Here is a 115,343-nt window from a genome sequence, read left to right on the forward strand (position 1 = left end):
CTCAAGAACTGGTTGTTCCCGTAGGCAAGAAAATTGCATTCCAATTAAAAACGAATGATGTGCTTCACTCCTTCTGGGTACCATCGCTCGGCGGCAAGATGGATACAAACACGGAAGGCAGCGTTAACTACATGACTCTGGTTGCTGACAAAGCGGATACATACATTGGTAAATGCGCAGAGTTGTGCGGTCCTTCCCACGGTTTCATGGAATTCCGGGTGAAAGCGGTTGACGATGCGGCATTTGACAAATGGGTGGCGGCATTCAAAAAGCCGGCCGTGCTTCCTGCGGATGCGGCACTCGCCGAGAAATTCAAGACCAACTGTCTTTCCTGCCACGCTGTGGGCGACCAAGGCGGAGCGATGGGTCCTAACCTGACCGGCATTGGATCCCGTGAGACGATTGCGAGTATCTTGCTGAACGACATAAGCGGCAAACCAGGCACTAAGCCGACGAAAGACAACCTGGTGGAATGGCTGATGGAGCCTCAGGCTGTAAAACCTGGCAACACGATGCCTAATCCGAAGGATCTCGGCTTCAGTGACGAAGAAATCGAGCAGATTGCCGATTACTTGGCCAATTATAAGTTGGATTATTAATACAGCAAGAACTTTAAAAGGGGGTACAAACCTTGGCTCACGCTCATGCTTCTAGCCATAGCGTCAAACGCTACACGGGGATCATGGATTGGCTGACAACCGTCGACCACAAGAAAATCGGTATATTATACCTGATCGCGGGTGGTTTCTTCTTCGGGATAGGCGGTATCGAAGCGATTCTGATCCGCTTGCAGCTGATCAAGCCGATGAACGATCTGGTATCGGCTCAAGTATTTAACGAATTGATTACAATGCACGGAACGACGATGATCTTCCTTGGCGTAATGCCAGTTATCTTCGCCTTGATGAACGCGGTCATCCCGCTTCAGATCGGCGCGCGCGACGTCGCGTTTCCGTTTCTGAACTCGCTCGGATTTTGGACGTTCTTGTTCGGTGGACTTTTGCTTAACCTGAGCTGGATTATGGGCGGCGCGCCTGATGCGGGCTGGACGTCCTATACGCCGCTCTCCACCAACGACTATTCGTCCACGCACGGCGTAGACTTTTACACGATAGGACTTCAGATTGCAGGTCTCGGTACGTTGATCGGTGGTATCAACTTCCTGGCTACCATCATTACGATGCGTGCGCCTGGCATGTCCTTCATGAGAATGCCGATGTTTACATGGACGGCGTTCATCACTTCGGCCATGATCCTGTTCGCATTCCCTGCCATTACGGTAGGTCTCGTATTGCTCAGCTTTGACCGTTTGCTCGGTGCCAATTTCTTTGATGTTGCGGCAGGCGGAAGCCCTGTATTGTGGCAGCATATTTTCTGGATTTTCGGTCACCCTGAAGTTTACATTCTGATTTTGCCGGCGTTCGGTATTATCTCGGAAGTTATCCCTACATTCTCCCGTAAACGTTTGTTCGGATACAGTTCCATGGTATTTGCGACCATCCTGATCGCCTTCTTGGGCTTCATGGTTTGGGCTCACCATATGTTTACGACAGGTCTTGGACCTGTAGCGAATGCGCTCTTCTCCATCGCAACGATGCTGATCGCCGTTCCTACCGGTATCAAAATCTTTAACTGGCTCTTCACGATGTGGGGCGGCCAAATCCGCTTCACCAGCGCAAACCTGTTTGCGATCGGTTTCGTACCGACCTTCGTAATGGGTGGGGTCACCGGCGTCATGCTGGCTTCTGCTCCTGCAGACTTCCAGTTCCATGACACGTACTTCGTCGTAGCTCACTTCCACTACGTTATCGTTGGCGGTCTGGTATTCGGTCTGTTCGCCGGCCTTCATTACTGGTGGCCAAAAATGTTCGGCCGTATGCTGAACGAAACGCTGGGCAAATGGACGTTCTGGTTGTTTGCCATCGGCTTCCACATGACATTCTTCGTACAGCATTTCCTTGGATTGCTAGGTATGCAGCGGCGGATTGTCTCGTACTTGCCGAACCAGAATTTCGACGAACTTAACTTCATCAGTACCATCGGTGCAATCTTGATGGGGATCGGCGTATTGCTCTTCTTGGCTAACATTGCCGTCACTACAAGAAAACCGGTTGGCGTTGCAGCGGATCCATGGGAAGATGGACGCACGCTCGAGTGGAGCATTCCTTCTCCACCGCCAGAGTACAACTTTAAGCAAATTCCGCTCGTTCGCGGCATTGACGCTTACTGGAAAGAGAAGATGGCAGGCAATAAAGAGATGACACCATCCGAGCCGGTTGGCCCGATCCATATGCCTTCGCCAAGCATCCTTCCGTTTGTGATGTCACTGGGTCTGTTTATCGCGGGTCTTGGTTTCATGTTTAGCACGGAAGACTTCTCGAATTCGTTCATGAGCTTAATCTTCAATAAATATATCGTTCTGATTGTTGGTCTTCTGATTACGTTCGCGGCAATGATCGCTCGTTCCCTGTACGATGATCATGGATATCACATCGAAGTTGAAGAACTGGAAGGGGAGGGTAAAGCATGAGTCACGCTGAACATGTAAACGGCGAACTTCCTCACGAGCCCGAGAAGGCAACACTCGAAGGCCGTAATAAGGTTCTTGGTTTCTGGCTCTTCCTCGGTGGAGAGGCCGTGCTCTTCGGTACGTTGTTTGCAACGTTCCTGGCGCTTCGCGGCCAGAACAACGAAGGTCCAACTGCTGCTGAGCTGTTCTCACTGCCGATCACGGCAGCAGCAACCCTGATATTGCTTGTCAGTTCCTTGACCAGCGTGTTCGCCATTCAGGCGCTGCACCGTCATAATATCGAGAAGCTGAAGCTGTGGCTGATCGTGACCGTTGTCCTGGGTCTTGGATTCCTTGGCCTTGAGATTTATGAATTCTACGAATATGTTGTGCATGAATCGTTTAACATGAAGACGAGTGCATTCTCGTCTGCATTCTATACGCTGGTTGGCTTCCACGGCGCCCACGTTGCTTTCGGGGTCGTGTGGATCAGCCTGTTGATTGCTCAGCTGTACAGAAAAGGGTTAACCGTGGTTACAGCACCTAAGGTTTATGTGTCTGCTATGTACTGGCACTTTATCGACGTTGTATGGGTGTTCATCTTCTCGGTCGTATACCTTCTTGGAAAGGTGGGCTAAGGAATGACTGCGAATCAACAATCCAATGAGGGGCCTACAGTGAAACACCGCCATCGTGTGGAAGGTCCTGAGAAACACATTGTCGTCTTTATTTTCTCCATCGTCTTGACTGCGATTGCTTTTGCGGCTGTCGCGGCCGGAGGCATCAACACAGCATTTACGATCATCCTTTTGCTGGTTATGGCTGTGTTGCAGGTGTTCGTGCAAATGGGTTACTGGATGCACTTGAAGGACAAAGGGCATCTGATGCCAATCCTATTCATGATTGGCGGCTTCTTCGTAGCTAGTACCTGTATTGTCATGGCACTGTTCTGGGTTTGGTGGTAAAATGAAAAAGAGGTGGGCTACTTCAGCCCCCTCTTTTTTTAAGTCGTAGGAAGGTGTCACAATTTCGACAGAATTTAACCCGTTTAGGGGAGGTTTTTGCATGCTGGGCTTAGAATATTTTAGTTTTGCAGATAAATGGAGTCCCTTGTTCCTGGCATTTATGCTGCTCGTTACGGCAGGCTACTTCCTGTTGACCGGGCCGCTAAGCAGTCGCTTTGAAGGGAGTGCTCCGGTTTCCGCAGGAAGGAAAACACTGTTTGTAGGCGGTATGCTAACGTTCTATCTCGCACAGGGTGGACCTATTGAACTGCTCGGGCATACAATGTTCTCGTTTCATATGGTCAGTATGGCCATGTCCTATCTAATGGCAGTGCCGCTCTTGATTCTGGGTATTCCTGTTTGGATGTGGCGCGCCTTCGACAAGGTCAATCCGTTTAAGAAGCTCGGTTTCCTTGCGCGTCCGATTGTTGCGGCGGTTCTGTTTAACGGCTTGTTTTCGTTTTATCACATCCCGGTCATCCATGACTTTGTCATGTTAAACTTCTGGGTGCACCGTCTGTATTACTTGATCCTGTTTATCGCCTCGCTGCTGATGTGGTGGGCCATCATTAAACCGATTCCGGAGAAGGACAAGTCGTCAGGGCTTATGAAGATGGGGTACATCTTTCTCAACATGGTCTTGCTGACACCGGCATGCGGGCTCATTATTTTCTCAAGCGAACCGATGTACGCAACTTATAGCGATCCAGTGGTATGGGCGAAGGCGATGGGCTATTGCGTTGCCGGCGATACCTCCGCGTTGCTCAGCCAGTTCGGTGGGCCGGAGTTCTTCGGCTACCTGGAGCCCGCGATTGACCAGCGAGTGGGCGGGATCATCATGAAGTTTTTCCAGGAAATCATTTTTGCCTCGATGCTGGCCTATGTGTTCTTTCACTGGTACAAACGAGAAAATCAGGAGGACGATCCTTTGCCTGGCGAGATTCCTCCGGGCAAACTCAATCAGGCGTAACAGGATTATTGAAGGGGGATCCATATGGATTGGTTTTTTATATTTCCCACGGTCAGTACAACGTTCATCGTCATCAGCGCCGTGCTGGTGGCGATTGGCTGGGGACTTATCATTAAAGGGAAGCGCGAGGCCCACAAGAAAGTGATGATCTGGGCGGCCATCGCAGCCGTCATCTTCTTTATCATCTATTCCTCGCGCACCGTATTCATCGGCAACACGTCATGGGGCGGACCTGATGACCTGAAGCCGTATTACCAGATATTCCTGATCTTCCACATTGTACTGGCTACCGTAGCCGCTGTGTTCGGGATCACGACGCTGGTCCTCGGCTTCAAGGAGAAGTTCTCCAAGCACCGCAAGTGGGGCAAAGTTACGTCGATCATCTGGTTCTTTACGGCCATCACCGGCGTAGCCGTGTATACCTTGTTGTACCTGTTGTACCCGGGCGGGCATACCCAGCCTGTATGGAAAGTCATATTTGGAATGTAATTGGAGGAGAACACCCGTCAGAGAAATCTGGCGGGTGTTTTTTTGTTTTGGCGGCTCAATTGTGGGCAGAGGAGGGGGAGTGTATCCATTTCCGGTCGCTGTTGAAACCAGGATAATCATAAAATTTTACAACTTCTATTGACACTGTTTATATGCACACTATATACTGTGTATAAAGATATACACAGTGAGCACAGTAATCACACTAAGCACAGTGAGATCAGACTGCGATAATAAACGAAATGAATATATGAAGGAATGAAAGGGTGAGACGCATTGCAACAGGTTATCCATAATGCGATGAAGATCGTAAAGAAAGACTTCACAAGCGATAAGCTCCAAATCATATGGACGATACTGTTCATGCTGTACATGGGGTTCGCCACGAGCGTCGTCATAAACGTTCAGTTCGAGCATCTAGACGAATACAATAACCCGTTTGTCGATTTTATCATGGTGCTTTTTGCTCCTTTTGTAGGTTTTTTATTTAACCGGAAGTCCTTCAAATATTTGAACGAGGATTCATACACCCGAATGCTGTACTTCTACCGGAGCATACCGGTGCCGGCTTCCGCGATTTTTGTTAGTCGGATCATTAATTCCCTGATCGCTTTTGCCATCAACAGCATCGTGTTTTACGGAATCATCTATGCTATCGGGAATCACCTTAGAGGCGTGATGGATATTCCAAGCTATATCGCCTTTATGCTGACATGGGTCGGGGTTGGATTTTTATTAACGGGACCTTATATCTACTGGGAAAATATGTGCAGCGGCAAGGTGTATCTAAGGAATACCGTTCTTATGAGTCTGCTCCTTTCGGGATTGATCGCTGTACTGAGCCTGCTGGGTTACAGCATATTCGAATTCGCAGCGAACGCCGCCATGAAATGGAGCCTGTTATCTCCGGTGATGTGGGGTTCGCTGATTGCGGGATTGGTGTCCATGCTGCTTATGAGCAAGTTAACCTACACGCGGCAGCAGACCAGGGATTTATCATGAAGGACCTAAAGATGAATCCGTATGGCATGCAATGGCACGGGCTTATGCACAAAAGAAAAGCGAGGTGGTAAAAGGTGCGACTTCTGATACAGATCAATGAAAATAGCGCAGAGCCTTTATATCACCAGATTGAAACACAGCTGCGCTCGCTCATTATTAGCGGTCAAATCGAGGAGGGAACGTTATTGCCATCCATTAGGGAATTTGCCGGAGATCTGAAGTGTAGCGTCATTACGGTGCGCAGGGTGTATCAGGATCTTGAGAATGAAGGGCTGCTGCGAACGAGGCAAGGCACGGGAACCTTTGTTGCCGGCGTCGGCGACCAAGCCCGAGAACAATATAAACGCGATGCGGTCATTGAGGCATTAAGGGATGCCGTAGATAAAGGGCTTGCCGTTCAATTCAATGAAGATGAGATGAAAGAGATGTTCATGGAAGTTGTCCGGGAAAAATATGACGCCAAAGGAGGTCGCTAACATTCCATGGAACCGCATGTTATTGAGTTTCGTAATGTCATTAAACGGCGAAGAACGAAAACCATCGGCCCGATCCAATTATCGATTCCCCAAGGATATATCGTTGCCCTGGTGGGACCTAACGGCTCGGGAAAAAGCACGCTGCTGAACATGATGATGCAGACCGTGTTTCCGGACGAAGGCGAAATCACCTGGTTCGGCGAGTCTTACCGGGGAGAGCTTCCGGTCTCGATCCGTAAACAGATGGGCTTCGTTCCTGAACAGCTAAGCATAGAAGAACAGCATATGACGGTGGATGAAGCGGCCAGCTTCCGCGCATCCTGGTATGACGATTGGGACGGTTATTTTTTCGATGAGCTTCTATCCCGGTTCGATGTCCCGCGGGGCGTCAAACTGCGCAAGATGTCCAAGGGGGAACGCCGCAAGTTCGAGATCGCCGCTGCGCTGGCGCCAAGGCCCAAGTTCCTGCTGCTGGATGAACCTTCCTCGGGCCTGGATCCATTCGCATGGAAGCTGATGATCGATCAGCTGCACAAAGTGATGAAGTCCATGGATACGACCATCGTGCTCTCCACCCATGTGGTGGATGAAATCCGGCGTCTGGCGGACTATGTCATTCTCATCCATCACGGGAAGATGCTCGGCATGGTGGAGAAGGATTCCCTGCTGGACAACTGGAGGGAATGCTGGATTCAGGGAGATGCCTCCATTGTAAAGGAGCTGCCGGGTATTCTGAGCTTCAAGCAAGAGACAGCGAGCACGATATCTTTTATAACGACGGAATGCTTGGAAGTGGAGAAGATCCTGCAGTCTGCAGGCATCCCGTTTATTCAGACCCGTTCCTTGGAGCTGGATGAAGTGCTTCGATTATGGATTGACGGAAACATGCCTGCCAATGTGCAGAACTAGGATAGAGAGGGGTTTTTAGGAGATGCAACGATTGCAATTAGACAATGTAGTTAAGATTTATGCAGACAAAACGGCAGTAAACCGGATTTCGCTTCAGGTTGAGGAAGGTGAAATCTACGGGCTGCTCGGGGCGAACGGCGCCGGCAAAACAACCTCCATGCGGATGGTGCTTGGACTGATCTACCCGGATGACGGAACGATCCTGTACAACGGAAAGCCGTACAACAAGGAACTGCGTCACATTATGGGTTACTTGCCGGAAGAGCGCGGGTTATACCCGAAAGTGAAGGTCAGCGAGCAAATTTCCTACTTGGCTCAGCTGCGGGGCATGTCCGCGAAAGACGCGGATAAGAGTTTGAAATACTGGCTGGAACGGTTTGAAGTTCCCGACTATTACGACAAGAAGATCGAAGAGCTGTCCAAGGGCAATCAGCAAAAAATGGGCTTTATCGCAGCGGTTGTCCATGACCCGCAGATTCTCATTCTCGACGAAGCCTTCAGCGGACTGGATCCGGTTAACGTCGAACTTCTGAAATCAACGGTAAAAGAACTCCGAGACAAAGGAACGAGCATTCTGTTCTCCACTCACAGGATGGAACACGTTGAGGAACTGTGCAAAAACATTACGATTCTCCATCGCTCCAATACGGTGGTAAAAGGGAATTTGAAGGATATCAAATCCAAGTATCCTCGTGAAGAGGTGGTGCTCGGTACGTCCGGTGAAGTTCGGGGTCTTGAAGCCCTGCCTGGCGTAACGGCGGTGGAGCGGACAGAGGACGGTTACTCCATCCGAATCAGTCAGGTTGATGCAGCGCAGAACATTTTGAATACGGCCATGTCGCAAAGCACGATCCATCGGTTTGAAGTGAAGGAACCGACACTCAATCAAATCTTCATAAAGGCGGTAGGTGAATCCAATGAATAATATGTGGACCGTTATCCGATTTACGTTCATGAATAAAGTAAGAACGAAGTCGTTTCTCGTTTCTACCTTGATATTTGCACTCATTATTACGATCGGGATCAATCTTCCTTTTCTGATCCAAATGTTTACGGGGGATAAGGCTGGATCCGACGAGACCACCCGCATCGGGCTGGTATATGGACAAGAACAAACGCTTGCCGAACAATTGGAGACCACTTGGAGCAGCTTACCGGCCAATTCCTACGAATTCGTCAAATACGAAACGGCAGATGAAGCTGCCCTGAATCAAGACATTAAAGACGGCGTAATCGAAGGCTATTTGAAATTTGAAGCACAAGAAGGCAATACGTTCCCAACCGTGGTCTACAGCTCCGAAGACGAGGCCATGAGCCCGGAACTGCAATCCAATCTGCAAGCAGCGCTGCAGGTGGCGAAGACGCGCAGCATCGTAGAAGGACTCAATTTGTCCGATGCCCAGATCAATGAACTGAATATGCCGGTTCAGATTGATGCACGCAGCATAAGCACGAATCCGTCTGGCAATGCAGACGGGGCTTCGGATGAGAAGGAAGGGGCTTCCGAGGTTATCAACTACATTGTGGTGTACGCTCTGATTATTCTGTTCTTCTTCACCTTGATGGGTACGGGGAACATGATCGCCTCCGAAGTGACGACAGAGAAGAGCTCCCGTATTATGGAGATCTTGATTACAAGCGTATCTCCGCTGAGCCAAATGTTTGGCAAGGTCATCGGCATGTTCCTGTTGGGTCTGTCGCAGATCGCCGCATTCGGCATCGTGGCCGCCGTGAACCTGATGCTTCCGCACAACCTGGATACATTGAAGGACATGAATCTCGACCTGAGCGCGATCGACCCGATGCTGCTGGTGTTCGGTTTAATCTTCTACATCCTTGGTTATTTCTTGTACGCGATGCTTTATGCGGCCATTGGTTCGATCGTCAGCCGTACCGAGGATTTAGGGCAGGCGGTCATGCCGATTACGATGCTGTCGCTGGTGGCGTTCTATATCGCGATTTTTAGCCTGAGCGCTCCAAACTCGATGCTGATGAAGGTGTCCTCGTACATTCCGTTCATCTCGCCGACCACGATTCTGGTACGGATCGGACTAGGCGACATTACCGTATGGGAGATTCTTCTCTCGCTGGCGATCCTGATCGCGGCCATTCTCGTCTTCGGCTGGCTGGCTGCGAAAATCTATCGCACCGGTGTCCTGATGTACGGTAAACGCCCTACGTTCAAAGAGCTCAGAAAAGCAATGAAGGCTTATAAGATGTAAAGCAGTGGAAGTAGTGTTAGGGCTGCCGGAACAAAAAGTAGAGTTAAGGGGGGCGCCATACCGGCATCGGTATGGCGGACATAACCCCATAAAATAAGTAGAGTACAGCACGGTTATTCTTTGCCGCATAAGACCACACCAACATAAAGGAGCTTACATACATGAAAAATTGGAAACGCATGCTCTTGTCTCTCACGATTTCGGCGGGATTGCTCGCCACGTCAGTGCCTGCCATGGCAGCGCCGCAGCAGCCGGCTGTGAAAGTGAATAACCAAGTTGTCGAATATTCGCTTGGCACACCGGTTATAGAAAAAGGCACGACGCTTGTTCCGCTTAGAAGCACGCTCCAGGCTTTGGACGTGAAGCTGACGGGAGCTGCAGATGACACCATTACTGCAGTGGTGGACGGTAAGACCATTACCCTGAAAGGCAAACTGAAACGAATCAATGGCTTAACCTATGCACCCATTCGGGTTGTCGGGGACGCAGCCGGCTATGAGGTCAAATGGAATGCAGCAACCCGTACCGTTCTGCTAGTTTCCAAGGCGACGGAAACCGCACAGACCGGCGGCCGCGGGTTTATGTGGGAAGTAGAGAGCAATGGGAATACTGTGTATCTGGTGGGCTCCATGCATATCGCGGATGACAGCTTCTACCCGCTGCGTCCGGAATTTGAGGAAGCCTTTGCCGAAGCAGACTATCTCGGCGTCGAGGTTGATGTCAGCAAAGCAGCTGACGAAGCGCAGCAGCAGCTGATCATGGATATGGGCATGTATAAGGATGGAACAGCGCTCAAGGATCATGTGTCCGGCGAGACGTACGCCAAGCTAGGCAAAATCCTGACGGAGAGCGGCATGAAGCCGAATGCCTTGGATGCATTCAAGCCTTGGGTAGTGGAAACCACGATCAGCAGCTTAAAAGCGGTGAAGGCTGGATACGAAGCCGCTGCCGGAATCGATCTGTATTTCGTCCAGAAAGCGATCGAGCGCAAAATTCCGGTAATCGAGCTAGAATCCTATGAATTGCAGCTCGGCATGTTTAATGGCTTCTCCAAAGAGCTGCAAGAAAAGAATCTCAACATCGCCTTGGATAATTTCGACGTCCTGGATGACGGTGTGGAGCAATTGGCTGAAATGTGGAAGACGGGTAATGATGAGGCGCTGCTGGAGTTCACCAACAGCATGGCCGTTGATGAGGAATACAACAAAGCGATGCTGATTGACAGAAACATCGGCATGGCCGAGAAAATCGACGGATACCTGAAGAACGGCAAAAAAGAAGAGTACTTCATCGTGGTTGGCGCAGCCCACTATCTGGGTGAGCATGGCATCGTGAAGCTGCTTGAGGATAAAGGCTATACCGTTGATCGTAAATAGATAAAAGCCATTGCTTGCGAATTATGACTCGATTCTAACATTCAAAAAGCGAAAACCTTCCAATGATCGAATGACGAACATTGGAAGGTTTTTTGTTGTTTCCGTATTTTATAAATAACTAGAAGCTGTTCGAACAGTCCTTACAGCAGCAATATGGCAGCGCCGATCATCGGGGTAAGGACCATGCAGGTTTTCAGCCAGACAACGGGTACGCGCTTCGTAAATTTTGCTCCGACGTACGAGCCGGACATCGTCCCGACCACAACGGCGGCGAGCAGTTGAACATCCAGGTATCCGATCGAGAAGTATCCGGCGCCTCCGGCCAGCGCAATCGGCATGATGACCAGCATGGTCGTGCCGGCGGCAAAGCGCATCGACATGCCAAGGACAAGCATGAGCCCGATCTGGATGAACGGAGTGGAGCCGATTCCGAACAAACCCGATAAGGCACCGGTGATCAGTCCGATGAGCAGCGCCTGCAGCCAGTATCGGAAACCCTGGACAACCGGTGGAGCCGAGACCTCGGAAGCCTTGGACCGCCGTGAGACGTACATCATCCTGAACCATAAGGCCAGTCCGGAGGCGAAGAGCATCCCGGATGTCATAAAGCCCAGTTGATCCTCGGGAATCAGCGAGGACCAGCCTGAGCTGACCCACGCCCCTGCCGCACCGGCTAAGCCGACGACGGCACCCGTTCTCAGCACCATATTCCCTTCCCGATAATGGCTGACCGAACCGGAAAGCGACGAGAAGAACATCGCCGCCAGTGCGGTACCCAGCGCGGTATGGATGGGATAACCGAATACAACCGTCAGGATGGAGATGATGAAACCCGATCCGCCTGCGCCCACGAAACCGAGGAGTAGTCCGAGCAGCACCATAACGAGGGCGATCTGGATCAACAACATCAGGCCATCCTCCAAACCTGATGGGGCACGCCGATTCCGGCGGGAACCGGCAGGTCCTCTCGAATGCAGCTGTTTTGGTCCAGCACCATGGTAGGGTGCCCGCTCCCATAGACGGGCCAAGCCGGCAACGCACGAATATTCGGCTCTCCGCTTTGTACGAATGCGACCCATGCTTCCCGCATGGCGCGTGCCAGCGCATAGCTCTCGGCGGCTACGGAATAGGGATCCTCATTGGAGTGCCATTCAGCGGGCATCGCATTTCGGTTGAATGCTGCGCCGATGAGACTGCCTTCATACCCGTGTATCGCGCCGAGCGAGCCGCCGCATTGGAGCCGATACATCCATACAGGAGTTCCTGACGATGCCACGGCTTCTGCAAACTGCATCGCTCCGATCGTATAGAGATGTTCGGTCAATGTTTTGCTCCACGCTTCACCCGATGCCATCGATTGCTCATAACAAGCATAAGCATTCCACGCCACAGCGGCATTCTCACCGAAGAAACGTTCGAGCGTCTCGAAAGCCGGGGACTGAAGCGCCGGATCGTTATGGATAAAAATAGCCGCTTCATTCTCATTCGTGCCGATCAGCAGCGGCGGGAGGCCGGCGTTCCCCGCCAGACTCGCCAGTGGATCCAACGGAATGACATGGCCGTCGGCAACCGGGCCGAACATATGCAGGCTGCGCGAGGTGTCGGAGCCGATCACCGACTGCGCTTCGATGATTCTCTCGGCAGGAAGTTCAAGCAGCTGATGCGCCTGTGCTAGCGGTAACCCCAGCTCTTCAAGCAGCCTAAGAGTCGTGACATTGGCGGTTTGGCAATCCCGTATCGACTGCGTTGCGCCGCTTTGGGCAATGGCCCGGTGAAATAAGCCCTGTGCCGCTTCCATCACGTAGAGGGTGGCGGTACATTTGGCCCCGGCAGAATTGCCGATGACGGTTACCCGCGACGGGTCGCCGCCAAAAGCGGTAATATTCAACCGAACCCACCGGAGGGCAGCCGCGATATCAAGCATGCCATGGTTTCCGGAGGTTTCAGACTCGTTGCCGAGCAGGTCTCCCAAATACAAAAAACCTAACGCGCCCAGCCGATAATTGATCGATACGTAGACGATCCCATCCTCTGCTGCGTAACGGAATCCATCGCACTCCGCTCCGTTCCCCGACACGAACCCGCCGCCGTGTATATAAACCATGACCGGTTTTAATTTCTCATTGACGCCCGTTGTCCACACATTTAAGTTTAGGCAATCCTCGGACTGTGCAAGCCCGGGCACGTTCCCGTTCGGCTGATGCTGCTGGGGGGCGATCGGCCCGAATTGCTTGCACGGCCTTACGCCCGTCCAAGCGAGCGGAGGGGCCGGAGGCTTGAATCTGCGATTGCCTACAGGTGCGGCAGCATAGGGGATGCCCCGGAATACATGCACGCCGTTTAAATCGGCGCCTTCCACTGTGCCAGATAATGTTTGCACGATCAAGTTGACCGTCTCCTATCCTTACAAGATGAGATTATTATATCTTGTTTCTATGATGAGCCCTAATATATATTAGATTATATAAATGATAACTGATGAGTTATGTATCAAAGAAAGTTGGAATGAGATGGAACTGTTGCAATTAAAATATTTTCAGACTGCTGCCCGAATGCAGCACATGACGAAAGCAGCCCATAGCCTTCATATATCGCAGCCGGCATTAAGCAAAATGATCGCATCGCTAGAAACCGAGCTGGGAACCAAGCTGTTCGAGCGGGAACGCAAATCCATACGTCTGAACGAGCATGGCAAGCTGTTTCTCCATCAAGTGGATATTGCGCTGCAGGCGCTGGAGGACGGAAAGCTGCAGCTGCAGGATGCCAGCGGCAGCACCTCCGCCGCCATCACGCTCGATGTGCGCGTCTCCTCGCATTTGCTGCCGGATCTATTGGCTGATTTTCGCAAAGAATGCCCGAATGCCGAGTTCCAATTGCAGCAGCATGTTTTGTCATCCGTAGGGATGCCGAGCTTCGATTTATGCCTGTCCGATGGCGCAGAGCCGCCGAAGGGAACGACCTCGGTGTGCTTGCTCGAAGAGGAGATCGTGGTTGCGGTACCCGCCGACCATCCGCTTGCGGATCGAGATCGGGTCAGCTTGCGGGAGCTTAAGGAAGAGAGCTTCATTACGCTGCCTCCGGGCAAATCGCTGCGCGAAACGACCGATGCGTTCTGCCGTCTTGCCGGCTTTACCCCCCGCATCCGATTCGAAAGCGACGACCCCGCCACCGTCCGCGGTCTCATTCGAGCGGGTCAGGGCGTCGCCTTCCTGCCGGTCGTGACATGGGGCGGATCAACCGGGCCCGATGTCGTCCAGCTGAGGCTCGAAGAAAGCTGGTGCAAGCGCTCGATTTCCTTGTCTTGGCCCAAGGACCGATACCTTATGCAGACGGCGGTGCTGTTCCGGGATTTTGCCATTCGGTACTTTGCTCGGCTGGCCGAATCGCACCGGCAGAACATGGCTCGGGGAGGGCTCTAGCCTGTACCGACCTGACCGTCCCCGGCGTGAGATTTTAGTGAATTCGAAAGCGAAAAGGAGCGTCACAAGAAGTGGAAACCAAACAGCCTCCCAGGCTAACCAATGAGGATTACCGATTGCAGCCTCGCGCGCCTGTTCAAGTATTTCACGGCATTCATCCGGGGACGATTCCGCTGCATTGGCATGAATTTTACGAGCTGAGTTATGTAGTTGGGGGAGAAGGGGAGCATAGGCTCAACGGCTCCGCGTATCCGCTGTCTTCCGGAACCCTCTTCCTGCTGACGCCGGCCGACTTCCATGAGCTGGTGTCCGTGGAAGACAAGCCTCTTGAAATATACAATGTCATTTTTACCGAGGCCATGATGGACGATAACCTGTATCACTGGTTGTTCGGAGGCAAGCTGGTGCTGCATGCACAGCTCGAGGAGATGCAGCACCGGCAGATATTCGCCGATTATGAACGGATGAGGGAAGAAACCGGAGCTTCGCGCGAAGGCAGCGAGATCGCGATTCGGGCTACGCTTCAGCGGCTGTTGGTGGATCTGAATCGGGGCAGTACCGCAAACTGCGCTTTGCCCACGAACGGGACCGGGAATCGGCAGCTCAACGTAAACCTGCAAAGGGCCTTGATCTACATTCACCACCACTTCCGGGAAGATTTGAGATTGGAAGATGCGGCCGCACAGGCCCAATACTCGGCTACGTATTTCAGCGAGTGTTTCTCGAAGTCCGTGGGACAGTCTTTTCAGCGTTACCTGCAAAATGTCAGAATGCAATTTGCCGAATCGCTGCTTCGGGTTTCCTCGCTGCCCGTCACCGAAATTTGTTACGCCTCCGGCTTCAATACGTTAGGGCATTTTGAGAGGGTGTTTCGTCAGCGAAAAGGGATGTCCCCCAGGCAGTACCGCCATCATGCAGGGATAGCCGAAGATATGCAGTATTTTTCCTAACGAATGCGCAGTATGGCTGTCACCGTCCGGGATATAATGGCCTCAGTTCGTGAAATCCTTACTTGACTGGAGGTTATGATGATGACAACGCAAGCGCTTTCGAAGCAGGAAGTTGAGTTTTATAAAGAGAACGGGTATTACCTATACCGGAAACCGCTCTTTAGCGCCGAAAAAATGCAGGTACTGACCTCAATCTTTGAAGAACAGCTCGAGGAGAAGGGCAGCAAGCTATCGGACGAACTGGATACCCCGCATTTCCGTGACGAAAGGCTGCTGGATTTCCTATTGGCCGATGAAGTGCTTGATCTGGTCGAACCGATCATCGGGCCGAATATCGGGCTGTGGTCGAGCCATTTTATCTGCAAAGATCCGCATGTCGGACGCGCTACGCCTTGGCATGAGGATTCGGCGTACTGGAACGGAAGATTAAGCAGCTTCGATAAGATTATCACCGTATGGCTGGCGATCGACCGCAGCTGGAAGGAAAATGGATGCATGCGCGTCATTCCGGGCACGCATCATAGCGGGTTCTCGGACTATGAGGAGGTGGACGGGACAAAGAATTTGTTCGACACCCAAATCAAGAGCGGCTCGGTTGATGAGTCTAGGGCAGTTTATTTCGAGCTAGAGCCAGGGGAATGCTCGCTTCACGATTCGCGCATCATTCATGGCGCGGCGCCGAATACAAGCCCGTACCGGCGCTGCGGGTACACCATGCGGTATTTCTCGACGGACGCGCTGGTTTATCCGGATAAGAATCCCGGTTTTAAGGTGTGGCTGGCCCGCGGAAAGAACATCGCCGGAACGAAATTCGTCAACGAATAACCCGGATGGGAATAAAGGAGCGTGCATGAATTGAGCATTCAGCTGTATAAGGCCCTGTGGGGCATGGAGGGAAGCTGCAGGGACCAATTGACGAGGGCTGCACAGGCCGGTTACGCGGGAATTGAAGCTCCGCTGCCGCCGGCGAATCTGGAAGCCGAATTTAAGGAGTTGCTGGAGGAATTTCAGCTTCATTACATTGCCCAGGTGACTACATCCGTGCCCCATCAAGAAACCTTTGCCGAGCAGACGCGCCGGGCCGCAGCCTTCGGCCCGAAGCTGATCGTTTCCCATAGCGCCCGGGATGGCATGAAGATCGAGGAGCAATTGCGTTTTTTCGAGGCTGCGCTGAAAATAGAGCAGGAGGTCGGCATCACCATCGGGCACGAAACCCACCGGTCGCGGGCGATGTTCACGCCGTGGACGACGCGCACCTTGCTGGAGGAGTTCCCGGAGCTGAGCATTACGGCCGATTTCAGCCATTGGTGCTGCGTGACCGAGTCCTTGCTGGAGGACTATGCGGAAGACATGGAAGCCGCCATACGGCGGACCGTCCATATTCACGCGCGCGTAGGCTACGCTCAGGGCCCCCAGGTTCCCCATCCCGGGGCGCCTGAATACAGCCGGGAGCTGACAGTCTTTGAAGCCTGGTGGTCACGTATTGTCCAATACCGAAGAGAGCAAGGGTTCAGTCATACCAGCATAACGCCTGAATTTGGTCCGGCCGGGTACATGCACACCCTCCCTTTCACAGGGGCTCCCGTCGCGGATCTCTGGGACGTAAACGAGTGGATGGCCAAACGCATTTCGGAACGATTGGCGCCATAATAAAGATACGAGAACAAGCCGGACCATATGAAGGTTCCGGCTTGTTATTCGTTTCTTGGGAATTCCATCTCTGCCGAATCACTCATACACCCGCAGCCAGCCATCCAAGCATGCCCGGCACGCACCAGGCCCGCAGGGAGGGACCCGTGCGCACGATGTACAAGAGAACCATACTGGGATGCTGTTGGAGCCATCTGAAGCTTCCCGCCTCACCGTCAAGCGTTAGAATAAAACGATGCCGGCAGCCCCAGCCATAAGGAGAATCAGCAACGGGTGGAGTTTGTATTTGAGCAGGAGAAATAAACAAGCTCCGCAAATCAGCAGCGTGGGAATGAGTCCTCTTAAAGCCCCGTCGCCCTCATCGGGATAACCAAAATGAATGGCCGCATAGACGATGAGTCCGGTCGTAACCGGACGCAAGCCGTATAACGAAGATTTCACCCATGGATTCCCCCGCATGCGGTAGAAGAAGGCAGAGAGCATCACGATGACGACCAGCGACGGCAGGATGATGCCGACGGTCGAGACGACGGCCCCGGCATAGCCGGCGGTCTGATAGCCGATCAGCGTGGCGGCATTGGTGGCGATCGACCCGGGCGCCATGCCGGCCAGCGCCACGGTCTGCTGGAATTCCGCTGCGGTCAGCAGCCCTTTTTCCGTGATCTCCTTCTGAATGACCGGGATCACCGCATATCCGCCGCCAAAAGACACAAGGCCTACGCCAATGAATATCATGAACAAGTCCCAATACATTTCCTTCGCCCCGATTCGTTTCGCTCAAATGTAATATTCCAATTCCGGGCAGCTATCGGCCGCAGCCTTCTTCTCGGTATCCGCTCGCAGTCCCAGCCGTATTTTGATCTGGATGACGGCCATGCCGCCGAGCAGGCTAAGCGCAATCAGATAGAGGGGATGGACGCCGGTGAACAGCATCACGATTACGGTGGCAAGGGCGGTGATCGTTGTGGTGGCATCAAAGACGGCATATCTAGCCATCCGGTAAGCAGCCACGGCGATCAGCGCGATGATGGCCCCGTGCATACCCTTTAAAGCGGCTTCAACCTTAGGCTGATCCCGAAAAAACACCGCGGCCGTGCTGATCAGGAGCACGATGATAAATGTGGGGCATGTCACGCCCAGCACGGCCGAAACGGCCCCGGCCATGCCGGCTTGGCGGTGCCCGATCATGGCGGCGGCATTCACGCCGACGCCGCCGGGAGCGGAACCGGCAAGCGAGATCAGCTCGCCGATTTCCTCTTCGTTCACCCATTTTTTCTTGCTCACCACTTCGCGCTCAATCATAGGAAGCATTGCGTAACCGCCTCCGAAGGTGGAAGGCCCGATGCGAAAGAAGGTCCAAAACAGCCGGGCCAGCAGCATAAACCGTTCCTTCGCGCGGCTCATGTACGCGTTTAGCTTTTCCATTAGGCGTGGTGGATTCTCGGCATCGGCATCGGCTCCTTGCCAAGCTCGGCCCAGATATATTTAAGCAGCAGCTCCGCCTTCAGCTGCTCATATCCCGGTTCGTCCCACAAATTGTGCAACTCTCCGGGATCTGCTTCAAGGTCAAACAGTTCGCCGTAGGTCTGATTGTAATAAACGGTGATTTTATAACGCTGCTCGATGTACGTTTTTTGATGAATCGTTGAAGGCTCATGCCGGAATTCGCAGATGGCGTGCTGCCTTGCGGTATCGGCAGCCCCGAGCCACACGTCCTTTTGGTCGATGCCCGTCATCGCGTGCGGGACCGGTATGCCGCAGAAGGATAGGAAGGTCGGGGCCAGATCGACCAGAGACTGTATCGCATTCGACCTTTTCCCGGCGGGCACCCGTCCCGGATAACGCACAATGAACGGAAGCTTGATCAAATCCTCGTAATGGAACCCGCCCTTGGCTTGAAGGCCGTGCTGGCCGAAGAAATGTCCGTGATCGGTGGTGAAGACAACGATCGTATCCTCCGACAGTCCCAGTTCGTCCAGTCTATCGAGTATTTTGCCGATATATTTATCCATCATGCTGATCATGCCGTAATACACGGCGACCAGCTTTTTCTTGTCGTATTCCGTTAGCCTGGATTTCGAGCCGTATTCGTAATAGTGATGGGAACGGTAACCGTGAATGCCGAACCCGGTCTCAGCGAGATGCGAAAAATCAGGCTCCTCTTCCTGCGTCAATCCGAAATGCGGCGGATTGCGGTCATGCTCTCCGGGCGTCAGGGACGGGATCGTGAGTTTCTCCGGATCATACATCGAATCCCAAGGCTCGGGCACCAAATATTCCGGGTGCGGGTCGAAGAAGCTTGCCCACAAGAAGAATGGCTCCTCCGCCTTCTTGTATTGGTCCAAAAGCGAATGGGTCCGCTCGGCGATCCAGGTATTGTAGTGGTATTTTTCCGGGATGGGCCATGTGTACGTTTGGGTAGGGTCCATGGTTCCCGTAGGCGGCAGGAAGTAATCGCGCCAATTGGAGCATCCTTGCTCCTCCAGCCATAGGGCATAATGTTGTCCGACATGGGCCTCGTTCGTATGGTTACGCGCCAGCTCGACGTGATCGAAGCCGTAAAAAGGACCGTGAAAATTTCGCCAATACGCCAAATCCTGAAGGATCGGGTAAGCTTCGACGGACGGGTAGTCTTCCGTGGATGTTAACGGCTGAAAATGTGCCTTTCCCACCAGCGCGGTCCGGTATCCGGCTTCTTGGAAGCTTTCGCCGACGGTATGGCGGTCTTCCAGCAGCTTTGTCCCCAAGGTCCAGGCTCCGTGCTGACTCGGGTACTGCCCCGTAATGATGGAAGCCCGGCTCGGCGTGCAGGTCGGATTGGGACAGTATGCCCGTTCGAACGCCGTCCCTTGACGCGCGAGGCGGTCCAGGTTCGGCGTAGAGATTTCAGGCTGAAACGCGCCGATCGTATTCCAATGCTGCTGATCGCTAGTGATTAGCAAAATGTTAGGTCTTCTCGACAAGTGTAATCCCCTCCTAGTATGATGATATTGAAAAATAGGGGTTATCAAAATAGCACCGTGTTATATTTTTGTTGTCATTTTGTTATTCTTGATGAAAAAATGAAGGGAAGAGGGGAAGTCGAGTTGCAGGAGTACGAATACGAGTATGCCGAGTTTATCTACTATACGCCGGGATATTTGGATAAAGAGGCACAGATCTGGCCCGTCCGGGCGGGGCGAAGTTTAGCCAAGCCCAATTACAGGGTCGGGCCGAAACGGATCGAGTGTTACAGTCTGCACTTCGTGCATGAGGGAACGGTGCGGCTGGAGTTCGACGGCAAACGAGTGGATCTGCAGAAGAATGATCTGTTCTGCCTGTTTCCGGGCCGGACTTATTACTATCACCTGCTTCCCTCGGATGCACCGCTCCGGATGAGCTGGCTGGCCTTGGACGGAAGCAGGGTAAGGCCGCTGCTCGAGCTGGCCGGCTTAGTGCCGGAAAGCCCGTTCGGCAGACAAATGATCTCCTCCCGGGTCGAAAAGTCCGCCGAATGCGTGATTGATGCCTTGGCCGGCGTCGAGCGCTGGAAGCCGTCGGTATCGCTCGAGCTGCACGGTTTGGTTTATGGTCTGCTCGCCGGCATGGTTCCCGACGCGGCTTCCGCAGAGCCGACGGAGCTTGCGGGATGGATTAACGAGTGTTTGGATTACATGGAATTGCATGCTACCGAGGGGATATCCGTGCAGCAGGTTGCCGAATTCGCGGGTGTGCACCGCTCGTACTTCTCCAATATGTTCACGAGCCAGGTAGGAATGCCCCCGCTGAAATACCTTCAGCGCATCCGAATGGACAAGGCCAAACGGTTACTAACGGAAACGGACGCGACGATTACCGAGATTGCCCTGTCCCTGGGTTATCCCAATTTGTATTCATTCACCCGGGCGTTCAAGATTTATTTCAAGGTGCCTCCCATAACGATGCGTGAAAATCCATGCTGATTTCAGGAAGCGTTATGTACTATTGAAAACGGTTACCGACCCGGTTCTACGGAACCGTAAAAAGGAGACACTCGCCATGAAGCTCTCTACGATTCAAAGATGGCTATCGCCCAGACGAAGCATTCAAGGGAAAATATTCATTGCGTTCAGTGCGGTGACGCTCCTGTCCATCGTCTCCATTACGGTCATCGTGTATATGAGCATGCGCGAGACGATCATGCAAAATGCCGTCACCTCGGTTTCGGACAGCATCCGGCAGGCGGATGAATCGCTGAATATGATGCTGGAGGAAATCGACCGGCTGAACACCGTCGTGGTGACCAACAAAAACACGGTGATCGACACGCTGCTGAGCCCCCATGAAGAGATTAGTTATGAATGGTTTCAGGAACAAAAGCGGATCGACGAGTTTCTCTCCGTCCTGATCGATTACAAGCCCTATATTTCGCGGATTGCGGTGGTCGGTTTGAACGGGAAGGTGTATTTCTCGGGCGGTCCGTGGCTGGACAAGACGGTCTTGGGCAGCCCCATGATGGATTACATGCTCCACAACGGATCGCGCCATGCGTATTTCAAGCAGTCGGGCGTATCGGATGCCATCACGATCGGCCGTGAGATTCGATATAACCGCGAAACGATCGGAGTGGTCATGGTGGATTTGAATTATGATTTTATCCAAAAAACATACGGCGTGAAGCCGACCACCGATAGCATGATTTATGTGCTGGACAAGCAGGGCGGTTTCGTCTATGAAGCCGAATCGGCGCCAGCCTTTGCCCCTTCGTTCGATAAGATTCTCCGTATCCATCAGGACCTTGCAGGAAATGGGGATGCCATCAAGCAAAGCATAGACGGCAGAGATTATATCGTCGTGAGCCGTCAATCCGGGTATACGGGATGGAGCACCCTGGCTCTGATACCAATGGACTCGCTGCTGAGCGAATCGGCAAGGCTCCGCAAACTGTTGGCGGAGGTATCCATCATCGTGTTTGTCGTTGTCCTGATCGCTTCGCTGCAGGTATCTTCCCGAATCACCCTCAACATCCGGCGATTGAAATCCCTGATGATGTTCGTGAAGGAAGGGAATCTGACGTTCCCCAAAAAGGAAATCAAAAGCGAGGACGAGACCGGACAGCTGTACCGTGTCTTCATCAGCATGGTGGAGGATTTGAAGCGGCTGCTGGAAGGGATCCGGGTCAGCGAGAAAGAGAAGCGGGAGGCCGAATTAACGGCGCTTCAGGCGCAGATTCATCCTCATTTTTTATACAATTCGCTGAATACCATCAAGTATTTGGCCAAGATGAACGGCGTGCCGAATATCGAAGAGGTGTCCGGATCGTTGATCGAGCTCATGCGCGGCGTTTTGGGCAATTCGAGCGAATTTTTGACGGTGCGGGAGGAGCTGGATTATGTGGAACGCTATATCTCCATCGTGAAGTACAGGTATATGGAGCCGATCCGGATGGTCACCCAGGTGGAGGACGAAACTTTGCTGGAATGCCGGGTCCTGAAGCTGATGCTGCAGCCCCTTGTGGAAAATGCCATCATTCATGGCATCGGACCGCTGGAGCAGGAGGGACTCGTGCTGATACGCGTATGTGAAGAGGGCAGCGACCTCAAGATTGAAGTGATCGACAATGGCAAGGGGATGACGGCGGGGCAGCAGGCGCAGCTTCTGGGGGAGACGTGCAAGAACGGAAATACATCCCGTTTCAGCGGCATGGGGGTACGCAATGTGCATGAGCGGATCGTTCACATGTACGGAGATGGCTACGGCGTCAAATTGTACAGTGAGCCGGGTTTATACACGAAGGCCGAGATCCGGCTTCCGAACATAGTGGAGAATAAGGATAAATCCCGACAAGAGGTGATATAAAGCCATGTTTCAAGTGCTGCTTGTTGACGACGAACCGCTGGTGCGGCATGATCTGCGAACGCTATTGGACTGGAATGAGCACGGATTCGAATTATGCGGCCAAGCCCATAACGGTATCATGGCGCTCGCGATGATCGAGCAGTCTCCTCCGCATATCGCGATTATTGACGTGAATATGCCGGAAATGAACGGCGTGGAGCTCAATCGGGCGATTAAGGCGCGGTTTCCGTCCATTCAGACGATCATGCTCAGCAGCTTTGATGATTATGACTACGTGCGGGAGTGCCTGAAGAACGGCTCCATCGATTATTTATTGAAGCATCGGCTGGACGGTGCGACGCTTGCTGCCTTGCTTAACAAAGCGGTCCTTGAATTGCGCCGGGCGGATCGGCTGCTGGAAGAGAGCGAGGCCCGCAAGGTTAAGACCGAGCGGATAAATCCCGTGCACATTCGCGACTACATCGCGCATCTGGTCAGGGGACGGAAGGAGGCAACCCTGGAGGTTGAGGCATTTTCGCGAGAAAACAGCCTGTACACCGGTGCGTCAAGCTATGCGGCCGCTGCCCTGCAGATTGTTCCGTTCCTGCTGCTGACGGAGTCATACAGCGACGTGCAGACGAATCGGCTGGTTCAGCAGGTGGTCGATATGATGCAGCAGAGCCTTGGCGATATCCGTGAGCGGACGGCAGCTTATGTGGAGGATGGACGGTTCATGATCGTGTTTGCGTTTAAGGAACGGAGCGAGCATGCCATAAAGAGCGAAATCGACGGACAGATGAGGAAGCTTCAGCATGCGCTTGAGCTGTTCCTCAATTTAAAATGCGTAAGCGCCGTCGGACATGTGTGCACCAGCCTGACCCAACTCGGAACAAGCTACGGCTCCGCCGAACGGTTACTCGATGCTTCCCGCTCGGAGCCGTCCGGCAGCAGCGCGGCCCCCAGGATGCCGGGCCGGGCCGGCGGGCTTGCCGATGAATACCACCAGCGCGTGTCTCTAACGATCGAGGAACACAAACAGCTGCTGCTTTCGATTGAACGACTGGACATCGAAGGCGTGCACGGTTTAATCGACTCTGTTTTTGCTTCCATCCACCATCTGCCGATCCATTCGCATACGGTCCAGATGATGGTCAGCGAGCTCATGCAAACCGGGGACAAGGCACTGAAAACCTGGCTGCCAGGGACGGAAGACGCCAAGGAAAAGCTCCCTTCCCGAAGCGAGCTCGGAAGGATCGGCAGCGTCGGGGAGCTGGTGCAGTGGCTGCAATCCTTCTATGCAGGCTTGCTCGGACTGCTGAAGCAGCACCGGGCTGGAGGGCCGTATTCCCGGCATGTCACGCAGGCCATACACTTTATTCTGGAGCGGTACCCGGGTTACGTGACGCTGGAGCTTGCCGCGGGCGCCATCGGCCTGAACTCCTCCTATTTGAGCCGAATATTCAAGGAAGAGACGCAGCGGACGTTCTCGGAGTATCTGAATCGGGTTCGGATCGATGCGGGGCGCAAGCTGCTGGAAAGCGGCAAATACTCGATCAAGGAAATCAGCGGACAAGTGGGGTTTACGACCCATAATTATTTTTTCAAAGTATTCAAGGAAATGACGGGCCTGACCCCGCAGGAGTATTTGAACCGCCTGGGAAGAGGATAAGGATAAAACCAAGTATTCGGATCGGCAGGGAAACGAACTCGAAAGCCGCCTTGTTATAAACCGTAAAATATGTGGAGTAAATGGTCAAATTTTTGTAACGGGCCGTCAAGGCGGCTGAATTATAATAATCACACACACCAACGGTAAACGCTTACAAATAAGGTTGGTGAATAAGAAAATATGGGGGTAGCTGATACATGCGTAGACGCTGGGGAAGAAACGCGGTCATCTTCATGATCGTTTCCAGCTTGATGCTGGCCGGATGCAGTTCCGATGGAGGATCGAAGAAGGAAGCCGCACCCGAAGGTGCGGAGAATGTCGTACATACCACGGGGTTTCCGATCGTGGATCAAGCGGTGGAACTGAAAATGTTCACCCGGATTGCACCCGTGAACGGTCCGTTCAAGGAGATGCCGGTATTCCAGGATTACGAGAAATTGAGCAACGTCAAGGTGGAATTCATCGAAGCGCCAACGGACGGCTTCCAGGAGAAGAAAAACCTGCTGTTCGCTTCCAACGAGCTGCCTGACGCCTTGTTCCGTTCCGGGCTCTCGCCGCTTGAAGCCGTTCGCTACGGATCGGCAGGCCAATTGATTCCGCTGGAAGGCCTTATCGACGAATACGCGCCGAATCTGAAGAAATTGATGGAGGAATATCCCGAAATCCGTTCGGGCATCACGACGCCGGAGGGGCACATCTATGCGATTCCCGGCATTGTGACGCTGGGCGCGGCGCGTACGGATAAGAAATGGATCAACCAGATGTGGCTGGAGAAGCTGAATCTGAAGGTGCCGGAGACGACGGACGAACTGTATGAGGTGCTGCTGGCCTTCCGCGACGGAGACCCGAACGGCAACGGGAAGCAGGATGAGCTTCCGATGACGGCACGTGTCGGATTGTCGATTGTGGCCGCGATGAGCGGATCATTCGGACTGGATACGCAGCTCGGGTATAACATCAATATCGAAAATGACAAAGTGAGCATCTGGATGGGCAGCGACAAAAATAAAGAAATGTTGATGTATTTAAACAAGCTATACAAGGAAAAGCTTTTGGACCCTGAGATATTCTCGCACACGGAAGCTCAGTATTTGGCCAAGCAAGGGTCGGGAAATACGGGATTCTTCTTTGACCAGACCAACAATAACTTCTTGTCGATCCAGGATCAGTATACCGGAATCGCGCCGCCGGCAGGCCCGAACGGAGACCGGATGCAAAGCCAGGCCTTGCCGATTGCGCGGGACTTTGGAGCCTTTGCCATTACGTCCATCAACAAGTACCCGGAAGTCACGATGCGCTGGATCGATTATTTTTACAGCGATGAAGGATCTACTCTTCTGCGGTTCGGCAGAGAAGGAGAGCATTACGAACTCAAGGATGGGATCCCGTACTATACAGAGGATTTCCTGAAGGATATTACCAATCAGGCCAAAATCACGCCTTATGCGGGAGGAGGGGCCCCTCACATCATCAGCGAACAGGTTGCTTCGTTCATCAACCCGCCGCAGGTGCAGGAGGCGCAGCAGCAGCTGGATCCGTTCATGCCGAAGGTTCGTTACGCCGCCCCGATGTTTGACGAGCAAACCGCGCAGCAGGTCAACATTCTGCGCAACGACATCGACAAATACTACGAAGAGCAAAGCACGAAATTCATTGCGGGCGCGCTTAGCTTCGACAAGTGGGGAGAATTCCAATCCACGCTCCAAAAGATGAAGATCGGCGAACTGGAGAAATTGTATCAGGATGCTTATGACAAGATGGAGAAATAAAGCTGCCACATCATCGTGAAGGAGTGGATGCCCATGAAGAGCGCCAACGCCGATAAAGCGATGGTTCTGCCTCGAAGCGATTCGAGGCGGGGCCCCCGCCTCTTAAAGCAAATGGCCAAGCGGTATGATCTGTATCTCATGCTGCTACTGCCCATCGTCTGGTATTTGGTGTTTCACTACGGTCCGTTGTACGGGCTGCAGATTGCCTTTAAAAATTTCAATCCGGCCAAAGGCATTCTCGGCAGCAGCTGGGAGGGCTTCGGACACTTCGAACGCTTCTTCGACTCGTATTATTTCTGGCGGCTGCTGTGGAATACGCTGTCCATCAATTTGTTCTCGCTCTTGATTGCCTTTCCGATTCCGATCCTGCTGGCCTTAATCATCAGCGAAATACGCAGCAAGACCTTCAGCAAATGGCTGCAGAACATTACGTACATACCGCATTTTATATCGGTAGTTGTAATCGTCGGCATCCTGAATGTGTTCCTGTCGCCGACCAGCGGTCCCATCAATCTGTTGATCGAGGCACTCGGCGGCACGCCGATCCGCTTTCTGGAGGAAGCGGGCTGGTTCAAGACCATCTTTATCGGTTCTAACATATGGCAGAGCATGGGGTGGCAGTCCATTATCTACATTGCGGCGCTGAGCGGAGTGAACCCGCAGCTGTACGAGGCGGCGAAGATGGACGGGGCTTCAAGGCTGCGGCGCATTTGGCATATTTCCTTGCCGGGCATCGCGCCAGTCATCATTATTTTGCTTATTTTGGATATCGGCCATTTCATGAACGTGGGCTTCGAGAAAATATTATTGATGCAGAACAACTTGAATCTGGAATCAAGCGACGTCATCTCCACGTTTGTCTACACGACAGGCATTTTAAAAGGGGAATACAGTTACACGGCCGCGATCGGGCTGTTTAATTCCGCCATCAATCTGGTGCTGCTCCTGCTGGTGAACCGCATTGCGCGCAAGACGTCGGAGACGAGCTTATGGTAAAGGGGGGACCGACATGTCCAAACCATCGACAGTAAAGGAAGCCTCGAGTGAACGGCTATTCGACATCCTGATCTACGCGATCGCCGCTATCATTATCGTCATCGTGCTGTATCCGCTGTTGTTTATCGTCAGCGCTTCGTTCAGCGACCCGGCACGGGTATTGAACGGCGAAGTTTGGCTGCTGCCGAAGGGCGTGACGCTGGATGCCTATGAGAATATTTTGCACAACGACAAGATTTGGACGGGATACCGCAATACCATCCTTTACACGACCATCGGCACGGCGATCAATATCATCATGACGATATTGGCGGCCTATCCGCTGTCGAGACCCGATCTTCCCGGACGCAACGGGATCATGGTACTGATCACGCTGACCATGTTCTTCAACGGCGGGCTGATTCCGACTTATCTGTTGGTCAAGGACCTGGGGATGGTCGACACGATGTGGGCGCTGATCATTCCCGGCGCGATCGCCACGTACAATCTGATCGTAATGAGGACGTATTTCCAATCGAGCATTCCCTGGGAGCTGCAGGAGGCGGCCCATATCGACGGGTGCTCCAATTGGAGGCTGCTGTTTAGCATCATCTTGCCCTTATCGAAGCCGATCCTGGCGGTCATGGTGTTGTTTTATGCGGTCGGCCATTGGAATTCGTTCTTTAACGCACTCATATACATCCGAAACGAAGATCTGCACCCGCTTCAGCTGGTGCTGCGCGAAATTTTGCTGATCAGCCAATCGGATGCCGTGGACGGCAGCGTGGGACTGGAAAAAAGCATCCTGCTGGCCGAAAGCATCAAATACGCGGTCATTATCGTATCCAGTTTGCCTGTACTGCTGATGTATCCTTTGGTGCAGCGGCATTTCGTGAAAGGCGTCATGATCGGCTCGATCAAGGGGTAATGCCGGTATGATCGCACGGCTCACCCTAAAATTCCATTGGAGGTTATATTCTTGAATACGAACGCAACGATTACCATTGATTGCAGCCGCAAGAGCGAGCATGAGATTAATCCGTATCTGTTCGGTCATTTTGTGGAGGATATCCGGGACCATATGGAGGCGATGCTCGCGTTTCCGCTGAAGGACATGGATTTTGAGAGCGAGGCAGAAACGATGACGCCGGTATCGGGAAGCTGGCGCGCGTATTCGAACGGACGCAACACCCAGTACGCGATGGAAGCGCCGGCGCCCCGGCATTCGGGAAGAGCCCAGCGCATCCGCATCCTGAGCGATGACGAAGCTTATGCCGGCATAACGCAGAAGGCGGCATTAAAGGGGCCGATGAACTATACGGTCCGGCTTGTCGCCCGCGCCTCCATTGAGCTTCAATACGTGATGGTGGAAGCTGTCGACCGGCGCACGGAAGAGACGCTTGGACGGCTTCGCATGGAGCTTGGCAGCCATAACTGGCAGCACTATGAGGAGCAGCTGTCCATATCGCGCGAATGCACAGATGCCGAGATCCGGGTATATGTTCCGGCTGAGCATCCAAGGTGGATCGATCACGTGTCCACCGGCATGCTCTGGATCGATCACGTCTCTTTGCTGCCCGTCGACAGCATCGCCATGGTCAAACGCGAAGTGGTCGAGATGACTAAAGATTTGAATGCGGGCATGATGAGACTCGCAGGCAATTACATCAGCGCTTACCATTGGGAGCATGGCGTCGGTCCCGTCCTGGAAAGGCCGGTCATGTACAATGAGGCCTGGGGAGGGTGGACCAGCAAATATTTCGGAACGGACGAATTCATCCGTTTTTGCCGAGAGCTGCAGGTGGAGCCCCTGATTTGCGTGAACGACGGATCGGGCACCCCTGAAGAAGCCGCGCAGTGGATCGAATATTGCAACGGGAGCGCGGATACGCCGATGGGGGCTTTACGTGCCCGGAACGGCTTCCCTGAGCCGTATAACGTCAAGTACTGGGAGATCGGCAACGAAGTGTGGGGCCAATGGCAGGTCGGAACTTGCACGGCAGAGCGGTTTGCGGAGCGTACGATATCGTTTGCCAAGGCCATGAAGGAGGCGGACCCCTCCATCGTGCTGCTGGCCTGCGGTCATTACGAGCAGAACTGGAATAAGGCCGTGCTGGACCTGGCCGGCGAGAGCATCGATTATTTGACGCTGCATTTGTATCACGGCTACGGCCCTTTCGGCATGAACCGGGATACGCCGGCGGAGGATCGCTATAAGGCGATTGCCTCTTATCCCGAGTGGACCCGGCACCATGTCCGGCAGACGACGGAGCTGATCCGGTCCCGCCCGGAGCACAGCCACGTCAAGCTGGCGATCACCGAATACAACACGATGTATTATCCGAATACGGTGCGAAAAGGGCTTCCGAACGAGCACACGCTGGGAGCCGCGGTGGCCAATGCCGCCAACCTGAATGAAATGATGCGCTGCAGCGACATGGTGCACATCGGCAGCTTCTCTGACCTGGTAAATGGCTGGCTGGGCGGCTGCATACGCGTCGGGGACTATTATGCGGACCAATACTGCGGCAAGCAGCCCGGCTGGAGCGGGCATCCCCTTACGATCTACGGGACGCCGACCTATGAAGTGCTGAAGCTTTACGCCAATCGGGACGTTCGGCGCGTCCTTCCGGTCCAAGCGGAATGCGGAACCTTCTCCGTGGCTTCGATGAAGGAGACGCCTATGGCGCTTGACGCGCTTCCGGACCTGGACATCGTGGCGGGGACGAATGACGACGGCAGCATCGTCACCGTGTTGATCGTCAATCGAAGCCTGGAAGCGGTTAGGGCCGTGCTGAATTTGAAGGCCTTCAAGGCTTCCGGGGAAACGACCCTTTACGAAATCACCGGCGATTCTTACGATGACATCAACTCCGTTTTCCAGCCGGAACGTATTATGTGCAAGGAAAGCAAGGTTCCTGCAGAGGCGTGGCGCCAAGGCTACGACTTACGGCCTTCATCCGTTTACGCACTGGAATTCAGAGCGCAGGTGTGATGATATGAAGCCGTCCTTTTAAAATGAATGTTTTCGTGCGAAAAAGTCGGACTGCGCTTGCAGTTTCCGGCTTTTTTTGCGCAGGGAACGGTTGCGTTCCGGCCTGAATCCATACAGGAAGATCGTACGAATGGACACGAAATGTTTCATGATTCATCGTTTAACTTATTTATGGGAAGTGTAATTAGAGACTAAATACAAGGATGGGGTGATTAAGATGTCAAACGGAACCGTTGTGAATCAGGAAGCGGTCGAGACCGTGAAGGATATTATCAAGGATATCGAAACGGCGATGTTCTCCACGATATCGGAGGGCGGGATCAATGCCAGACCGATGCAAACGCAGGATATCGAATTCGACGGCGACTTGTGGTTCTTAACAAAGCGGGATACCAGCAAATACGAAGAAATCCTGGCGAATCCCAACGTGAATGTCGCTTATGTGGGCAAATCCTACGTCTCGATCCGAGGCAAGGCCGAAGTCGTGGATGATCTGGAGAAGAAGAAGGCGCTCTGGAATGCGGCGTACGAAAAATTTCTGCAGACGTCCTATGACGATCCCAACATTATTCTGATCAAGGTGGACACGGACACCGCGGAGTATTGGGAAACCGGAAACAAAACGAAAACGGTGAAAGCCTTCTTCAAGAAAATGGTGGGCCAAGAGCCCAAGGGCGACTCGGATATAAACAAAACCGTAGATCTCCATTGATAACGAAATTCGTTCATTAGCAGTGGCAAAACCGCAGGATCCTGCATCACGATCCTGCGGTTTTTTTATATGTTAGCCGAACCCGCATGCGCATATCCTTCAATACGGATCCCGTTTTGGTTATGAATGGATGAGCACCGGATGGGGTGGGCACTTTAATACATAACAGGGCATATTTAGCACCAAGAAGGAATATACCTCATCAAACAAGTGAGAATTATGTGAATTCGTGCTGGAATTCGCCTGCAAACCATAACGTGCAACTGGATGGTTTGATTACCGTCATGATATAATTTTTTCATAAATATGAAAAGTAGATTCCAGGAGAGGAGGTAGTACATTGGGAAGGCGTTATTGCAAATGGATCAAATTGCGGAATTAGGTTGTAATATTCTCTTCTGCGAACTACCTCTTTTTCATGGAAATATCGTATATAGAATGACCTGTTCAGATGCAAAAGCACATGGCCTTTAATTCAATTTGGAGGTGAATCCCTCTGAAGAGGGAAATCATTGGACATTATTACCATCGTTAATTTAATCATACTTGCCATACTGATTGCGTTGACCGCTTTTTTCGTGGCGTCCGAGTTTGCCGTCGTTAAAATCCGCATGTCGCGGATCGATCAATTAATAACGGAAGGAAACAAGAAGGCGGTTGTTGCCAAAAAGGTAGCCGGCGATCTCGATTACTATCTCTCGGCCTGCCAGCTCGGCATTACGGTGACGGCGCTGGGGCTCGGGGCCATCGGCAAGCCGGCCGTTGAGCGTTTCATGTACCCGGTATTTGATTGGTTTGACGTATCGGCTTCAACGGCTTCGATTGCCTCATACGCCATTGCGTTCATTCTCGTGACCTTTTTGCATGTCGTGGTGGGAGAGATGGCGCCCAAGACCTTGGCTATTCAATTCTCGGAAAAGACGACGCTGCTCCTTGCAGCCCCGCTGTATTGGTTCGGCAAGCTGATGTATCCGTTCATTTGGGCGTTGAATGGAGCCTCGCGCGTGCTGCTTCGTGCATTCGGCGTAAAACCTGCGCCGCATGAGCAGGCTTATACGGAGGAGGAACTGCGCATCGTCATGGCGCAGAGCTTTCAGGGCGGCGAGATCAATGGGACCAAGCTGGCTTACATGGAAAACGTGTTTTCGTTTGATGAGCGCGTGGCCAAAGACATTATGGTACCGAGAACGGATCTGATCACCCTGGATAAAAGCATGGAATACCCGGACATCGTCCGTATCCTGGATGAGAACAACTATACGCGGTACCCTGTCATCGAGGACGGCAGCAAGGATCGGGTGGTTGGCGTCGTCAACGTCAAGAAGATGCTGCCCCATATCGTGGCCGGACGAGACCGCAAGCTGGAAGAATTCGTTCGGGACCTCCCGGTCGTGCTTGAAATTACGCCGATCCAGGATGCCATGCTGAAGATGCAGCAGGAGCAGATGCATATGGCTTTGGTGATTGATGAATACGGCGGTACGGCGGGGATCCTGACCCTGGAGGATATTTTGGAAGAGATCGTAGGGGAAATTCGCGACGAATTCGATGAAGATGAAGTAGCGGATATCCGGAAGATCGGGGAACGCGAATATCTGATAAGCGGACGGGTTCTCTTGGAGGAGCTTGAGAAGCGCTTCGGCTTGGTATTCGAGGATAACGAGGAGATGGATACGATCGGCGGCTGGATACAGTACCAGAAAGGCACGACGGCTCAGGACGGCGATGAGATCCAGCATGGCGAGCATATATGGGCCGTAGCGGAAACGGATAATTTTCAGATCAAACACGTCATTCTCAGACACGGATGATCTAGGGCATGGCATGATCCCGTGTACATTTAGACCATAACTTTTTTGGAGGTGAATCCCTCGCAAGAGGGAAATCATTGGACGGAATAATCGCGTTGAATTTATTTTTGGTAGCCGTGTTCATCGGACTGACTGCATTTTTCGTAGGGGCCGAATTCGCCATCTTGAAGGTGCGGCTGTCCCGGATCGATCAATTGATCGCCGAAGGGAATAAACGGGCGGTCACGGCCAGGAAGGTAGCCCATGAACTGGATTACTATTTGTCCGCCTGCCAGCTTGGAATTACCATTACGGCTCTCGTGCTGGGCGCGCTGGGCGAACCGACCGTCGAAAGGATGCTGCATCCGCTGTTTGAACGATTCGACGTGCCGGCGGCGGTGGCAACGGTACTCTCTTATGCCATTGCCCTCGGGATCATCACGTTCCTGCATGTCGTCATCGGGGAATTGGCACCTAAAACATTGGCGATCCAATTTGCCGAGAAAATGACGCTGCTGCTGGCGTCTCCCTTGTATTGGTTCGGGAAGATCATGTATCCGTTCATCTATGCATTGAATGGAGCTTCGCGTCTCCTGCTTCGAGTATTCGGCGTAAAGCCGGCAGGGCATGAAACGGTCCATTCCGAGGAGGAACTGAAGTGGATCGTGGACCAGAGCTACGAGAGCGGCGAAATTAACCAGACCGAGATGGGGTATTTGACCAATATATTTGCTTTTGATGAGCGTACCTTGCGCGAAATCATGGTCCCGAGAGATCGCATCGTTACGGTAGAACGAGGGTGGCCCCTTGCCAATATCCTGGAGGTTCTGGGCGAGTACGACTATACCCGTTACCCGGTGACGGAATCGGGACGCGCGGAGGATTTCATCGGGTTTATCCATACGAAGGAGATGCTGACGGGCATAGCGGCCGGAAGAAACTGCAGCGTGAATGACTTTATTCACGACATGCCGCGTTTCCCGGAGTCGTCTTCGATCAAGGACGTCCTGATCAAGATGCAGCAAATCCGCGTGCATATGGCCGTCGTGACGGACGAATCCGGCGTGGCCATCGGGCTGGTGACGATGGAGGATATTCTGGAGGAGATCGTGGGCGACATTCGGGACGAATCGGATCGTCGCGAGCTGCAGGGTGCACACGCCTAAGCGATGACGAACTAGCATCGGGCACGATCCAGGAATAGGGTTCAATGTCCTTGTGGCCACCCATCCGCGGTGAGAGGGCATGGAATTGCCGAAACATAAAAAGAGCAGCTTCAACACGAAGCTGCTCTTTTTGCATGTGTTCTATCGAGTAGGTCTGCGTGCTGCCCCCATCGTAAAGCCGAAGCTGTACGTGCGGTTGGAAGGCAGCGTGAATTCTTCATGGATCGGCGCTCCCCAGCTGTCGTCGCCGCCGACGCCCATTTGCTTGTAATTGATGCGCAGGACGGTTTTATCGCTTGGCGGGAGCTTGTACGCATGGTCGCTGCCCTCCAGTTCCTCCGGCGTCCACGGCAGTGCGCATACCTCCATGAGGGAGGAACTCTCGAATTCCAGTCCGTCCCCGCCACTCTCCCCGGTTAGCAGTGCGAAGCGCACATCCGTTTTATTCCCGCACTCTTGAGGCCTCAGATAAGGGACGAACTGATCGGCGACCTTGCCCTCGTATCGGCCGATTTTGGCTCCTGTCTTCCGGTCCCAATAATTATCATGCGGTCCCCGCCCATACCAGCTGAGCGTATCGAGTCCTTCATCCAGCAAGAACAGCATGCCGACTTCCGGAATGTCGGGCAGACCGGCACCAGGGATCAAGGTTTCATGCACGCGGACAGTGCCGTCCGGATAGATTCGATATTCCAGCGTCAGGCTGGATACGGGATTGGTTTCGATCCGATAGTGGCTGGAGACCACGACGGCAGGGCCTTCCGCATGCCAGCGCAAAGACAGCAGCTTTCGCCGATCATGGGCCGTTCTCCACACGCCGCTGCGTTCAGGAAGCCGGTTGCCCAGATCGTTGTCGGTGACGGCCCGCCAGAAATTCGGTCTTGCGGGGGCCAGCAGGCATTCCCTGCCGGACAGTGCGTAGGATGTCAGATCGCCGGTGCCAAGGCGGAAACGCAACGAGACGGCGGAACCCCTGATGATAAGCTCTTCATCCGACTCGGCAGCTTCCAGAGCCTGCACGTTTGCAAGAGCGTCCGTTTCGGGTTGCTCGGCTATATACGGCGTCAGCACAAACTGCTCCCAAGCCTCCTCATGTCCTGCAGGCGCCCACTTGGTGCTCTCCTTCCGAACGAGGGAGACGGTGAGAATCGCTTCTTTTCCTTCGTCCTCCACAGGGGAGTACGGAACGTGAATTTCCGCTTGCTCACCTGGCTGAAGCGAGAGCTCGAGCGTGCCGGATTGGCTGACTTTGCCGTTTAGCGTTACGTCCCATTGTACAAGATACGAATCGAGGCTGGTAAACAAGAAGCGGTTGCTGACCCGAATCCGGCTTGCGGCAGGATCCAGGCTTTCGAACTTGACGTTCTGGTAGCATTTTTTCACTTCGTCCAGCTTGGGGGTTTTGGTTCGATCCGCGAAGATCTGGCCGTTCCCGCTGAAGTTGCCGTCATGCGGCGTTTCGTTGAAGTCCCCGCCGTACGCCAAATATGGTATTCCGTCCGCCGTTTGGGTGAGGATCGCTTGATCGATCCAATCCCATATAAAAGCCCCCTGCAAAATGTCGTACTTCTCAAACAGCTCCCAATAGAGGTGAAGCCCGCCGCAGGAATTCCCCATCGCATGACTGTACTCGCAAATGATATAAGGCTTATCCGGATTGCTGTTGGCATACTTCTCCACATCCTGCGGCCTTGCATACATGGTGGATTCCATGTCGCTGGCCGCTTCGGACGCCCTGTAATGAAAGATTCCCTCGTAATGAACCAGCCGCGACGGATCGGCTTCCTTCAGAAAATCGTGCATCGCAATGAAGTTGTCGCCTCCGAACGATTCGTTGCCAAGCGACCAGATGATGACCGAGGGGTGATTCTTGTCGCGTTGGAACATCGAATTGCAGCGGTCCAATACGTTGTCGCGCCACTCCAGCTTGCTGCCGGGCACCGTTTCTTCCAGCTCCTGCTGCCCATACCTCCAGGTTCCGTGCGTCTCCAAATTCGTTTCATCAATAACGTATAACCCATATTCATCGCAGAGGTCATACCATACGGATTGATTCGGGTAATGGGAAGTCCGTACCGCATTAATGTTATGCGTCTTCATCAGCTCAATATCGGTGATCATGTCTTCACGGCTGAGAGCCCGTCCGGTATCCGGGGAGAATTCATGCCGGTTTACGCCTTTGAACAGAATGCGCTGACCGTTGATTCGCATCAGCCCGTCCTTCAGCTCGAAGCGGCGGAATCCCGTGCGGCAGCTTACGGCTCCGCGGCAAGCTCCGTCCGTATTCTTCAATGCCAAGACAACGGTGTATAAATAAGGCGATTCCGCGCTCCATTTCTCGGGTTCGGGGACGTTCATGCTCAGGGTAAAACTGCCCTCGTCAATGATGTAATCCGCAATGGTGAGTGTTTGTTTCTGGACCAGCTGCCGGTCCTGATCGTAGAGAAGCGCCTCCAACTGGAGCGTGTCCTTGTCGATGGTCTCGTTATAATAATTCGTGACGGCTGCATCGATTTGCAGCTCGGCATGCCGGTACTCGTCATCAAGAACCGGGCGTACGAAGAAATCGGAGATATGGACGGCAGGGACCGAATAGAGATAGACCTCGCGGAAGATCCCGCTAAGCCTCCAAAAATCCTGATCCTCAAGCCAGCTCGCGTCGCACCATCGGTATACTTCAACGGCCAATTTGTTCTTGCCCTCAACCAGATAGGGGGTAAGGTCGAACTCGGCCGGCGTAAAAGTATCCTCGCTATACCCGACCATCTCGCCGTTCACCCATACATAGAAAGCGGATTCAACACCTTGGAAGCTAATATAAACGGGTTGTTCCTTCCATGTGTCAGGTACCGTGAATTCACGGATGTAGGAGCCCACGGGATTGTATCGGGTCGGTGCGAAGGGGGCTTTCAATTCAGGCTCCGATTCGGCCCAGGGGTATCTTACATTCGTATATTGAGGATAGTCATAGCCTTGAAGCTGCCAATGGGAAGGGACGGGAAGATCGGCCCAGCTCTCGGAATCGTAATCGGCCTCGTAGAAATTTTGGATGCGCTCTTCAGGCGTTTTGGCGAAAGCGAATTTCCAGGTCCCGTTCAATGACTGATACCAGGGGGACATGGCGTGGTCAAGGCTCAGCGCCTCGGACTCCGTCGGAAAATTCATCATGTAAGCATGGGCCTTGTGACGGTTCAACTGAAAAATATTCGGATTATTATTCCATTCGGGATAACCGTTTGCAGGTGCCTGGTAAATGAATTTGGTACGCAATGTGCTCAGCTCCTCCTAGATTATGGTTTCCTTCTACTGACAGTATAGAGGTTAATTCCGCCCAAGAGTATAAGGAAGTTGCGCTATTTCTATCAAACGATCAACAAAACAGCGAAATTTCGATCACTTAGATGGTCATTTGCATATCTTGCTGCCAGGGAAGCCGCCAGTTATGTCCAGCGCCATCAACATGACCAATATTACATTTACATGGAATAACGTTTATGAAATAATAGTTAGTAAATGATCATTCACTAACGATGGGAGGAACGTGCATGGTAAGACCTCGCGAATTTCAAGATGAGGTGATCTTCCACGGCGTCTACCGGGCACTATGCAAAAAAGGGTACGGCCAGTTAGCCTTAACCGACATCACGCATGAAATGAACATCTCGCCGGCAGCCTTAATGAAGCGATTCGGCTCGAAGAAGAATCTGCTCCTGGCCTACAGCGATTATGTCATTCAATTAACCAAGCAAGCCTTCCATGATGCGAGTTTGTCCGGCCAATCCCAAATCGAGGCGCTTAAGACGGTGTTCAGGGATGCCGTCTCGCATATGAAGGATCCTGTGGAATTGGCCAACCACACCTCCTTCTATCTGGAAGGGACGAATGATCCGGATTTGTTAGAGAAGACCCGGTACCGGCTGCAGCTGATCGATGAGTTTACCCGAAAGATGCTGGATCAGGCGATCACGAATAACGAGATCGTGCCATGTGACGTGGCACGGGTCAGCCGGGTGCTGCAAGCCGCGATCAGCGGCGCCATGCTGATCTGGATCAAAGAGTCGGACCGAAGCTTGGACGAACTGTTTGACGAGTGCTTTCAGGTCATATTCGCCTCGCTCGTTCAAGGCGGTACGGAATAATGCCCATTTTATTATGGAGAGGTGGAGGGCTATGCCGGTTTACAAAGGAAGGGAAGTCGATTTGTATTATGAAGTGAAGGGAGAAGGGAAGCCGCTGGTATTTACGCACGGAGCTTCCTGGAATCATAAACAGTGGCGGCCTCAAGTCGATGCCTTCTCCCGTCGGTATCAAACCGTGGTGTGGGATATCCGGGGGCATGGCTCCTCTTCCTTGCCGCATGGCAAGGTGGATTCGGAGGATTTCAGCAGGGATTTGGCGGATTTGCTAAGCGAACTCGGCATTGAACAAGCGACGCTTTGCGGGCTGTCCCTGGGCGGTCATATTTCGCTGCAGACTGCCGTTCGCTATCCGGAGAAGGTTGCGGCCCTGGTACTGATCGGCACGCCGTTCACGAATGCGTTTAATTGGTTCGAGCGCATGTTCGTGCCGGTAAACCGTTTAACAAGTTATCTGATGCCGATGTCCTTATCCGGAAAAATACAAGGCAGGATGTTATCCAAATTTAATAAGAGCAATCAAGCCTATATTGAGCAAGCTTTTGGCTCCATTGCTCATTCCGATTGGATTCGGATATGGGATGCGGTGACCCGAATGGACAGCACGCATGATCTGCACAAAATCCAGTGTCCGGTATTGCTGCTTCAAGGCGAAAGCGACACGATGATCCGAAGGCAGCAGGCATACATGCAGGAACAAATAGCGAACGCGCAATTGAAAATCATCCGAAACGCTCATCACGCAACGAATTTGGATAACCCCGACGAGGTGAACGAGGCGATCGCTTCATTTCTGTCGGAACACGCGATTTAGCGGTATTCGAGCACTTTCATTGACACCCCAAAACAGGGTTGCTACAATTTTAGGCATATATCCATCGGAATACAAGGGTTATCAAGGAGGGGACGAACTTGAATCGATTCGGTTCCACAGATCCATTCATACGTAATGAACGCGAAGCGGTGATCGCGGCCCGGGCCGACAAGCTGGGAGCGATATTCGCGGAAAGAGCACCTCAGCACGATCTGGAGGGATCGTTTCCGTTCGAGAATTTTGATGATTTGAAGGAGTCCGGTTATCTGAAGCTGACCGTTCCGGCAGCCTTTGGAGGAGAAGAAGCCTCCGTATACGAAATGGTGCTTGCCCAGGAACGGCTCGCCCGAGGAGACGGGTCTACGGCGCTGGCCGTAGGCTGGCATATCGGGCAGATACTGCAGCTGCGCCTTTCCGGGGCTTGGCCGGAGCCGTTATTTGAGAGATTGTGCAGAGACGTTGTAGCAGAAGGCACGGTCATTAATGAGCTGGCGAGCGAGCCTGCGACGGGGAGCCCCAGCCGGGGCGGAAGGCCGGAGACGACGGCACGGCGGGTGTCGGGCGGCTGGCGCATCACCGGACGCAAAACCTTCAGCACGTTAAGCCCGATCTTGAAGCAATTCGTGGTTACGGCCGGAATCGAGCATAGCGAGAAGGTCGGCGCGTTCCTCGTTCGCAGCGGGCCCGGGGTCAAGGTTGAAGAGACCTGGAATACGATGGGCATGCGGGCAACGGGAAGCCATGACGTGATTCTGGAGGACGTATTCGTGCCGGACACGGAAGTCATTCGGGGACCCGATTATGAGAAGCCTGAGTTTCCCGTGCCTACGGAAGGCATTCTGCTTCATATTCCGGCATGTTATATGGGGATTGCTTATGCCGCGCGGAATTTTGCCATCGATTTTGCCCGTCGTCATCAACCGAACTCCTTGACGGTGCCCATTGCCGAATTGCCGAATGTCCAAAGGCAGATCGCCCAAATCGAAGTGGACCTGCTGACGGCCCGCAGTTACCTGTACCAAACCGCCGACCGCTGGGACAAGGAAGCGGAGAACCGCGCCGCGCTCAAACCCGAGCTTGGGCTTGCCAAGTACGTCGTGACCAATGCGACGGTCCGGATTGTCGATCAGGCCATGCGGATCGTTGGGGGATTGAGTCTCTCCCGGAAGCTCCCGTTGGAGCGTATGTACCGGGATGTCCGGGCAGGTCTTCATAATCCGCCGATGGATGATGTCGTGCTGACGAATTTGGCCAAACGGGCCCTTTCGGAAGCGGAGGAGAAGGAAAAGCAGGAGCCTTGATCTGATCGGACGAGAGAATAGGCCACTTAGCAGGAAATAAGGATAGAAACCGCGGGAGAGCTGGCTCCGGCGGTTTTTTTTGCGCTTCGCGTGCCGGACATTCCTTCTTGCGGCTCCATTACATAATCGCGGCATCTTCTGCAGCCTCTGCTTCATATACATACACTTAGGTTAGGATGGCGGGCTAACGGGTATAAAACCTATCAGTACGACTATATGAGTCGATCGAAATTCGCTCATGAGGAATTAGGTTGAAAGGAGATATGTAACCATGGATTCTGTGCTGTATTTGGGCTTGGCCGTTATATATGCCGTGCTGTTTCTGTATGGGTGCGTGCTGCTGAGGCGGGATGCGTCACCGGGGCTTCGGTACTTGCTGCTGATCGTAACGGCCGGACTGGTCTGGGATAACGGCGTGATCGGCATCGGGAAATACATGGGGGAAGGAGATCTGCTGGAGGGGCTTAACGTTGCGCGTTTCTGGGTGCATGCGTTGGCCACGCCGCTGCTTGTGCTCGTGTCGTTCGACCTGATACGCAAGGCCGGAAGCCCTTGGGCCAGCAGGCCGGCCGCCGCATGGGGGGCCTGGCTTTTCACCGCAGCGCTGATCGTGCTCGAGGTGGTGACGGAGACCTTGCCGCTCAAGCTCCAACCATCCATGGAGTACGGAGCGCTGCGTTACGTTTCGTCCGAATCCGGGGGGCCGCCGCTCATGGTGATCCTGATTTTGATCCCGCTGCTGACGGCAGGCATTATCGTATGGCGGAGAAAAAAGACGCCGCTGCTGTTCATCGGCACGGTGCTGATGGCTGCCGGGAGCGCCATACCGATCCCGATCGAAAGCTCGGCTGCCACGAACGTGTTCGAGCTGCTGCTCCTCTTGTCCCTGTGGCTGACGGTACGCAAGCTGGCCTCCGCCCGTACGTTGTCTTTTCGCTAGTTCCTGCTGACACCGCGCTCGCCATCCAGATGTGCGCGGTTTTTTGGCATGTCCCGCCTTCTTTCGCTTGTTTAGCTCCCGCACCCATTTCCGACTAGCATCTGGATGTACCCCGCAGCTTCATGATGTACGTAAGCCGATTGGCATAGCGCCACATTCAGCAAACCTTCAGCTTAGCCTAACCCTGGCATAACCTTCCCCTAAGACTGCTTTCAGATTCCGTCCCTATACTTCAAATAGCAAGACAAACCATGATCCTAGAAGGAGAGATGACGATGAATCCGATAAGCAAAAAAGTATTAGTAAGCAGTATGGCGGCAGCGATCGTGCTGGGGGGAGCCGGGTATCTTCAGAACAAAACCATTGCCGCGGCGAGCACGGATACGGCAGCCGCGGCAGCTCAGGACGGTCAGACGGGAACGGACACAACGGCTTCGGATGCAGCGAAGAACCGGGAAGGGAAGTGGATGGGTCATAAGGCGGGCGGACCTCGGGGCGGCAGCATCGTGAAGGAAACGGCCGAAATCCTTGGGCTGACGGAGGCCGATATCCGGACGGCGCTTGAAGCGGGCAGCACGTTTGCCGAAATTGCCGAAGGCAAGGGAATGGCCCAATCCGCGTTTGTTCAGAAGCTGATCGAGCTGGAAACCGTCAAGATCGAGGAGCTTTTGAGTGAGGGCGGCATTACGGAAACTCAAGCAGCCGAGTGGAACGAGGGTCTGAGCGATCGTCTTACCCAAATCGTAGAGAGCAGCGACGCCGGTTTGGGGAAAGGTCATGGCAAAGGAGGACGAGGGTTCGGCAAATTCGGCAATCCGGAAGAAATCGCGGCATTGCTCGGAGTGTCGGAGGACGAGCTGAAGGCCGGAATGGAAGAAGGACAATCGTTGGCCGAGATCGCGGCGGCGAAGGGAATGACGGAGGATCAACTGATTCAGAAGCTGAAAGATCAAATGACCGAGCCCTTGAAGCAATGGGTGAACGAGAAGCATACGGACGCTGATAAGTCGACTGCGGCTGCGGGAGAAACGGATGAGGATACGGAATAACGATTGAATCGAGATTGGATTGCTGAAGAGACTGGATGGTATTCTATTAAGAATACATTCAGTTTCTTTTTTTATATATAAGAAAGTCATCATTTTTTTTCTCACAAAGTGTTGACCTTAACGTTACGTAAAGGTGTACATTGAGTTTGTCAGGAGGTGAAACCATGGAATACACGGTGCAGAAGCTTGGGAAGTTGGCGGGAATAAGCACGCGAACCCTCCGTTATTACGATGAGATCGGGATTCTGAAGCCGGCCAGAATCAACTCGTCGGGGTATCGGATTTACGGGCAGGAGGAGGTCGATCAATTGCAGCAGATCTTGTTTTACCGGGAGCTTGGGCTGCAATTGGACGGTATCAAAGAGATTATGACCTCACCATCCTTCAATCGGACCAAGGCGCTCCAGGAACACCATGCGCAGCTCCTAGACAAGAGAAGGCAACTGGATTTGCTGATTACCAATGTGGAGAACACGATAGCCTCCGCCGAAGGGAGAAAAACGATGAGTGACCAAGAGAAATTCGAAGGATTCAAGCAGAAGCTGATTGATGATAACGAGAAGAAATACGGTAAGGAAATTCGCGAAAAGTATGGCGACGAAACTGTAAATCAATCCAATGCCAAGCTGAAAAATATGACGCAAGCGCAGCATGATGAAGTAACGCGTCTGGCGGAGGAGCTGTACGAAACGCTGGCCGAAGCGTTTAAGCAGGGCGATCCTGCCGGCGAGCTGGCCCAGAAGGCGGCCGATCTTCACAAGCGTTGGCTCACCTTTTATTGGAATGAATACAGCAAAGAAGCCCATGCCGGCCTAGCCCAGATGTATGTTGACGATGAGCGGTTTACCGCCCATTATGACGAGAAGCAGCCTGGAACCGCCAAGTTCCTCCGCGATGCGATTCTCATCTACACAGGTATGAATCCCTCGTCATAAACAGGGATGAATAGAGGATTATCATATTTTTTGTAAAAGCCCTTCCTGCGGTTAATCCGCTTCGGAAGGGCTTTTTCATTTGGAATTTCTTGAGCATTTCATGCCAAGTTGTCTTTAGAGCAGAGGAAACTGATGATGGTACGACCTCGTATTTCAGATAGATTTTATTGCGCATTTCACAGAGACTTATTATTTCTCAAGGTTGAGAGAGATAATAAGCATATTCCAATGGTCTACTATAAATTTTGCGTTTAATACTTTTAAGGTCTTTGTATATATTTTTTTGGGGTTTTCCGTTAAGTTCAATAATCCATAACTCTCTTTGCTCGTCTAACACAAAATCGACACTCAATTCTCCCAATGAACCCATATGAATGTCTGCTTCATGTGCGGCCGCTACACTTACCTCATACAGAGATCGGAGGATTTTATTCATTTTCTCCGGCAAAAATAATCGCGGAAGAATTTCTGAAACTTCATAAATGCTTTCACACATACTCGTGTTAAAGTAATGTTCATAAGCCACTCTACATGTAATGATGGAAACCGTCCATTCTCCAAGAATATCTTTTTGAACAAGGACCCGGATATCAAAATACTGATGATCAAATTGACTCATATGGATCCCTTGCTGAACCATGTATTCCGTTAGTCCGAGAAGTTTATCCAATTTTTCCTGAATGCTTTCGTTTTTTCTGCAAATATATCTTGGAGCCAAGCTGTGCAAAGAGATGTGAATATCTCCATTATCCGTTAGTTCAACCCGATACACAGACTTCCCCTTAGATCCGTATAAAGGCTTAATGTATAGTAGTTTATATTTCTCTAATAGTTCTGATACATTCACTTCATTATATAAAAATGTGTCCGGCACATAAGCTTTAAGATCTGACTGTTGTAATAGGTTATGGAGATCCCATTTATTAAAAAAATTGATATTGTTGAAACATTTGTTTCTACCAATCGCCTTCTCTAGTCGTTGAATGGTTATTAATTTTTTGTTAAAACACCGGTTATAGACAACATGAGGAAATGGGAACGAACTTTGTTTCCATATGCCCTTTTTCAGGCTAAGTCCAATAATACGTTGTTCATCCCAAAGAATATCTGCCGGTGTAAAGGCGTAAAGTTTCAGGTTTAGATTGTGATAACGTTCATAAAGCTCCAAAATTCTTTTTCTGCTGTTCCTTTTAGCTACCAGAATACCTATTAAAGGGCCATTCTCCAATCTCATCACTCCCATGACTTCGATATCTCGTATTATCTAATGCCAGCAGAGACATAATGCTATGGGACAAGAGCATAGGTGAACAGAAAATCAGCAATTGTAGTGCTCTATTTGCCTATTTTTCAGTTGATAGGTATTTGCCGTGTTTACCTTTTTAAGCTCTTAATATGATAAATTACTTTTGATAACAGGGAGATGAGACCATGGGAAGGTGTAATTGTCCACCAGGACCTCCAGGACCACCAGGACCTCCGGGACCTCCGGGACCTCCAGGACCCCAAGGACCGCAACTGCTTCAAGAACTTGGAGGAGCAATTGCAGCAGCTGGACCCGCAGGACTTGCAGGAGCACTTGGACCCGCTGGATTAGAAGGACTTGTAGGAGCCATTGGCGAAGCTGGACCTGAGGGACTTGCAGGGGCACTTGGACCCGCAGGACTTGCAGGAATCGCAGGAGCACTTGGACCCGAAGGCCTTGCAGGGATTGCAGGAGCAATTGGCCCTGCAGGACTTGAAGGTATTGCAGGGGCAATTGGCCCCGCAGGACTTGCAGGAATTGCAGGAGCGATTGGCCCCGCAGGACTTGCAGGAATTGCAGGAGCGATTGGCCCCGCAGGACTTGAAGGTATTGCAGGGGCAATTGGCCCCGCAGGACTTGCAGGAATTGCAGGAGCGATTGGCCCCGCAGGACTTGCAGGAATTGCAGGAGCAATTGGCCCCGAAGGACTTGCAGGGCCAGCAGGGCCAGCGGGGCCAGCAGGGGCAACGGGTGCAGCAGGACCTGCGGGGGCAACGGGTGCAACAGGTGCAACAGGTGCAACAGGTGCAACAGGTGCAACAGGGGCAACAGGGGCAACAGGTGCAGCAGGAGGTGGAGGATTAATTCCATTTTCAACGGGTATCATCCTCGTTGGAGCTGAAGTAGTATCGGCTGCTCCAATTTTAATGGGTTTTGGCAGTAGCACGGTTGAAGTTATTAACGCTTCTGGAGAATCAACTATGCCACCCGAAGCAGGTGGTTTTGCTTTCCCAATTCCCTTTGCGGGTACCGTTCAAGATTTACAAATAAGTGTAGATTTATTGGTTGCTTCTGAGGTTTCTATAAACACTCTCGGTCTTCAATATGATTTTACAGTATTCCGCGCACCGTCAGTTCCTAATAATGGGATTGATCATAGTTCTTCACCTTACCTGACAACTTCGCTGACTAGTTCAGTTAGATTCGGAGCTCCGAATACGGTCATTACACCTGGTAACCCAACCGGTTTCCGTACCGCAACGAATAGAAATGTTGGGGGATCATTGGTGGTCGCTGAGGGTGATCGGATTGGTATTCGTGTAAGGACGCTTGCTGAGACTGATCCCTCGGCAGCTGATATTACCCAACTCTCATTCAGCGCCAGTCTATCTTATACTCCTTTTTAATAAGAGTCTCCTGTATTGTACTCCTCTATTTGTTACAGGGGAGGTAAATGATTCAGGAAGTGAATCGCCACTGCCTTTGTATAATATTGACATCATACAAAGGCAGTAGTCCCCTATGTTACACAATCCATCCTCTGATAAGCAATGATATATAATGAATGTGGAATCGTTACGGTTGCAACGTGTTGCAGCTGCTGTAACGATTTTTTTGATTTTATTGTAACATTTGCGGGATCGCCCGTTGTCTATGTGAGTACCAATGTGGAGAACACGATCGCCTCCGCGGAAGGGAGAAAAATCATCAGTGACCAAAGCAGCCTTGTCATACCGACAAGACCCTTTCCCTGCGCTAAACCCGCGGAGGAGAGGGTCTTTTTTTATAGAGATCCCTTGAAGGATCTTGAGCTGTTCACCCTGCCTACCTCTTCCACAATTAACCTCTTGTCTCCAAGGGGGGAGTAATGGTTAGATGTAACATGGGCTATTTTTCACAAACCTACACCATGGGTGATGACATATATATAGTGAGGGTAGAGAATGGATCAAATTGTACAGCAGGTAGTTACTATCTTTAACGATTTTCTATGGTCTAAACTGCTTATCGTATTGCTGATAGCGTTTGGCCTTTATTTTACGGTGGGCACCAAGTTCCTGCAGTTTCGCCTGATCGGCGAGATGTTCCGGGTCATCCGCGAACCCAAGAGCAAAACGAAGGGCAGCATTTCCCCGTTTCAGGCGTTTGCCATCAGCATGGCGGCCCGCGTCGGGACCGGGAACATTACCGGCGTTGCCCTGGCTATCTCGCTTGGGGGGCCGGGGGCCGTATTTTGGATGTGGATCATCGCGATCATCGGATCGGCCTCCAGCTTTATTGAGAGCACATTGGCGCAGATTTATAAGGTAAAGGATGGAGCGGGCGGATTCCGCGGAGGTCCCGCCTATTACATGCAGCAAGGTTTAAAAAAGCGGTGGATGGGCGTGCTGTTTGCGATCCTGATCACTTTGTCCTTCGGTCTTGTGTTTAACGCGGTTCAATCCAACACGATTACGATTGCTTTCCAGAATTCCTTCGGCACGGATCGTTTAACCCTCGGAATCATCATGGCGGTTGTTTTTGCGGCCATCATCTTTGGCGGAGTGAAGCGAATTGCCAAAATGTCGGAGCTGATCGTCGTGATTCTGGCTGTGCTGTATGTCGGTGCCGCGTTGTTTATCGTATTGGCGAACATCACCAAGCTGCCGGAGGTTTTTGCGCTAATCGTCAAAAGCGCATTCGGTTATGAGCAGGTCGTCGGCGGATCGATCGGTGCCGCGCTCATGAACGGGATCAAAAGAGGCTTGTTCTCCAACGAAGCCGGCATGGGGAGCGCACCGAACGCAGCGGCGACCGCAACGACAAGCCATCCGGCGAAGCAGGGACTGGTTCAGGCGCTGGGCGTCCTGACCGATACGCTGGTCATATGTACAAGCACGGCATTCATTATTCTGTTTACCGGCGCATACCAGCAGACCGGCCTTGATGGAATCGCCCTGACGCAGGCTGCCCTGGCCATGGAGATGGGCGCGTGGGCATCCGACTTCCTGGCAGTCATGATTTTCCTGTTTGCGTTCAGTACCTTGATCGGTAACTATTACTACGGGGAAACCAACATCGAATTTTTGAAGTCGAATCGGGTTAGGGTATGGATCTATCGGGTTTCCGTGCTGGCCATGGTCATCTTCGGATCGGTGACCAGCGTGAAGCTGGTGTGGGATTTGGCCGACCTCTTCATGGGATTGATGGTAATCGTGAATCTCATTGCCATCGCGCTGTTATCCCGAACGGCCTTTGCCGCGCTGAATGACTACTTGAAGCAGAAGCGGGCAGGCCTCGATCCGGTCTTCACTAAAGACAGCATCAAGGGGCTTCAGGATGTGGAGTGCTGGGATGAACAAGACAGCCCAACCACGAAAAGCGCCATAATCGAATAACGTAAACGGAATCGCTACGGTAGCTGTTGTTCTAGCTGCTGTAGCGATTTTTTATTTTACCGTAACATTTATGGGATCAAACCGTTGTCTAAATGAGAAGGGGGAGAAGATACGAATGCTGCATGTTAATCGGATGACCTGGCGGACAAGGGCAACGCTGCTCTTTAATGCTTTATTAGCTGCGTTGGCCGTGTTTCTTACTTATGTCTTGTATTATATAGCCGTCCAAATTTACTATGAAAAAAATGACCTGAACGATAAATTTATAAGGTCTGTCATGACGACGGTTGAATTGCATGAGAGTGGACTTATGGTAGATAAACGCAGCTTGTCTTCGGTAGAAGTGACGCCCTTCCTCACACAGAAGAAATCGCTGAAAGTGTATAAGGATGTGGGGGAATGGCAGCTGATTGTCGGAGAGCTTCACGCGAAGAAGAGGTTATGGGGAGAACTGACCTATTCCGTTGAAGAACAGGGGCCTTACCTGAACCGCGAAGAAAGGGACCCTTATGTTCTGCATTCTGCGCTTCTGGATGGTGGGAAGATTACAGACTCCTCTCATCCGAATGGTGCAATGAACCAGTTAGAGAAACTGGAGGAAGGCAACGTAGCGGAATTATTCTTCTCGCTTCGAACGTTGAAGTCACCGGAGCAGGTTTTGGAGCTCCTGTCGGATTATGATGTTCGAGCGACCAATATGGCTGTTTATGCTGGTGAACTGAGGGAAATCAAACTGGGTACTTATAGCTCTAGCGGGGCTGGTCACACGATCCCCCATCTTACGTTAAGACCTAGACTTCAGTTTGACGATAACCATTTCCTTTCTGCATGGCATACTTTTTTCTCATTGGAGGCAGGAGTATCGGACGATGTGCAGCAGCTGATCGCCGACGTTGAATGGATGACCAACAATATCAAATATAACGGCGTGGATGAAGACAAACAGCGGCTGGCTTACTTAAAGAAAAATGGGGTTCAAGTTTACGGAGCGACCGTTACGGGACCTGTGCGGGAGCTGGAGAAGCTGAAGGAGGAGTCGGAATTCTGGGGATTCCGTTTGGGCCGCATCGAGGTATGGAATTGGAGCTAAGCCAGCTTGCGCTGGCAACCTTTGCATATGTCCCCGAATTTCTTCCATGCTATGATCCATTCCGAGAAAATTTGGGGGCAACAGTGATGGGAGGAACGATTCGTACAGGGAGCGTCTCCTAACAGAAAAAGGGGGACCCGTCAGATCTAAGATCTTTTGGGCGCCCCTTTTTAGTTCAAGAATAAGTAATACTAGACCATGCCGCTAAGCAGCTCTCATCAATTACGTTAAATATTTATCCCGCAAAATATTCATATGATGAAGCTCATGCCCTGCAATGACATAGGCGGCCGCCCGGGCGGAGAGCGGGTAATTGTTGAACGCGCCCTGACGCAGCAGCGCTTCCTCCGTCAAGCTCCCAACCAGCGTAATGGTGGACTGCCTGACGGCAGCGTAATCTTTAAGGGCCTCGCGTAACGGAAGCTGGCCGAACGGGGAATTCTGAACAAAAATCTCCCGGTCGTACCCTGAAAATTCACGGGCATCCCCGCGCGCAATGTAGAGAATGCGGTAGCTCCATAAACGCTCTACATCGGCGATATGGCCGACCACCTGCTTGAGACTCCATTTTCCTTCCGCATAGCGGAAATTAGCTTGTTCTTCCGTCAGATCGCTCAGCGATCTTAACGTCTCGTCATGCTGCCGCTGCAAGATCTCGGCAATATGGCCTTCAGGGACAAGCGATACGTATTTTTCGCCGAGGGGCAAATATTCGTTAGCATTAGGCCTTGTATTCATAACAAGTTCCTCCATATCCAATGATTAAGAGCTCATGTTAAAATTATGCCGCCAGGTCCGAATGAATGTATGTATGAACGGTCAGGTTGCTTGGGCCCAGATCAGATGGATGATGCCGTTCCAATAGCGTTCCGTCTTGACGATGTTCAGATCCGAGGCATTCACGATATCGATCATGTCCCGGTTATAATGACACCCTGATATCCGCCGTGCCGCGGGGTTGACGAAATGCTGCACGGCGCCGAGCAGCCGGTTCGTGCTCATGCCGTGCTCCAGCAAATAAATGCGGCCGCCGGGTTTGGCCCAGCGGTTGATGTTGTTCAATGCCTTTACCGGGTCTTCATAGCCGCATAGCGACAGGGTGGAAACCACGCAGTCGTAGGAACGTTCCGGCAGCTCCAGGGTCTCGATGTCCCGTTCCAGGAAAGTGGCCCGAATGCCAAGCTCGGATGCCATTTGGCGCGCCCGGGTTAACATCTCGGGACTAAAATCGACGGCCGTTACGTCCACCGTATCAGGATGATAGAAGGGGAAGTTGGCGCCGGCGCCGACAGCTACCTCGAGCACTTTGCCCTCAACCCCCTGAAGCAGTCGCTGTCTCCATTCTCCGAGTTTGCGCTGCCTGGTGTTCCTTTCATATATAGGAGCTTGTTTATTGAACTTTCGGATGAGGGAATTCTTATTCACGCGGAATTCTCCGGGCAACCCCTGTCTTGACCGCTGCTTTCACGACAAGCTCACGAATGGCCTTTACGACGTTCTGGTTGAACACGCTCGGAATGATATACGACGGGTTGCGTTCCTCGTCCGATACGGCGGATGCAATGGCTTCGGCTGCGGCCAGCTTCATTTCCTCATTAATCGTAGTTGCTCTGCAGTCCAGGGCTGCGCGGAAAATACCCGGGAAGCAGAGGACGTTATTGATCTGGTTCGGATAATCCGAACGTCCGGTCGCAATGACGCCCACAATATCTTCGACCTCTTCGGGTCTGATCTCCGGCGTAGGGTTGGCCATCGCGAATACGATCGGTTGATCAGCCATGGCTTGTACGTCTTCGCGGCGAAGCAGGCCGCCTGCGGAAAGGCCGATGAACACGTCGGCACCTTGGATCACTTGGCGCAGGGAACCTTCGACTTTGTTCGGGTTCGTATGCTCAGCATACCATTGCCACATACTATTACTGTATTCTCTTCCAGCAACCAGCGCACCTTCGCGGTCGACGCCGATGATGTCCTTAACGCCGGCCGACAGGAGGATTTTACTGCATGCCACCCCGGCAGCCCCGATTCCGCACACAACGACCCGAACGTTATCGATGGATTTTCCGACGATTTTCAGGGCGTTGATCAGCGCAGCGTACAGAACGACCGCCGTACCGTGCTGATCATCGTGGAATACGGGGATATCCAGCTCGTCGCGCAGTCTCTGTTCAATCTCGAAGCAGCGCGGAGAGGAAATGTCCTCCAGGTTAATGCCGCCAAATGCCGGCGCCATCGCTTTGATGCAGGCTATAATCTCTTCGGTGTCCTGGGTGTCAAGGCAAATCGGGAAGGAGTCTACGCCGGCCAGCTGTTTGAAGAGCATCGACTTCCCTTCCATGACCGGCATGGCCGCATAAGGGCCGATATTGCCCAAACCGAGCACGGCGCTTCCGTCCGAAATAACGGCCACCGTATTTCTTTTAATCGTGAGCGTGTAGGCTTTTTTCGGATCCTCCTGAATGGCCGAGCATACGCGGGCCACATCAGGCGTATAGACGCGAGATAGGTCATCGCGGTTTTGGATAGGGATTTTGGGCTGGGTTTCGATCTTGCCGCCGAGATGCAGCAAGAAAGTGCGGTCCGAAACATTGACGAGCCGAACGCCTTTTAAATGTTTTACTGTATTTGTAATTTTTTCGATATCGACGCTGTCGGTGACCGTAATGGTAATATCGCGTACGGTAATGTGGCCGCTGGCTTGAATGACGTCGATGGCAACCATGTCTCCCCCGGCTTCAAATATGGCGGATGCAACTTCACCGAATTTGATCTCTTGAGTATTCATTTCTAGTCTGAGGATAATGCTCTTTCCTCCGAGTCCGTTGTTTTCCATTGTTACCTCCAAATGTTTGATCGATTTCGTCATTCTCAGTGTATGTAGTTATGCAAAATGTTAACGTTATCATAGTTCGCTGAGCAGTGGTCAATTTCCTGTTTCACCGTAAAGAAACCGTGATATATATAAGAAGAATTTATTGGAAAAGGGGATTCCAAGGAAGTATAATCGAAAGCATCTTATTGCGAAGGAGAGAGCTGCCATGAATGCCAGAATCGAGGAGCTTGAAAAACGTTTGACCACCCAGCATCATAAGGATCTGTTCCTTCAGATGAAACATACGCTGCAGGCCGTCGACGATTTGGCCGAACAGCACCGGGTTTACCAGGCCGTTCAGGCACTTAGTGGCACACGCATCGTTGGAGCGGAGGAGAACGTGTATTTTGACACGTTGAATCAGGTCAAGGAACAGATTATTCATACCCTGGAGCTTACGATCGAGGATTTGGAGCATAAAGGGGATAAACATTACAAGAAGCATTTTAGGGACGGCGTGGAATAGAGTTGCTTCGCGGTCTGAACGGATCGAACAGCATGGATGAAAGCATGATTCCCCCAGGGGAGGCATGCTTTTTTTTGCGATTTTATTCTGCAAGTTCCGTGTGTTTTCATAACATTTCAGGTTACATATTTATCCAATTTCATTGAAATGTGTAACAAATCGTTGATTAGTGTTATGGGATACGACTTCCAGATGCTTTAAAATAATGATAGTACTGGTAAAGCTTGGACAATGATTGTGGAAGATTTCCAAGTTCAGTCAAGTTATCTGTAAGTTAAGAGGGCAACTACTGTATCAAAGAAGGGGAGGTGGCCTGAGCAGCCGGAGGTTGTGTAAACGCTTTATTTATTATCTTTTATATTAAAGGAGGATTAATTGTATGACTTTAAGTTTGCCGAACAAAGCTTGGCTCAAGAATTTGATCATTGCTGGTTCCACGATGTTGTTGATGACCTTGTTCATGGTTTTATTTGCGGATAAAGCTTCTGCCCACGGATATGTCGATTCTCCAGGAAGCCGCGCCATTCTGTGTAAGCAGGGGCAAAACACCGATTGCGGCGCCATCGTGTATGAGCCGCAAAGCTTGGAAGCTCCTAAAGGCTGGCCGAACGCAGGTCCCGCCGATGGCAAAATCGCGAGTGCAGGCGGCGCGTTCCCTAAACTCGATGAGCAGTCCGCAACTCGCTGGAGCAAAGTAAGCATTTCCCCGGGAACCACGACGTTCCAATGGCATTTGACGGCCAACCATGCGACGGCAAGCTGGAAATACTACATTACGAAAGACGGCTGGGATCAAAATGCTCCGCTGAGCAGAGCTTCGTTCGATCTGACGCCTTTCTGCTCCATTAACTACGGCGGCGTAAAACCTCCGACAAACTATGCATCCACATGTAACGTTCCTGCCAAGTCCGGTTACCATGTCATTCTGGCGGTATGGGAAGTAGCTGACACGGCTAACGCTTTCTATAACGTCATCGATGTAGACTTCGGCGGTGGCGGCGGAACTCCGAACCCAGGCGTTCCTGCACCGACGGGACTTACTTCCCCATCCCAAACAAGCAGCAGCGTATCCTTGGCATGGGCAGCTTCCACCGGGGCTTCCAGTTATGAAATCTACCGTAACGGATCCCTTGTGGGTACATCGACTTCAACCTCTTATACCAACACGGGGTTAACCGCAGGAACGTCCTATACGTACACTGTAGTAGCCGTCAGCAGCTCAGGCAGTAAATCATCGGCATCGGCTCCGCTTACGGTTTCAACATCCGGAAGCTCCACGACCTATCCGGCATGGAGCGCAACGGCCGTTTATTTAGGCGGCAGCAAAGTCAGCCACAATGGCGTGAACTATGAAGCAAGATGGTGGACTCAAGGCGAAACACCTGGATCTGCCGAAGTTTGGAAGGTTATCCCTTAAATCGATCGTTTGACAGGATCCGGCGTCTAATGACTGCCGGATTTTTCTTAGGCTTTAGCCAGTTGAGTGCGTGAACCGCGCGAAACAAAGAACCACCCGCTATGCGGGTGGTATATTTCCTTTTTTTACTTCCACTAATAAGTATAGAGGAGATAGCTTCTAATAAGCGTAGAGGAGATAGCTTCCGTCGGCTGCGCATTGACCCTGATGGCTTGGAATTACCTATAGAAATATTGTGGGTTCACTGACCGTCGATGTTCTTCCTTCGATGATTTCATGACTTTCGCCAACTTAAACGGACCCTAGTTCCGTTATTCAAGATCATAACCCGATTTTTCACAATGTACCGGACTCCAGATCCGCTATTATGATAAATACGGGAGCAAATACCGATTAAAACAGCAAATAAGGTCCGCTGGGTCCGCTAAAGTTACTAAAAGGGTTGTTTTCGATGAAATAAGGTATTCTGAGTCCGTTAGGAAGTCCTTATACCAAAGAACAAGTACATCGTCCGCACTGCTCCCTGTGCTCCCTGTGCGCACGGTGCGTGGTCCGGGGCATGCTTGGATTGGCTGTCGAGCGTTGAGTTTTGGACATATTGAATGACATGGCGATTTATTTATGGACGTTCCGTGAATTTCTGCTTATTGCTCTTTTGGTCTAAGCAGGGATCGCGAAAAAAGCGAGTATGGATGGTAAACATAGCAGTGGAATATAAATGAGCAAGCCGCTGGCGAGCAGCAGCTTGAAAAAGGCACCCCCGGGGTGCCTTTCGTGCTTTCTGCAAGAAGTATGTTCAGGCAATGCCAAGGTATGCAAAGGTACGAAGGTATGCAAAAATATGCCGGTACGCCAAGGTACGCAAAGATACGAAGGTATGCCAAGGTCCGCCAAGGTCCGCAAAGATACGAAGGTATGCAAAGGCATGCCAAGGTACGCAAAAGTACGAAAGTATGCAAAGGTGCCAGGTACGCAAAGGCATGCAAAGTTTGCTAGTCTCAAACCCTGTAAACGGTGATGCCCCGATCCTGAAAAGGCTTGACATCCGAGTCGGAAGCCTCGCTGCCGGTAACGAGGGTATGAATGGCGCTGTTGGGAGCGACCGTATGCAGGGACAGCTTGCCGATCTTGCTGTGGTCGGTGACTACGACAATTTCACCGGCGGCCTGAATCATGTTCTGCTTGGCCGGGACGAGCAGCGCCTCCGGGTGCATGAGGCCATGCTGGGGATGCAGGGCAGGGGTGCCGATGAACGCTTTCTCAACATGCAGGGATTTCAGCACATGGTCGGTAAACATGCCGTTTAGCATATAGCTCGAGGGGTACAGCTCCCCGCCGGTCAGGATGACTTTGATGCCCGGAGCATCGCGAAGTTCGACGGCGACGTTCATATCGTTGGTTATGACGGTAATGTCCGAGCGGTGCACAAGATGCGTAGCAATATGAAGGGTGGTTGTCCCCGAATCGATGATGATATTTTCCCCGTCTTCCACGAGTGAAGCCGCGAGCTGGCCGATGCGTATTTTTTCGTCCCGATGAAAGTTGGTTCGTTCATTAAAGGATGGCTCGTTATGCGTCCATTGCTCCATGATGACTCCGCCATGCGTGCGCTTCAAAGCGCCTTCCTGTTCAATCTCCGCCAGATCGCGGCGAATGGTGGCCGTGTGGACGCCGAATTCGGATGCCAGGGCGGCAACCGTTGCCGTACGGTATTGCCTTACGTAATCAATGATCCTTTTCTTTCGTTCGTGTGCCAGCAATCGATAATTTCTCCCTTCCTATTTGGACAATGAGCAGCAGAGTGCGTTTGTACATACAATGCGCACTTTTGCTTTTTTATGCTTATGGGCTCCATATCTATCTAGTGTACTCCCGTTATGTTAATGCCATGTTAAATCCCTTGCTGCGAAGCGAATTTACACAATCCGTACGAAGGCCTAACACTCTCCTAATATTGCAGATCTACAATCGAATTAAATAAAAATGAACAAAAGTGATCATTACATGTGCATTTGATGCGTACTTATTATCAGGTGCATGTAAGGGATTTCATGTTATGGAATCGTTCATTTTTTCGCTTGTCATGACAGCATCATTACACATTGGTGAGGGGGATCGCTCTTGGCATCCATTGAATTTGTGAAAGTGAGCAAGTCGTTTGATCGTCAAACCGTCATACAGGACTTGGATCTTACCATCGAGGACGGAAAATTCACCGTGCTGGTCGGCCCTTCAGGGTGCGGGAAAACAACGCTCCTAAGGATGATTGCGGGCATAGACCCTCAAACCTCCGGTTCCGTTCTGATCGACGGCAAGGATGTCACGCGCATTGCACCGGGGAAGCGCGGCGTGGCCATGGTGTTTCAGAACTACGCCATTTACCCGACGATGTCGGTCCGCGAGAATATCGAATTCGGCCTCGTGAACAATAAGGTTCCCAAAGCCGAGCGTAAGCGCCTGGTGGAAACCATAGGGGCAACCGTGGGACTGAACGATTATTTAGACCGCAAGCCCTCCACCTTGTCCGGCGGGCAACGGCAGCGGGTGGCTTTAGCCCGGGCCATGGTTAAGGACCCGTCCGTCTTCCTGATGGATGAACCGTTGTCCAATCTGGACGCCAAGCTGAGGGTTCAGATGCGGATCGAGCTGATCGAGCTGCACAAGAAGCTCGGGACGACCTTTGTTTACGTGACCCATGACCAAATCGAGGCCATGTCGATGGCGGATACCATCGTGCTGATGAACAAAGGGGTCATTCAGCAGGAGGCGCCGCCCGAAGTGGTGTACCGCAAGCCCAGCAATCTGTTTGCGGCCCAGTTTATCGGGGTTCCTCCCATGAACATTGCGCCGCTGGGGGACGATCGCGCGACGTTCGGGTTCCGTCCGGAAAGCGTCGTGATAGGCACGGAACCGGAATCGTTTCACTACACGGCCAAGGGCGAGGTCATCACGCGAGAAATGCTGGGCTCCGAGACGATTTATCAGGTGAAGACGACCGATGGTCATGCATTCATGGTGAAATGTCCGGATGACAGATACCATGTCGATCAGCAAGTCTGTCTCGGCGTGCCGGCCGACCAATTGTTTTTCTTCGGTCCGGATGAGAACCGGGTGGACGAGAAGGACAACCGCCACAGGGAGTTCATGGAGCGGCTGAGAGGGCTGGCCCATGGATAAGAGAAGGATCTGGGAAGGGATCAGGCCCTATGTGCTGATCGCGCCAGCCATGGCGGGTATCCTGCTGTTCGTGATGTATCCGGTAGGTTATTTGATTTACTTAAGCTTGTTCAAATACAACCTGATGAACAAAGACAAGAGCAAATTTGTCGGATTGGACAATTTCACGCAGATTCTGGGGCGCGGGGATTTCTACAAAGCACTCTGGAACACCTCCGTCTATACGGCTGGGGTCGTCATTTTGACCATGCTGCTGTCCCTGCTGATCGCCGTATGGCTGAACAAGAAAGGTCGTTTCAATTCGATCGTCCAGGCCGGGATTTTCACGCCGCACGTCGTATCCATCGTATCGATCTCGCTGGTCTGGCTGTGGCTGATGGAGCCGAATCAAGGACTGCTCAACTATCTGCTCAAGCTGGTTGGACTCCCGCCGTCGGCATGGCTTCAAAGCTCCAAGACCGCGTTGATGTCGGTCATTATCGTGTCGGTCTGGCAAGCCATCGGCTATTACACCCTGATTATCGTGGCAGCCTTGCAGAGCATATCGCCGAGCATTTATGAAGCGGCGGCGCTGGATAATGCGAGCAAGTTCAAGGTGTTTTACAAAATCACACTGCCGATGATTTCGCCGCAGCTGTTTTTTATTCTCATCATCATGACGATCGGCTCCTTCAAGGTTTTCGATACCGTTCAGGTGATGACAGGCGGAGGACCAAACAATGCAACGACGACGCTTGTGTACTACATATACGGATTCCGAACGACCAATATCGGTTATTCGGCCGCGACAGGCGTTGTGCTCATGGCCATTATCGGATTGCTCACGTTCATCTATTTCCGGCTCTTATCCAAGAAGGTCCACTATCAATAAGGCTATAAGGCTTTGGCCACGAAGAAAGGAGGCACGGTTTGAAGACCTTTGACTTAAAAATCGTATGGACGGCGCTGGGCTATTTGCTGAAGGCTGCAGTGCTCATGATTTTCATCTTTCCGTTCCTGTGGATGATCTCCACATCGCTCCAGACATTCCGGGAGACGATGACGTTTCCGCCGACGTGGATTCCGGCTACGCCGCAGTGGGGGAATTTCGCGGAAGCGATGAATGCGGGGCCTTTCCTGACCTATTTCAGGAACTCGGTTGTCGTCACCGGTTCCATCATCGTACTGCAGTTCCTGATCATGATTCCGGCCGCGTATGCTTTTGCCAAGTATAAATTCCCGGGAAAAACGCTGCTGTTCGGCATGATCCTGCTGGCCTTCATGATCCCGGGACAGGTTACGTTCATTCCGGTTTATCTGATGATGGCGGATTGGGGATTGGTCAAAACCCTGCTCCCGCAGATTATTCCGTTCGTTTCGAATGCCTTCGGCATCTTCCTGCTGCGGCAATACTTCATGCAGATTCCGGAGGAAATCATCGAAGCGGCCCGCCTGGATAACGCCAGCGAGTTCAAAATCATCCGGAAGATCATGATCCCCATGTCGAAGCCGGCACTCGCCACCATTGCGTTGTTCAGCTTCGTCAGTCATTGGAACGACTATTTTTGGCCGCTTGTCATGACCGATTCGGCAGCCGTCCGGCCGCTGACCTTGGGGATCGCCATGCTGCGGGAGACCGAGGGCATCAGCAACTGGCATATCATCATGGCCGGCAACGTGATTCTGGTGGTGCCCATCCTGCTTGTATATTTGTTCTGTTCGAAGCACATCGTGAAGGCTTTTGTTTATTCAGGCATTAAATAATTACAGGAAATGACAGGTTTCAGCCATTCATAATCGAATAATTAATGGAGGAATGAATCACATGAAATCCAAATGGTATACACGCCTATCCGTCATCCTGCTGTTCAGTTTGCTTGCCGCATGCGGTGGAGGAGGTTCGGCCGAGCCCGGCGAAGCACCGGGAAGCGGGGGAACCGAAGCCCCGTCCGGAGACAAGGGGAAAACCACGGTGCAGTTCTGGCACTCGCTGGGAGGCAAGAACGGGGAATACATGGATGCGCTCATTCAGCGCTTTAATGCATCCCATGAGGATATCGAAGTCGTAGGCACCTTCCAGGGCAGCTACGACGAAACGGTAACCAAGCTGCAGCAGGCGATTGCATCCGGCACCGGCCCGGATGTCAGCATGCTCGAGCGAGCCTACATCCAGATGTTCGCGGATTCGGAGGTCCTTGAGGATCTGACGCCTTTTCTTGAAGGCTCCGGCATCAGCGCAGACGACTTCACTGCCGGTTTAATGGGACACTCCACCTTCAATGATCAATTGGTGTCGCTGCCGCTGAACCGTTCCACCCCGATCCTGCACGTGAACAAAACCTTGCTGGATGAGCTCGGGCTTCAAATCCCGACGACATGGGAGGAAATGAAGGAGATCGCGAACGCGCTGGTCGTCAAGGAAGGCAGCGAGTATAAGCGATACGGCGTCACGATGCCCTACGACACTTGGTATCCGATTGCCATGATTTCGCAAGCCGGCGGCACGTTCTTCAATGACGACAATACGTCGATCGGCTTTTCGGATAACGGTGCCGGTGCCAAAATGTTCACTTACCTGAAAGACCTGCAAAGCACGGGCGCTTTGTATTATCCGCCCGCTCAGGATTCCGGAAACATCGTAAACAGCATGTTTGTGGAAGGCAAAGTCGGGATGATGTACCAATCCACGGGATCGATCGGCGGATTGTCCAGCGCGGTGGATTTCGATTACGTGACGGCATTCCTGCCTAAGGACGAAGTGTATGCGAATCCGACCGGAGGCGCGAACGTGACGATGCTGTCTTCTTCCAAGAACAAGGAAGCGGCATGGGAGTTCATCCGGTGGATGGAGATGGAAGAGGAAGGCGCTCTTGAATTTATTTTGCAATCCGGTTACCTGCCTTTCACGAAGAAGATGGTGGAGTCGGAGAAGATCCAAGAACTTTGGGCCAAAGAACCGAACCGCAAAGTAGCCTATGATCAGCTGGAATTCGCTACGGATACCAATAAGGATGTGGCATGGCCTGAGATTATGCATGAGTTCTTCTCGGCCATGGAAGCGATCATGTATGACAGCAAGGATATCCCGGCAACACTGGATACCTTCAAGAAAGAGACGGAGCGGATTTTGGCCCAATAACAACAGGTAAAGGAGTGGCAGGATATATGATCGAACGACTACGGGAACCATCCTCTATGATGGTGGCTGCACATCGCGGGTATAAATCGGCTTATCCGGAAAATACGCTGCTGGCCTTTCGCAAGGCACTGGAGTTAGGCGTTGACATGCTGGAGTTTGATCTTCGGCTGACGAAGGATAAGGAGGTGGTGGTTATCCATGATGCAACGGTTCAGCGTACGACCAATGGTGCCGGCGAGGTAAGGGATTACACGCTTGCGGAGCTGAAGGGCTTAGATGCGGGCGGCTGGTTTGCCCGGGAATTCGAAGGCTTGAAGATCCCGACGCTTACGGAGCTTTGCGAACTGCTTCGGGAATACCCCGAGGTTCTGTGCAACGTGGAGATTAAGCCCAGTCCCGATGCCCAAGAGGCCGCCGACCTGGCGATGGACATACTGAACCGGTACGGGTACCTGCCGCGCTGCGTATTCACCTGCTTCGATGCTCAGGTTCTGACCTATATCCATGAAACGCATGGCCAGAAGACTCAGGGGTTTCCGGGCGAGAAAATGTCCGGCTTTGACTTCGGGGAGGAGGGCACCTACGCCAAAATGTGGGGGATCGGCGTGGAGATGTCACTGCTTACGCCGGAACTCGTTGCCCGGTTCCAGGCACAGGGTCTGCTGGTCTGGAGCTATTGCCCGGACGATGAGCAGGGCGTCCGGTATTCGCTGGAGTGCGGGGTTACCGGCATGACCTGCAATGACCCGCTGCCGGCGATGGCGGTTACCGGAAAGAAGGGTACGCGGATATGACCTCCATTTTATCGAACGTCCGGAGTCTAGCGGCGGATTTACCGGCCCATCAGCTTGCGAATCTGGACGAAGTAGAGCTGGTTCAGATCCAGCACGGAGCGTTAGACGAGGTGGCGGGCTACCTTGAGACGAAACGGTGGACCTCGGTGGTCATGGTCGTGGACGATAATACCTATGACCAGGCGGGCCAGAAGCTTTCGAATCTGCTCGCGAAATCCTCGATTGGGGTCCAGGTCACCCGGCTGCTTCCGGATCGGAAGGGAGATGTCATCGCGGATGAAGTATCCCTGGTCCAGGTCATATTGGATATCCAGCATAGCGGGGCGAAGGCGGTGCTGGCGGTAGGCGGAGGGACGATTCACGATATTAGCCGGTACGCCGCCTATACCGCGGGCGTTCCGTTCATCTCCGTACCTACGGCCGCATCGGTGGATGGATTTAATTCCAAGGGAGCGCCGATCATTATACGGGGCGAGAAGATAACGATTCCGGCCATCGGACCGAGCGCGATATTCGCGGACGTCGATATTCTCATGGCTGCTCCCTCCCAGTTAACCGCGGCCGGATTCGGGGATATGCTGGGCAAGTACACATCGCTGTTCGACTGGAGGTTTGGCAGTTTGGTGGCCGACGAGCCCTATTTGCAAATTTCGGCGGATATGACGAAATCCGCGCTCAGCCAGTGCGTGAACGCGGTGGAACAGATTGCGAAGCGGAGCGAGGAGGGCGTACGCATCTTGATGGGGGCGCTCGTCGAATCCGGACTGGCGATGCTGCTGTTCGGTCAATCCCATCCGGCTTCGGGTTCGGAGCATCACCTGTCCCATTATTGGGAGATGGAGTTTATCCGTCTAGGGAAGAAACAGCTGCTGCACGGTGCCAAAGTAGGAGCCGCTTGCGTGGAAATCTCGAAGCTGTATCATCGTATCGGAGAGCAGGGGATCGAGCTGAACGGAGGCTCCTCCCCGGGTGCGGAAGATATAAAACGGCGAATGGCGCTGCAGTGGAACGACATCCGGTGGCATATTACGCATCTCCCGGAGCCGGATGTGCTGGGCGATCTGATGCGCATGGTAGGCGGACCGGCCGGGGTGTCGGAGCTTCCGATCGGCGATGAGCTGCTGGAACGGAGCCTGGCTGAGGCCCACAAGGTTCGATACAGCCGCTACACGCTGCTCCACGCTTACAACGAACAAAGATCCTTGTTTGTCCATTAAGGCAGGTTAAGGGTCGACGAGTGAAATAAGGCTGTCCCTCAAGCAGATCCTTCTGCTTCAATGGGGCAGCCTTTTTGGCTTTTCTGCAGCTGTGCTTTGATTCCGCCCGGCCTTACGAAGACGGCCAGCGCCCCAAAGACTGAGGGTGGTGCCGCCGATGCCGATCACTAACAAGGTCTAAAGATATATGTAATTTCTTTCATTTGAATAGGCATTTAGAACCATCTCCCATCTATTTTTACATAAACGACCTAAAAGTCGAATTATGTAAAAAGTTTCGCCAAACTCTCAAAAATTGGACAAATGCTACCGATAACTTATAAAGCGGAGTCTTATCTCCCATCTTACACCAACATTTTTCGACATTGCCTGTTCGTTTTTGTATGTAGAGAGAAAGTCCTTACAGAAAAAAGAGCACTTGCAAAAATTTTGGACGAATGATCGGATAGGACCTAAGCGCTACTTATTGGGGGAGGATTTACAGCATGCTAAAGAGTCTTAAGCAAAAGATGATTACAATGATTTGTTTGCTCTTGCTAGTCAGTCTTGGATCCGTTTTTGCCGTAACTTACAGTCGGTCATCTGACTTGCTGCAGGAGAGCTTGGACAAGGAAGCTCAGCTTAGCGCGGAGAAGCTTGCGCTTCAGATCGACCAATTTCTTGATGTGGAGATTGCCAAGGTGGAAAGCATCGGGAAATTCATTACGGGTAACAAAGAGCAGGATCTGCAGTTGATTCAGGCTGCGCAGGAAGTGAACAAGGAATTTGAGACCTTCTTCTTCTCGTACGATTTGACGGGGAAGAACGTCATTAACTTTCTGGGCGAGGTGACCGACGTGTCCGACCGCGTCCATTATCAGGAAGCCGGGAAGGGCGAAGGCAAGCTGGTCGTGTCGGAGCCGGTGCTTTCCAAACGGACGGGCAATAACATCGTTACGATGATCATTCCGCTGATGAAGGATGGAAAACAGTACGGCTACATGGGCTCCACCCTTCCGATCAACGAAGTTCAGAAAACAGTCTCATCCCAAACGTTCGGAGACACCGGATATGCCTTTCTTCTGAGCAAATCGGGGACGTTCATGTGGTATCCGCAAGAGGAACTTGTCCTTCAATCCAACGTGAAGGACGTTAACAGCGCCGGATTAACGAAGGCCTACGAAGAGGTCAGCCAGGGCAGACCAGGCGAGTTCGATTATGTATTGGAAGGTACCGAGTATTCGGCGGCTTATGCACCGTCCAACTTGAACTGGGGGGTCTTCGTGACGGCACCGACCCATGAGCTGAATGCTCCAATCAAGGAGATGTCGTTTACGTTAGTCATTATCTCGGTTGCGGCCCTGGTCGTATCCGCCGCTGCAGCAATTTGGTTCACGGCCCAGATCGTCCGGCCGATCCGCAGGCTCAACACGGCTGTGAAGGAAGTCGCAGCAGGCGATTTGACCAAGACCATTCAAGTTAGCGGCAAGGATGAGGTGGCCGTTCTTTCCAGCGATTTCAACCAGACGGTATCGCATCTGAAGCATCTGGTCCTCGGCGTGAACGATTCCTCCCGCCAGGTCATGTCGGTGACGGAAACCGTCTCGAGCGGGGTCGATACGGCCATGGACAGCGTGGACCGAATCGGATCCTCCATTCGCCAAATTGCCAGCGGAGCGCAAGCTCACGCCTCAAGCTCCAACGAAATCGCGACATCCATGAGCGACATGGCCAGCGGGATCGTCAAAATCGCCGAGACATCCTCGATGGTGTCCGAAGCCGCGCAGGAAGCTGCTAGCCAAGCGGAGACCGGATCGGTTGTCGTTGAGCAAGCCGTGAAACAGATCGGCAACATCGGCGCGGGCACGTCCAAGGTCGGCACGGCGATTGAGCGTTTGAATGAGCGCTCCTCGGAAATCGAGCAAATTCTGAGCTTCATCACGGAAGTCACCTCTCGAATCCGGTTGCTGTCCCTGAATGCTTCCATCGAGGCTGCCAGAGCGGGCGAGCATGGACGCGGCTTTGCGGTCGTGGCTGAAGAAGTCAAGAAGCTGGCGGGACAGTCCGAGGTTTCGACCGATCAGATAGCGAAGCTGATTACGGAAATTCGCGAGGACACAATCAACGCCGTACAGGTCATGGACGTCAGCCGTAAGGATGTACAGGACGGCATTGCGTTGATTGAAGATGTGCGCGAGAAATTCGATAACATTCTGAATGCGACCCGCAACGTGGCGGATCACATTCTGGAAGTATCGGCAGCATCCGAAGAAATGTCCGCTGGATCGGAACAGGTCAGCGCTTCGGTTGAAGAGCTGAAATCCATTGCGGATCTGACTTCCAATGATGCACAGAACGTGACGGCTGCCATGGAAGATCAGATTGCAACCATCAAGGAGATTTCAAACTCCGTAAAACAACTGGAGACGGTCGCCCAGGAGCTCAGCAAAGAGCTCGGCAAATTCAGTCTCTAGCATTCCCTGGATCTTACGGACCGCGCGTAAGGGTACTTGAGAGGGGGGATGCCTGGAAGGAAAACGGCTCAAATCGCAAGCGTGCAAGGCAGTAAGTCAGAGGAAGTACAGGCAAGAAGAGGTTCGACGTTTCAAGGCAGATCGATGCCGCTGCCCACCAAGGGGCATCAGGAAGTACAACTAGAAGAAAACTGGAGGAAACGAAAACATGGCTAAAAATTGGAAAAAGGTATTACTGGCAGGGGTAGTCAGCTTATCATTGGTAGCAACGGGCTTTGCGGCAAACGAGGTCCTCACATCACCGGAGGTATCTGCTAAATCCGCTTCGGCCAATGCACCTGGTCAACTGAAGAAGCAAGCGGCTTCCCAGCTTGACGAAATTATCGAAAGAGGCTACATCCGGGTTGGTATGACAGGGGATTACAAACCGTTTACATATTTGAATCCTGCTACTAAAGAGTATGAAGGTTATGACGTTGACGCCATGGAAGAGCTCGGTAAAGACCTTGGCGTGGAAGTACGCTACGTCAACACGACTTGGTCCAACATGATGAAGGACTTGCAAGCTGATAAGTTCGACATCGCAGTGGGCGGCGTTACCCGTAACACGGCTAGACAAAAAACGGCTTATGTATCCCAAGGGTACATTTCCTTCGGCAAAGCTCCATTGATCCGTGCAGAAGACAAAGACAAATACCTGACGGTTGAAGACATCAATAAACCTTCGGTTCGCATCGGCGTGAATCCGGGCGGAACGAACGAAGTATTCGTGCGCGAGCACTTGACCAAAGCGAATGTGACGGTTGTACCGAACAACCTGGATATCCCGCATTTGGTAGCAGACGGTACGTATGACGTGATGATCACCGATACAATCGAAGCGATCACGTATGCGAAGGCGGATTCCAGACTGTATGCCGCTTTGACGGACAAGCCGTTCACGAACAGCGAAAAAGGCTACATGATTCCTCGCGGCGACTTTGAATATGCAAGCTATCTGGAAATGTGGATCGACGAAATGAAGCTGCAAGGCAAGTTTGCGGACATTCATAAAAAATGGCTGGAGTAGGTTGGATCAGGCTATAAACAGATAGCCAATCCCTGCCAGCAGATCAGGTTGAAGAACCTGATCTGCTGGCTTTTTTGTTTTGTTCAATAAGGGGAAGAGAGCGCCGCCTCGGCGTCCGGGAGGTTTACCAACCAAGCAAATAGGGTAGTAAATTAACATGGACATCGACCATATAACATCAGGATAGGAAACGGGGGGCAGACCATGAAGCTAGCTAAATGGATTGCGGCGTGTTTGATGACCGTATGGATACTGACCGCTTGCGGCGCTCAAGAGGACTCAGGACGCGTGCAGATTGAGTTTTTTCAGAACAAGCCTGAAGCTAAAGGCTCCTTTGATGCACTCATCGAGAAATTTAACGAATCCCAGTCCGAGATCAAGGTGGTTCAGGTAAATCCGCCGGATGCGGAGACGGTGCTCAAGACAAGAGTCGTCAAGAATGACATTCCCGACATTATCGGCATGGGTGCAACCGATACGTATTCATTGCTGGCCCAAAGCGGCATATTTATGGATTTGACGGATAACCCGCTGCTGAGCCGGGTGGATGAGACTTATGTCCAGATGCTGAAGGACGTAGCTGGCATGGACGAGGTTACGGGCATTCCCTATTCCACTAACGCTAACGGCGTCATGTACAATAAGGAAATTTTCAAGGAGCTGGGGCTCAGCGTTCCTAAGACCTGGGACGAGCTGCTGGCTACGGCGCAGAAGGCCAAGGATGCGGGGAGAATCCCGTTTTATTTCACATATAAAGACGATTGGCAGACGGTGCTGCCGTTTAACGCATTGGCTTCCAACCTGGAAGGCATTGAATTTTACATGGATCGGCGGGAAGGCACCGTAACGTTTGCCGAGAAATACCGGGAGATTGCGGAGAAACAGCTCGCGCTGATGGATTATGGCCATGGGGACAACTTCGGCAAAAACTATGCGGACGGGAACCGGGATTTCGCGAGGGGAGAATCCGCCATGTATATCCAAGGAACCTGGGCCATACCGGAAATCCGGAAGGCGAATCCGGATGCGCCGATCGGCTTCTTTCCGCTGCCGACCGGCGATCGTCCGGAGGAGAATAAACTGATTTCGGGCGTAGATACCTTACTGGCTATTTCCGAGGATTCGAAGCATAAAAAGGAGGCTCAGCGTTTCATTCAATTTTTGCTGGAGCCTGAGAATAGCAAGCAATATATAACGGAGCAAACGCTGTTCTCCACCGTGGAGGGCGTGAAGCAGGAGGATCCCGCCGTCGCAGAGCTGCTGCCTTATCTGGAGCGGGGCCAGGTCATCGATTTTGCCGACCACTACATTCCCGCGGCGGTGCAGCTGAACTCGGTGATCCAATCCTTCCTCCAGAACCGGGATATCGACGGGTATCTGAAGAAGCTGGACACCGAATGGGACAAGGTAGCTGACAGGCGTTAACGGGCGGAAGGCGGTATTTTCTTCACACGATATCCAAGAAGCATTGAGGAGGACCCAACATGAACAAGCGGCTTATGCCTTATTACTTGATGACCGTGCCGGCGGTCGTGCTGTTCTTCGTATTTCTGACGCTGCCGGCTTTGCAGGGGGTGTATTACTCCTTCACGAACTGGAACGGATTCGGAGAAAACTTCGATTTCATCGGTTTCAAGAATTACGTCAATCTGTTTAAGGATGGCAACGTGGGCAATGCGTACTGGTTCACATTCAAATTCGCGGTCGTGGTCACCATCCTCATCAACATCTTCAGTCTGCTGATTGCCATGGGACTGAACGCCAGAATCAAGGCGAGGAATTTCTTTCGGGGCATCTATTTTCTTCCGAATATTCTGAGCGTGCTGATTGTAGGTTACATATTCAACTACCTGTTCTCGAATGTGTTCACCATTTGGGGACAGAACCTGGGGATCGGGTGGCTGTCGACCAATATTCTGGGCAGTGAACAGCATGCTTGGATCGGCATCGTGGTGGTCGCGGTATGGCAGGGCATTGCCTACAACACGATTCTGTATCTTGCCGGACTCCAGACCATTCCCAGTACGCTTTACGAGGCTTCCAACCTCGATGGAGCGAACCGCTGGCAGGAGTTCTGGAAAATAACGTTTCCTCTGATCGCGCCGTTCTTTACGATCAACATGGTGCTGGCGATGAAGAATTCCCTGATGGTCTTTGATCAGATCGTAGCCCTCACCAACGGCGGCCCGGGGCGGGCAACGCAGTCCATCTCCCATCTGATTTATACCGGCGGCTTCGAGGGAGGCGAGTTTGCTTACCAATCGGCTAACTCCGTGATCTACTTCATCCTGATTGCCACGATATCGATTGTGCAGATTCGGTTCCTGCAGAGAAGAGAGGGGGACATGTAATGCGGACGAAAACCAACTGGACGGTGATGATTCTCATCACATTGGGTACGATATTAATCCTGTTTCCGCTGTATATGACGATCACGATTGCGCTCAAAACGCCGGAGGACATGCTGGCATCTGTGTTCGGCCTGCCGAAAGACCTGCATTTCGAGAATTTCGCGAACGCCATAAAAATGACGAATTTCTTCCATGCGCTGGGCAACAGCGCCATGGTGACAACGGCAACGGTGGTGCTGACCCTGCTGACGAATTCGCTCGTCGCTTATGCCATTGCCCGCAATATGAACCGGAAGTTCTTCAAAGGCTTGTACTTCTATTTCATCAGCGCGATGTTCATTCCGTTTCCGATCATTATGCTGCCGCTGGTCAAGCTGACGGCCGGGTTCCATATGACGAATCTGGTCGGGCTCACCATCCTGCATACCGTCTATGCCTTGGCGTTTAACGTATTCGTGTACGTAGGTTATATCAAATCCATCCCGGTTGCGCTGGAGGAAGCGGCCCGAGTGGACGGCACGTCGACTTGGGGAACATTCTGGAGAATCATATTCCCGATTATGGCCCCGATCAATGCGACGGTGGGCATTCTGATCTGCCTATCGACCTACAATGACTTCCTGCTGCCGCTCATCATTATCAGCGATACGAATTCCTATACGCTGCCGCTGGTGCAGTATATATTCCAAGGGCAGTTCAACACGGACTTCAATCTGGCCTTTGCCTCCTATCTGATGGCGATGCTGCCGATGATCATTATCTATCTGTTCGCGCAAAAGTGGATCATCAACGGCATTACGCAGGGGGCTGTAAAATAAGGCAGCTTTGCATTTCCTAGGAGCACTTAGTCCTCTCAGCCCTTCGCTGCAGCAGGGGGCTGCGGAGCCCGCAATCAGCAGCATGTCCTTGTGCGACCCATCATAACGAAAAGCTGTATTCCGGCATGATGTCATGCCTGGAATACAGCTTTTTTGCTGCCGCCAGGGTTCCAATAGGCGAAGGATCCCCTGGTTTATGGCGTGTCCTTATTATAATTGCAGCATTTCCCGCTTCTTCGCATCCGGGTCCTCGATGATCCTGCTGTCGTTGTTGAATATCATCGTGGAACGCGAAACCGGATCATAAGCAGGCCACGGCAGCGCCTCCGTATCCGGCGAGCCGCTGCGCGCAAATGCAATCCAGGCATCCTGCATCCGGTCGGACAGGGCTTGCGTGGCCGCATCGACTTGAACGCCGATGTTCTCAAACAGCGCCAGCGTGTTGAATACAAACGGGATTTCCAGGGCATGCATCGCTTTGCCGAGCACCGGATGGTCCGGCAAGGTCCAATCGAACCGGTACATCCATACCGGCGCGTGTTTGCACTGCGCGGAAGCGAATTGCAGGGCCGAGCGCCAGAAGTACAGGTCGGTCATAATCTGGGCATGCCCGTCGATGCTGTACGGGTATTCCTTGGTGATGGGAGAGGCATCCTCAATGCCGGTCATCATCTCCACGGTGCGGACTAGAACGTCTTCCTTCACAAGCGGCATGTCCGGCCGGAAGAACAAAGCCCCCTCATCAAGATTCGTTCCGATCAGGATCGGCACGTCCTTGGCCCATCCCGATTGAACGGCCTGCAGCGGATCATGCGGCAAAGTGTCCGGTTCCAGAACCGGTTGAAAGATCATGTTGACGCTGGGTCCGATCCGTTTCTTCAGCCGTTCCCCGGCTTCGAATATCGACTCGCCCGTCAGGGAATCCAGCTGATGGATATTGTCAGGCGTAATGTCCAGCTCCTTAAGCAAGCCGGCTGTTATCATCCGTGCCTGTTCCGGAACCATGACCTGGGCAGCGCCGCTCTCCATGATCGCCCGGTGGAACAGTCCCTTGGCTGCAGGCATCGCCAGTAACGCTGCAATGCTCATGCTGCCCGCTGATTCCCCGAATACCGTAACCCGCTCCGGATCGCCGCCGAAGGCCGCGATATTGTCCCGGACCCATTCCAGGGCAGCGATCTGGTCCAATAAACCGGTATTGGAGGAATAGGTTTCACCGTATGGAGAGAGATGGAGAAAGCCGAGGGGACCCAGCCGGTAATTGAGGGTAACCACGATCACGTCTCCGCGGAGAACGAAGGGCGCGCCGTTATAGCTTGGCAAGCTGCCCGAGCCTGTGACAAAAGCGCCCCCGTGAATCCATACCATGACGGGCAGCGGCTCCGCTGGCATGTTCCGGGGTGCCCACACATTGAGATATAGGCAATCCTCGGATACCGTCTTGGTCACGCCGCCGCCAAGCATGCTGGATGTGGATTCAAGCGGCTGAAGGCACATGGGACTGAAAGCGGTGGTTTCTCTAATCCCGTCCCATGAATCGGGGGGCACAGGAGAACGGAACCGCAGCGGGCCAACCGGTGGCTTCGCATAGGGAATTCCCTTCCATACGCGCACTCCGTTTTCCGTAAGGCCTTGAATGCGCCCGTCTTTCGTTTGTACGACAAGTTCTGACATGTTCTCGCTACACCCTTTCTCTCTGCTCTATATATACACTTTACCAAGTTAGCGGCATAAGTTCAAAAAAGCACGAATCCTGAGGAATACAGGCAGGAATGTCATGTTACATGAAGAATGTAACAGGGTGGGCGGTATCGCGGACGGCGGATACGGCATCACCTGATGATCCATGTCATTATAGGCATACTGGAGGGATAAGCATGAACATAGCGATATTGGGCTGCGGCACGATGGGGACGGCCTATGCGCACAATTTGGCGAAAATGCCGGGAGTAACGGTGACGGGCGTGGTCGATATAAACGCCGAACGAGCGGAGCGCGCTGCAGCTTTGACCGGGGCGAAGGCATACACGGATGTAGAGTCGCTGTTTGAACAAAAAGATTTGGAAACGGTTGCGGTGTGTCTGCCCACCTATCTCCACAAACCGTCTGTACTGAAACTGGCTGAAAAAGGGCTGCACGTCATCTGCGAAAAGCCGGCAGCATTAACGCTGGAGGATGCGCAGGAGATGAAGGCGGCCTGCGAGAAGCACGGAGTCCGGTTGTTTATCGGACATGTCGTCCGGTTCTTCCCGAACTATCACGATGCCTATCGGCAGGCCCGCTCGGGGAATATCGGAACGCCGAAGATGGCTCACTTTAAGCGGTACGGTTCCTACCCGCAGGGAATGGATGGATGGTACAACGACCCTGGCAAGAGCGGCGGCGTCATCATGGATCTGATGATTCATGACATCGATTTTGCCTGCTGGCTGTTCGGGGAAGTGGAGTCGGTATATGCTTCGACCGTGAAGCGGACCGAGCCGCAGATGGAGTACGCCCAGCTTACGCTTCATTTTAAAAATAGCGCCATCGCGAGTCTAACCGGATATTGGGGGTATCCCGGTCCATTTACGACGCAGTTCGAGATCTCGGGAGACCAAGGCATCGTACGATTCGACAGCAATCAGGTACAGTCCCTGGACTTGAAATTGGCTAGCGCCGAGGCCGGGGAGGGAGCTGCTGTGCAGGTTCCTTCCAGTCCGAGCCTCCATGACCCTTATTATAACGAGGTGCAGCATTTTATCGAGTGCATCCGAAACGGCAGCGAGCCGCTCGTCAGCATCAAGGATGCTTGCTACGCCGTTGAAATCGCTCAGGCAGCGGAGCAATCGGCACAAACTGGACAGCCCGTGATGATCGGAGGGACGGTTTCATGAAAAAGGTGAAAGTAGGGTTTATCAGCTTTGCCCATATGCATGCGGCAAGCTATCTCTTCGGCATGCTGAAGCGGGATGACGTCGAGGTAATCGGAATCGCGGATGAAGACGCGGAGCGCGTTCGTCCTTACTCCGTGGACCGGGGGATTCCGTATTATGCCGACTATAATGAATTGCTGGCACAAGAACTGGATGCCGTAGTCATCTGTTCGGAGAACGCGCGTCATGCGGAAATTACCAAACGCGCCGCTGCGGCGGGCAAGCATGTGCTTTGCGAGAAGCCGCTGGGCCTATCGGAAGCCGAGATGCTGGAGATGATTCAGATATGCAAGGATAACGGCGTTCAGCTCATGACCGCTTTTCCTTGCCGATATATTTCGTCCGTACGTCAGGCGAAGGAAGCGATTGACGCAGGGCAGATCGGTGACATTTTGGCTATGAAGGGAACCAACCGGGGAACCATGCCGGGCGGCTGGTTTATTGAACGGGAGAAATCGGGCGGCGGCGCCGTATTGGATCATACCGTCCATGTGATGGACCTGATGCACTGGTTTACCGGCAGCAAGGCCGAGGAAGTGTACGCCCATGCGGAAACGCTGTTCAACGATACCGAGATTGACGACGCCGGCATGGTCCACGTCAAATTCGCGAACGGCGTCGTGGCCGTGCTGGACCCAAGCTGGTCGCGCAACCGCACCTTCCCGACATGGGGGGACGTAACGCTTGAGATCATCGGCACCAAAGGCGTGCTGAACATTGATTCTTTTGCCCAGAAGAACGATGTATACAGCGATGTGACCGGTAAAGCGTCGTGGAGCTTCTGGGGCGATGATATGGACGAAGGCCTCGTCAACAGCTTTGTCGAAAGCATCCGCGACGGCAAGCCGGTCGAAATTACCGGGGAAGACGGCTACCTCTCCGCCCGGGTTGCCATTGCAGCGTACGAGTCTGCGAGCACCAAGCGCACCGTTCAGCTGAAGCCGCAGGGATAGTGCGGTTTTGCCGATAAAGCCGGGGAGCGGGAAATTCCCGTTATGTAATGTGAGCGTGCAGGGATTCGTCCTTGAAGAATAAGCAGCAGCGCAATCGTCTTTAGGATGACATGCCTGCTTCCGGCCGGAAGCGCCGCTGCCTGTGAAGTGCGGGTCTATGCCTTTGTTAGAGGCGCAGTCTGGCCTCTTTAGGATAGGAAGTCATTCCATCTTGAGGATGGATTGATGGCAGAGAACCTTGCAATTTAAGCTCCTTCGATGTTCGTAATCGAGGGGGCTTTTTTATATGAGAACAATGGGACTTCAAGGGACTTCAAAGGATGAGCGTCCCTGAATCGCAAGCAGAGGGACTCCGCTATCTCCGCTATTTCCGGCAAGACCTCCGAGAACATGCGCGGACCGACGGTTTTCTTAAATTGGCAAAAAAGATCAAAAACGCTTTGCTCCCTTTTGGTATCCTTAATAACAAAGGAGGGGCCTGACCTTGAGTACCCAGCGTATTATCCAAAAGAGCATCGCGTACATGGAGCAGCATCTGGAGGAGCAGCTGACCCTCGCGGATATTGCATCCTATGCCGGTTTTTCGCCGTATCATTTCCACCGATTGTTTCGGAGGGAGGTCGGCATGAACATCGCGGATTACCTTAGAAAACGAAGGCTCTGTTATGCGGCGCAGCTCCTGCTGCACACCGAGGCTGCGATTATCGACATTTCCCTGCACTGTCACTTCGAGAGCCAGGAGTCGTTTACGAGAGCATTCAAAAAATTGTACGGCATGCCGCCGGGGCGTTACCGGAAAATTTTTGCGGTTCATGCCCATCATTCACATTATCCAAAAGGAGAGGATCACATGCAGCAGCAAGCTCAATCCCCATTAAAAGGCTGGTTCCTAAGCGGAAGCCACCCTCAAGATTATGAGATCGGCGTCGATCGGACCACCGTCCACCAGGGAAGTACCTCGGGTTTCTTAAGAGCCCTTACGCCGATGGAGGATGGCGCTTTTGCAACCATGATGCAGCAGTTCAAAGCCGGCAAGTATGCGGGCAAGCGGATGCGGTTCTCCGGATTCGTCAAAACCGACAACGTGAAGGACTATTGCGGACTGTGGATGCGCGTCGACAATCGTGCTGAAGACGTGCTCCAGTTCGATAATATGAACAATCGGCGCATCGTCGGCAGCACGCACTGGAATCACTATGCCATCGTGCTGGACGTGCCTGAAGATAGCGCCACGATCTCGATCGGCGTCCTGCTTATGGGGACAGGCAAAGTGTGGGTGGACAGCTTCCGCTTTGAAGAGGTAGATCTCAGCGTACCGACGACGAACCTTGACGTTCACTATGAGCTGCTTGAGGAGCCCGCCAATTTATCGTTTGAAGAGTGAAGCATGCGGGGATGCGCCCGCCTACGGAAATGATTGATCTTGGCTCGTCGCTGGATAGGGGATTCCCCATACAATCATTAGGCAGAAGTCTCTCCATACCGGAGGGATTCTGTTTGTTGCCTTGGACGATGGCTTGCATCATGATATTCCTGGGGGGATGTTTGACCGCTGAATATAGGCCAGATCGAGAACCATTTAAAGCATGAATATAGCCAAAAGGAGGGTGTGCCATGCAGGTGATTACACTATGCGGCTCCACCAAGTTTAAAGCGCAATTTCGAGAAGCCGAAGCTTCGCTTACGCTTAGCGGACATATCGTCCTTAGCGTTGGATTTTTTGAGCAGAGCGACGGAATCGAGATCACGGAGGAGCAGGAGCGCAGGCTCAAAGAGCTGCACTTTCGCAAAATCGATATGTCCGACGAAATCTTTGTGATCGATGTGAACGGGTATATCGGCGAGAGCACGCGGGCCGAGATCGAATACGCCAATGGGCATGGTAAACAGGTGCGATATTATTCAAAGGAGAGGTTAGGTGCAGCGACCCTGTAATCGTGCAGGCAGTGCAACCGATATTGCGCACTAGGCTGGTATCTTATAGGCGCTGCAAAAGCGATACAACCCCGGGTTACGCGGTCAGTTTGAAGATCGTTGCTACGATCCATCGGTTTAAGGCGCCAATACATATTTAAGCCGATATGATGCGCGTGCTGCCTTCGGTCACGGTGCGAGGATCGTGATCTTCTGCAGGAGAATAGCTAATAGTTGATGTAGCTTATATGGGATTGTTGCACGATCCCCTGGTTTTAGGCGCCAATACACATTTAAGCTGTTATGAAGCGCGTGCTGCCTACTGTCACGGTGCGAGGAGTGTGATCTTCTGCAGTAGAATAGCTAATAGTTGATGATGTAGCGTCAAAATAGCTGGACAATTGAAATTACCTAATGAAGGAATTGTACGATGAATCATGGACTAACCAAATAACCGGATGAATTGACTCATTATGTATCAGAGTAACTGAATTTATAATCTGGAATATAGAGTAACTGAACTTGTTATCGTGGAGTATTGAAGTAACTGGATCTTAGCTCATCAGGTACAAATAAGGGAAATAAAATGGAGTATAACGTTAAAGGAACTAAATAATCGATGGTTTGTGTTTTAAAGTAACTAGTTCTTTGATCATAACGTACCAAAATAGCCGAATATCTCACACTGCGCATCGCTAGCGGACACAGCGGACCTTATTTGATGAGAAATAAGGGGCTTCATAAATGTTTCGGACATGAGATCCGTTATTCTCTGAAAACAGGCGGTTATCGAACCGGAATTCGTAACATAACGGATCTGGTGTCCGCTTATATTGAAATTCAGGCGAATTATTGAAAATAACGGATCTCTGGTCCGGAACAGCCACATCGTGCGCACTGCTCCCTGGCCGACAGCGCGTGGTCCGGAGCATGCTTGGACGTCTGTCGTCCGGCCGCTCGCCTGACACCATCCGGTTTTCACTCCTTCGTCGCCAACCCCGCCAAAAACCGATCGGATACCCGTATCCGTGTCAATCGGCTTTGCGGTCATGCCACCGTGGCAAAACCAATCGGCCTGTGCGGCCATGCTGCCGTAGACTAAACCAATCGGCCTGTGCGGTCATGCCGCCGTAGACTAAACCAATCGGCTCCGGGTCGAAACCACAGCAGGTGTCACGACTAATAACGAGCGTGCAGCAACGCCGATAACAAAAGGCAGGTCAAGATATGAAATCTTGACCTGCCTTTTTTACCCCAAACACAGCTGCTATTATGAAGTGCCGCTCAGCTCGAAGCAGCGGAGCGAACGAATCGATTCCGGAAAAGCGGAGCGGTCGGCTGAAAGCTTTCCAACGGAAAGCTCGCTTCGGAAGCATATGCTTTGTCCCCGGATTTCTTCTTCTAATCAATTATTTCGGAAATCTGGGGACAACAGCGATTGAGGAACGATACGTGCGCAGAGCGTCTCCCAAACTCTAATGGTGCTGTAAGGCTGAGCTACTAATTACAGATAAAGCACCAACGCAATAATGGCAGCGAGCACGATTCGATAGATCGCAAACGGCACCAGCTTGATCCGGTTGATCAGCTTCAGGAAGAAGCGAATGGAGATCAAAGCGAAGACGAAAGCCGCCACGAATCCGGCGATGAAGAACGGAAGAGCCTCCAGCGTGAAGTATTCCCAGTTCTTCAGCAGCGACAGGAAGCTGGCCCCGAACATGATCGGCACGGCCATGATGAACGTAAAGTCCGCCGCCGCGCGGTGGCTCATGCCCAGCATAACGCCTCCGGAGATGGTGGAGCCGGAGCGGGAGAAGCCTGGCCAGAGCGACAGACACTGAATCAGCCCGACGCTGAATGCCTGCCTGTACGTAATTTGATCGACAGACACCACTTTCGGCTCTTTTTTCGAGCTGACCTTGTCGGCAACGATCATAAAGATGGCTCCGATCACAAGACCGATCAGCACCGTTTCGGTGGAAAATAAATGCTCGTCAATGAGGTCCTCGAACAAGACGCCCAGAACGCCGGCCGGAATCAAACCGACGATAACCTGGCTGAGTCTCAGTCTGCCCGTACCGGCCGGAACGCCGGCTTCGGGCTTTTTGCGCTTGAGTCCCAAGAGATCCAGGAAGCGGTCCTTGAACACCACGATGACGGCGAGAATGGAGCCGAGCTGAATCACGACCTTGAACGTGTTGGCTACGTATTTCGTCAGAAACTCCTCGGATTTCAGCCACATGTCATCCACGATGATCATATGGCCGGTAGAGGATACAGGAGCGAACTCGGTCAGTCCCTCGACGATTCCCAGAATAATTGCTTTGAGGATGGTTAAAAAATCCATGACCTGCGGTCTCTCCCTTACTTAAAAATGTAAAATGTAATGATATGAATGATGCATGGCATGAAATGCGTGGTTCCAGCTTAAGCCGATTTTCTCCGCTTGCGGAAGAAGAAGAACAGGAATGCGATCACGGCCACGGCTATCACAGCATAAGCGATATTGGAATAGACGTCCATGAAGGCGACGATATTTTCCCATGAATCGCCGACGGCGGCTCCGACGGATACCAGAATGACGTTCCAGATCAAGGTACCGATGGTCGTAAAGAGCAGGAACATGCCGAACTTCATGTTGGACATCCCCGCCGGGATGGAGATCAGGCTCCGGATCAGCGGAATCATGCGGCAGAACAGCACGGTCCAGTAGCCGTATTTATCGAACCAGGCATCCGCCTTGCGGATGTCTTCTTTTTTGACGCGGAGGATATGCCCCCAACGGTCCACGATTTTCTCCAGCCGTTCGACATCGAGCAGGCGTCCGATCCCGTACAGGATGACGGCACCGACCACGGAGCCGATGGTAGCTGCGATAATGACGCCGGGCACCGTCAGTTTCGTGTAGGTTGTCATGAATCCGCCGAAGGTCAGAATGACCTCGGAGGGAATCGGCGGGAACACGTTTTCCAGGGCAATCATCAGCAGGATGCCGACATAGCCGAACTTCTCCATAATGTCCGTAATCCAGTTTTCCAAAAGTTACACCTCTTTCAAAAGATAAGGAGGCCTTTGCCATCCTTTATATAAGGGTCTGCTTCAGCTTGCGCAGATATTGGCTGCGGATGAAGAAAAAGTACAGGACCTGCATCATCAGGAAGCTGATCAGCACGATGCCCATTTCAGCCGCAATGGATAAATAGAAATAGCTTTGCAGCGCGATGAAGGCAAAGATGCTGTGCACGATCGCAAGTCCGATCGGTACAAAAAACAGCAGCGCGAGCTGTCCGGTAACGATCCGCCTGAACTCCCTGTCCGTCATGCCGAGCCGGGATATCGTGGCATAATGCCTGCGGTCAAAATCCAGATCGGCATAGAGGCGGAAGTACAGGAAACTTCCAGCCGCGATAAAGAACACCGTGCCCACAAGCAATGCCGCGAAGAGCAGCATGTTGTACAGGCTGTCCCGAAGGGCGAACAGCGTACCGCTGACCGCCAGCGCAAAGGTCCGGTCCATCTCATAGCGCACGGCACCGCCCGGAGCCAAATGGGGAACGATCCCCTCTGTCTCCGTAAAATCGTCCACGTAGAAGCCGGTGTACCGTTCCTGCCGGACCGGATCCGTGACGGCGGCAAAGATGTCGTCGCTGACGACAAGACCGCCGAAACGGGAATCGTCATCCATCTCCGGCAGCAAGTATTCCGGCACGCCGACATGATCGGAATAACCGATTTCACGCAGCCGGATGCCGGAATCCCGAAGCCGGTAAGAAGCGTAATCCCGGTTGCGGGTATAAGCCCTGTCGTTTTGCGAAGCAATGAGGACAAGGGCCTCCTCGCCGCTCGGCGGCTGCTCGTCAAACGGCAGTCCCGCCATCACGACGGCCGCCTTATAGTCGGAGAACGCGATCAGCGTCAACGGAATCTCCGATGGACCGGCCTGTGCGGATGCCGGTTCGGCATCCGTATATTTAACGCGAAACGATAGCGTTTCAAACGGTATTTTCCTCGACTCCAGATCCTGCCGGATTTCGTTCAAATGCTGCTCTTCGGAGGTATCTCCCGTTTTGGCGAGATAACCGATGGCGGCCGGGAAGTCCTCGTTGAACTGCTTCGTGAGCACCGGAATGGAGGCGAATACGCCTACCGAGCAAAAAGACACGGCCAGCACGATCGTTACCATCGAAAACATCTGGGCATGATCCTTCAACCGGTACTGCAGGCTGGATAGCGAGATCAGCTTGGTTCTTCTCCAGGTGAACCGGCGGCTTTCTTTCAGCCTGCGGACGAGAGCAACCCCTAACTGCGAATAAATCAGATAAGTGCCGATCATCGTCATCAAGGTAACCGGGAACATGCGCAGCGCGAGGGTCGATGCGCTTGTCGTGGCTGCCAGGCCGTAGCTGACAAGCAGCAGGACAGCCGCCAATGTAGATAACCACGGCGATGTTCTGGGCGCTGTTTTCGGCCGCTGTCCGGACTGGAACAAGTCGATGAGCGCTTTGGGCCGCAACAGCCAGGACGTGCACAGCGAGATGATGAGGAATAGCAGCGCGTAACTCGCGATCGTCAGACCGAGCGCGCGCAGACTCAGCCGAAACGGCAGGGGCGGGACTCCGAGAAAGGCCGAGCCTGCCATCAGGAACAGCTTGCCTGTAATGATGCCGAACAGGATGCCCGTGGCGATCGCGCTTACGCCGATGATCATATTTTCAAGAAACACCATCTTGTTAAACTGGCGGTCCGTCATGCCGTGCATGAACAGAATGCCGAACTCGCGCTTGCGGGTCTTCAAGAAAGCCCCGACGGAATACAGCACGAAGAAAAACGAGAATACGTACATAATCAGCTCAGCGCCAACCATCGCCTGGATCACGACCGGATAGAACATCTCGTCCGTGATGGAAGGGTGAAACAGGAACAGCGCGCACACAAAGAAAATCATGACGGAGAATGCGCTGCTCAAGAAATAGGCCGCGTAGGTCCGCTTGTTCCTCAGGACATTCCTAAAAGCGAATTGTCGAAAGGTCATGACTTCCTCCTCCCAGCAGCGCCAGCATGTCGATGATTTTCTGGAAAAAGGCTTGGCGGTTGTCACCGCAATACATTTCATTATATAGTTGACCGTCCTTGATGAACAAGACGCGGTCACAGTAGCTGGCTGCCACCGGATCGTGAGTGACCATGAGAATCGTTGCGGAAGCTTCTTTGCTCGAAGCGGAAAGCGTCTGCATCACTTCTTTGGAGGCTCTGGAGTCCAGGTTCCCCGTCGGCTCGTCAGCCAAAATCAGGGAGGGCTCCTGAATGAGCGCCCTCGCGATGGCGGTGCGCTGCATCTGCCCGCCGGAAATCTCATAGGTGTGCTTGTGCAGAATGGACCCGATCCCGAGCCGGTCTGCGATCCGGTTCAGCCGGGTGCCCATTTCGTCCAGCGGCATGCCCTCCAGCGTCAGGGGCAGGACGATGTTTTCCTCAACGGTCAGCGTATCCAGCAGATTGAAATGCTGGAAGACGAAGCCCAGCTCCCTGCGCCGAAACAGAGCGGTATCGCTCCTGCCGAGCAGATGGGGATTGCGTCCGGCTATGATCACTTCCCCGGCCGTGGGCTGATCAATGGTCGCAATCAGATTGAGGAGCGTCGTTTTTCCGCTGCCGGAAGGTCCCATAATACCGACGAATTCGCCTTTGGAGATGTTGAAGTGAATATTGTTCAGCGCTTGGAACGCCACTTTGCCCTCATAGATTTTGGATAGATGCTTGACGCTCAGGATGGGCATATCTTCACTCCTCTATAACGATGTTATCATTGTAAAAGATTCGTTTGCGTCCATGCCATATTCGTAACTTACAGTTACCTTACAACCTTGTAAGGTTTCTTTTGCCGGCGTAAGCAGATCGGGAATAAGCCACAGCGGCCTTAAATAGCTTGTACTGCCGAACCCTGCCATCTGCCGGTGGAATTCATTGTGCGATATGGCCCGCAGCATCCGCAAAAATGATGCGGACCGTCGTTCCTTCATCGACCTTGGATTCGATTTCGAAGGCATGTCCAAGCTTGTCGCATATTTGTTTAACCAGAAACAGGCCCATGCCTGTCGATTCCTGGAATCGGCGCCCGTTCTCTCCGGTGAAATAGGGATCGAACACCCGCGGGAGATCGCTTTGGGGAATGCCGATGCCTTCGTCCCTTATCTCAAGCACGACTTGATTCTCCCGGGTGTAGCCGTTGAAAAAGAGGGTGCCTTGTTCCTTCAGCGTATATCGAACCGCGTTGGTCAGCAGCTGCGTCAGCACAAAAGAGAGCCATTTCTCGTCCGTGGCCACCGTTAATCCGGAATCGATCCGGATGGACGGGTACATTCTCCGCCGGATAAACAGCCGCTTTTGCTCGGACGTGACATTTCGGACGATTCGCTGAAGCGGCAGGTTTTCCACATGGAAATCGCGCTCGAACGTATCGAGCCTGGCGGTATACAGCACGAGATCGAGCCCTTTTTTGAGGCGGTCCAGCTCGTCGCCGATCGCGGCAAAACGGGGGTCGTCATCATCCTGGAGAATCAGGTGAATGACCGAAATCGGCGTTTTCATCTGGTGGGCCCATTGGTTGATGAACTGCAGATGGCCTTCAATTTTATGCTTATAGTTATGCAGATCCGTGGTGTAATGCCGGAACTGGGTTTTCAGCAGCTGATGAAGCGCTTCGGCGAGCGGGGTGTGGGAGGATTCTGCCGAGGATTCGCCTGTGAGGGATTCTCCCGGAAGCGGCTGCTCCAACCGTTTATAGAAGGAACGGTTGGCAATGAAACGGAAGGCGAGATAGCCGACGAGCAGCAGCAAGCTGATGATGCCCGCGTACAAGCTGACCGTCAAATTGCGATAACCGTCCAGCCTATAGATCAGGGTAACGACAAGAAGCTGGGCGATGTAGACAATCATTAAGGGACGCTGTTCTTGCAAAAATAGTCTCATGCTTCGTCCCTCCAGCTCGGTACCAGTCGGTAGCCGCGCCCGCGCACGGTTTGAAGGCCATCCTCGATTCCGAGGGCGGCGAGTTTCTTACGGACGCGGGTGATGTACACATTCAGCGTATTATCGTCCACAAAGGCCTGATCATCCCATATTTTCTCCAGAAGCCGGTCCCTGCTGACGATCTGCTCGGGCTTTTTCATTAATTCGTCCAATATTTTGGCTTCGGTATGGCTGAGCTCCGCTTGGGTCGGTCCGAGCGAAACGGAGAGACGCTCAACGTCAAGCGTGAGTCCGGCGATGCTGAGGACCCGCTCATTCTGACCGGCAGCATAGGACCCGTAGGCCCGCCGGAGCTGGCTCTTGATTTTGGCCATGACGATCTCGTAGTCAAAGGGTTTGGTTATATAATCATCGGCACCGTTCTCCAGCGCCATCACCTGATCCATTTTCCCGTCGCGGGCGGAGATGAAGATGATCGGGCAGGTGGAGAGGCTGCGGAACTGCCGGCACCAATAATAGCCGTCGAATTTAGGCAGATTGATATCCAGAAGCACAAGATGAGGGTCATACGATTCAAATTGATCGCGCACCGTCTCGAAATCATGAACGGACTGCGTCGCATAACCGAATTTATGAAGATATTCTTTCAGCAGGCCGACCAGCCCGGCATCGTCTTCGACAATGAAAATTTTGAACATATCGATCATAGTCCCTTCATTTGACATTCTCGTACCGTCTGTATTGTACCAAATTGTCAGGATATAAGGAAAAATTGCGTGAGCGAAGACAGCAGGGCTTAGGAAAGTTCGGGAGCGAATGTCTCGCTTTGTTAAGCGATCCCTCCCAAAAATAATCTTGACGCTTGTGCCATCAGCTGATAATATACTTGATAATTCCAATCGAATAACTATGATAAATAAATTTGAATCGACCAGTCTGCTGGAGATCATGAGCATCCTTCATGATCTCCTTTTTGTCGTATGGACCTCGATTTACTATCAACCAAGGAGCGGGGGGATCAACGATTGCGTGCACAGGATGAATTGAAACTGACGGCGGATGTCCTCGTCATTGGCGGCGGTCCCGCAGGGGCTTGGGCAGCCTGGAGCGCGGCGTCCCAAGGTGCCAAAGTCATATTGGCCGATAAAGGGTTTCTGGGCTCCAGCGGGGCAACGGCACCCGGAGGAACCAATCTGCTATATTTGCCCCCTGACCATAAGCTGCGCGATGAAGCCGTGGCCCAGCGGATGAAGGAGGGCGGTTATTTATCGGAACCGGATTGGATCCATCGCGTGCTGGATCAGGTATACATCAATCTGGAACGCGTGGAGGCATGGGGATACCCGTTTCGCCGCGATGAGAACGGGGTCCCCATGCGAGACCATTTGCAGGGCCCGGAATATATGAAGCTGATGCGAAGCGCGGTCAACCGGGCGGGCGTACGGATCATGGATCAGTCCCCGGCGCTCGAGCTGCTTGCCGACGAGCATGGGGTCGGAGGAGCACGAGGCATATGCAGGCAGAAGAACAAGCATTGGGAGGTACGGGCACAGTCGGTTGTCATAGCTACCGGCGGCTGCGCCTTTCTGAGCAAGGGCCTTGGCTGCAACGTGCTCACAGGCGAAGGACTGCTCATGGCGGCGGAGCTTGGCGCCGAGCTATCCGGTATGGAATTCAGCCGCCAATATGCGCCGAGCGCGGCGTTTGGCACGGTGACCCGGGGGCGGCTTCTCAACTGGGCGACGTATTATGACGAAGACGGGAATACGCTGTACAGCCCCGGAGGGCCCAGGCCGCATGATTTTCTGCCGACGATGCTCCGCAAAGGACCGGTATACGCCATGCTGAATCATGCCGACACGGAAGAGAAACGGCGCATTTTAAGGCAATCGCACGCCATCTTCTTTGTTCCGTATGATCGGGCGGGAATCGATCCCTTTAAGGAGCGTTTTCCCTTGACCCTCCGCTATGAAGGGACGGTCCGCGGAACCGGAGGCATCCGGATCACCGGCGAAGATTGCGCGACGACGGTACCGGGTCTGTACGCCGCCGGCGATGCCGCAACCCGGGAGCGGGTGACCGGTGCCAAGTCGGGCGGAGGGGCTTTTAATGCCTCTTGGGCGATTTGCTCGGGAACGTGGGCTGGCGAATCGGCGGCGAAGCATGCGCTGAGTACGCGTTCTTCTGCGGACGGCCGTCGCCTGCAAGGTGCGGGGCGGGCCGGAATGTCCCATCCATCCGCAGCACATGGGCAGGGAATGGATGCATCCGGCCTAATTCAATCGGTACAGCGGGAGGTGTTTCCGCTGGATATCAATTATTTTCGCAGCGAACCGGTCCTGCAGCAATCGCTCGAACGGCTGAACGGGCTATGGCCGGAAGTGTACGCGAAGGTAACCGGGGGTTCGCGCGAGCGGATCAAGGCAAGGGAAGCGGCGGCCATGGCGGCAACGGCAAGATGGATGTATGCGGCTGCGCTGACCCGGCGGGAAACCAGAGGGATGCATACCCTTCTGGAATACCCGGATCCGAATCCGGACCAGCAGCATCGTCTGACCGTAAGGGGGATCGATCATATCCAGGTGTATCCTGAGGGGCGGCCGCCCCGGCAGGCAAGCCGAGGTACCATGGACGCTTGCCGACACTATGGTGGTTCAAGAAATAGGAGCAGTGAAGCCGTGGGGGCTGCTGCCTGGATCGCGGCAGCGGCCGGGGAGGTGGAAGGCTCATGATCGAGGTTGTCAGTCAGCAGCGGTGCATCGAGTGCGGCCTGTGCGTCAAGGTCTGTCCGACCAATGTATTCGACCGGACGGAGACTGGGCTTCCGGTCATTGCCCGTCAGGAGGATTGCCAGACCTGTTTTATATGCGAGGCTTATTGTCCTGCCGATGCTCTGTATGTTTCTCCCTTTGCGGATATGGAGCAGAAGGTGACGGAAGAAGAGCTGATCGCGGTAGGGATCATCGGAAGCTGGAGGGAGACGGTCGGCTGGGGACGCGGGCGGACCCGGCTGGCCGAGATCGACGAGACCCCGTTCATCGATCGGATTCTCCCCCGGCGAAGTTAAAGCAGGAACTAAACCAATAGCATTCATACTGTCAACCATTCTAATGGAGACATTCCTTCGGTTTTTCGAAGAATGTCTCCTTTTGTATTCGAGGAGAGAGGTGCGCTTATGAAACGGGTTTGGCTGATGTTCAGGTTAGATGATGGAAGATTTGCGTTTCCCGAGCCGGAGCGTGATCGCAATGAGTGACCATGCACGATTGTACCGGCATGACCCTCCGGCTCCGGTCCACGGCAGCGAGTCGCTGGTACCGGAGCCCGCCGCCGGGCAGCGGCAGAGGCTCTCCCCGGGCGAAGCAGGTGCCGGGATATGGAGGAAGTCGCTGGGCACCTTTGCTGCGGGCGCGGTTCTTCCCGTGTCGCTGCTGGTTTTATGGCAGGTGCTCGGCGACCTTGGTTACATCTCGGAGCTGCTCTTCCCGACGCCGCTTCGCATTGCGGAGGCTTTTGCCCACTTGGCGGGCTCGGGTGACCTTGGCGGTCATGTGCGGATCAGTTTGGTTCGTGCCGCAGCGGGTTTCGCCCTTGGAGGGGCTCTCGGCCTAGCCTTCGGTATTCTGGTCGGGGTATTCCGCATATCCGAGCGGGTGCTCGATCCATCCATCCAGATGGTCCGCATGATTCCGCATTTAGCGGTTGCGCCGCTGTTCGTGCTTTGGTTTGGAATCGGGGAGTCGTCCAAAATACTGCTGATCGCCAAAGGGGCTTTCTTTCCGCTCTATATCCAAACCTATCTGGGCATCCGCGGCGTGGATAACAAATGGTTCGAAGTAACAAGGGTTCTGGGTTTCACGCGTATCCAGCAAATCTTCAAGCTGGTCATTCCGTCCTCCCTGCCGCATATCTTCCTTGGGATCCGGCTGTCCCTCGGGCTTGCCTGGCTCGGGCTGGTCGTTGCCGAGATCATGGGCTCCACGTCCGGCATCGGCTATTTGATGACGGATGCCAGACAGTTCAGCAAAACCGCGACCGTGTTCGTGTGCATCGTCCTGTTTGCCGTCATCGGCAAAGCAGCAGACGCCGCGGTTAGGCTGATGGAGCGCAGGCTGCTGAAATGGAACGACAGCTATGAGGGTTAAAGCACGGCTTCTGTTTCCAAGAGAGAGGAGGAGACACGATGAATAACGCGAACGAACTTGCGCTGCCTGCGGCGGGGCAGCCACCCGCTGTATCGCAGCCGCCCAATCCTGCTGCCGCGCGCTCCAATCGCCGGCGTGCATCCTTACTACGGGCCATTGCGCTCGGATCGGCCCTTCCGGTTCTGGTGCTGGCCATATGGCAGCTGGCAGGCAATCTTGGCTGGATCGATGCGTTCTTCCTGCCGACGCCGGCGGCGATTTTCGAATCCCTCTGGAATCTGATCGCCTCGGGCAAGATGGCGACCCATCTGGGCATAAGCATCGGCCGCGCCGCTGCGGGCTTCGCCCTGGGAGGCAGCCTGGGCTTGATATTCGGCCTGCTGACGGGCTTCTCGCGCAAGTCGGAAATATTCCTGGATCCGACGGTGCAGATGCTGCGGATGATCCCGCATTTGGCGATCGCCCCGCTTATTATTTTGTGGTTCGGATTCGGAGAAACGTCGAAGGTGCTGATCATTGCGAAGGGAGCTTTTTTTCCGCTGTACGTCAATACGTTTCTCGGCATCCGGAGCGTCGACAAAAAGCTGTTCGAGGTATCGAGGGTCCTGCAGTACAGCCGGGTTCAGCAGATCATCAAGCTGATCATCCCGTCTTCGCTGCCTAACCTGTTAATGGGACTCCGCTTATCGCTGGCGGTATCCTGGCTCGGGCTCGTCGTTGCGGAGCTGATCGGTTCGCAGTCGGGGGTCGGGTTTCTCATCAATCTTGCCAAGCAATCCTCGTTAACGGAGCAAATTTTTGTGGGTGTATTGGTTTTTGCCGTCGTCGGCATGATGGTGGATCTGTTCGTCCGTTCTCTGGAACGCCGCTTGCTGAAGTGGCGGGATAGTTACAAGGGATGATCCGGCTTATGAATGAGAGAACCGAGGGACAATGATGATTAGGAGGGGAACATGCATGAGTTCACGTATTCAAGGCAGCACGCTTCAGTTGGAAACGGATGTGCTGGTCATTGGCGGTGGCCCGGCCGGAGCATGGGCGGCTTTAACGGCCGCGGCGAAAGGCAGCAATGTCGTGCTGGCGGATAAAGGGTTCTGCGGATCAAGCGGGGCAACGGCGCCGTCGGGCACGGGCGTATGGTACGTGGAGCCTGAAGGGCGGCAGCGCCAGGAAGCGAAGATGAGCCGGTATTTTATGGGCGGACGCTTAGCCGAGAATGAGTGGATGGATCGGGTCCTGGATCAAACCTACGAGAATATGAACCGTCTTGGCGACTGGGGGTATTCGTTCCCGGTCGATCCGGATGGCGGCATATTCCGGCGCGGCTTGCAGGGACCGGAGTATATGCGTCTCATGCGCAAACTGGTGAAAAGAGCCGGCGTCAAAATACTCGACCACAGCCCTGCGCTGGAACTTCTGGCGGATGAACACGGAGTGGGGGGCGCCGCTGGCGTAAGCACGCAGGGCGGCGATCCCTGGAGAGTCACGGCGGGTGCCGTTGTCATCGCAACCGGCGGCTGCGCCTTTCTGAGCAAAGCGCTGGGATGCAACGTGTTGACCGGTGACGGCTATCTGATGGCGGCCGAGGCCGGGGCCGAAATGTCGGGCATGGAGTTCTCCAACGCCTACGCCATATCGCCAACGTTCTCCTCGGTGACCAAAACGGCGTATTACCGTTATGCAAGCTTTTACTACGAGGACGGCACGGTGGTAGAGGGAGCGGGCTCGACCAAAGGACGTTCCGTCATTGCCAAAAAACTGCTGGAGAACCGACAGGTATATGCCCGATTGGATCAGGCGCCCGCCGATCTGCAGCCGCTGCTCCGGGTGGGGCAGACGAATTTTTTCCTGCCGTTTGACCGTATGGGCATCGACCCGTTCAAGGATATGTTCCCGGTCACGCTTCGGCTCGAAGGGACGGTGCGCGGGACCGGGGGCATTCATATCGTGGACGAAACGTGCGCCACGAAGGTCCCCGGCTTGTATGCCGCCGGAGACGCCGCAACGCGGGAGCTGATCTGCGGCGGATTTACCGGAGGCGGCAGCCACAATGCCGCCTGGGCGATGTCTTCCGGCAGCTTTGCGGGCGAAGGCGCGGCGGACTATGCCAAATCGCTGGGACGGCATGCCGCTAGACGCGAGGTGCACGGATTGTCTTCGGCTCCGATCGTATCTTCCGGTACCTTCGGCTCGCTGCAGGAAAAGCCGCCGATTGCCGCGGAGGAATACATTCGGGCGGTGCAGGAAGAGGTCATGCCTTATGACCGGAACCTGTTCCGTACGGATGAGGGACTTCGGGATTCGTTGCAACGGCTCGACGGCGTGTGGAAATCGATCCGGCAGGAACCCATCCATCTTGATTATCAGGCGGTGAAGAAACGCGAGGCAGCGGCCATGGCTGCAACGGCCCGCTGGATGTACCGCTCGGCGCAGGCCAGGACGGAAACGCGGGGAATGCATAAGCGGGTTGATTATCCGGAGCTGGACGAGACGCAGCATTACCGCCTGATTACATCCGGGTTGGATGAAATCAGCGTCCGGGCGCAGCGCGTGAGCGAGGAGGCGGTTTCCCTTTGATTGAGCTGATCAGCGATGCCAGATGCGTGCAGTGCAATCTGTGCGTCTCCGTATGTCCGACCAACGTATTTGATAAAGTCGATAACGATGTGCCTGTCATTGCGCGCCAGAACGATTGCCAAACCTGTTTTATGTGCGAGCTCTATTGTCCGGCGGACGCGATGTACGTCGCGCCTCATCCGGACCGGCTCAGCGGGCTAAGCGAGGCGGAGCTGGAGCAGGCCGAGCTGTTGGGGGGCTACCGCGAGAAGGTGGGATGGGGACCCGGCCGAACGTCCATATCCAGCCATGCGTTTCTGGCTCAGCTCGCGAAGCGATCTGTTCCTTGATCGTCAGCCTCCCCCCTTTTTCAGGCAGCTCCACTCTTCCCGTCTGCATGGGAAGCATGATCTGCGGGCTCATTGAGGCCAGGGTTTGCCGGGGATTCCATGAAGCCCCGTAAGAAGCAAGAGGCGTAAGAAGCGAAAGCGAGGCAGTGTCATATCGAGATGGGATCTGTGAGGGGAGAGAAATCGAATGGAGAATCGAAACGTTAAAAAACACAAGCGAAAGCGATACGCGATTTTATTGACGCTGGTGGCGGCGGCGCTTGCTTTTTCGCAGGGCTGCGGCACCAAAGATCAAATAACGGAGGCATCAAGCTCCGGCGTGCCGAAAACGCTCAATTACGGATATATAGGAACCAATGCCCTGAATGTGCCTGGAGGCGCCGAGGGCTGGGGGTTCCATAAGGGCATTATTCAGGAAGAGCTCAAGAAGCACGGGATTGAAACGGTAAACTTGACCGCCTTTCCGAACGGTCCGGATTTGAGCGAATCGCTGATCAGCGGTCGCCTGGACTTTGGCAGCTTGGGCGATACGCCGGCCATCCTGTCACGCTCAACGGGAGCGAAGACCAAGGTGATTACCCAAGGCTCGACCGACAGCATCGGGTACCTCGTGGCGAAGAAGGGAGGCCCGGCTTCCCTGGAAGAGTTAAAGGGAAAAACGGTAGCCACTCAAAAAGGTTCCTTCCACCACCGATACTTGGCCGGTCTTTTGAAGAAAGAGGGGCTGGCTGAGGATGTGAAGGTCATCCACCTGCTTCGCGTGGATGCGGAGGCTGCCCTGGCCCGCGGGGAAATCGACGCGATGACCAATACCGGCGTGTATACGCTCAAACAAATCGATGAAGGCTATACGCTGCTGGACGATGCCACCAAGCATCCCGAGCTGTATGGAACCAGCGTAACCGTGGTGTCGGAGGATTATCTGGCGAAATATCCGGATTTCGCCAAGGCGTGGAATGAAGCCCGTTCCAAGGCGCTAGAGGATTTAAAGCTGCATGAGGAAGAGTACTATGCGTTTCTGGCCGAATTGCAGAGCGCGAAGGTGGAGTACGTGAAGAAGGTTAGCCCGATCGAGCTGATCAAAGAGGTTCCTTTTACCGAACAAGGGCTGCAGCTGCTGGAAGGAACGAAGGCCTTTCTGATCGAAGAGAAGCTGGCGGAAACCGATTTTGCATTGGACGATTGGCTGATCAAGCCTTAACCAAGCTTAGACCAAGCCGTATTACAATAACCCGCAAGGGGTAAGGAGAGATGATCGTATGACCAGACCTGATCCAACCGTAATCGTATCAGCCCTGTCGAAGAAGACGGTGGCGGAACAAACGCGCCGTCCCGAATATCCGGTGCATGCCCACTTTGTGAATCGATGGTCTTCGAGGGCCTTTGACTCCCGTCCGGTCGAAGAGGATGTGCTGTATACCGTCTTGGAGGCGGCCCGGTGGGCACCCTCCTCGGGCAACGGGCAGCCGTGGCGGTTTATCGTTGCCCGAACACAGGAGGAGCGGGAGCGATTCCGGTCTTTTATCCGTCCCGGAAACCGCGTGTGGAGCGATCGCGCGCCGGCGCTTGTCCTGCTCGTTTCCTACACGCTGAATGCCAATGGGGAACCGGGCGGAAGCCACGCGTTTGATGCGGGGGCTGCTTGGGGAACAATCGCTTCGCAGGCTGCTTTGCTTGGGCTGAATACTCGCGCGATTGGCGGCTTCGACCATGGGCTTGCCCGCGAAGTCCTGCATATTCCGGAAGAATATGATCTGCATGCGGTCATAACGCTTGGATACCGCGGGGATAAATCGGTGCTGCCGGAGACGCTGCAGGAACGGGAGGTCCCTACGGACCGACGATCCTTGAATGAACTGGTGCATGAAGGAGTATTTCAGGCTAAGGAATGATGCCCGGCCACTCCGCACGAAAAACCGTTCCTTGGTTAACCGTGCTGTCCACGCTCATTTGGCCGCCATGCGCGTTCATGATGGACTGGGTGATGGACAGTCCAAGACCGGCACCGCCGTGCTGCCGGGTCCGGGATTCATCGATGCGGTAGAACCGCTCGAACAGATGGGGCAGATGCTCCTTCGAAATCCCGGCTCCATTGTCGCTGACCCGCAGTACGGCGTGGTCCTTGGTTTTATCCACCGTAACGGTAATCCGCCCTGTGTCGGAATCGGTATGCTGTACCGCATTATGGAACAGGTTGTAGATGACCTGCTTGATCTTGTCGGGGTCACACCGGCACAGCACGGCTGCCGCTTGAATCGTTACGTTTCTGCCTTGAGCCAGCATCCTGAGATGGGGCTCCATCTCTAGCAGCAGCCGATCCAGCCGGGTATCCTGCAGATGAAGCTCCGGCTTACGGTCAAGTTTGGCCAACAGAAGCAAATCCTCGACCAATTTCTTCATGCGCTTCGATTCGCCGTGCATGCTGGACAGTGCTGCATGGAGCTGATCCTTGTTGTCGGCGGCGCCGCGTCCAAGCACCTCCAGAAAGCCGTGAATCGAAGTAAGCGGCGTGCGCAGTTCATGGGAAGCATCGGCAATAAACCTCCGCATCTGCTCTTTCGCCTCGCGTTCCGCTTCAAACGCTCCCTCAAGCCTATTCAGCATGCCGTTAAACGATTGGGCCAAGCGGTCAATCTCCTGCTGACCCTGCATGGCCGGAAATCGCTCCGCCAAGTTTCCGGCATCCGTTCGTTCCACTGTTTCGACCATTCGGCTTAGCGGGTTAAGCGTCCTGCGCAGCAATGGCAGGTACAATGCAATCCCGCCAGCCATGGCAAGCAAAGCCAACGCGGCAAATATCAGCAGCTGCCGCAGCAGAACGGCATGGAGCGGCTGCGTATCCATTCCAAGCTGCAGTATACCGGAAGGGCTGTTAGGGCTGCCGTAAGGGCGAAAAACAACGATCTGCTCGGTGCCTTGGGCATCGTCAATCACTTCGTACGGAACGGGCCGACGCTCTTTGAATTGCTCCAGAATCGAGGTATAAGCCTCTGCTGCCAGCTGCGGCGCGGACAGACCGTTGTCACTGGCCAGGTCGGTGTAGCTTCCGTTCGTTGCGATCTTGGCAAGCGACATATTCGGCAGAAAGAGCAGAGGTCTATCCTCCTGGCGGGGCATGACCGCATGGGCGTCGTTATTCGGAACAGAAGGCCGGTTATGTTGCACGCGACCAGGCTCCCACATCTCCACGGGGATAGAGCGGACCTGAAGCGAAAGCGCCTCGGCCTGATTGCGGAACAGGGCGTTTTTCATCAGTACATATTGCAGCGCTCCGATCAGCACGAGCAGAAGCGCCAAGACGAGAAGGGAACGCGACAGGAGCTGCGTGCGCAGAGACGTTGGCCGAGATGCGCGTATACGGTTTCGGAAACTCATGGCAAATCCACCCGGTAGCCGGCTCCGCGAAGCGTGCGAATGACCCGATGCTCCTTGTCCCCAAGCTTCTCTCGCAGGGATCGGATATAGACCTCCACGATGTTATCCTCTCCCCCAAAGTCATAATCCCACACAATATTCAATATGTTCGATTTGCTCAGAACGCTGCCGTGTTTGGTCACAAGCAGTTTGAGCAGTTTATATTCCGTTGGGGAAAGCTCCAAGGCTTCCCCCAGGTATGAAATTTCTTTCTTGCGGTCATCGATGGTGAATGGCCCAAGCCGGATTTCGCCCAGCAGGCTCGGGAACTGATTGCGGAGTCGAGCTTGTATGCGGGCCAGCAGCTCTTCGAAACTGAAGGGCTTGGCCATGTAGTCGTCCGCTCCGGTCATAAGGCCCGTTACACGGTCATCGATCTCATCCTTCGCGGTGAGCATAATGACCGCAACATCCCGGCCTTCCTCCTTCAAACGTCTGCACACCGCAAGACCGTCCATTCCCGGCATCATCACATCCAGAACGATAACATGCGGCTCGAAGCTGGCTGCTTCCCTTAACGCACATTCTCCATCGGAGGCCGTGCGCACCTCAAACCCTTCATTTTGGAGACCAAGCTCCAGAAATTGCAGTATGTGCGGCTCGTCATCCACAAGCAAAACGCGAATACGATGCATGGATCCCATGACAAAACTCCTCTTCTTTCATCCCTTCAACTTTATCATACGTGCCGTAGCTGAATGAATTCTGAACGCGAACTGAAAATAAACTGAAAAATGATTCGCAAATATGCATTCTCAAATCAGGGAATTTAAGGATGTTGATATCTGTTCGGTTATCGTTAATACTATCTTAAAGCCAAGACAATCAATGCAGCACCTGTTCAAGATCCATCATGGATGGGTGAAAGGAGGAGACTGGACATGATAGGAAATGTATATCCACCCGAGAATCAGGGCAAGGGCTCACTCGATGGAGGAAGGATAACGGAGTTGAAGCCGATCGGTTTCTCCGGAGAAGGGTCAGCCGTGACCCGGGTAGGGCCGCTTTTCTATTGGTCCTGGTTTCGTGCGCCCGTCGAAGGCTATATCGCGTCTCATCCCCATCAGGGTTTTGAAATCGTGACTTATATGATTCAGGGAAAGTGCGACCATGAGGATTCGCATGGTACGCACAGCATAATAGGGCCAGGAGGCCTGCAATTGATGAGGGCCGGTTCCGGACTTACGCATGAGGAACTTCTGACCGGGCCGGATGCAGAAGGATTCCAGATTTGGTTTGAGCCGTATCTTCGCGATTCATTGAAGCAAAACCCTGCCTGTCGTCAGTATCGTCCGGACTCCTATCCGGTAACCCGTATCCAGGGGGGATTGGTCAAAACGATGATCGGCGGTTCCGCCCCAACCGATCTGTCCGTGGACGTGAAGATGCTGGATATTCAAATTCTGGCCGGGCACGAAGCACGATATGAACTGAAAACCGGCAGGCGCGCGGCTGCGCTTGCCGTAAGGGGAGCCGGCAGCTTTAGCACGGAAGAGGATAGCCTCCTGTTTCATCATCGGGACTTTATGGTAATCGATACGGTGCCAGGTGAGACGATAAGCCTTAAGGCGCAAGAGAATGTCAGGGTCATCCTGATTGACGTACCGGAAAACCCTGGATATCCGCTCTATTCCAAGCGGCCATAGGGTCAAAAGTTTACAATATTGTAGTGGAATGAAATTGAGAAGGTACGATAAACTAGAGCCTGTCAGATGGGGTATCCGTCTGATCAGGCTTTTTTTTAAAAAAAGTATGACAGGGAATAGAGGTCATCTTCCAGGCAGCAATCGCAAGGAAAAATACATATATTTGGTAAGCAGAAAGACCCAACAAAGAAATCCGGACTTCTTTAGGCCGGACTGGTTGGGTTATTTTGGCATGTTTTTTTCTATAATAATCTATTTATACTAAATTCAAGTATAATAAGAGACTAAAGTCCTCCTCTTTACCAATAGTTGGCATGTGTTTTTGTGAGGATGGTAGCATGCGTCCCGAGACACAGCCTGTCTATAATGATTGCGGGATCACGAAAATGACATTTTCGTCATTCCACAATCAAACGAGATGGGGGAGATCGTTATTTTCTCGAAAAAAAGATTTAAACAATTGATGGCCGGAGCGCTGTTATCAGCAGCGGTTCTTGGTTCTTACGGATATGGGTCTGTGAATGAAGTGTCTGCTGCCAGCGTGCAGTCTGTAACCAAAGGTGTAGCAAGCTCGAATGTGTACATGCGCAATAAGCCTTCGACTTCGGGTAAAGTCGTTGACCGCGTGCATAAGGGTGAGCGCGTTCAAATTCTGGGCAAGAGCTCAAGCTGGTATAAAATCAAAACTTCGGACGGCAAGCAAGGATATGCTTCGTCTAAATATATTAACCAAAGCAGCGGATCTTCTAACACTTCCGGCAATTCGGGAAGCACGGCGCCTTCTGCGAGCGCAAGCGTTGAAAAAGTAATCAGTGCAGGCATGAAGTATCTGGGCACGCCGTACGAATTCGGTTCTAACCGCAATTCAACGAGTACCTTTGACTGCTCGGCATTTGTTCGCCGCGCATTCATGGACGGCGCTAACATTACGCTGCCAAGCGATTCCCGCAAGCAAGGGCAGTACGTCAAAGATAAAGGAACGGCTGTTTACAACGTCAATCAATTAAAGCGCGGGGATCTGGTATTCTTCATGAGCTACCGAGGTTCATCGGCTTCCGCTTATGCCGGATTGGACAAGTCCAAACAGCGGATTACGCACGTAGCGATCTATCTGGGAGACAACAAGCTGCTGCATACGTACTCGAAACAATCGGGCGGGGTCCTCGTAGGTAACTTCGGCGATTCTTGGAAACACCGCTTCATGCACGGCGGAAGCGTACTATAAAACATCGTTCCATGGATAAGATTTATCCATGGTTAGAATAAAAACAGAAGGACTGTCCGGTTGGGAGATCTGAACGATCTTTAACGGGCAGTCCTTTGCGTTATGCGATTTGCATTTCGCTTTCGATTTCAGTAAGGTGGACAGTAGGGACGGGACAACAGCATGAAGATAGGAACAGGAGGGACGATGATGAACGGTGGGCAGCGTTCCAATATCAGACCGGGGCTTGAGGTTGATATCGTACTGAAGCAGGACCAGAGAACGGGAAAATTAACCCGCGGCGTGGTCAAAGATATTTTGACCAATTCGCCCAACCATCCGCACGGCATTAAAGTACGTCTTCAAGACGGCCAAGTGGGACGGGTGAAGAACATTTACGAGTCGTAACATTCGATGCGCTTCGAGACTAAAGGCCATAGGCTGCCTGGGATATAGCAAACCATTTGCTGTATCCAAAACTTCGCAAATCTGAGGAGTTTTGGATGCGGCTTTTTTGCATTTCCATGCAACATTGCTCACAATCCATCCGTCTGGAGGTTGAGGTGAACAAAAAAGATGAGAAGATACCTTTATATGGGGTTTATCTTGATGTTGATGTTAACGGGCTGCGCGAAGCAGGAGCTACAGGGGGCAGATCCGACTGGACCTTCATTGAATAAAGCTGCCAGGGGGAGTCAGGCGGAAATGACCGACGGGGACTTCGTGTATCGACTCGTTAGCGAGAAAGAGGAGTATGAACAGGGAGATCAAGTTCAAGTATACGGGGAGCTGGAGTATATCGGCAAAGAGGATGAGATTACGATAGGCCATGCGGCCTCCGCTTTTTATTTCCCGATGAAAGAGCTCACAAGAGACTACAACATCAGTTATGCCATGAACGAGCCCTATATTACAACCAAGCTGAAAAAGGGCGAGCCGCTGCGCGAATATTACAAAATCGGCGGTGGATACGACAGCAGGGACGATAAGACATTCAAAGATTTCATCCATTCGCTGAAGGATGGTTTTCCGGGCGGGCGCTACGTCGTCTACGGATCCGCGGATTTCGTGATTGATGCCATGTCGCAGGGCGCGAGTCAGAGCGGTTCGGAAGGGGAAGAGCCAAAGCGCTATAAGATACAAGCCGAGATCGAATTCAGCGTAAACGAAGAGAAGGAATAAAGCAATAGAGGGGTAACCCGCAGATTCTAGGAACCTGCGGGTTACCCCTTTTAGCATGCTTATTGGAAGCCTTGACCCTGATGTGTGTTAGGAAAACCTTGTTGGCCGTATGAAGGCTGAATATGCTGTGTTTGGTTGTGGGCTTGTACAGAGTACTCCACTTGTTTAACGATCTGGGAGATTTGCTGATACTGCTGCATCGCCTGTTGATGGCCTTGAAGGGCAGTTTGGATCATCTGCGCCGCTTGACGCTCACGCTGAGCGAGTTCCTCGAGTCGGGCCGCATTTTGCTGCTCTTGCTGCATCAGCTGCTGGTACATAGCCGAGCCCTGCTGCGTTTGCTGGGTCAGCTGCTGAAGAATTTGCTCGCACTGACGAATTTGCTGCGAAATTTGCGAATTGTTGTTATTCATTGGATACATGGCGTGTATTCCTCCTAAGAATTGTGGTTTCAATCCTCGGTTAGTGTACGGAAGAATACGTCAAATCATCCTGAATTATAATGTGAGCTGCCCTTCCAATATATGGACAAATCCCTCCAAAAAGGCTTGATCCTCTTGGTCGAAACGGTTCTTGAGCGGACTGTCGATATCCAGAACGCCATATAATGCGCCATCCACCATCATGGGCACCACAATCTCGCTGTTCGAAGCCGCATCGCAGGCAATGTGCCCCGGGAACTCATGTACGTCGGCTACAAGCAGTGTCTGCTGTTTAGCCGCAGCGGTTCCGCAAACTCCGCGATTCATCGGAATCCGGATGCAAGCTGGCAGTCCTTGGAATGGCCCGAGCACCAGCTCTTTGCCATCATAAAGATAGAAGCCGACCCAATTCGTATCGGACAGGAACTGCTTAAGCAGCGCAGATGCATTGGACAAGTTGGCAATGGCATTCGGCTCGTCGTGGATAAGTGCTTTCAACTGATTCAGGACCTGGGCGTATTGCTCGCTCCTAGTGCCTTCATAGGGTGTGTTTTGAAACATTGGATATCCGCCCTTCCTTCATTTGCGTTGATTCATTCACCTTAGTATAAGTATATGATATTCGTCAAGGGACAAGCCATGGGAAGAAAGGCTCCGGCGAATCCGGCTGATTCCTGACCATGTCGCAGGGGTAATGTATGACATGACCAGGTATCAATTCAATCAGGTGGAGGGAGAGAAGATCGAATGCGCGCAGACGTTCAAAATTTGTTTATCGGTATTCATATGCTCTATCACGCCCATGAGCGGGACCTTACGATCAGCGAGATGCAGCCCGAGCTGGAGCGTCATGGATATAAGGTCGGCGACCGGGAGGTTAAGCATGAACTCGAACGCTTGACCGAGGAGAACTTCCTGACGGCGCACGGTGAGGGGTACAGCCTCACGGGAGCCGGGATCGAGGAGTTCAAGGAAATCCAGATCAGGCTTAAGGAGCTTTGCGATGAAGTACTTAAACCGGTGAACCCGAAAAAGGCCGATTCCATGGCGTAGGGCAGATAACAGCATAACAATTGAAAAAAGCCCCCGACTCACGCGGATCCAGCGTGCAGTGCGGGGGCTTTTTGAGCCGCCGTCCTATACTGTCTCAAGGGATCCGTCCAGTTCCAGTTGGAAGGTATTTTGGGCTGGCGCTTCTTCCGGCTGCGCTGCGCGGGCAGCTGCCGGCAGCGGTGCCTGGACGGGTTGATCTATATGTTCACGAAGGAAAGAGTGCACGCCTTCCCGATATTGCTCGGGATCCACATGATAAGCGTTCGCATGGATAGCGCCTTCGATAAGAAGAAGTTTTTTCGGGTCCGGTTTGGCTTCGTACATCTCGATGCTCATTCGGGTAGGCACGTAATTATCCTTGGTGCCATGGATGAACATAACCGGAAGCGTGCTGTTCCGAACAGCACGTATCGGGCTGACCTGATCGAGGCTGAACCCGGCTTTACGCCGAATTCTGGCGTTCACCCAGGACAGGAACGGCACGGAGGGGATTTTGTTGATGCGCGTAAGCTGATGCCGCATTAAATCCGTCAAATCGGAATACGGGCAATCCGCGATGACAAGCTTGACCTGCGGATCGGCAATGGATAAATACTCCAGCACGGTTCCGCCTCCCAGCGATTGTCCATGAAGCCCGATTGCCACATCCTCGCCGTATTTGCGGGTAATCCAGCGCACCCACGCCTGCACGTCGTGTTTCTCATAATAACCGTAGGTGGTATAGCGTCCTTCGCTTCGTCCATGCCGGCGCTGATCGATCAGGAGCACGTTGTACCCCTCTTCCGTAAACAAATCAATGAATTGGGTGGATACGGCTCGCGAACCGGTATAGCCGTGGGCAAGAAGCATCCAGTGCTTGGAGCCGGGATTGTTTAGAATGGCTGCGCCGCACAGCTTCAACCCGTCAAAGCTCTTGATCGCCACTTCGTTCTTTTGAAGCGATTCATATTTCTCTCTGCTGTACAGTCCGGCTTTTTCCAGCACCGTGAACAGCTTGAGGTCATTCTTTACGCGCATCCGCGTAATCTGCAGATATCCGATTTGCGTAATGGCAGCGGCAATGACAACGACGGTGAACAGCAAGACAATCGCGATATACATACTCAGATGACTTCCTCCTTCTTCCGCACTGTACAAGGGAGCCGTGACAAGCATATTGACGGAAGCCTCCCGAATCCATCAATATATATACATCCAGCTCTAAGATGTTGATGGGGGACCAGGATACGGATTGATTTTCGCTATACTCTTTTATACACGCACATAGTATCACCGGAAACAGCCAATGCAAGTCAGTTTTTTTGCGAGGGGGTGGAATGCCATGTACAGATGCGAAGGAATCGTTCCGGAAATGAAAGGGCGGCGGATCCGGCTGCGAAGGATGGAGAGGGAGGATGCGGAAGCGATGCTGGGCTGTTGGTCCGATCCCGCCGTAACCGCCTTTCTGGATATGCCCGTCATGGATTCAGCCGAGGACGCAAAGGCACTGATTGAGTGGCTGCAACGGCTTGCCGAGCAGGACGAAGCCATTCGCTGGGGCATCGAGATCACCGAAACAGGCCAATTGATCGGCAGCTGCGGATTTAATATATGGCAGCTGGAGGGCGCGTTCAAGGGCGAGTTTGGGTGTGAGCTGGCAAGCGGTTATTGGGGGAAGGGCTATATGACCGAGGCGGCCGAACTGGTTGCGGCTTTCGGGTACGCGTCCATGGGACTAAATAGAATCGAGGCTTTCGTCGATTCAAGAAATGAGCGTGCATGCCGATGGTTTGCGAAGAACGGTTATATGCGCGAAGGAGTGCTTCGCGATTATCGCCTTACGTCCGGCGGTTATGTCGATGCCGTCGTTTTTTCGCGATTGAGAAGAGAATGGAACACGCTATAAGAGAGGCAGTTGGTGGAATATGCTGATTCAATATGAGAAGGGCGGCACGCTTCTTCATCGATATGATCCTTTAAGCAAGCTGGTGATCCTGTTCTGTACAGCGGTAATCGCCATGCTGCTCGACCAAGCCTGGCAGCAGGCGTTGTTTCTCCTGTTATGCATCGGCCAAGCCCGATTCGCCGGCCAGGTGTCTTGCAAGCGTCTGCTGGGAGGGATCCGGCTCATTGCAATCGTTGCGATACCCTACTTCATTCTGACCAGCTTGACGGTCCAAGGGGACACCGTATGGCTGCAGTGGGGACCCATCACCCTGACGGTTGAGGCTCTGAACGCCGCGGGTGCCATGTCGCTCCGGATGTTTACGTTGTTTTTGACCTCGATGGCGTATATCTTGACGACGGATCCGAGAGAACTGGTTGCCGAGCTGACCCGACGTCTTCGAATCCCTTACCGGTTTGCGTTTGGCGTATCCGCTGCGCTGACCTTCATTCCGCTGTTGGAGGAGGAGGGTGCCCATATTCTGGCTGCCCAGCAGGTAAGGGGCCATCGACCGCCCAAGGGACTCGGAAGTCGCATCGGCTACGGATTGAAGTTTGTTTCGGCTGTCCTGCTTAATGCGCTGCGTCGTGTTCAGCAAACGGCGGGCGCAATGGAATCCAAAGGATTTGGCGCATACCCGGACCGAACCTATCGCACGGAGGTTAACATTCCTTCATGGGCGGTCGCATCGGCAGTTATGTATGTACTGGCAACGGTTTTCGTGTGGTGGATTGCCTAAATTGTTAACCTTAAAGAACGAAAAATGGGTTGACGTTAAGAGCCGAAGTGTGCAAAATATGAAAAGAAGCGTTGACGTACGCTAGCACAGCCGCCGACGGCGGCTGGTATGAAGGAGGACTACCTTTGAATTCATCATCACAGAAAAAATGGTTTGCTTTTACGACGCAGGAGATTATCCTGATGGCAATGCTTGCTGCCGTTAATGCCGTTCTCACCGTATACATAGGGCCGGTTAACAAGCTGTTGAACAGTCTGGGCGGACCCATCGCCACTTCGACGACGACGGGAATCTACATGGTTTATGGACTCTTGGCTTACTACATCATTCGTAAACCGGGAACGGCGGTTGTCACGTTTGCGATCGGCGGCACGATTCAGGCTCTGACCGGTACGGTATACGGCATTGCTTCGTGTTTTGTGGCCGCAGGCTGCTACATGATCGTGGCGGAGACGATTTTCGCGATCTACCGATACAAAAAGTGGAGCGCCGGCGCTCTCATGCTGGTTGGCGGGGCGATGGTACCGCTCTGGTTCCTGTTCGCGGCCAACATGTTCGGGTATACGTCCTGGCCGGTCGAAGTGCTTGGCATTGCGCTGGTGGTGCGTATTCTGAGCGGCGTTCTCCTCTGCGGCCTGTTAACCAAGGTTTTAGGCGAGGCATTAGTGAAGACGGGCCTGCTTCGCCGTTTCGCCGTCGCGGTTAAGGGATAGCCCGATGTCGGGAACAAGGGTGACATGCCGGGGACTGGGATTTCTCTATGACGGAGAGGAACGTCCGGTTATCCACGATATGAATCTGGACATAGCGGAGAACGATTGGGTCGCGATTCTTGGTGCCAGCGGCAGCGGGAAGTCGACGCTGTGCCAGCTGTTATGCGGCCTTCTTCCGCGGAGCGGCGGAGGCGCAAGAACGGGGGAAGTGCTGCTGGACGGCATGGATCCTGCAGCCGCGCCGATAGCCGACGTAGCGGATGCGGTCGGGGTGCTGTTTCAGGATCCGGATGCCCAGCTCGTTCAGGGGATCGTCGAGGACGAAGCGGCCTTCGGTCCTGAAAATATGCGGGTTCTGCCCGCGGAAATCGAGGAGCGGGTGGTGCAGTCCCTTGCGGCGGTCGGGCTGCTTCACCGGCGGACCGATCCGGTGCGCAGCCTGTCCGGCGGACAGCGGCAGCGCACGGCCTTGGCCGCGGTACTGGCGCTGCGCCCGCGGCTCTTCGTCTTCGACGACGCCTGCGCCAGCCTGGATGCCGCGGCGCAGGCGAACTTCCTGCAGCTGTGTCATAAGCTGCAGGCGGAGGGCCGGACGCTGATCACCGCGTCCGGCCGCTTTGACGATGTCGCGCGCGCCGCGGGACGCGTCATCGTCCTGGACGGCGGCACCGTCGTGCTCGACGGGCCGCCGGAGGAGCTGCTGCACCGCTGCGGGGAGCACCTGGTGCAGCTGGGCTTGCTGCCTCGGCCCGCAGGCGAGGCAGCGAGTGCCGCCGCCGGGGACAAGCCTGTCCCGGCAGCAACTCCCCCGCATCCGGCAGCGCGCCATGCGAAATTGCCGGTCCCCGCAGGTTCCGCGAGTGCGGCGGTATCCCATGCGGGCAAGCCAGTTCCTGCAGGTTCCGTACCTGCGGGGAGATCCCATGCAGAAGGCGCCAGGCTGTCTGCCGTCTCCCCGCTGCTCCGGATCGATTCGCTGACGTTTGCGTATCCCGGCGGCCGGGAGGCGCTGCGCGATATCGATGCGAAGATTGATCCCGGCGACTGGGTGCTGCTGACCGGCGAGAACGGGTCGGGCAAAACGACGCTCAGCCGCCTGATCATGGGCCTGCTGCCGTCTCCGGCAGGCAGCATTCGCTGGCAAGGGGAAGATACGAAGGGAATGGCCGTTTACCGCAGGGCCGAGTTGATCGGCTACGTGTTCCAGCAGCCGGAATATATGTTTACGGCCCCGAATGTTTGGGAGGAGCTGATCTACAGCCTCCATGGCGGGATGTCCGTGAAGAAGCGCCCGGAGCTGACGGCCGGCCAGCAGCAGCGGGCGAGGTTTCTGTTAGAGATGGCCGGACTTACGGATCGTCTTCAAATGTCTCCTTATTTGCTTAGTCAGGGCGAGAAGCGTCTCTTAAGCATCATCAGCCAATTGATGCTGGAAAGACCGCTGTATATCCTGGACGAGCCGACCTCGGGAATGGACTATGCCGCCATCGATAAAGTAACCGAGCTGTGCCGTTATGTCATCGGGGAAGGCTCGGCCATCCTGATGATCACGCACGATCCTGAACTCATGAAGCAACATGCCACTTCCTTTATTCATCTGCGGAGCGGGAAAATGTCTGTGCAACCTTAGCGGTAACCTTTATAATAGAAATGTTACATGATGTGAAAGCGCTCCTGGTATCGGGAGGCGCTTTTATGCTGTTGGCCCCGTGTTTGTCCTAATAGGATCGGCAGGGACAGGAGTCATGCCGGGGCCGTCTAGAGTAAAGGGGACGAAGGAACGTGGGTGTATTAAGACAAGACAAACGCAGTTATATCCTGGTCGGTATTCTGTTATCCACTTTTATGGCTGCAATCGAAGGAACGGTTGTCGGCCCGGCGGGTCCGGCCATTATCAGCAGCTTCGGCAGCGTAAGCCTGATGAGCTGGATTTTTACGGCCTATCTGCTGACGATGGCCGTAACGACGCCGATCTTCGGTAAAATAAGCGATTTATATGGACGCAAGCCCGTATTTTTATACGGCTCGCTGATCTTTCTCGTAGGCTCATTGCTGTGCGGCCTGTCGCAGAACATGACGCAGCTGATCATTTTCAGGGCAATCCAAGGGATCGGAGCCGGCGCGGTTATACCGGTGACCTTCACGATTGTCGGAGACATTTACAATCTGGAGGAACGAGGGAAGATTCAAGGGATGATCAGCTCCGTTTGGGGAATTTCCTCGCTGATCGGACCGCTGCTTGGCGGGTATTTCGTGGATTACTTGTCCTGGCACTGGATCTTTGTTTTTAATGTTCCGTTCGGGCTGTTATCGATATGGCTGATTTTCCGTTATTTCAAAGAGGAGCGCAACGCCCGCGAAGTATCGATCGATTACGGGGGGGCGGCCCTGTTTACCGTGGGAATGACCGCGCTGCTGTTTGCGCTCGCGGTCGGCGGCGGAGAGAGCTATTCCTGGAATTCTCCGTTCATGCTCGGTCTGATGATCGGTTCCGTGGTGCTGCTCGCTGCGTTCCTGGTGGTGGAGAACAGGGTGAAGGAGCCGATGCTGCCGCTCCATCTGTTCAAGATCCGGGATATTATGGTATCGACGATAGCCAATATTCTGGTAAGTGCGCTTATCATCGGGTTGACCACGTATTTGCCGCTGTGGATTCAAGGCGTTCGTGGCGGCAACGCCACCTTGTCGGGTCTGACGCTGGCCCCGATGTCGATCGGATGGCTGATCGGCTCGATCATCAGCGGTCGCCTGATCGTTAAATCCGGCTCCCGGAAAACGGCGCTGATCGGCGTCGTGCTCCTAATCATCGGAGCGGTGGGATTGGCGTTCATGCATAAGGATACGGCGCTGGGCGTACTGCTGGTCTTTACGTTCATTTATGGCATCGGCTTCGGTTATATCTCCACCTTGTTTCAGATCATTGCGCAATCCTCGGTCGGCTATGAGGTTCGCGGAGCTTCCACGGCGCTGAACTCCTTCATCCGGACGTTCGGTCAGACCGTGGGCGTAGCGGTGTTCGGATTATGGGTCAATGCGGGAATCGCGGGCAGGCTTGCCGCTGAGCCGGATGCGGCCGGCATTACGAGCGACGACATTAACAAATTGCTCTCCCCGCATGGAATGGCCGAACTGCCGGAAGGGTCAGGCAGCCTGTTGAGCGGAATACTGGAGGGAAGCCTTAATTCCCTGTTCGTGGTGATGGCCGTGATGGCGGTGATCTGTATGTTGATCGTGGCCGCCTTCCGCAATGCGCCCCCTGAACCGGATGCGGGAGAGGAACAACCGTCAAGCCATTGATCGATGGACGCATGTAAGGCATATATTTCATAATAAAAATGTAACAGGACCCCGGTCTCTTTGAGGCCGTGATCCTGTTTTTTTGTTGGATGCGCTCTTTGTGGGCTGCGCAAACGTCCATGTCGTAACAATCCCTTCGAAAGTGCCCGAAATCTTGCTTTTATGCCCTACACGGCACAGGGCGAACTCCGATATAATAAACATATTTCGCTATAAATGACTTCTCACACTACATAAACCAAGGGGCTGCCGATGTATGTCCAAATTTAATCTGTTCCGAAAAATCGTCCTGTTCATTTTTCTGATGTTGATTCCGATTGTCGGCCTCTATTTCTATTCGAACCAAACCACGACGAACGTGCTCAGCAAGGAGCTCAGCCAATCGAATACGAACCAGCTTGTTTTTTTTCAGAATCAGGTGAATACCAATATCGATATTTTGGCATCATGGCCGAATTTGCTCCTGCATGACCCGGACATCTCAAGCTTTCGGGATATCTATTTGCAGGATAAGTATCTGAACCTGGACGCGATTAATCTGGTGAAGCAAATTCAGACGAAGCTGAGCATACAGGAGAGCTCTTCGAACTGGCGGAGCCATCTGGCCATTTATTCCCCATCCCTCGGGCGGGTGGTCACCGAAAGCGATGCCGGGTTTTATTCGCCCGAGGAGCTTGCGGAGGACGTGAAGCCGGGGTGGCAGGTCACTCCTTATTACGAGGGGAGCGACCGGCGTTTCCTGTTTGTCTGGTATTCGGTGGCACCGTATTCCACCCAGCATCGTACGGGCAAGTCGAATACCGTGATCAAGGTTGAATTCGACAGCACCAACATCCAGGATATGCTGGACCGCTTTAAGAGCGACGGAAGGAGCGATCCGTTCTACTATAAACCGGATTCGGGCGTGATCTACAACCGTACCGCAGACCAGGAACTGATTAACCATATGATGGCGGAGCTGGATCGGGAGCCGCTCGAAGACGTGGAGAACCGCGTGAAGGAAGTGGGCGGCAAAACCTATTCGGTCAGCATCGTATTATCGGAAACGACCGGATGGTATTTGATCGACTATATTCCGCTATCGGACATTATGAAGCCGATCCATACGTCGAACAGGCTCTTTTATATTTCGATCGCAGCATTGCTCCTGATGAGCTGCCTCGCCGCATACCTGCTGTACTCCCAGGTTCAGGTTCCGATCAAGCAGCTGGTTTATGTGTTCCGAAGGCTGCAAGCCGGGGATTACGGGGTGAGGATGAAGGTAGCGGGCCGTAACGAGTTCAGTTTTCTGGCCACGAGATTCAACTCGATGGTGGAGCAGATTCAGGAGCTGTTCGAGCATGTATACATGGAGAAGATCCATGTCAGGGAAGCGAAGCTGAAGCAGCTGCAGTCCCAGATCAATCCCCATTTCTTCTACAATTGCTTCTCGTTTATTACCAGCATGGCGAAGCTTCGGAAATACGAAGCCGTAGTGGCGATGTCGCACAGCTTATCCCGGTATTTCCGCTACACCACGCGTCAGGAAAGGGAACTGGTTCCCTTGTCGGACGAAGTGGAGTTCGTTACGCATTATCTGGAAATCCAGCAGATGCGGATGAGGCGTCTCCAATATCATCTTGTTTTGACGGAGGAAGCGGAAGGCATGGAGATCCCGCCGCTGGTCATTCAGCCCTTGGTGGAGAATGCTGTGCTGCATGGCATTGAACCTCACTCGGGCGACGGTGAAATCAGGGTAACCTTCCGGATTGTGAACGGTCTGGCCTGCATTCAAGTGGATGATAACGGAATCGGCATGAACGGGCAGAAGTTGGCCGAGCTGGAGGCCCGGCTGAACAGGCCGATGGATCAGGAGATGGGCTGCGGCGTCTGGAATGTTCACCAGCGCATGCGGCTGCGTTATGGCGAAGAAGCCGGCTTGCGGTTTGCGGCATCTCCGCAAGGCGGCGTACGGGCTGTACTCTACTGGCCATTGCCGGAACGCTTGGGAAGAATCAAACAAAGTCAGGGCAGGGGGCAAAGAGTCGATGAATATCTTATTGGTTGATGACGAGAGTTATGTTACGGAAAGTTTATACCAGACCATACCATGGCGTGAGCTGGATATTGAAGAAGTGTATCAGGCTTCTTCCGCCCTGGAGGCGATCGACCTGCTGGAGGAGCAGGACATCGATGTGGTGGTTACGGATGTTCGGATGCCGGTGATGACCGGCCTGGAGCTGATGGAGACCATAACCGAGCGCTGGACGCATATCCGCTGCATTTTACTTACGGGTTATTCGGATTTTGAATATGCCAAGCAGGCGATTCGGCTGCAGGCATCCGATTACATTTTGAAGCCGGTGGACGATGGTGAATTCATGCGAAGCGTGAGCTCCGCCTTGGCGTCGATCCAGGAGGAGCGGAAGGAGCTTGGGCACTTCCATCAGCTGATGTACAGCCGCAAATCGGATCTCGGCATTCTGCGAAACAGCCTCATGCATGATCTCTTGCTGGGACGCGAGATGCCGCGTCATTCGCTTGATCACAAGCTTCATGAATATGAAATTCCGCTCCGAACAGACCAGCGGACGATCATGCTGCTGATACAGCTTGGGCAGAGGTTTACGGGAATGGACGACTATTCGGTGGGACTGATGGAATATGCCATCGGCAACATTGCTGAGGAGGTATTTGCCGAGCTGCTCCATGTGTGGTCCTGTAAAACGCCGCATCATTGTTTGATTCTATTGGCTCAGCCCAAGAGAGTGCCGAACGCTGGAGATATGGAAACATTCGCGGATTCCCGCGAATTGAAACGGTATATAACCCAGTTTCAACAGGATGTGGGCAGCTATTTAAAGGGAAGCATTTCGGTTTTCGTGTCAGACTCCTTTGATTTTCCGGGGGAACTGGGATCCGTTTATCGGTCGGGACTAAGCTCGCTTTACCTCTGGGGAAACGGAGATCATGAAGCTATCCGATTCGCCGAAGACCATGATGACCGGCTGCATGAGCCTGTATGGGACGTTACCCAGGCGTTTGCAAAGCCGCCCAGCCTGCTGCATCTGCTGGAAACAAGGCAGTGGGATGCCGCCCGGGACAAAATAGAACAAGTTTTTGCAGAAGTTGAAACCGCATTCATCGGGCAGACGGCGTTGTATGAAATATTTTTATCGGTTGCGAATGCCTATATGTACCTTGCTCACAAGCAGGGGCATTACATTCATCAGCTGGACCAGGCCGGCTGGGACCCCTTATATATTCAGCAGGTGGTTCAGTCGGCTGCCAAGCTGCGCTCCTGGTCGCTTGATATGCTGAATAAACTTCATGATATCTCGTCCGAACAGGAGACAACGAGCAAGAGCCATATCATCAAGCAGGTCCAGGAGATGGTGACTGCCGATTCGGGTCACGACCTGTCCGTCAAGACGATTGCGGACCGGGTATTTCTGCATCCGGTATATTTATCCAAGATTTATAAGAGCGAAACCGGAGAGGGACTCGGCGATTATATCATCCGCAAGCGAATGGAGCGGGCGTTATATCTGCTGAAGCATACGAACAAGAAGATTTATGAAATTACCGCTGAGCTCGGATACCAGAATCCGCAGTATTTCAGCAAGATGTTCCGGAAGCACTACGGAATGACCCCGAACGAATACAGAGACCAAGGATGTTGCTAAAGGTGCAGAAATCTTCAATTCGTGACATAGGATGCGGCTGCCGGCCCCTCTATAATTAAACATGTAATCCATAAGGTGGTAGAAGGGGGATTTAACGATGACCGCTAGAAGAAAGAAATGGTTCCCGATCCTGGCCGCGTCCTTGCTCCTGGCCGGATCCTTGGCCGGATGCTCCGGCGGCGAGCCGAAACCGGAAGCGGCGCAGCAGCCGGCCGAATCCAAAACTGAAAACGTCTACAAAGAGAAATACGATCCGGAAGTTACGATTACGACGGTGTGGGGCGTCGATCCGACGCTTCAATTCAAGAATGGGGAAACGATCGAGAACAATGTGGCTACGAAGTGGGCCAAGGAGAAGTTTGGCATCAACATCAAATCGTTGTGGTCCATTACGGATACCAACGGCGCTTTTGCAACCAAACTGCGGCTGGCCATGTCATCCGGACAGGAAATGCCGGATATCGTCACGCTCGGCACCGAAAATCAGCAGCTGGCCCAGGATTTGATCGATTCCGGCATGTTTGCCGAGGTCGGCACGCTGTTTGACCAGTATGCATCGGAAACGTGGAAGAACGCGATGAATCTGGATCCCAACGTGTGGAATCAGTACAGCCGGGACGGTAAGCGAATGGGGCTTCCGGTTCTGGATTTTGCCTATAATCACGACTATGTATTATGGATCCGGCAGGATTGGCTGGACAAGCTGGGGATGAGCGCACCGAAAACGATGGATGAGCTTGAGCAGGTCATGGATGCTTTCAAGAATCAGAACCCGTCCGGTCTTGCTCCGGATAAAGTCACGCCGCTGAGCATCGGCTTCAAAACGTCCATGAGCACCTGGATGGGCGATCCGTCATGGATATTCGGCGCTTACGGAACGCTGCCGCAGCAGTGGAACGTGGCTGAGGACGGAAGCCTGGTATACGGCTCGGTCCATGCGGGCATGAAGCAGGGCTTAGTGAAGCTGAACGAGTGGATGAATAAAGGATACATTCCGAAGGAAGCCGCACTGTGGGATGAGAACAAAACGGCGGAGCCGGCTGTAGCCGGAACGGCCGGCATCATTCCGGGGCCTTACTGGATGAGCGGCTGGCCGCTGATCGATACCGTGAAGAATGCGCCGGAAGCCGTCTGGAAGCCTGTCCAGATTCCGGCTGGCCCTGACGGCATTGCGATGCGCCATGGAACGCAGTATACGAACGGCGTTACCCTGATCCATAAAGATATGGAGCATCCTGAGGCCTTCTTCACGTATCAAAACTACTTGTTCGATAACTTTGCTGTATCCAAGGAAGGCGGCGAATTTGCCAACGGGCTGTTCGAGGGCTACGACTTCGAGCTCGATGCCAATGGCGAAATGGTGCCCAACGATCAGATCCAAGGCGGTTACGTGAATGTCGTCCGTTACTTGCTGGTCCGCGACGGTGCCCGCATTCCGGACGAGCAGATGAAAGCGCTGCTGAAGCTGGCGAAAGGCGGGAAGCCGGAGAGCCGCCTCGAAAAGGACGTGGCGGTCAACTATGGCAAGGATACGCCTGCCGCTGCGGAAGTGCTGCTCTCCCAAGAGGAGATCTCCAAGAAGAACATGTTTACGGGACCGGTAACCGCCACTATGAAATCGAAGTGGGATTATCTCCTGAAGATCGAGAACCAAACCCTGAACGAGATCATTTACGGCAAACAGCCCGTTGAATCTTTTGATACGTTTGTGGAAACGTGGAAAGCCGGAGGCGGGGAACAGATCACCAAAGAGGTTAACGAATGGTATCAAAGCGTGAAGTAGTTGTGGTTACCGAGTAATGAAGGGCGGCCTGCTTAGGGCCGTCCTTTTTGTTCCATGTAAGACGCTGCAAAATGATTGCTATCGTGCCATGAATATTGGTTTTGTGGGCTACTGCGCCCCGTGGGACGGGTCCTATAATCAAGAGGTAGATTGATTTAACGGGAGGATCTTGGATGAAGAGGATGAAAAAAACGTGGCCTTTCCACGTCATGCTGCTGCCGGCCCTTATCTGTCTGTTCTTGTTCAGTTATTTGCCGATGGGCGGCATCATTATGGCTTTTCAGGACTATAAGCCGTGGGAGGGCGTTGGCGGCTCCGCATGGGTGGGCTTGGACAATTTCCGATACTTGTTTGAAAGGCAGGACAGCATGCAGGTCATATGGAACACCTTTGTCATCGCGGTGATGAAAATCGTGTTCAATCTGCTGATTCCGTTCGTGTTTGCCATTCTGCTGAATGAAATCCGAAAAACGGCGCTTCAGCGGAGCATCCAAACGATGGTGTATTTGCCCCACTTTTTGTCCTGGGTCATCCTGGGCGGAATTTTGATCGAAATGCTCGCCGTCGACGGCTTTGTTAATCGAATTCTGGCCGCTGTCGGCATCGATCCGATCTTTTTTCTTGGAGACAATAACTGGTTCCGGTTCACGGTGATCGTATCCGACGTATGGAAGGAGTTTGGCTACAATACGATTGTATTCCTGGCTGCGCTGGCCGGCGTTAGCCCGACCCTGTACGAAGCCGCGGAAATCGATGGAGCGGGACGCCTGAAACAAACGCTTCATATCACGATCCCTTCCATGATTCCCATCACGATCGTTGTCGGGACCTTGGCGCTCGGCAACATCCTGAATGCCGGGTTTGACCAAATCTTCAACCTGTACAATCCGCTGGTATACGAGAAAGGCGATATCATCGATACCTTTGTATACCGAACAGCGATCCTGAATGGCGAGATGGGGTTCGGAACGGCCATCGGCTTGTTCAAATCCGTGATCAGCATGGTCCTTATTCTCGTATCCTATCGGCTGGCCTACAAGTGGGCGGGCTACCGTATATTCTAGCAGAGCGAAAGAGGGAGAGCCATGTACCATAAAACGATGGAATACCGCATATTTAACGTGTTTAATACCTGCTTGCTTGTCGCGCTGGCCATTCTCTGCATCATTCCGCTGCTTCATGTGCTGGCGATTTCGTTCAGCTCCAAAGCCGCTGCCGACGCCAGTCTGGTGGGATTATGGCCGGTCGATTTTTCGCTGGAAGCTTACAAAAAAACGATCAATAACCCGGCATTTCTACACTCGATCTGGATCTCGATTGCACGTACCGTACTGGGAACGGCTTTGACGCTTGCCGTGACGTTTCTGGCCGCATATCCGCTGTCCAAAGAGAACCGCGTCTTCCGCAGCCGCAGTGTTTATTCCTGGCTGTTTGTGTTCAGCATGGTGTTCAATGGAGGCCTGGTGCCGTTCTATATCGTGATTCAGAAGCTGGGCCTGATCAACTCCTTCTGGGTGCTGGTGATCCCCGGCACCGTGAACACCTTTTTGGTGATCCTGATGCTGAACTTCTTCAGGGGAATTCCGAAAGAACTGGAGGAAGCGGCTTTCATCGATGGAGCCGGCCATTTCAAAACGCTGTTTAAGATTTATTTGCCGATCTCGTTGCCCTCGATTGCCACGATTGCGCTGTTCAGCATGGTGTTCCACTGGAACTCGTGGTTTGACGGGCTGCTGTATCTGAACAATGCCAAGGATTTCCCGCTGGCGACCTTCCTGCAGACGGTCATTATCCAGCGGGACATGAGCTCGATGAGCATGAGCCCGAAGGAGATGGAGCTGTTGTCCCAGACGACGGTGAATGCCGCACAGATCTTTATCGGCGCGGCGCCCATCCTGCTGGTTTATCCTTTTTTGCAGCGTTTTTTCGTTAAAGGGATGACGCTGGGTTCTGTCAAAGAATAAGAGATGCGATCCTATCAGGAAACAGGAGGTTTAACCTACTATGAAACGAATGTTTAATCCGATTAGCTCGCGGGTTCCGCACATGCTGCATGGCGCCGATTATAATCCGGAGCAATGGCTCCGTTATCCCGAAGTGCTCGAAGAGGATATCCGGCTGATGAAGCTGGCGAATTGCAACGTGATGTCCGTCGGCATATTTTCATGGGTTTCATTGGAGCCCGAGGAAGGGGTATTCACGTTTGATTGGCTTGACGGCGTATTGGACCGCTTTGCCGACAATGGAATTTATGCTTTTCTGGCTACGCCAAGCGGCGCAAGACCGGCCTGGATGTCGGAGAAGTATCCCGAGGTGCTGCGCGTAAGCGAGAGGCGCGTTCGTAACCTGCACGGCTTCCGTCATAATCACTGTTATACTTCGCCGGTCTATCGGGAGAAGGTCCATACGATCAACAGGAAGCTTGCGGAGCGGTACGGCAACCATCCAGCCGTGATCGGCTGGCATATCTCGAATGAGTTTGGCGGCGATTGCCACTGCGACTACTGTCAGGACGCATTCCGGTCTTGGCTGCAGGCGAAGTACGCCACGCTGGATGACCTCAACCATGCCTGGTGGACCGCATTCTGGAGCCATACGATTACGAATTGGAGCCAGGTTGAATCTCCGTCGCCGCACGGGGAGACGCAGGTACATGGAATGAACCTGGATTGGAGACGGTTCGTAACCGATCAGACGGCGGATTTCATCCGGCACGAAACGGAACCCCTCCGCAGGGTCAATCCATCCCTTCCGGTGACGACCAACCTGATGGAATATTTTGAAGGACTGAATTACTGGAAGTTTGCCGATTTGCTGGACGTGGTATCCTGGGACAGCTATCCGACCTGGCATGATCAGGGCGGGGATGAGGCCGCGCAGGCATCCCGCGTTGCCATGATGCATGATATCGTCCGCTCGATCAAAGGCGGGCAGCCGTGGATGCTGATGGAGAGCACCCCAAGTTTGACGAACTGGCAGCCGGTGAGCAAGCTGAAGCGCCCGGGTATGCATTTGCTGTCTTCCATGCAAGCCGTTGCCCATGGTTCGGATACGGTGCAATATTTTCAATGGCGCAAGAGCAGGGGATCGAGCGAGAAGCTGCACGGCGCCGTCGTCGATCATGTCGGTCATGAACACACGCGGGTGTTCGGCGACGTGGCTGAGGTCGGGGACTATCTCAACAAGATGGATGCCGTTGTAGGAACGGGCATTCCGGCGGAAGCGGCCGTCATTTTTGACTGGGAGAACCGCTGGGCCATCAACGATGCGCAAGGTCCGCGGAATAAGGGAGTCAAGTATGAGGAGACCGTGCAAGAGCATTACCGGGCTTTATGGAAGCAGGGAGTCCCGATGGATGTCATCGATATGGAGCAGGATTTCTCCGGATATAAACTGGTGGTCGCCCCCATGCTGTACATGGTGCGCCCAGGCGTGGGCGAACGGATTCAACAATTTGTGGAAGCGGGCGGCACATTTGTTGCGACGTATTGGTCGGGAATCGTCGACGAGTTTGACCTTTGCTTCCTTGGCGGATTTCCGGGTCCCCTTCGTAAGACGCTCGGCATATGGTCGGAGGAAATCGATGCTCTCCATGATCACGATGTCAATGGGATCGTAACGAATGACGGAGGGGGGCTTGGCTTGGCCGAGGCCTATGAAGCCGTTGAGCTGTGCGACCTCATTCATCTGGAGACGGCGGAGGCGCTGGCCGTTTACCGGTCCGATTTCTATGCGGGACGGCCAGCATTGACGGTCAATCAGCTTGGGAAGGGCCGGGCCTATTATATCGCCTCCCGGAACAAGGAGCCTTTTCATTCCGATTTTTACAGGAAGCTCGTTGAACGGACAGGCGTCCGCCGGGCGCTGCCGATGGAGCTGCCTTCGGGCGTAAGCTCATCCATTCGTACGGATGGAGAGTCAGATTACATTTTTGTGATGAACTTCTCTGGCGAAGCGAAGCGGGTCACGCTGGACGGAGCCGATTACCGTGATTTTATCTCGTGCGAAGCCCTAGGGGCAGAGCTAGAGTTGGCGCCTTACGGAGTGAAGGTGATCAAAAAAGGGGCGAGTGCGTAAGCCGGCTCAGCCTTCCATGTTCCGATTCGTTTCAAAACATGCCTCTTCCAGGGACAGGTGCCTTCGTGATGCCTGTCCCTTCATCATGCACCGCGCCGCTCATTTGCCTATTCCATGTGATCGTCCTTTCCGCACCGGATCTGACATTTCGGGCCCTTGCGCCCGGGTTCATTTTGCTTGGAAAAGGACCGGAAATGTTGGCATTATGCCCTGTGGCCCCATTTGGAAAACGCTTACAATAGGAGTGTCACTTGCGCAGTGAACGAAAAACCAAGGAGGTATCGTAATGACTGGAGTCGCGAAAGGAGTTTGGTTCAGAATGTTTCTTTGCGTGTCGATGCTTGCGTTAACGTTTGGCTTTTCGGGTAACGACGCCGCCGAGGCGGCGCCTGCCTTTGCAAAAGGTGCGGACATCAGCTGGGTTCCCGGTATGGAAGCTCAAGGGTATAAGTGGAAGGACAAGACAGGGGTTCAGCGCGATATTCTGGACATTCTGAAGAACGATTACCAGATCAATTCGGCAAGGATCCGTGTCTGGGTCAATCCCAACATGAATGATTACATGAACGGTTATCTGAATGCGGAAAAAGCCGCCGAGCTGGCCCAGCGTGCCAAGAATAAAGGCATGAGCATTATGCTTACGCTGCATTACAGCGATTCCTGGGCGGATCCGGGACAGCAGAACAAGCCCTATGCTTGGCGTAATTTTACTTTTCAGCAGCTGATGGATGCGGTCTATTCCCATACCGTCTATGTGATGAACACCATGAAGAACAAAGGCGTGACTCCGGATTGGGTACAGGTCGGCAACGAAACCAACAACGGAATGCTGTGGGAGGACGGCAAGGCCTCAGCGAACATGAAGAATTACGCATGGCTCGTCAATACGGGGCATAACGCGGTGAAGTCCGTCAGCGGCCAGGCCAAGACGATCGTTCATTTATCGAATGGCTACGACAATGAATTGTTCAAGTGGAATATTGGCGGCTTGATCAGCAACGGCGCGAACTTCGATATTATCGGCATGTCGCTGTACCCGGAAGCGGGCGATTGGTCATCGAAGGTCGATCAGACGATAGCCAATGCCAAAGACATGACCGCCAGATATGGAAAAAGCATCATGATCAGCGAAATCGGCATGGATTACAATCAGCCGGCGGCAGCCAAGAGCTTTATCCAGAGCATCAAGACCAAGGTGAGAGGCTTAGCGGGAGGTACCGGACTGGGCGTGTTCTACTGGGAGCCTGAAGCTACGCCGGGATACAATGCGGGATACAACAAGGGAGCCTGGCAGGCGGACGGGAAGCCGACCATTGCCTTGGAAGGCTTTAAAGACTGAGCGTTTCTAACCGGTATATTGAGCAAGAAGAACCCTGTTTCCGAGAAGGAGGAAGGGTTCTTCTCTGTGTTTTTTCAGCCCTGCTGGCGCACGATCTGCACCTGTTCCGCATGTTTTCCCATTTTGCCCAGCAGTCCGATCAACTGGCGCTTCTCTTCCTCGTCCAATCCTCCCAAGGCATGCTGGATGTGTTGTTCATGCAGCGGGTACAGCTTCTGCATCAATTGCTCTCCGGACGGAGTCAGCTCGGCATAGATCACTCGTCTGTCCTCGGGGCAGGGTCTGCGGCGCACGTAGCCTTTTTCAACCAGCTTATCGACCACGTAAGTGACGTTTCCGCTCTGCAGGAGCAGCTGTGCCCCGATCTGCTGGATGGGCTGGCGGCCTTTATAGAACAGTACTTCCATTACGGCAAAAGAGGTTGGATTAAAGCCTTCGATTTTACTGCCATTCACGACATGTTCGTTGACGCTCTTGAATGACTTGGCAAACACCCGATACAGGTGCATCGCAAGCTGTGTATCGCGTTCATGTGACACCTTCATACATTCTCCCGCCTTTGGTATGGACTCATGTCCTGAATTACTTCAAATCT

Annotated in this window: 102 protein-coding genes (1 of these 102 only partly in view); 79 read left to right on the plus strand and 23 right to left on the minus strand. The window is 53.1% G+C overall.

What is annotated here, in order from left to right; translation table 11 throughout:
* The 12 genes from coxB to MHI43_RS03790 all read left to right on the plus strand — a co-directional run.
* Positions 1-599 carry the 3' portion of a cytochrome c oxidase subunit II gene (coxB, locus tag MHI43_RS03735; protein ID WP_036664519.1) on the plus strand. Its footprint begins 451 nt before the window's first position, so 599 of the gene's 1,050 nt are visible here — the last part of the coding sequence; its start codon lies off the left edge, out of view; its stop codon occupies positions 597-599.
* A 32-nt stretch (positions 600-631) separates the two neighbouring features.
* Entirely contained in the window at positions 632-2,530 is a 1,899-nt protein-coding gene (gene ctaD / locus MHI43_RS03740) for a cytochrome c oxidase subunit I (RefSeq protein WP_009590532.1), read from the plus strand.
* A complete protein-coding gene (locus tag MHI43_RS03745) occupies positions 2,527-3,147 on the plus strand; it encodes a cytochrome (ubi)quinol oxidase subunit III (RefSeq protein WP_009590523.1) in 621 nt (206 codons plus the stop codon). Before ctaD ends, MHI43_RS03745 begins: the two co-directional genes overlap by 4 nt.
* A gap of 3 nt (positions 3,148-3,150) precedes the next feature.
* Positions 3,151-3,474: a cytochrome C oxidase subunit IV family protein gene (locus MHI43_RS03750; protein WP_012818913.1), complete on the plus strand. Its 324-nt coding sequence runs from the start codon at positions 3,151-3,153 to the stop codon at positions 3,472-3,474.
* Between the two features lie 100 nt (positions 3,475-3,574).
* The gene (ctaG, locus tag MHI43_RS03755; protein ID WP_012818914.1) at positions 3,575-4,483 is read left to right on the plus strand and encodes a cytochrome c oxidase assembly factor CtaG; all 909 of its coding nucleotides are present in this window, start codon (positions 3,575-3,577) and stop codon (positions 4,481-4,483) included.
* A 24-nt stretch (positions 4,484-4,507) separates the two neighbouring features.
* Entirely contained in the window at positions 4,508-4,972 is a 465-nt protein-coding gene (locus MHI43_RS03760; RefSeq protein WP_012818915.1) for a DUF420 domain-containing protein, read from the plus strand.
* Positions 4,973-5,272: 300 nt separating this feature from the next.
* Positions 5,273-5,974: a hypothetical protein gene (locus MHI43_RS03765; RefSeq protein WP_341283226.1), complete on the plus strand. Its 702-nt coding sequence runs from the start codon at positions 5,273-5,275 to the stop codon at positions 5,972-5,974.
* Between the two features lie 74 nt (positions 5,975-6,048).
* Entirely contained in the window at positions 6,049-6,450 is a 402-nt protein-coding gene (locus MHI43_RS03770) for a GntR family transcriptional regulator (protein ID WP_036664513.1), read from the plus strand.
* Between the two features lie 6 nt (positions 6,451-6,456).
* On the plus strand, positions 6,457-7,359 hold the full coding sequence (locus MHI43_RS03775; protein ID WP_012818918.1) for an ABC transporter ATP-binding protein: 903 nt from the start codon (positions 6,457-6,459) through the stop codon (positions 7,357-7,359).
* Between the two features lie 22 nt (positions 7,360-7,381).
* Positions 7,382-8,284, plus strand: a complete 903-nt coding sequence (locus MHI43_RS03780; RefSeq protein ID WP_036664511.1) for an ATP-binding cassette domain-containing protein — start codon at positions 7,382-7,384, stop codon at positions 8,282-8,284.
* Positions 8,277-9,581, plus strand: a complete 1,305-nt coding sequence (locus MHI43_RS03785) for an ABC transporter permease (protein WP_012818920.1) — start codon at positions 8,277-8,279, stop codon at positions 9,579-9,581. Before MHI43_RS03780 ends, MHI43_RS03785 begins: the two co-directional genes overlap by 8 nt.
* Positions 9,582-9,742: 161 nt before the next feature.
* Positions 9,743-10,957, plus strand: a complete 1,215-nt coding sequence (locus MHI43_RS03790; RefSeq protein WP_036664509.1) for a TraB/GumN family protein — start codon at positions 9,743-9,745, stop codon at positions 10,955-10,957.
* A gap of 140 nt (positions 10,958-11,097) precedes the next feature.
* On the opposite strand, the gene MHI43_RS03795 is transcribed toward MHI43_RS03790, so the two are convergent.
* Together MHI43_RS03795 and MHI43_RS03800 are read right to left on the minus strand one after the other, a co-directional pair.
* Positions 11,098-11,865 (minus strand): sulfite exporter TauE/SafE family protein, encoded by a 768-nt coding sequence (locus tag MHI43_RS03795; protein WP_012818922.1) that lies wholly within the window; start codon positions 11,863-11,865, stop codon positions 11,098-11,100.
* A complete protein-coding gene (locus MHI43_RS03800; protein WP_235201855.1) occupies positions 11,865-13,337 on the minus strand; it encodes a carboxylesterase/lipase family protein in 1,473 nt (490 codons plus the stop codon). The genes MHI43_RS03795 and MHI43_RS03800 overlap by 1 nt, the downstream gene beginning before the upstream one ends.
* 172 nt (positions 13,338-13,509) lie before the next feature.
* Here MHI43_RS03800 and MHI43_RS03805 point away from each other — a divergent pair, with 172 nt between their 5' ends.
* The 4 genes from MHI43_RS03805 (at position 13,510) to MHI43_RS03820 (ending at position 16,976) form a co-directional block, all read left to right on the plus strand.
* Positions 13,510-14,376 (plus strand): LysR family transcriptional regulator, encoded by an 867-nt coding sequence (locus MHI43_RS03805; RefSeq protein ID WP_341283227.1) that lies wholly within the window; start codon positions 13,510-13,512, stop codon positions 14,374-14,376.
* Positions 14,377-14,447: 71 nt separating this feature from the next.
* Entirely contained in the window at positions 14,448-15,326 is an 879-nt protein-coding gene (locus tag MHI43_RS03810; RefSeq protein WP_012818925.1) for an AraC family transcriptional regulator, read from the plus strand.
* Positions 15,327-15,404: 78 nt separating this feature from the next.
* A complete protein-coding gene (locus MHI43_RS03815) occupies positions 15,405-16,151 on the plus strand; it encodes a phytanoyl-CoA dioxygenase family protein (RefSeq protein WP_012818926.1) in 747 nt (248 codons plus the stop codon).
* A gap of 21 nt (positions 16,152-16,172) precedes the next feature.
* Positions 16,173-16,976: a sugar phosphate isomerase/epimerase gene (locus MHI43_RS03820; protein ID WP_260871498.1), complete on the plus strand. Its 804-nt coding sequence runs from the start codon at positions 16,173-16,175 to the stop codon at positions 16,974-16,976.
* A gap of 222 nt (positions 16,977-17,198) precedes the next feature.
* On the opposite strand, the gene MHI43_RS03825 is transcribed toward MHI43_RS03820, so the two are convergent.
* From MHI43_RS03825 to MHI43_RS03835, 3 genes are read right to left on the minus strand one after another with little or no spacing between them, the layout of a single operon-like run.
* Complete coding sequence (locus MHI43_RS03825) at positions 17,199-17,729, minus strand: chromate transporter (RefSeq protein WP_012818928.1); 531 nt, start codon at positions 17,727-17,729, stop codon at positions 17,199-17,201.
* A gap of 24 nt (positions 17,730-17,753) precedes the next feature.
* Positions 17,754-18,401, minus strand: a complete 648-nt coding sequence (locus tag MHI43_RS03830; protein WP_051425398.1) for a chromate transporter — start codon at positions 18,399-18,401, stop codon at positions 17,754-17,756.
* Positions 18,401-19,939, minus strand: coding sequence for a sulfatase-like hydrolase/transferase (locus tag MHI43_RS03835; RefSeq protein ID WP_036664505.1), 1,539 nt, complete (start codon positions 19,937-19,939; stop codon positions 18,401-18,403). Before MHI43_RS03835 ends, MHI43_RS03830 begins: the two co-directional genes overlap by 1 nt.
* Before the next feature lie 123 nt (positions 19,940-20,062).
* Here MHI43_RS03835 and MHI43_RS03840 point away from each other — a divergent pair, with 123 nt between their 5' ends.
* The 10 genes from MHI43_RS03840 (at position 20,063) to MHI43_RS03885 (ending at position 33,848) form a co-directional block, all read left to right on the plus strand.
* Positions 20,063-20,917 (plus strand): AraC family transcriptional regulator, encoded by an 855-nt coding sequence (locus MHI43_RS03840; protein ID WP_012818931.1) that lies wholly within the window; start codon positions 20,063-20,065, stop codon positions 20,915-20,917.
* Between the two features lie 76 nt (positions 20,918-20,993).
* Positions 20,994-22,793 carry a sensor histidine kinase gene (locus MHI43_RS03845; RefSeq protein ID WP_036664502.1) on the plus strand — a complete coding sequence of 600 codons (1,800 nt, stop codon included), beginning with the start codon at positions 20,994-20,996 and terminating at the stop codon, positions 22,791-22,793.
* Positions 22,794-22,797: 4 nt separating this feature from the next.
* A complete protein-coding gene (locus MHI43_RS03850; protein WP_012818933.1) occupies positions 22,798-24,441 on the plus strand; it encodes a response regulator in 1,644 nt (547 codons plus the stop codon).
* A 197-nt stretch (positions 24,442-24,638) separates the two neighbouring features.
* Positions 24,639-26,210: an extracellular solute-binding protein gene (locus tag MHI43_RS03855; RefSeq protein WP_012818934.1), complete on the plus strand. Its 1,572-nt coding sequence runs from the start codon at positions 24,639-24,641 to the stop codon at positions 26,208-26,210.
* Between the two features lie 33 nt (positions 26,211-26,243).
* Positions 26,244-27,206: an ABC transporter permease subunit gene (locus MHI43_RS03860; protein WP_036664499.1), complete on the plus strand. Its 963-nt coding sequence runs from the start codon at positions 26,244-26,246 to the stop codon at positions 27,204-27,206.
* A 13-nt stretch (positions 27,207-27,219) separates the two neighbouring features.
* The gene (locus tag MHI43_RS03865; RefSeq protein WP_012818936.1) at positions 27,220-28,113 is read left to right on the plus strand and encodes a carbohydrate ABC transporter permease; all 894 of its coding nucleotides are present in this window, start codon (positions 27,220-27,222) and stop codon (positions 28,111-28,113) included.
* Positions 28,114-28,164: 51 nt separating this feature from the next.
* Positions 28,165-30,180 (plus strand): alpha-L-arabinofuranosidase C-terminal domain-containing protein, encoded by a 2,016-nt coding sequence (locus MHI43_RS03870; RefSeq protein ID WP_036664495.1) that lies wholly within the window; start codon positions 28,165-28,167, stop codon positions 30,178-30,180.
* 217 nt (positions 30,181-30,397) lie between these two features.
* Entirely contained in the window at positions 30,398-30,892 is a 495-nt protein-coding gene (locus MHI43_RS03875; protein WP_012818938.1) for a pyridoxamine 5'-phosphate oxidase family protein, read from the plus strand.
* Between the two features lie 512 nt (positions 30,893-31,404).
* Positions 31,405-32,703 carry a hemolysin family protein gene (locus tag MHI43_RS03880; protein WP_012818939.1) on the plus strand — a complete coding sequence of 433 codons (1,299 nt, stop codon included), beginning with the start codon at positions 31,405-31,407 and terminating at the stop codon, positions 32,701-32,703.
* A 77-nt stretch (positions 32,704-32,780) separates the two neighbouring features.
* Positions 32,781-33,848 (plus strand): hemolysin family protein, encoded by a 1,068-nt coding sequence (locus tag MHI43_RS03885; RefSeq protein WP_012818940.1) that lies wholly within the window; start codon positions 32,781-32,783, stop codon positions 33,846-33,848.
* Between the two features lie 141 nt (positions 33,849-33,989).
* Here MHI43_RS03885 and MHI43_RS03890 read toward each other — a convergent pair whose 3' ends face one another.
* Entirely contained in the window at positions 33,990-37,118 is a 3,129-nt protein-coding gene (locus MHI43_RS03890; protein ID WP_036664492.1) for a glycoside hydrolase family 2 TIM barrel-domain containing protein, read from the minus strand.
* A gap of 275 nt (positions 37,119-37,393) precedes the next feature.
* On the opposite strand from MHI43_RS03890, the gene MHI43_RS03895 reads away from it, so the two are divergent.
* From MHI43_RS03895 to MHI43_RS03920, 6 genes are all read left to right on the plus strand, one after another.
* The gene (locus tag MHI43_RS03895; RefSeq protein WP_012818942.1) at positions 37,394-37,987 is read left to right on the plus strand and encodes a TetR/AcrR family transcriptional regulator; all 594 of its coding nucleotides are present in this window, start codon (positions 37,394-37,396) and stop codon (positions 37,985-37,987) included.
* A gap of 31 nt (positions 37,988-38,018) precedes the next feature.
* On the plus strand, positions 38,019-38,798 hold the full coding sequence (locus MHI43_RS03900) for an alpha/beta hydrolase (protein WP_012818943.1): 780 nt from the start codon (positions 38,019-38,021) through the stop codon (positions 38,796-38,798).
* Positions 38,799-38,896: 98 nt separating this feature from the next.
* The gene (locus MHI43_RS03905) at positions 38,897-40,099 is read left to right on the plus strand and encodes an acyl-CoA dehydrogenase family protein (RefSeq protein WP_012818944.1); all 1,203 of its coding nucleotides are present in this window, start codon (positions 38,897-38,899) and stop codon (positions 40,097-40,099) included.
* 271 nt (positions 40,100-40,370) lie between these two features.
* A complete protein-coding gene (locus tag MHI43_RS03910) occupies positions 40,371-41,039 on the plus strand; it encodes a hypothetical protein (RefSeq protein WP_012818945.1) in 669 nt (222 codons plus the stop codon).
* Positions 41,040-41,314: 275 nt separating this feature from the next.
* Positions 41,315-42,088 (plus strand): hypothetical protein, encoded by a 774-nt coding sequence (locus MHI43_RS03915; RefSeq protein ID WP_012818946.1) that lies wholly within the window; start codon positions 41,315-41,317, stop codon positions 42,086-42,088.
* A 164-nt stretch (positions 42,089-42,252) separates the two neighbouring features.
* On the plus strand, positions 42,253-43,023 hold the full coding sequence (locus MHI43_RS03920) for a MerR family transcriptional regulator (RefSeq protein ID WP_012818947.1): 771 nt from the start codon (positions 42,253-42,255) through the stop codon (positions 43,021-43,023).
* Between the two features lie 196 nt (positions 43,024-43,219).
* On the opposite strand, the gene MHI43_RS03925 is transcribed toward MHI43_RS03920, so the two are convergent.
* Positions 43,220-44,266: a YheC/YheD family protein gene (locus MHI43_RS03925; RefSeq protein WP_235201851.1), complete on the minus strand. Its 1,047-nt coding sequence runs from the start codon at positions 44,264-44,266 to the stop codon at positions 43,220-43,222.
* Positions 44,267-44,689: 423 nt separating this feature from the next.
* Between MHI43_RS03925 and MHI43_RS03930 the strand changes: the two genes are divergently transcribed.
* The 4 genes from MHI43_RS03930 (at position 44,690) to MHI43_RS03945 (ending at position 48,736) form a co-directional block, all read left to right on the plus strand.
* Positions 44,690-45,133 carry a hypothetical protein gene (locus MHI43_RS03930; RefSeq protein ID WP_341283228.1) on the plus strand — a complete coding sequence of 148 codons (444 nt, stop codon included), beginning with the start codon at positions 44,690-44,692 and terminating at the stop codon, positions 45,131-45,133.
* 62 nt (positions 45,134-45,195) lie between these two features.
* Complete coding sequence (locus MHI43_RS03935) at positions 45,196-45,675, plus strand: hypothetical protein (RefSeq protein WP_341283229.1); 480 nt, start codon at positions 45,196-45,198, stop codon at positions 45,673-45,675.
* Positions 45,676-46,212: 537 nt separating this feature from the next.
* A complete protein-coding gene (locus MHI43_RS03940) occupies positions 46,213-47,646 on the plus strand; it encodes an alanine/glycine:cation symporter family protein (protein WP_012818950.1) in 1,434 nt (477 codons plus the stop codon).
* A gap of 115 nt (positions 47,647-47,761) precedes the next feature.
* On the plus strand, positions 47,762-48,736 hold the full coding sequence (locus MHI43_RS03945; protein ID WP_036664489.1) for an anti sigma factor C-terminal domain-containing protein: 975 nt from the start codon (positions 47,762-47,764) through the stop codon (positions 48,734-48,736).
* A gap of 222 nt (positions 48,737-48,958) precedes the next feature.
* On the opposite strand, the gene MHI43_RS03950 is transcribed toward MHI43_RS03945, so the two are convergent.
* From MHI43_RS03950 to MHI43_RS03960, 3 genes are all read right to left on the minus strand, one after another.
* Positions 48,959-49,474 carry a DinB family protein gene (locus MHI43_RS03950; protein WP_012818952.1) on the minus strand — a complete coding sequence of 172 codons (516 nt, stop codon included), beginning with the start codon at positions 49,472-49,474 and terminating at the stop codon, positions 48,959-48,961.
* Positions 49,475-49,555: 81 nt separating this feature from the next.
* Complete coding sequence (locus MHI43_RS03955; RefSeq protein ID WP_012818953.1) at positions 49,556-50,161, minus strand: class I SAM-dependent methyltransferase; 606 nt, start codon at positions 50,159-50,161, stop codon at positions 49,556-49,558.
* A complete protein-coding gene (locus tag MHI43_RS03960) occupies positions 50,154-51,569 on the minus strand; it encodes an NAD-dependent malic enzyme (protein ID WP_009590761.1) in 1,416 nt (471 codons plus the stop codon). Before MHI43_RS03960 ends, MHI43_RS03955 begins: the two co-directional genes overlap by 8 nt.
* Before the next feature lie 205 nt (positions 51,570-51,774).
* On the opposite strand from MHI43_RS03960, the gene MHI43_RS03965 reads away from it, so the two are divergent.
* On the plus strand, positions 51,775-52,074 hold the full coding sequence (locus tag MHI43_RS03965) for a hypothetical protein (protein WP_012818954.1): 300 nt from the start codon (positions 51,775-51,777) through the stop codon (positions 52,072-52,074).
* Positions 52,075-52,453: 379 nt separating this feature from the next.
* The gene (locus MHI43_RS03970) at positions 52,454-53,491 is read left to right on the plus strand and encodes a lytic polysaccharide monooxygenase (protein ID WP_012818955.1); all 1,038 of its coding nucleotides are present in this window, start codon (positions 52,454-52,456) and stop codon (positions 53,489-53,491) included.
* 998 nt (positions 53,492-54,489) lie between these two features.
* Here MHI43_RS03970 and MHI43_RS03975 read toward each other — a convergent pair.
* Positions 54,490-55,251, minus strand: coding sequence for a DeoR/GlpR family DNA-binding transcription regulator (locus MHI43_RS03975; protein ID WP_012818956.1), 762 nt, complete (start codon positions 55,249-55,251; stop codon positions 54,490-54,492).
* 361 nt (positions 55,252-55,612) lie between these two features.
* On the opposite strand from MHI43_RS03975, the gene MHI43_RS03980 reads away from it, so the two are divergent.
* The 11 genes from MHI43_RS03980 (at position 55,613) to MHI43_RS04030 (ending at position 68,488) form a co-directional block, all read left to right on the plus strand.
* Positions 55,613-56,668, plus strand: a complete 1,056-nt coding sequence (locus MHI43_RS03980) for an ABC transporter ATP-binding protein (RefSeq protein ID WP_012818957.1) — start codon at positions 55,613-55,615, stop codon at positions 56,666-56,668.
* Positions 56,661-57,539, plus strand: a complete 879-nt coding sequence (locus MHI43_RS03985) for a sugar ABC transporter permease (protein ID WP_012818958.1) — start codon at positions 56,661-56,663, stop codon at positions 57,537-57,539. The genes MHI43_RS03980 and MHI43_RS03985 overlap by 8 nt, the downstream gene beginning before the upstream one ends.
* A 38-nt stretch (positions 57,540-57,577) precedes the next feature.
* Positions 57,578-58,411, plus strand: coding sequence for a carbohydrate ABC transporter permease (locus MHI43_RS03990; protein WP_012818959.1), 834 nt, complete (start codon positions 57,578-57,580; stop codon positions 58,409-58,411).
* A 61-nt stretch (positions 58,412-58,472) separates the two neighbouring features.
* Positions 58,473-59,786, plus strand: a complete 1,314-nt coding sequence (locus MHI43_RS03995; RefSeq protein ID WP_012818960.1) for an ABC transporter substrate-binding protein — start codon at positions 58,473-58,475, stop codon at positions 59,784-59,786.
* A gap of 26 nt (positions 59,787-59,812) precedes the next feature.
* Positions 59,813-60,580, plus strand: a complete 768-nt coding sequence (locus tag MHI43_RS04000; RefSeq protein WP_012818961.1) for a glycerophosphodiester phosphodiesterase family protein — start codon at positions 59,813-59,815, stop codon at positions 60,578-60,580.
* The gene (locus MHI43_RS04005; protein ID WP_012818962.1) at positions 60,577-61,797 is read left to right on the plus strand and encodes a sn-glycerol-1-phosphate dehydrogenase; all 1,221 of its coding nucleotides are present in this window, start codon (positions 60,577-60,579) and stop codon (positions 61,795-61,797) included. The genes MHI43_RS04000 and MHI43_RS04005 overlap by 4 nt, the downstream gene beginning before the upstream one ends.
* Positions 61,798-62,282: 485 nt before the next feature.
* The gene (locus tag MHI43_RS04010; RefSeq protein ID WP_012818963.1) at positions 62,283-64,250 is read left to right on the plus strand and encodes a methyl-accepting chemotaxis protein; all 1,968 of its coding nucleotides are present in this window, start codon (positions 62,283-62,285) and stop codon (positions 64,248-64,250) included.
* Positions 64,251-64,458: 208 nt separating this feature from the next.
* Positions 64,459-65,319, plus strand: a complete 861-nt coding sequence (locus MHI43_RS04015; RefSeq protein WP_012818964.1) for a transporter substrate-binding domain-containing protein — start codon at positions 64,459-64,461, stop codon at positions 65,317-65,319.
* Between the two features lie 204 nt (positions 65,320-65,523).
* Positions 65,524-66,744 (plus strand): extracellular solute-binding protein, encoded by a 1,221-nt coding sequence (locus MHI43_RS04020; RefSeq protein ID WP_012818965.1) that lies wholly within the window; start codon positions 65,524-65,526, stop codon positions 66,742-66,744.
* 59 nt (positions 66,745-66,803) lie between these two features.
* Positions 66,804-67,670, plus strand: coding sequence for a sugar ABC transporter permease (locus MHI43_RS04025; RefSeq protein WP_012818966.1), 867 nt, complete (start codon positions 66,804-66,806; stop codon positions 67,668-67,670).
* The gene (locus MHI43_RS04030; RefSeq protein WP_012818967.1) at positions 67,670-68,488 is read left to right on the plus strand and encodes a carbohydrate ABC transporter permease; all 819 of its coding nucleotides are present in this window, start codon (positions 67,670-67,672) and stop codon (positions 68,486-68,488) included. Before MHI43_RS04025 ends, MHI43_RS04030 begins: the two co-directional genes overlap by 1 nt.
* Positions 68,489-68,698: 210 nt before the next feature.
* Here MHI43_RS04030 and MHI43_RS04035 read toward each other — a convergent pair whose 3' ends face one another.
* Complete coding sequence (locus MHI43_RS04035) at positions 68,699-70,162, minus strand: carboxylesterase/lipase family protein (RefSeq protein ID WP_012818968.1); 1,464 nt, start codon at positions 70,160-70,162, stop codon at positions 68,699-68,701.
* A 203-nt stretch (positions 70,163-70,365) separates the two neighbouring features.
* On the opposite strand from MHI43_RS04035, the gene MHI43_RS04040 reads away from it, so the two are divergent.
* The 4 genes from MHI43_RS04040 to MHI43_RS04055 all read left to right on the plus strand — a co-directional run bounded on the left by MHI43_RS04040 (position 70,366) and on the right by MHI43_RS04055 (position 74,291).
* Positions 70,366-71,364, plus strand: a complete 999-nt coding sequence (locus MHI43_RS04040) for a Gfo/Idh/MocA family oxidoreductase (RefSeq protein WP_036664486.1) — start codon at positions 70,366-70,368, stop codon at positions 71,362-71,364.
* Positions 71,361-72,356 (plus strand): Gfo/Idh/MocA family oxidoreductase, encoded by a 996-nt coding sequence (locus MHI43_RS04045; RefSeq protein WP_012818970.1) that lies wholly within the window; start codon positions 71,361-71,363, stop codon positions 72,354-72,356. The genes MHI43_RS04040 and MHI43_RS04045 overlap by 4 nt, the downstream gene beginning before the upstream one ends.
* A gap of 484 nt (positions 72,357-72,840) precedes the next feature.
* Positions 72,841-73,740, plus strand: a complete 900-nt coding sequence (locus MHI43_RS04050; protein ID WP_036664484.1) for an AraC family transcriptional regulator — start codon at positions 72,841-72,843, stop codon at positions 73,738-73,740.
* Between the two features lie 230 nt (positions 73,741-73,970).
* On the plus strand, positions 73,971-74,291 hold the full coding sequence (locus tag MHI43_RS04055) for a hypothetical protein (RefSeq protein WP_012818972.1): 321 nt from the start codon (positions 73,971-73,973) through the stop codon (positions 74,289-74,291).
* A 1,483-nt stretch (positions 74,292-75,774) separates the two neighbouring features.
* On the opposite strand, the gene MHI43_RS04060 is transcribed toward MHI43_RS04055, so the two are convergent.
* The 6 genes from MHI43_RS04060 to MHI43_RS04085 form a co-directional block, all read right to left on the minus strand.
* The gene (locus MHI43_RS04060) at positions 75,775-76,617 is read right to left on the minus strand and encodes an undecaprenyl-diphosphate phosphatase (RefSeq protein ID WP_036664481.1); all 843 of its coding nucleotides are present in this window, start codon (positions 76,615-76,617) and stop codon (positions 75,775-75,777) included.
* An 80-nt stretch (positions 76,618-76,697) separates the two neighbouring features.
* Complete coding sequence (locus MHI43_RS04065) at positions 76,698-77,309, minus strand: DedA family protein (protein ID WP_009594880.1); 612 nt, start codon at positions 77,307-77,309, stop codon at positions 76,698-76,700.
* A 43-nt stretch (positions 77,310-77,352) separates the two neighbouring features.
* A complete protein-coding gene (locus MHI43_RS04070) occupies positions 77,353-79,302 on the minus strand; it encodes an ABC transporter permease (RefSeq protein WP_036664478.1) in 1,950 nt (649 codons plus the stop codon).
* On the minus strand, positions 79,277-80,047 hold the full coding sequence (locus tag MHI43_RS04075) for an ABC transporter ATP-binding protein (protein WP_012818976.1): 771 nt from the start codon (positions 80,045-80,047) through the stop codon (positions 79,277-79,279). Before MHI43_RS04075 ends, MHI43_RS04070 begins: the two co-directional genes overlap by 26 nt.
* A 184-nt stretch (positions 80,048-80,231) precedes the next feature.
* Positions 80,232-81,239, minus strand: a complete 1,008-nt coding sequence (locus tag MHI43_RS04080; RefSeq protein ID WP_012818977.1) for a HAMP domain-containing histidine kinase — start codon at positions 81,237-81,239, stop codon at positions 80,232-80,234.
* A complete protein-coding gene (locus tag MHI43_RS04085; RefSeq protein ID WP_036664555.1) occupies positions 81,236-81,937 on the minus strand; it encodes a response regulator transcription factor in 702 nt (233 codons plus the stop codon). The genes MHI43_RS04080 and MHI43_RS04085 overlap by 4 nt, the downstream gene beginning before the upstream one ends.
* 282 nt (positions 81,938-82,219) lie before the next feature.
* Here MHI43_RS04085 and MHI43_RS04090 point away from each other — a divergent pair, with 282 nt between their 5' ends.
* The 8 genes from MHI43_RS04090 to MHI43_RS04125 all read left to right on the plus strand — a co-directional run bounded on the left by MHI43_RS04090 (position 82,220) and on the right by MHI43_RS04125 (position 90,182).
* Positions 82,220-83,971: an FAD-binding protein gene (locus MHI43_RS04090; protein WP_081746342.1), complete on the plus strand. Its 1,752-nt coding sequence runs from the start codon at positions 82,220-82,222 to the stop codon at positions 83,969-83,971.
* The gene (locus MHI43_RS04095) at positions 83,968-84,306 is read left to right on the plus strand and encodes a ferredoxin family protein (protein WP_012818980.1); all 339 of its coding nucleotides are present in this window, start codon (positions 83,968-83,970) and stop codon (positions 84,304-84,306) included. Before MHI43_RS04090 ends, MHI43_RS04095 begins: the two co-directional genes overlap by 4 nt.
* A gap of 181 nt (positions 84,307-84,487) precedes the next feature.
* Complete coding sequence (locus MHI43_RS04100) at positions 84,488-85,384, plus strand: ABC transporter permease (RefSeq protein WP_012818981.1); 897 nt, start codon at positions 84,488-84,490, stop codon at positions 85,382-85,384.
* Between the two features lie 38 nt (positions 85,385-85,422).
* The gene (locus MHI43_RS04105) at positions 85,423-86,286 is read left to right on the plus strand and encodes an ABC transporter permease (RefSeq protein WP_012818982.1); all 864 of its coding nucleotides are present in this window, start codon (positions 85,423-85,425) and stop codon (positions 86,284-86,286) included.
* Positions 86,287-86,341: 55 nt separating this feature from the next.
* Positions 86,342-87,961 (plus strand): FAD-binding protein, encoded by a 1,620-nt coding sequence (locus tag MHI43_RS04110; protein ID WP_012818983.1) that lies wholly within the window; start codon positions 86,342-86,344, stop codon positions 87,959-87,961.
* The gene (locus MHI43_RS04115; RefSeq protein ID WP_009594932.1) at positions 87,958-88,290 is read left to right on the plus strand and encodes a 4Fe-4S binding protein; all 333 of its coding nucleotides are present in this window, start codon (positions 87,958-87,960) and stop codon (positions 88,288-88,290) included. The genes MHI43_RS04110 and MHI43_RS04115 overlap by 4 nt, the downstream gene beginning before the upstream one ends.
* 187 nt (positions 88,291-88,477) lie before the next feature.
* A complete protein-coding gene (locus MHI43_RS04120) occupies positions 88,478-89,491 on the plus strand; it encodes an ABC transporter substrate-binding protein (protein ID WP_036664472.1) in 1,014 nt (337 codons plus the stop codon).
* Positions 89,492-89,549: 58 nt separating this feature from the next.
* Entirely contained in the window at positions 89,550-90,182 is a 633-nt protein-coding gene (locus MHI43_RS04125; RefSeq protein WP_012818986.1) for a nitroreductase family protein, read from the plus strand.
* Here MHI43_RS04125 and MHI43_RS04130 read toward each other — a convergent pair.
* Together MHI43_RS04130 and MHI43_RS04135 are read right to left on the minus strand one after the other, a co-directional pair.
* Positions 90,172-91,665, minus strand: coding sequence for a HAMP domain-containing sensor histidine kinase (locus MHI43_RS04130; protein WP_036664471.1), 1,494 nt, complete (start codon positions 91,663-91,665; stop codon positions 90,172-90,174). The two genes, MHI43_RS04125 and MHI43_RS04130, sit on opposite strands and share 11 nt — an antisense overlap.
* Positions 91,662-92,348 (minus strand): response regulator transcription factor, encoded by a 687-nt coding sequence (locus MHI43_RS04135; RefSeq protein ID WP_036664469.1) that lies wholly within the window; start codon positions 92,346-92,348, stop codon positions 91,662-91,664. Before MHI43_RS04135 ends, MHI43_RS04130 begins: the two co-directional genes overlap by 4 nt.
* 237 nt (positions 92,349-92,585) lie before the next feature.
* Here MHI43_RS04135 and MHI43_RS04140 point away from each other — a divergent pair, with 237 nt between their 5' ends.
* From MHI43_RS04140 to MHI43_RS04160, 5 genes are all read left to right on the plus strand, one after another.
* Complete coding sequence (locus MHI43_RS04140) at positions 92,586-93,350, plus strand: pirin family protein (protein WP_012818989.1); 765 nt, start codon at positions 92,586-92,588, stop codon at positions 93,348-93,350.
* Between the two features lie 418 nt (positions 93,351-93,768).
* Entirely contained in the window at positions 93,769-94,575 is an 807-nt protein-coding gene (locus MHI43_RS04145; protein WP_012818990.1) for an SH3 domain-containing C40 family peptidase, read from the plus strand.
* Between the two features lie 189 nt (positions 94,576-94,764).
* Entirely contained in the window at positions 94,765-94,962 is a 198-nt protein-coding gene (locus MHI43_RS04150; protein WP_006208161.1) for a YwbE family protein, read from the plus strand.
* A 201-nt stretch (positions 94,963-95,163) separates the two neighbouring features.
* Entirely contained in the window at positions 95,164-95,736 is a 573-nt protein-coding gene (locus MHI43_RS04155; protein ID WP_235201850.1) for a hypothetical protein, read from the plus strand.
* 143 nt (positions 95,737-95,879) lie between these two features.
* The gene (locus MHI43_RS04160; protein WP_341283230.1) at positions 95,880-96,176 is read left to right on the plus strand and encodes a hypothetical protein; all 297 of its coding nucleotides are present in this window, start codon (positions 95,880-95,882) and stop codon (positions 96,174-96,176) included.
* Positions 96,177-96,233: 57 nt separating this feature from the next.
* On the opposite strand, the gene MHI43_RS04165 is transcribed toward MHI43_RS04160, so the two are convergent.
* Positions 96,234-96,719, minus strand: a complete 486-nt coding sequence (locus MHI43_RS04165) for a GAF domain-containing protein (protein WP_036664467.1) — start codon at positions 96,717-96,719, stop codon at positions 96,234-96,236.
* 186 nt (positions 96,720-96,905) lie between these two features.
* Between MHI43_RS04165 and MHI43_RS04170 the strand changes: the two genes are divergently transcribed.
* Positions 96,906-97,211 carry a hypothetical protein gene (locus MHI43_RS04170; RefSeq protein WP_009594879.1) on the plus strand — a complete coding sequence of 102 codons (306 nt, stop codon included), beginning with the start codon at positions 96,906-96,908 and terminating at the stop codon, positions 97,209-97,211.
* Between the two features lie 84 nt (positions 97,212-97,295).
* Here the strand turns inward: MHI43_RS04170 and MHI43_RS04175 are convergent, their stop codons facing one another.
* Complete coding sequence (locus MHI43_RS04175; RefSeq protein ID WP_036664466.1) at positions 97,296-98,366, minus strand: alpha/beta hydrolase; 1,071 nt, start codon at positions 98,364-98,366, stop codon at positions 97,296-97,298.
* Between the two features lie 166 nt (positions 98,367-98,532).
* Here MHI43_RS04175 and MHI43_RS04180 point away from each other — a divergent pair, with 166 nt between their 5' ends.
* From MHI43_RS04180 to MHI43_RS04235, 12 genes are all read left to right on the plus strand, one after another.
* A complete protein-coding gene (locus MHI43_RS04180) occupies positions 98,533-99,096 on the plus strand; it encodes a GNAT family protein (protein ID WP_036664465.1) in 564 nt (187 codons plus the stop codon).
* Positions 99,097-99,115: 19 nt separating this feature from the next.
* On the plus strand, positions 99,116-99,874 hold the full coding sequence (locus MHI43_RS04185; RefSeq protein WP_036664464.1) for an energy-coupling factor transporter transmembrane component T: 759 nt from the start codon (positions 99,116-99,118) through the stop codon (positions 99,872-99,874).
* Positions 99,875-99,999: 125 nt separating this feature from the next.
* A complete protein-coding gene (locus MHI43_RS04190; protein ID WP_036664463.1) occupies positions 100,000-100,587 on the plus strand; it encodes an ECF transporter S component in 588 nt (195 codons plus the stop codon).
* A gap of 4 nt (positions 100,588-100,591) precedes the next feature.
* Positions 100,592-102,217, plus strand: a complete 1,626-nt coding sequence (locus MHI43_RS04195) for an ABC transporter ATP-binding protein (protein ID WP_036664461.1) — start codon at positions 100,592-100,594, stop codon at positions 102,215-102,217.
* 152 nt (positions 102,218-102,369) lie between these two features.
* Complete coding sequence (locus tag MHI43_RS04200) at positions 102,370-103,884, plus strand: MDR family MFS transporter (protein ID WP_036664459.1); 1,515 nt, start codon at positions 102,370-102,372, stop codon at positions 103,882-103,884.
* A 256-nt stretch (positions 103,885-104,140) separates the two neighbouring features.
* The gene (locus tag MHI43_RS04205) at positions 104,141-105,931 is read left to right on the plus strand and encodes a sensor histidine kinase (RefSeq protein WP_036664456.1); all 1,791 of its coding nucleotides are present in this window, start codon (positions 104,141-104,143) and stop codon (positions 105,929-105,931) included.
* Positions 105,912-107,549: a response regulator gene (locus MHI43_RS04210; protein ID WP_036664454.1), complete on the plus strand. Its 1,638-nt coding sequence runs from the start codon at positions 105,912-105,914 to the stop codon at positions 107,547-107,549. The genes MHI43_RS04205 and MHI43_RS04210 overlap by 20 nt, the downstream gene beginning before the upstream one ends.
* 97 nt (positions 107,550-107,646) lie before the next feature.
* Positions 107,647-109,332, plus strand: a complete 1,686-nt coding sequence (locus tag MHI43_RS04215) for an extracellular solute-binding protein (RefSeq protein WP_036664452.1) — start codon at positions 107,647-107,649, stop codon at positions 109,330-109,332.
* A gap of 173 nt (positions 109,333-109,505) precedes the next feature.
* The gene (locus tag MHI43_RS04220; protein WP_036664449.1) at positions 109,506-110,396 is read left to right on the plus strand and encodes an ABC transporter permease subunit; all 891 of its coding nucleotides are present in this window, start codon (positions 109,506-109,508) and stop codon (positions 110,394-110,396) included.
* Positions 110,397-110,417: 21 nt separating this feature from the next.
* Positions 110,418-111,296: a carbohydrate ABC transporter permease gene (locus tag MHI43_RS04225; protein WP_009594891.1), complete on the plus strand. Its 879-nt coding sequence runs from the start codon at positions 110,418-110,420 to the stop codon at positions 111,294-111,296.
* A 40-nt stretch (positions 111,297-111,336) separates the two neighbouring features.
* On the plus strand, positions 111,337-113,409 hold the full coding sequence (locus tag MHI43_RS04230; protein ID WP_036664448.1) for a beta-galactosidase: 2,073 nt from the start codon (positions 111,337-111,339) through the stop codon (positions 113,407-113,409).
* A gap of 337 nt (positions 113,410-113,746) precedes the next feature.
* Positions 113,747-114,748, plus strand: coding sequence for a glycosyl hydrolase 53 family protein (locus tag MHI43_RS04235; RefSeq protein WP_235201854.1), 1,002 nt, complete (start codon positions 113,747-113,749; stop codon positions 114,746-114,748).
* 74 nt (positions 114,749-114,822) lie between these two features.
* On the opposite strand, the gene MHI43_RS04240 is transcribed toward MHI43_RS04235, so the two are convergent.
* A complete protein-coding gene (locus MHI43_RS04240; protein ID WP_012819005.1) occupies positions 114,823-115,293 on the minus strand; it encodes a MarR family transcriptional regulator in 471 nt (156 codons plus the stop codon).
* Positions 115,294-115,343 lie beyond the last annotated feature (50 nt).

Source organism: Paenibacillus sp. FSL H8-0457 (genome assembly GCF_038051935.1).
Taxonomy (GTDB): domain Bacteria; phylum Bacillota; class Bacilli; order Paenibacillales; family Paenibacillaceae; genus Paenibacillus_AQ; species Paenibacillus_AQ lautus_A.

Excerpts from the sequence above, each read along its gene's own strand:
- MHI43_RS03745 (WP_009590523.1), top strand. The coding sequence starts at position 2,527 with ATGAGTCACGCTGAACATGTAAACGGCGAACTTCCTCACGAGCCCGAG.
- MHI43_RS03750 (WP_012818913.1), top strand. The coding sequence starts at position 3,151 with ATGACTGCGAATCAACAATCCAATGAGGGGCCTACAGTGAAACACCGC.
- ctaG (WP_012818914.1), top strand. The coding sequence starts at position 3,575 with ATGCTGGGCTTAGAATATTTTAGTTTTGCAGATAAATGGAGTCCCTTG.
- MHI43_RS03760 (WP_012818915.1), top strand. The coding sequence starts at position 4,508 with ATGGATTGGTTTTTTATATTTCCCACGGTCAGTACAACGTTCATCGTC.
- MHI43_RS03765 (WP_341283226.1), top strand. The coding sequence starts at position 5,273 with ATGAAGATCGTAAAGAAAGACTTCACAAGCGATAAGCTCCAAATCATA.
- MHI43_RS03775 (WP_012818918.1), top strand. The coding sequence starts at position 6,457 with ATGGAACCGCATGTTATTGAGTTTCGTAATGTCATTAAACGGCGAAGA.
- MHI43_RS03780 (WP_036664511.1), top strand. The coding sequence starts at position 7,382 with ATGCAACGATTGCAATTAGACAATGTAGTTAAGATTTATGCAGACAAA.
- MHI43_RS03785 (WP_012818920.1), top strand. The coding sequence starts at position 8,277 with ATGAATAATATGTGGACCGTTATCCGATTTACGTTCATGAATAAAGTA.
- MHI43_RS03790 (WP_036664509.1), top strand. The coding sequence starts at position 9,743 with ATGAAAAATTGGAAACGCATGCTCTTGTCTCTCACGATTTCGGCGGGA.
- MHI43_RS03795 (WP_012818922.1), bottom strand. The coding sequence starts at position 11,865 with ATGTTGTTGATCCAGATCGCCCTCGTTATGGTGCTGCTCGGACTACTC.
- MHI43_RS03805 (WP_341283227.1), top strand. The coding sequence starts at position 13,510 with ATGCAGCACATGACGAAAGCAGCCCATAGCCTTCATATATCGCAGCCG.
- MHI43_RS03815 (WP_012818926.1), top strand. The coding sequence starts at position 15,405 with ATGATGACAACGCAAGCGCTTTCGAAGCAGGAAGTTGAGTTTTATAAA.
- MHI43_RS03825 (WP_012818928.1), bottom strand. The coding sequence starts at position 17,729 with ATGTATTGGGACTTGTTCATGATATTCATTGGCGTAGGCCTTGTGTCT.
- MHI43_RS03830 (WP_051425398.1), bottom strand. The coding sequence starts at position 18,401 with ATGGAAAAGCTAAACGCGTACATGAGCCGCGCGAAGGAACGGTTTATG.
- MHI43_RS03845 (WP_036664502.1), top strand. The coding sequence starts at position 20,994 with ATGAAGCTCTCTACGATTCAAAGATGGCTATCGCCCAGACGAAGCATT.
- MHI43_RS03850 (WP_012818933.1), top strand. The coding sequence starts at position 22,798 with ATGTTTCAAGTGCTGCTTGTTGACGACGAACCGCTGGTGCGGCATGAT.
- MHI43_RS03855 (WP_012818934.1), top strand. The coding sequence starts at position 24,639 with ATGCGTAGACGCTGGGGAAGAAACGCGGTCATCTTCATGATCGTTTCC.
- MHI43_RS03860 (WP_036664499.1), top strand. The coding sequence starts at position 26,244 with ATGAAGAGCGCCAACGCCGATAAAGCGATGGTTCTGCCTCGAAGCGAT.
- MHI43_RS03865 (WP_012818936.1), top strand. The coding sequence starts at position 27,220 with ATGTCCAAACCATCGACAGTAAAGGAAGCCTCGAGTGAACGGCTATTC.
- MHI43_RS03875 (WP_012818938.1), top strand. The coding sequence starts at position 30,398 with ATGTCAAACGGAACCGTTGTGAATCAGGAAGCGGTCGAGACCGTGAAG.
- MHI43_RS03895 (WP_012818942.1), top strand. The coding sequence starts at position 37,394 with ATGGTAAGACCTCGCGAATTTCAAGATGAGGTGATCTTCCACGGCGTC.
- MHI43_RS03900 (WP_012818943.1), top strand. The coding sequence starts at position 38,019 with ATGCCGGTTTACAAAGGAAGGGAAGTCGATTTGTATTATGAAGTGAAG.
- MHI43_RS03910 (WP_012818945.1), top strand. The coding sequence starts at position 40,371 with ATGGATTCTGTGCTGTATTTGGGCTTGGCCGTTATATATGCCGTGCTG.
- MHI43_RS03915 (WP_012818946.1), top strand. The coding sequence starts at position 41,315 with ATGAATCCGATAAGCAAAAAAGTATTAGTAAGCAGTATGGCGGCAGCG.
- MHI43_RS03920 (WP_012818947.1), top strand. The coding sequence starts at position 42,253 with ATGGAATACACGGTGCAGAAGCTTGGGAAGTTGGCGGGAATAAGCACG.
- MHI43_RS03925 (WP_235201851.1), bottom strand. The coding sequence starts at position 44,266 with ATGGGAGTGATGAGATTGGAGAATGGCCCTTTAATAGGTATTCTGGTA.
- MHI43_RS03935 (WP_341283229.1), top strand. The coding sequence starts at position 45,196 with ATGGGTTTTGGCAGTAGCACGGTTGAAGTTATTAACGCTTCTGGAGAA.
- MHI43_RS03940 (WP_012818950.1), top strand. The coding sequence starts at position 46,213 with ATGGATCAAATTGTACAGCAGGTAGTTACTATCTTTAACGATTTTCTA.
- MHI43_RS03945 (WP_036664489.1), top strand. The coding sequence starts at position 47,762 with ATGCTGCATGTTAATCGGATGACCTGGCGGACAAGGGCAACGCTGCTC.
- MHI43_RS03950 (WP_012818952.1), bottom strand. The coding sequence starts at position 49,474 with ATGAATACAAGGCCTAATGCTAACGAATATTTGCCCCTCGGCGAAAAA.
- MHI43_RS03960 (WP_009590761.1), bottom strand. The coding sequence starts at position 51,569 with ATGGAAAACAACGGACTCGGAGGAAAGAGCATTATCCTCAGACTAGAA.
- MHI43_RS03965 (WP_012818954.1), top strand. The coding sequence starts at position 51,775 with ATGAATGCCAGAATCGAGGAGCTTGAAAAACGTTTGACCACCCAGCAT.
- MHI43_RS03970 (WP_012818955.1), top strand. The coding sequence starts at position 52,454 with ATGACTTTAAGTTTGCCGAACAAAGCTTGGCTCAAGAATTTGATCATT.
- MHI43_RS03985 (WP_012818958.1), top strand. The coding sequence starts at position 56,661 with ATGGATAAGAGAAGGATCTGGGAAGGGATCAGGCCCTATGTGCTGATC.
- MHI43_RS03995 (WP_012818960.1), top strand. The coding sequence starts at position 58,473 with ATGAAATCCAAATGGTATACACGCCTATCCGTCATCCTGCTGTTCAGT.
- MHI43_RS04000 (WP_012818961.1), top strand. The coding sequence starts at position 59,813 with ATGATCGAACGACTACGGGAACCATCCTCTATGATGGTGGCTGCACAT.
- MHI43_RS04005 (WP_012818962.1), top strand. The coding sequence starts at position 60,577 with ATGACCTCCATTTTATCGAACGTCCGGAGTCTAGCGGCGGATTTACCG.
- MHI43_RS04010 (WP_012818963.1), top strand. The coding sequence starts at position 62,283 with ATGCTAAAGAGTCTTAAGCAAAAGATGATTACAATGATTTGTTTGCTC.
- MHI43_RS04015 (WP_012818964.1), top strand. The coding sequence starts at position 64,459 with ATGGCTAAAAATTGGAAAAAGGTATTACTGGCAGGGGTAGTCAGCTTA.
- MHI43_RS04020 (WP_012818965.1), top strand. The coding sequence starts at position 65,524 with ATGAAGCTAGCTAAATGGATTGCGGCGTGTTTGATGACCGTATGGATA.
- MHI43_RS04025 (WP_012818966.1), top strand. The coding sequence starts at position 66,804 with ATGAACAAGCGGCTTATGCCTTATTACTTGATGACCGTGCCGGCGGTC.
- MHI43_RS04030 (WP_012818967.1), top strand. The coding sequence starts at position 67,670 with ATGCGGACGAAAACCAACTGGACGGTGATGATTCTCATCACATTGGGT.
- MHI43_RS04035 (WP_012818968.1), bottom strand. The coding sequence starts at position 70,162 with ATGTCAGAACTTGTCGTACAAACGAAAGACGGGCGCATTCAAGGCCTT.
- MHI43_RS04040 (WP_036664486.1), top strand. The coding sequence starts at position 70,366 with ATGAACATAGCGATATTGGGCTGCGGCACGATGGGGACGGCCTATGCG.
- MHI43_RS04045 (WP_012818970.1), top strand. The coding sequence starts at position 71,361 with ATGAAAAAGGTGAAAGTAGGGTTTATCAGCTTTGCCCATATGCATGCG.
- MHI43_RS04055 (WP_012818972.1), top strand. The coding sequence starts at position 73,971 with ATGCAGGTGATTACACTATGCGGCTCCACCAAGTTTAAAGCGCAATTT.
- MHI43_RS04060 (WP_036664481.1), bottom strand. The coding sequence starts at position 76,617 with ATGGATTTTTTAACCATCCTCAAAGCAATTATTCTGGGAATCGTCGAG.
- MHI43_RS04070 (WP_036664478.1), bottom strand. The coding sequence starts at position 79,302 with ATGACCTTTCGACAATTCGCTTTTAGGAATGTCCTGAGGAACAAGCGG.
- MHI43_RS04075 (WP_012818976.1), bottom strand. The coding sequence starts at position 80,047 with ATGCCCATCCTGAGCGTCAAGCATCTATCCAAAATCTATGAGGGCAAA.
- MHI43_RS04080 (WP_012818977.1), bottom strand. The coding sequence starts at position 81,239 with ATGAGACTATTTTTGCAAGAACAGCGTCCCTTAATGATTGTCTACATC.
- MHI43_RS04085 (WP_036664555.1), bottom strand. The coding sequence starts at position 81,937 with ATGTTCAAAATTTTCATTGTCGAAGACGATGCCGGGCTGGTCGGCCTG.
- MHI43_RS04090 (WP_081746342.1), top strand. The coding sequence starts at position 82,220 with ATGGACCTCGATTTACTATCAACCAAGGAGCGGGGGGATCAACGATTG.
- MHI43_RS04095 (WP_012818980.1), top strand. The coding sequence starts at position 83,968 with ATGATCGAGGTTGTCAGTCAGCAGCGGTGCATCGAGTGCGGCCTGTGC.
- MHI43_RS04100 (WP_012818981.1), top strand. The coding sequence starts at position 84,488 with ATGAGTGACCATGCACGATTGTACCGGCATGACCCTCCGGCTCCGGTC.
- MHI43_RS04105 (WP_012818982.1), top strand. The coding sequence starts at position 85,423 with ATGAATAACGCGAACGAACTTGCGCTGCCTGCGGCGGGGCAGCCACCC.
- MHI43_RS04110 (WP_012818983.1), top strand. The coding sequence starts at position 86,342 with ATGAGTTCACGTATTCAAGGCAGCACGCTTCAGTTGGAAACGGATGTG.
- MHI43_RS04120 (WP_036664472.1), top strand. The coding sequence starts at position 88,478 with ATGGAGAATCGAAACGTTAAAAAACACAAGCGAAAGCGATACGCGATT.
- MHI43_RS04125 (WP_012818986.1), top strand. The coding sequence starts at position 89,550 with ATGACCAGACCTGATCCAACCGTAATCGTATCAGCCCTGTCGAAGAAG.
- MHI43_RS04130 (WP_036664471.1), bottom strand. The coding sequence starts at position 91,665 with ATGAGTTTCCGAAACCGTATACGCGCATCTCGGCCAACGTCTCTGCGC.
- MHI43_RS04135 (WP_036664469.1), bottom strand. The coding sequence starts at position 92,348 with ATGGGATCCATGCATCGTATTCGCGTTTTGCTTGTGGATGACGAGCCG.
- MHI43_RS04140 (WP_012818989.1), top strand. The coding sequence starts at position 92,586 with ATGATAGGAAATGTATATCCACCCGAGAATCAGGGCAAGGGCTCACTC.
- MHI43_RS04145 (WP_012818990.1), top strand. The coding sequence starts at position 93,769 with ATGGGGGAGATCGTTATTTTCTCGAAAAAAAGATTTAAACAATTGATG.
- MHI43_RS04150 (WP_006208161.1), top strand. The coding sequence starts at position 94,765 with ATGAACGGTGGGCAGCGTTCCAATATCAGACCGGGGCTTGAGGTTGAT.
- MHI43_RS04155 (WP_235201850.1), top strand. The coding sequence starts at position 95,164 with ATGTTGATGTTAACGGGCTGCGCGAAGCAGGAGCTACAGGGGGCAGAT.
- MHI43_RS04165 (WP_036664467.1), bottom strand. The coding sequence starts at position 96,719 with ATGTTTCAAAACACACCCTATGAAGGCACTAGGAGCGAGCAATACGCC.
- MHI43_RS04170 (WP_009594879.1), top strand. The coding sequence starts at position 96,906 with ATGCGCGCAGACGTTCAAAATTTGTTTATCGGTATTCATATGCTCTAT.
- MHI43_RS04175 (WP_036664466.1), bottom strand. The coding sequence starts at position 98,366 with ATGCTTGTCACGGCTCCCTTGTACAGTGCGGAAGAAGGAGGAAGTCAT.
- MHI43_RS04180 (WP_036664465.1), top strand. The coding sequence starts at position 98,533 with ATGTACAGATGCGAAGGAATCGTTCCGGAAATGAAAGGGCGGCGGATC.
- MHI43_RS04185 (WP_036664464.1), top strand. The coding sequence starts at position 99,116 with ATGCTGATTCAATATGAGAAGGGCGGCACGCTTCTTCATCGATATGAT.
- MHI43_RS04195 (WP_036664461.1), top strand. The coding sequence starts at position 100,592 with ATGTCGGGAACAAGGGTGACATGCCGGGGACTGGGATTTCTCTATGAC.
- MHI43_RS04205 (WP_036664456.1), top strand. The coding sequence starts at position 104,141 with ATGTCCAAATTTAATCTGTTCCGAAAAATCGTCCTGTTCATTTTTCTG.
- MHI43_RS04210 (WP_036664454.1), top strand. The coding sequence starts at position 105,912 with ATGAATATCTTATTGGTTGATGACGAGAGTTATGTTACGGAAAGTTTA.
- MHI43_RS04215 (WP_036664452.1), top strand. The coding sequence starts at position 107,647 with ATGACCGCTAGAAGAAAGAAATGGTTCCCGATCCTGGCCGCGTCCTTG.
- MHI43_RS04220 (WP_036664449.1), top strand. The coding sequence starts at position 109,506 with ATGAAGAGGATGAAAAAAACGTGGCCTTTCCACGTCATGCTGCTGCCG.
- MHI43_RS04225 (WP_009594891.1), top strand. The coding sequence starts at position 110,418 with ATGTACCATAAAACGATGGAATACCGCATATTTAACGTGTTTAATACC.
- MHI43_RS04230 (WP_036664448.1), top strand. The coding sequence starts at position 111,337 with ATGAAACGAATGTTTAATCCGATTAGCTCGCGGGTTCCGCACATGCTG.
- MHI43_RS04235 (WP_235201854.1), top strand. The coding sequence starts at position 113,747 with ATGCTTGCGTTAACGTTTGGCTTTTCGGGTAACGACGCCGCCGAGGCG.
- MHI43_RS04240 (WP_012819005.1), bottom strand. The coding sequence starts at position 115,293 with ATGAAGGTGTCACATGAACGCGATACACAGCTTGCGATGCACCTGTAT.